The organism is Kaistella antarctica (genome assembly GCF_900109615.1).
Lineage (GTDB): Bacteria > Bacteroidota > Bacteroidia > Flavobacteriales > Weeksellaceae > Kaistella > Kaistella antarctica.
On the sequence record NZ_FOIX01000001.1, the window covers coordinates 807,401 to 922,743 of the forward strand.

114 protein-coding genes, 1 tRNA gene, 1 pseudogene and 1 riboswitch (2 of these 117 running past the window's edge) are annotated in these 115,343 nt (G+C 35.7%); of the genes and pseudogenes, 57 read left to right on the top strand and 59 right to left on the bottom strand.

The features are described from left to right. Positions 1-334, bottom strand: the 5' portion of a protein-coding gene (locus BMX49_RS03870; RefSeq protein WP_126337188.1) for a hypothetical protein. It extends 119 nt beyond the left edge of the window; the window shows 334 of its 453 coding nt (coding positions 1-334); the start codon lies at positions 332-334; the stop codon falls past the left edge of the window. Between the two features lie 184 nt (positions 335-518). Between BMX49_RS03870 and BMX49_RS03875 the strand changes: the two genes are divergently transcribed. After that, positions 519-1,580 (top strand): fatty acid desaturase, encoded by a 1,062-nt coding sequence (locus BMX49_RS03875; RefSeq protein ID WP_034718779.1) that lies wholly within the window; start codon positions 519-521, stop codon positions 1,578-1,580. 106 nt (positions 1,581-1,686) lie between these two features. On the opposite strand, the gene BMX49_RS03880 is transcribed toward BMX49_RS03875, so the two are convergent. Further along, on the bottom strand, positions 1,687-4,419 hold the full coding sequence (locus tag BMX49_RS03880; RefSeq protein ID WP_034718781.1) for a M16 family metallopeptidase: 2,733 nt from the start codon (positions 4,417-4,419) through the stop codon (positions 1,687-1,689). Between the two features lie 255 nt (positions 4,420-4,674). On the opposite strand from BMX49_RS03880, the gene ruvC reads away from it, so the two are divergent. Continuing rightward, positions 4,675-5,229 (top strand): crossover junction endodeoxyribonuclease RuvC, encoded by a 555-nt coding sequence (gene ruvC, locus BMX49_RS03885; protein WP_034718783.1) that lies wholly within the window; start codon positions 4,675-4,677, stop codon positions 5,227-5,229. 143 nt (positions 5,230-5,372) lie between these two features. Further along, positions 5,373-6,446, top strand: a complete 1,074-nt coding sequence (locus BMX49_RS03890; RefSeq protein WP_034718785.1) for a DUF4407 domain-containing protein — start codon at positions 5,373-5,375, stop codon at positions 6,444-6,446. 74 nt (positions 6,447-6,520) lie between these two features. Here the strand turns inward: BMX49_RS03890 and BMX49_RS03895 are convergent, their stop codons facing one another. From BMX49_RS03895 to BMX49_RS03995, 21 genes and pseudogenes are all read right to left on the bottom strand, one after another. Further along, the gene (locus tag BMX49_RS03895; RefSeq protein WP_034718787.1) at positions 6,521-7,096 is read right to left on the bottom strand and encodes an SCO family protein; all 576 of its coding nucleotides are present in this window, start codon (positions 7,094-7,096) and stop codon (positions 6,521-6,523) included. Beyond that, entirely contained in the window at positions 7,093-7,944 is an 852-nt protein-coding gene (locus tag BMX49_RS03900; protein WP_034718789.1) for a formylglycine-generating enzyme family protein, read from the bottom strand. The genes BMX49_RS03895 and BMX49_RS03900 overlap by 4 nt, the downstream gene beginning before the upstream one ends. A gap of 36 nt (positions 7,945-7,980) precedes the next feature. After that, positions 7,981-9,012: pseudogene (nirK, locus tag BMX49_RS03905) on the bottom strand (copper-containing nitrite reductase); the annotation flags it as partial. A 169-nt stretch (positions 9,013-9,181) separates the two neighbouring features. Further along, positions 9,182-9,631 (bottom strand): DUF6759 domain-containing protein, encoded by a 450-nt coding sequence (locus BMX49_RS03910; protein WP_034718792.1) that lies wholly within the window; start codon positions 9,629-9,631, stop codon positions 9,182-9,184. 92 nt (positions 9,632-9,723) lie between these two features. After that, positions 9,724-11,184 carry an IMP dehydrogenase gene (guaB, locus tag BMX49_RS03915; RefSeq protein ID WP_034718793.1) on the bottom strand — a complete coding sequence of 487 codons (1,461 nt, stop codon included), beginning with the start codon at positions 11,182-11,184 and terminating at the stop codon, positions 9,724-9,726. A 112-nt stretch (positions 11,185-11,296) separates the two neighbouring features. Then, positions 11,297-11,821: a DUF4252 domain-containing protein gene (locus BMX49_RS03920; RefSeq protein ID WP_034721151.1), complete on the bottom strand. Its 525-nt coding sequence runs from the start codon at positions 11,819-11,821 to the stop codon at positions 11,297-11,299. A 4-nt stretch (positions 11,822-11,825) separates the two neighbouring features. Beyond that, positions 11,826-13,073 (bottom strand): DUF4252 domain-containing protein, encoded by a 1,248-nt coding sequence (locus tag BMX49_RS03925; RefSeq protein ID WP_051803679.1) that lies wholly within the window; start codon positions 13,071-13,073, stop codon positions 11,826-11,828. An 11-nt stretch (positions 13,074-13,084) separates the two neighbouring features. Beyond that, on the bottom strand, positions 13,085-13,750 hold the full coding sequence (locus BMX49_RS03930; RefSeq protein WP_034721154.1) for a hypothetical protein: 666 nt from the start codon (positions 13,748-13,750) through the stop codon (positions 13,085-13,087). A gap of 11 nt (positions 13,751-13,761) precedes the next feature. Next, the gene (locus tag BMX49_RS03935) at positions 13,762-14,274 is read right to left on the bottom strand and encodes a GFO_1088 family ECF-type sigma factor (RefSeq protein ID WP_034718795.1); all 513 of its coding nucleotides are present in this window, start codon (positions 14,272-14,274) and stop codon (positions 13,762-13,764) included. A gap of 265 nt (positions 14,275-14,539) precedes the next feature. Beyond that, positions 14,540-14,953: a PaaI family thioesterase gene (locus BMX49_RS03940; RefSeq protein WP_034718797.1), complete on the bottom strand. Its 414-nt coding sequence runs from the start codon at positions 14,951-14,953 to the stop codon at positions 14,540-14,542. Positions 14,954-14,999: 46 nt separating this feature from the next. Beyond that, positions 15,000-15,263, bottom strand: a complete 264-nt coding sequence (locus tag BMX49_RS03945; protein WP_034718799.1) for a hypothetical protein — start codon at positions 15,261-15,263, stop codon at positions 15,000-15,002. A gap of 123 nt (positions 15,264-15,386) precedes the next feature. Continuing rightward, a complete protein-coding gene (locus BMX49_RS03950; protein ID WP_034718801.1) occupies positions 15,387-16,520 on the bottom strand; it encodes a 3-hydroxyacyl-CoA dehydrogenase NAD-binding domain-containing protein in 1,134 nt (377 codons plus the stop codon). Continuing rightward, positions 16,520-17,332 carry a GLPGLI family protein gene (locus tag BMX49_RS03955; RefSeq protein WP_034718803.1) on the bottom strand — a complete coding sequence of 271 codons (813 nt, stop codon included), beginning with the start codon at positions 17,330-17,332 and terminating at the stop codon, positions 16,520-16,522. Before BMX49_RS03955 ends, BMX49_RS03950 begins: the two co-directional genes overlap by 1 nt. Positions 17,333-17,414: 82 nt before the next feature. Further along, a complete protein-coding gene (locus tag BMX49_RS03960) occupies positions 17,415-18,212 on the bottom strand; it encodes an enoyl-CoA hydratase-related protein (protein WP_034718805.1) in 798 nt (265 codons plus the stop codon). A 158-nt stretch (positions 18,213-18,370) separates the two neighbouring features. Further along, positions 18,371-18,838, bottom strand: coding sequence for a 1,2-phenylacetyl-CoA epoxidase subunit PaaD (gene paaD / locus BMX49_RS03965; RefSeq protein WP_034721156.1), 468 nt, complete (start codon positions 18,836-18,838; stop codon positions 18,371-18,373). A gap of 164 nt (positions 18,839-19,002) precedes the next feature. Next, on the bottom strand, positions 19,003-19,752 hold the full coding sequence (paaC, locus tag BMX49_RS03970) for a 1,2-phenylacetyl-CoA epoxidase subunit PaaC (RefSeq protein ID WP_034718807.1): 750 nt from the start codon (positions 19,750-19,752) through the stop codon (positions 19,003-19,005). A gap of 151 nt (positions 19,753-19,903) precedes the next feature. Next, positions 19,904-20,185 (bottom strand): 1,2-phenylacetyl-CoA epoxidase subunit PaaB, encoded by a 282-nt coding sequence (gene paaB, locus BMX49_RS03975; protein ID WP_034718808.1) that lies wholly within the window; start codon positions 20,183-20,185, stop codon positions 19,904-19,906. Between the two features lie 72 nt (positions 20,186-20,257). After that, positions 20,258-20,746 (bottom strand): hypothetical protein, encoded by a 489-nt coding sequence (locus tag BMX49_RS03980; protein WP_034718810.1) that lies wholly within the window; start codon positions 20,744-20,746, stop codon positions 20,258-20,260. Further along, the gene (gene hutI / locus BMX49_RS03985) at positions 20,746-21,972 is read right to left on the bottom strand and encodes an imidazolonepropionase (RefSeq protein WP_034718811.1); all 1,227 of its coding nucleotides are present in this window, start codon (positions 21,970-21,972) and stop codon (positions 20,746-20,748) included. The genes BMX49_RS03980 and hutI overlap by 1 nt, the downstream gene beginning before the upstream one ends. Positions 21,973-22,257: 285 nt before the next feature. Beyond that, on the bottom strand, positions 22,258-23,403 hold the full coding sequence (locus BMX49_RS03990; protein WP_034718812.1) for an MFS transporter: 1,146 nt from the start codon (positions 23,401-23,403) through the stop codon (positions 22,258-22,260). A gap of 91 nt (positions 23,404-23,494) precedes the next feature. Further along, positions 23,495-24,160: a transporter gene (locus tag BMX49_RS03995; protein ID WP_034718814.1), complete on the bottom strand. Its 666-nt coding sequence runs from the start codon at positions 24,158-24,160 to the stop codon at positions 23,495-23,497. Between the two features lie 105 nt (positions 24,161-24,265). On the opposite strand from BMX49_RS03995, the gene ruvB reads away from it, so the two are divergent. From ruvB to coaE, 4 genes are all read left to right on the top strand, one after another. Beyond that, positions 24,266-25,288 carry a Holliday junction branch migration DNA helicase RuvB gene (ruvB, locus tag BMX49_RS04000; protein WP_034718816.1) on the top strand — a complete coding sequence of 341 codons (1,023 nt, stop codon included), beginning with the start codon at positions 24,266-24,268 and terminating at the stop codon, positions 25,286-25,288. A gap of 147 nt (positions 25,289-25,435) precedes the next feature. After that, positions 25,436-25,813: a GxxExxY protein gene (locus BMX49_RS04005; protein WP_034718817.1), complete on the top strand. Its 378-nt coding sequence runs from the start codon at positions 25,436-25,438 to the stop codon at positions 25,811-25,813. A 109-nt stretch (positions 25,814-25,922) separates the two neighbouring features. Next, positions 25,923-26,789: an MBL fold metallo-hydrolase gene (locus BMX49_RS04010; protein WP_034721157.1), complete on the top strand. Its 867-nt coding sequence runs from the start codon at positions 25,923-25,925 to the stop codon at positions 26,787-26,789. A 24-nt stretch (positions 26,790-26,813) separates the two neighbouring features. Beyond that, positions 26,814-27,440, top strand: coding sequence for a dephospho-CoA kinase (gene coaE, locus BMX49_RS04015; RefSeq protein WP_051803683.1), 627 nt, complete (start codon positions 26,814-26,816; stop codon positions 27,438-27,440). Between the two features lie 76 nt (positions 27,441-27,516). Here coaE and BMX49_RS04020 read toward each other — a convergent pair whose 3' ends face one another. Then, a complete protein-coding gene (locus BMX49_RS04020; RefSeq protein ID WP_034718818.1) occupies positions 27,517-30,939 on the bottom strand; it encodes a T9SS C-terminal target domain-containing protein in 3,423 nt (1,140 codons plus the stop codon). Between the two features lie 152 nt (positions 30,940-31,091). Here BMX49_RS04020 and BMX49_RS04025 point away from each other — a divergent pair, with 152 nt between their 5' ends. Next, positions 31,092-32,360: an alkaline phosphatase family protein gene (locus BMX49_RS04025; protein ID WP_034718819.1), complete on the top strand. Its 1,269-nt coding sequence runs from the start codon at positions 31,092-31,094 to the stop codon at positions 32,358-32,360. Positions 32,361-32,411: 51 nt separating this feature from the next. On the opposite strand, the gene BMX49_RS04030 is transcribed toward BMX49_RS04025, so the two are convergent. From BMX49_RS04030 to dinB, 3 genes are all read right to left on the bottom strand, one after another. After that, positions 32,412-33,473, bottom strand: a complete 1,062-nt coding sequence (locus BMX49_RS04030; protein WP_034718820.1) for an NAD(P)-dependent alcohol dehydrogenase — start codon at positions 33,471-33,473, stop codon at positions 32,412-32,414. A gap of 91 nt (positions 33,474-33,564) precedes the next feature. Then, a complete protein-coding gene (locus BMX49_RS04035) occupies positions 33,565-35,040 on the bottom strand; it encodes an alpha-amylase (RefSeq protein WP_034718821.1) in 1,476 nt (491 codons plus the stop codon). A gap of 140 nt (positions 35,041-35,180) precedes the next feature. Next, the gene (gene dinB, locus BMX49_RS04040; RefSeq protein ID WP_034718822.1) at positions 35,181-36,263 is read right to left on the bottom strand and encodes a DNA polymerase IV; all 1,083 of its coding nucleotides are present in this window, start codon (positions 36,261-36,263) and stop codon (positions 35,181-35,183) included. A gap of 74 nt (positions 36,264-36,337) precedes the next feature. Between dinB and BMX49_RS04045 the strand changes: the two genes are divergently transcribed. Genes BMX49_RS04045 through BMX49_RS04055 form a run of 3 tightly spaced genes read left to right on the top strand, consistent with a single transcriptional unit; the run spans position 36,338 to position 37,632 of the window. After that, a complete protein-coding gene (locus BMX49_RS04045) occupies positions 36,338-36,562 on the top strand; it encodes a hypothetical protein (RefSeq protein ID WP_034718824.1) in 225 nt (74 codons plus the stop codon). Continuing rightward, positions 36,544-36,843, top strand: a complete 300-nt coding sequence (locus tag BMX49_RS04050) for a type II toxin-antitoxin system RelE/ParE family toxin (protein ID WP_034718825.1) — start codon at positions 36,544-36,546, stop codon at positions 36,841-36,843. Before BMX49_RS04045 ends, BMX49_RS04050 begins: the two co-directional genes overlap by 19 nt. 21 nt (positions 36,844-36,864) lie before the next feature. Beyond that, complete coding sequence (locus BMX49_RS04055; protein WP_034718827.1) at positions 36,865-37,632, top strand: NYN domain-containing protein; 768 nt, start codon at positions 36,865-36,867, stop codon at positions 37,630-37,632. A 64-nt stretch (positions 37,633-37,696) separates the two neighbouring features. Here BMX49_RS04055 and BMX49_RS04060 read toward each other — a convergent pair whose 3' ends face one another. Both BMX49_RS04060 and lpxK read right to left on the bottom strand, forming a co-directional pair. Beyond that, positions 37,697-38,515 (bottom strand): purine-nucleoside phosphorylase, encoded by an 819-nt coding sequence (locus BMX49_RS04060; protein WP_034718832.1) that lies wholly within the window; start codon positions 38,513-38,515, stop codon positions 37,697-37,699. Next, positions 38,499-39,524 (bottom strand): tetraacyldisaccharide 4'-kinase, encoded by a 1,026-nt coding sequence (lpxK, locus tag BMX49_RS04065; protein ID WP_034718833.1) that lies wholly within the window; start codon positions 39,522-39,524, stop codon positions 38,499-38,501. The genes BMX49_RS04060 and lpxK overlap by 17 nt, the downstream gene beginning before the upstream one ends. Positions 39,525-39,686: 162 nt before the next feature. Here lpxK and BMX49_RS04070 point away from each other — a divergent pair, with 162 nt between their 5' ends. The 3 genes from BMX49_RS04070 (at position 39,687) to BMX49_RS04080 (ending at position 41,975) form a co-directional block, all read left to right on the top strand. Then, entirely contained in the window at positions 39,687-40,673 is a 987-nt protein-coding gene (locus BMX49_RS04070; protein ID WP_034718834.1) for a D-alanine--D-alanine ligase, read from the top strand. Positions 40,674-40,742: 69 nt separating this feature from the next. Then, a complete protein-coding gene (coaD, locus tag BMX49_RS04075; RefSeq protein WP_034718835.1) occupies positions 40,743-41,222 on the top strand; it encodes a pantetheine-phosphate adenylyltransferase in 480 nt (159 codons plus the stop codon). 117 nt (positions 41,223-41,339) lie between these two features. Next, the gene (locus BMX49_RS04080; RefSeq protein WP_034718836.1) at positions 41,340-41,975 is read left to right on the top strand and encodes a trimeric intracellular cation channel family protein; all 636 of its coding nucleotides are present in this window, start codon (positions 41,340-41,342) and stop codon (positions 41,973-41,975) included. A 153-nt stretch (positions 41,976-42,128) separates the two neighbouring features. Here BMX49_RS04080 and BMX49_RS04085 read toward each other — a convergent pair whose 3' ends face one another. Together BMX49_RS04085 and BMX49_RS04090 are read right to left on the bottom strand one after the other, a co-directional pair. Next, positions 42,129-42,695 carry a hypothetical protein gene (locus tag BMX49_RS04085; protein WP_034718838.1) on the bottom strand — a complete coding sequence of 189 codons (567 nt, stop codon included), beginning with the start codon at positions 42,693-42,695 and terminating at the stop codon, positions 42,129-42,131. Between the two features lie 64 nt (positions 42,696-42,759). Next, positions 42,760-43,263, bottom strand: coding sequence for a dihydrofolate reductase (locus BMX49_RS04090; RefSeq protein ID WP_034718839.1), 504 nt, complete (start codon positions 43,261-43,263; stop codon positions 42,760-42,762). Between the two features lie 75 nt (positions 43,264-43,338). Between BMX49_RS04090 and BMX49_RS04095 the strand changes: the two genes are divergently transcribed. Genes BMX49_RS04095 through BMX49_RS04105 form a run of 3 tightly spaced genes read left to right on the top strand, consistent with a single transcriptional unit; the run spans position 43,339 to position 45,156 of the window. Next, positions 43,339-43,947, top strand: a complete 609-nt coding sequence (locus BMX49_RS04095; protein WP_034718841.1) for a LemA family protein — start codon at positions 43,339-43,341, stop codon at positions 43,945-43,947. Next, positions 43,947-44,375, top strand: a complete 429-nt coding sequence (locus BMX49_RS04100; RefSeq protein ID WP_034718843.1) for a TPM domain-containing protein — start codon at positions 43,947-43,949, stop codon at positions 44,373-44,375. The genes BMX49_RS04095 and BMX49_RS04100 overlap by 1 nt, the downstream gene beginning before the upstream one ends. Beyond that, entirely contained in the window at positions 44,356-45,156 is an 801-nt protein-coding gene (locus tag BMX49_RS04105) for a TPM domain-containing protein (RefSeq protein ID WP_034718844.1), read from the top strand. Before BMX49_RS04100 ends, BMX49_RS04105 begins: the two co-directional genes overlap by 20 nt. Positions 45,157-45,420: 264 nt before the next feature. On the opposite strand, the gene BMX49_RS04110 is transcribed toward BMX49_RS04105, so the two are convergent. Then, positions 45,421-46,218, bottom strand: a complete 798-nt coding sequence (locus BMX49_RS04110; protein ID WP_034721162.1) for a head GIN domain-containing protein — start codon at positions 46,216-46,218, stop codon at positions 45,421-45,423. 79 nt (positions 46,219-46,297) lie between these two features. On the opposite strand from BMX49_RS04110, the gene BMX49_RS04115 reads away from it, so the two are divergent. The 9 genes from BMX49_RS04115 to BMX49_RS04160 all read left to right on the top strand — a co-directional run bounded on the left by BMX49_RS04115 (position 46,298) and on the right by BMX49_RS04160 (position 53,838). Further along, positions 46,298-48,439: a M3 family metallopeptidase gene (locus tag BMX49_RS04115; protein ID WP_034718846.1), complete on the top strand. Its 2,142-nt coding sequence runs from the start codon at positions 46,298-46,300 to the stop codon at positions 48,437-48,439. A gap of 256 nt (positions 48,440-48,695) precedes the next feature. Further along, positions 48,696-49,901 carry a pyridoxal phosphate-dependent aminotransferase gene (locus BMX49_RS04125; protein ID WP_034718849.1) on the top strand — a complete coding sequence of 402 codons (1,206 nt, stop codon included), beginning with the start codon at positions 48,696-48,698 and terminating at the stop codon, positions 49,899-49,901. Between the two features lie 175 nt (positions 49,902-50,076). Next, on the top strand, positions 50,077-50,595 hold the full coding sequence (locus BMX49_RS04130) for a DUF2199 domain-containing protein (RefSeq protein ID WP_034718851.1): 519 nt from the start codon (positions 50,077-50,079) through the stop codon (positions 50,593-50,595). 3 nt (positions 50,596-50,598) lie between these two features. Next, a complete protein-coding gene (gene murB / locus BMX49_RS04135; protein WP_034718853.1) occupies positions 50,599-51,618 on the top strand; it encodes a UDP-N-acetylmuramate dehydrogenase in 1,020 nt (339 codons plus the stop codon). A gap of 147 nt (positions 51,619-51,765) precedes the next feature. Continuing rightward, positions 51,766-52,008 (top strand): 50S ribosomal protein L28, encoded by a 243-nt coding sequence (gene rpmB / locus BMX49_RS04140; protein ID WP_034718855.1) that lies wholly within the window; start codon positions 51,766-51,768, stop codon positions 52,006-52,008. A 3-nt stretch (positions 52,009-52,011) separates the two neighbouring features. After that, positions 52,012-52,194: a 50S ribosomal protein L33 gene (rpmG, locus tag BMX49_RS04145; RefSeq protein ID WP_015806891.1), complete on the top strand. Its 183-nt coding sequence runs from the start codon at positions 52,012-52,014 to the stop codon at positions 52,192-52,194. A 19-nt stretch (positions 52,195-52,213) separates the two neighbouring features. Further along, a complete protein-coding gene (locus BMX49_RS04150; protein ID WP_074726709.1) occupies positions 52,214-52,369 on the top strand; it encodes a DUF4295 family protein in 156 nt (51 codons plus the stop codon). 110 nt (positions 52,370-52,479) lie between these two features. Next, positions 52,480-53,433 carry a signal recognition particle-docking protein FtsY gene (gene ftsY, locus BMX49_RS04155; RefSeq protein WP_034718857.1) on the top strand — a complete coding sequence of 318 codons (954 nt, stop codon included), beginning with the start codon at positions 52,480-52,482 and terminating at the stop codon, positions 53,431-53,433. A gap of 150 nt (positions 53,434-53,583) precedes the next feature. After that, a complete protein-coding gene (locus BMX49_RS04160) occupies positions 53,584-53,838 on the top strand; it encodes a GlsB/YeaQ/YmgE family stress response membrane protein (RefSeq protein ID WP_034718859.1) in 255 nt (84 codons plus the stop codon). A 72-nt stretch (positions 53,839-53,910) separates the two neighbouring features. Here BMX49_RS04160 and sppA read toward each other — a convergent pair whose 3' ends face one another. Further along, a complete protein-coding gene (sppA, locus tag BMX49_RS04165; RefSeq protein ID WP_034718860.1) occupies positions 53,911-55,668 on the bottom strand; it encodes a signal peptide peptidase SppA in 1,758 nt (585 codons plus the stop codon). Positions 55,669-55,688: 20 nt separating this feature from the next. Between sppA and folK the strand changes: the two genes are divergently transcribed. From folK to fmt, 5 genes are all read left to right on the top strand, one after another. Next, positions 55,689-56,102: a 2-amino-4-hydroxy-6-hydroxymethyldihydropteridine diphosphokinase gene (gene folK, locus BMX49_RS04170; RefSeq protein ID WP_034718862.1), complete on the top strand. Its 414-nt coding sequence runs from the start codon at positions 55,689-55,691 to the stop codon at positions 56,100-56,102. 20 nt (positions 56,103-56,122) lie between these two features. Beyond that, on the top strand, positions 56,123-57,217 hold the full coding sequence (locus BMX49_RS04175; RefSeq protein WP_034718863.1) for a hypothetical protein: 1,095 nt from the start codon (positions 56,123-56,125) through the stop codon (positions 57,215-57,217). Positions 57,218-57,291: 74 nt separating this feature from the next. Beyond that, a complete protein-coding gene (locus tag BMX49_RS04180; RefSeq protein ID WP_034718864.1) occupies positions 57,292-58,725 on the top strand; it encodes an OmpA family protein in 1,434 nt (477 codons plus the stop codon). 87 nt (positions 58,726-58,812) lie between these two features. Then, positions 58,813-60,720: a RecQ family ATP-dependent DNA helicase gene (locus BMX49_RS04185; RefSeq protein ID WP_034718865.1), complete on the top strand. Its 1,908-nt coding sequence runs from the start codon at positions 58,813-58,815 to the stop codon at positions 60,718-60,720. A gap of 43 nt (positions 60,721-60,763) precedes the next feature. Further along, positions 60,764-61,711 carry a methionyl-tRNA formyltransferase gene (fmt, locus tag BMX49_RS04190; protein ID WP_034718866.1) on the top strand — a complete coding sequence of 316 codons (948 nt, stop codon included), beginning with the start codon at positions 60,764-60,766 and terminating at the stop codon, positions 61,709-61,711. A 1-nt stretch (position 61,712) separates the two neighbouring features. Here the strand turns inward: fmt and BMX49_RS04195 are convergent, their stop codons facing one another. Together BMX49_RS04195 and tsf are read right to left on the bottom strand one after the other, a co-directional pair. After that, positions 61,713-64,040: a choice-of-anchor L domain-containing protein gene (locus BMX49_RS04195; protein WP_051803686.1), complete on the bottom strand. Its 2,328-nt coding sequence runs from the start codon at positions 64,038-64,040 to the stop codon at positions 61,713-61,715. Positions 64,041-64,142: 102 nt separating this feature from the next. Continuing rightward, positions 64,143-64,967, bottom strand: a complete 825-nt coding sequence (gene tsf / locus BMX49_RS04200; RefSeq protein ID WP_034718868.1) for a translation elongation factor Ts — start codon at positions 64,965-64,967, stop codon at positions 64,143-64,145. 136 nt (positions 64,968-65,103) lie between these two features. Between tsf and BMX49_RS04205 the strand changes: the two genes are divergently transcribed. After that, a complete protein-coding gene (locus BMX49_RS04205) occupies positions 65,104-65,682 on the top strand; it encodes a DUF6759 domain-containing protein (RefSeq protein ID WP_034718869.1) in 579 nt (192 codons plus the stop codon). 5 nt (positions 65,683-65,687) lie between these two features. Here BMX49_RS04205 and BMX49_RS04210 read toward each other — a convergent pair whose 3' ends face one another. The 3 genes from BMX49_RS04210 to BMX49_RS04220 are packed head-to-tail and all read right to left on the bottom strand — an operon-like array spanning position 65,688 to position 68,490. Continuing rightward, a complete protein-coding gene (locus BMX49_RS04210; RefSeq protein WP_034718871.1) occupies positions 65,688-66,383 on the bottom strand; it encodes a tRNA1(Val) (adenine(37)-N6)-methyltransferase in 696 nt (231 codons plus the stop codon). A gap of 51 nt (positions 66,384-66,434) precedes the next feature. Then, on the bottom strand, positions 66,435-67,907 hold the full coding sequence (locus BMX49_RS04215; protein ID WP_034718873.1) for a sensor histidine kinase: 1,473 nt from the start codon (positions 67,905-67,907) through the stop codon (positions 66,435-66,437). Then, positions 67,894-68,490 (bottom strand): riboflavin synthase, encoded by a 597-nt coding sequence (locus tag BMX49_RS04220; RefSeq protein ID WP_034718874.1) that lies wholly within the window; start codon positions 68,488-68,490, stop codon positions 67,894-67,896. Before BMX49_RS04220 ends, BMX49_RS04215 begins: the two co-directional genes overlap by 14 nt. 130 nt (positions 68,491-68,620) lie before the next feature. Between BMX49_RS04220 and pdxA the strand changes: the two genes are divergently transcribed. From pdxA to BMX49_RS04255, 7 genes are all read left to right on the top strand, one after another. Continuing rightward, positions 68,621-69,709: a 4-hydroxythreonine-4-phosphate dehydrogenase PdxA gene (gene pdxA, locus BMX49_RS04225; protein WP_034718876.1), complete on the top strand. Its 1,089-nt coding sequence runs from the start codon at positions 68,621-68,623 to the stop codon at positions 69,707-69,709. Between the two features lie 88 nt (positions 69,710-69,797). Beyond that, positions 69,798-70,319: a YceD family protein gene (locus tag BMX49_RS04230; protein WP_034718878.1), complete on the top strand. Its 522-nt coding sequence runs from the start codon at positions 69,798-69,800 to the stop codon at positions 70,317-70,319. A 65-nt stretch (positions 70,320-70,384) separates the two neighbouring features. Next, entirely contained in the window at positions 70,385-70,588 is a 204-nt protein-coding gene (gene rpmF / locus BMX49_RS04235) for a 50S ribosomal protein L32 (RefSeq protein ID WP_034718880.1), read from the top strand. A 115-nt stretch (positions 70,589-70,703) separates the two neighbouring features. Then, the gene (gene accB, locus BMX49_RS04240; RefSeq protein ID WP_034718881.1) at positions 70,704-71,183 is read left to right on the top strand and encodes an acetyl-CoA carboxylase biotin carboxyl carrier protein; all 480 of its coding nucleotides are present in this window, start codon (positions 70,704-70,706) and stop codon (positions 71,181-71,183) included. Positions 71,184-71,274: 91 nt separating this feature from the next. Continuing rightward, positions 71,275-72,627, top strand: a complete 1,353-nt coding sequence (accC, locus tag BMX49_RS04245; RefSeq protein ID WP_034718883.1) for an acetyl-CoA carboxylase biotin carboxylase subunit — start codon at positions 71,275-71,277, stop codon at positions 72,625-72,627. 95 nt (positions 72,628-72,722) lie between these two features. After that, the gene (rocD, locus tag BMX49_RS04250; protein ID WP_034718884.1) at positions 72,723-74,006 is read left to right on the top strand and encodes an ornithine--oxo-acid transaminase; all 1,284 of its coding nucleotides are present in this window, start codon (positions 72,723-72,725) and stop codon (positions 74,004-74,006) included. A gap of 3 nt (positions 74,007-74,009) precedes the next feature. Then, a complete protein-coding gene (locus BMX49_RS04255; RefSeq protein ID WP_311316293.1) occupies positions 74,010-74,765 on the top strand; it encodes a glycosyltransferase family 2 protein in 756 nt (251 codons plus the stop codon). Between the two features lie 96 nt (positions 74,766-74,861). On the opposite strand, the gene BMX49_RS04260 is transcribed toward BMX49_RS04255, so the two are convergent. Next, a complete protein-coding gene (locus tag BMX49_RS04260) occupies positions 74,862-75,731 on the bottom strand; it encodes a hypothetical protein (RefSeq protein WP_051803688.1) in 870 nt (289 codons plus the stop codon). Between the two features lie 246 nt (positions 75,732-75,977). On the opposite strand from BMX49_RS04260, the gene BMX49_RS04265 reads away from it, so the two are divergent. From BMX49_RS04265 to BMX49_RS04275, 3 genes are read left to right on the top strand one after another with little or no spacing between them, the layout of a single operon-like run. Next, positions 75,978-76,946: a glycosyltransferase family 2 protein gene (locus BMX49_RS04265; RefSeq protein ID WP_051803689.1), complete on the top strand. Its 969-nt coding sequence runs from the start codon at positions 75,978-75,980 to the stop codon at positions 76,944-76,946. Further along, on the top strand, positions 76,943-78,010 hold the full coding sequence (locus tag BMX49_RS04270) for a glycosyltransferase (RefSeq protein ID WP_034718886.1): 1,068 nt from the start codon (positions 76,943-76,945) through the stop codon (positions 78,008-78,010). The genes BMX49_RS04265 and BMX49_RS04270 overlap by 4 nt, the downstream gene beginning before the upstream one ends. Next, the gene (locus BMX49_RS04275; RefSeq protein WP_143055873.1) at positions 77,958-78,974 is read left to right on the top strand and encodes a WaaS/CpsH family glycosyltransferase; all 1,017 of its coding nucleotides are present in this window, start codon (positions 77,958-77,960) and stop codon (positions 78,972-78,974) included. The genes BMX49_RS04270 and BMX49_RS04275 overlap by 53 nt, the downstream gene beginning before the upstream one ends. 11 nt (positions 78,975-78,985) lie before the next feature. On the opposite strand, the gene BMX49_RS04280 is transcribed toward BMX49_RS04275, so the two are convergent. Beyond that, positions 78,986-81,046: a glycosyltransferase gene (locus BMX49_RS04280; protein ID WP_051803693.1), complete on the bottom strand. Its 2,061-nt coding sequence runs from the start codon at positions 81,044-81,046 to the stop codon at positions 78,986-78,988. Positions 81,047-81,066: 20 nt separating this feature from the next. Continuing rightward, positions 81,067-81,408 (bottom strand): phosphomannose isomerase type II C-terminal cupin domain, encoded by a 342-nt coding sequence (locus BMX49_RS04285; protein WP_034718888.1) that lies wholly within the window; start codon positions 81,406-81,408, stop codon positions 81,067-81,069. Positions 81,409-81,493: 85 nt separating this feature from the next. Between BMX49_RS04285 and gltX the strand changes: the two genes are divergently transcribed. Both gltX and BMX49_RS04295 read left to right on the top strand, forming a co-directional pair. Then, on the top strand, positions 81,494-83,005 hold the full coding sequence (gene gltX / locus BMX49_RS04290) for a glutamate--tRNA ligase (RefSeq protein ID WP_034718890.1): 1,512 nt from the start codon (positions 81,494-81,496) through the stop codon (positions 83,003-83,005). A gap of 47 nt (positions 83,006-83,052) precedes the next feature. Beyond that, on the top strand, positions 83,053-84,009 hold the full coding sequence (locus BMX49_RS04295; RefSeq protein ID WP_034718891.1) for an acetyl-CoA carboxylase carboxyltransferase subunit alpha: 957 nt from the start codon (positions 83,053-83,055) through the stop codon (positions 84,007-84,009). Positions 84,010-84,086: 77 nt separating this feature from the next. Here the strand turns inward: BMX49_RS04295 and BMX49_RS04300 are convergent, their stop codons facing one another. The 3 genes from BMX49_RS04300 to BMX49_RS04310 form a co-directional block, all read right to left on the bottom strand. Continuing rightward, entirely contained in the window at positions 84,087-84,797 is a 711-nt protein-coding gene (locus BMX49_RS04300) for a cell division ATP-binding protein FtsE (protein WP_034718893.1), read from the bottom strand. Between the two features lie 159 nt (positions 84,798-84,956). Beyond that, positions 84,957-85,115 carry a 50S ribosomal protein L34 gene (rpmH, locus tag BMX49_RS04305; RefSeq protein WP_074726710.1) on the bottom strand — a complete coding sequence of 53 codons (159 nt, stop codon included), beginning with the start codon at positions 85,113-85,115 and terminating at the stop codon, positions 84,957-84,959. Between the two features lie 153 nt (positions 85,116-85,268). After that, positions 85,269-86,684, bottom strand: coding sequence for a T9SS type A sorting domain-containing protein (locus BMX49_RS04310; protein WP_034718894.1), 1,416 nt, complete (start codon positions 86,682-86,684; stop codon positions 85,269-85,271). Positions 86,685-86,984: 300 nt separating this feature from the next. Between BMX49_RS04310 and BMX49_RS04315 the strand changes: the two genes are divergently transcribed. Both BMX49_RS04315 and BMX49_RS04320 read left to right on the top strand, forming a co-directional pair. After that, on the top strand, positions 86,985-87,992 hold the full coding sequence (locus tag BMX49_RS04315; protein ID WP_034718896.1) for a DHH family phosphoesterase: 1,008 nt from the start codon (positions 86,985-86,987) through the stop codon (positions 87,990-87,992). Positions 87,993-88,504: 512 nt separating this feature from the next. Next, a complete protein-coding gene (locus BMX49_RS04320) occupies positions 88,505-90,214 on the top strand; it encodes a T9SS-dependent choice-of-anchor J family protein (protein ID WP_051803695.1) in 1,710 nt (569 codons plus the stop codon). A gap of 102 nt (positions 90,215-90,316) precedes the next feature. Here the strand turns inward: BMX49_RS04320 and BMX49_RS04325 are convergent, their stop codons facing one another. The 4 genes from BMX49_RS04325 to BMX49_RS04340 form a co-directional block, all read right to left on the bottom strand. Next, positions 90,317-91,099 (bottom strand): alpha/beta fold hydrolase, encoded by a 783-nt coding sequence (locus BMX49_RS04325; RefSeq protein WP_034718897.1) that lies wholly within the window; start codon positions 91,097-91,099, stop codon positions 90,317-90,319. A gap of 12 nt (positions 91,100-91,111) precedes the next feature. Then, positions 91,112-91,618: a hypothetical protein gene (locus tag BMX49_RS04330; RefSeq protein ID WP_034718899.1), complete on the bottom strand. Its 507-nt coding sequence runs from the start codon at positions 91,616-91,618 to the stop codon at positions 91,112-91,114. Between the two features lie 69 nt (positions 91,619-91,687). Then, on the bottom strand, positions 91,688-92,137 hold the full coding sequence (gene dtd, locus BMX49_RS04335; RefSeq protein WP_034718901.1) for a D-aminoacyl-tRNA deacylase: 450 nt from the start codon (positions 92,135-92,137) through the stop codon (positions 91,688-91,690). Between the two features lie 28 nt (positions 92,138-92,165). Beyond that, positions 92,166-92,615: a Rieske (2Fe-2S) protein gene (locus BMX49_RS04340; protein WP_034718902.1), complete on the bottom strand. Its 450-nt coding sequence runs from the start codon at positions 92,613-92,615 to the stop codon at positions 92,166-92,168. Between the two features lie 100 nt (positions 92,616-92,715). Here BMX49_RS04340 and greA point away from each other — a divergent pair, with 100 nt between their 5' ends. The 7 genes from greA (at position 92,716) to BMX49_RS04375 (ending at position 98,760) form a co-directional block, all read left to right on the top strand. Further along, entirely contained in the window at positions 92,716-93,189 is a 474-nt protein-coding gene (greA, locus tag BMX49_RS04345; protein WP_034718904.1) for a transcription elongation factor GreA, read from the top strand. Positions 93,190-93,328: 139 nt separating this feature from the next. Then, positions 93,329-93,718: an HIT family protein gene (locus BMX49_RS04350; protein ID WP_034718906.1), complete on the top strand. Its 390-nt coding sequence runs from the start codon at positions 93,329-93,331 to the stop codon at positions 93,716-93,718. 69 nt (positions 93,719-93,787) lie between these two features. Beyond that, positions 93,788-94,969 (top strand): ATP-dependent Clp protease ATP-binding subunit ClpX, encoded by a 1,182-nt coding sequence (gene clpX / locus BMX49_RS04355; protein WP_034718907.1) that lies wholly within the window; start codon positions 93,788-93,790, stop codon positions 94,967-94,969. 85 nt (positions 94,970-95,054) lie between these two features. After that, positions 95,055-97,043 (top strand): T9SS type A sorting domain-containing protein, encoded by a 1,989-nt coding sequence (locus BMX49_RS04360; RefSeq protein WP_034718908.1) that lies wholly within the window; start codon positions 95,055-95,057, stop codon positions 97,041-97,043. 12 nt (positions 97,044-97,055) lie between these two features. Next, complete coding sequence (locus BMX49_RS04365) at positions 97,056-97,292, top strand: Fjoh_0651 family PID-CTERM protein (RefSeq protein ID WP_034718910.1); 237 nt, start codon at positions 97,056-97,058, stop codon at positions 97,290-97,292. A 62-nt stretch (positions 97,293-97,354) separates the two neighbouring features. After that, positions 97,355-98,638: a peroxiredoxin family protein gene (locus tag BMX49_RS04370; RefSeq protein WP_034718912.1), complete on the top strand. Its 1,284-nt coding sequence runs from the start codon at positions 97,355-97,357 to the stop codon at positions 98,636-98,638. Positions 98,639-98,686: 48 nt separating this feature from the next. After that, positions 98,687-98,760, top strand: a tRNA-Met gene (locus BMX49_RS04375). A gap of 391 nt (positions 98,761-99,151) precedes the next feature. Here the strand turns inward: BMX49_RS04375 and BMX49_RS04380 are convergent. The 4 genes from BMX49_RS04380 to BMX49_RS04400 form a co-directional block, all read right to left on the bottom strand. Next, positions 99,152-100,141: a DUF3810 domain-containing protein gene (locus BMX49_RS04380; protein WP_260242681.1), complete on the bottom strand. Its 990-nt coding sequence runs from the start codon at positions 100,139-100,141 to the stop codon at positions 99,152-99,154. A gap of 61 nt (positions 100,142-100,202) precedes the next feature. Next, the gene (locus BMX49_RS14850; RefSeq protein ID WP_034718915.1) at positions 100,203-101,966 is read right to left on the bottom strand and encodes an MFS transporter; all 1,764 of its coding nucleotides are present in this window, start codon (positions 101,964-101,966) and stop codon (positions 100,203-100,205) included. Between the two features lie 46 nt (positions 101,967-102,012). Beyond that, positions 102,013-102,738 (bottom strand): lysophospholipid acyltransferase family protein, encoded by a 726-nt coding sequence (locus BMX49_RS04395; protein WP_081864354.1) that lies wholly within the window; start codon positions 102,736-102,738, stop codon positions 102,013-102,015. Positions 102,739-102,798: 60 nt separating this feature from the next. Continuing rightward, on the bottom strand, positions 102,799-103,257 hold the full coding sequence (locus BMX49_RS04400) for a GtrA family protein (protein ID WP_034718916.1): 459 nt from the start codon (positions 103,255-103,257) through the stop codon (positions 102,799-102,801). Between the two features lie 187 nt (positions 103,258-103,444). Between BMX49_RS04400 and BMX49_RS04405 the strand changes: the two genes are divergently transcribed. Both BMX49_RS04405 and BMX49_RS04410 read left to right on the top strand, forming a co-directional pair. Continuing rightward, positions 103,445-103,717: a hypothetical protein gene (locus tag BMX49_RS04405; RefSeq protein ID WP_260242682.1), complete on the top strand. Its 273-nt coding sequence runs from the start codon at positions 103,445-103,447 to the stop codon at positions 103,715-103,717. A gap of 210 nt (positions 103,718-103,927) precedes the next feature. After that, positions 103,928-105,349 carry a CCA tRNA nucleotidyltransferase gene (locus BMX49_RS04410; protein WP_034718917.1) on the top strand — a complete coding sequence of 474 codons (1,422 nt, stop codon included), beginning with the start codon at positions 103,928-103,930 and terminating at the stop codon, positions 105,347-105,349. Positions 105,350-105,421: 72 nt separating this feature from the next. Here the strand turns inward: BMX49_RS04410 and BMX49_RS04415 are convergent, their stop codons facing one another. From BMX49_RS04415 to ppk1, 3 genes are all read right to left on the bottom strand, one after another. Then, complete coding sequence (locus BMX49_RS04415; RefSeq protein ID WP_034718918.1) at positions 105,422-106,471, bottom strand: hypothetical protein; 1,050 nt, start codon at positions 106,469-106,471, stop codon at positions 105,422-105,424. Between the two features lie 10 nt (positions 106,472-106,481). Further along, positions 106,482-108,308, bottom strand: coding sequence for a TonB-dependent receptor plug domain-containing protein (locus tag BMX49_RS04420; RefSeq protein ID WP_034718919.1), 1,827 nt, complete (start codon positions 108,306-108,308; stop codon positions 106,482-106,484). A 28-nt stretch (positions 108,309-108,336) separates the two neighbouring features. Beyond that, positions 108,337-108,504, bottom strand: a riboswitch (cobalamin riboswitch). A 1-nt stretch (position 108,505) separates the two neighbouring features. Then, positions 108,506-110,575 (bottom strand): polyphosphate kinase 1, encoded by a 2,070-nt coding sequence (ppk1, locus tag BMX49_RS04425; protein WP_034718920.1) that lies wholly within the window; start codon positions 110,573-110,575, stop codon positions 108,506-108,508. 142 nt (positions 110,576-110,717) lie between these two features. Here ppk1 and BMX49_RS04430 point away from each other — a divergent pair, with 142 nt between their 5' ends. Next, positions 110,718-111,320 (top strand): Crp/Fnr family transcriptional regulator, encoded by a 603-nt coding sequence (locus tag BMX49_RS04430; RefSeq protein ID WP_081864355.1) that lies wholly within the window; start codon positions 110,718-110,720, stop codon positions 111,318-111,320. Positions 111,321-111,371: 51 nt separating this feature from the next. Then, positions 111,372-112,586, top strand: coding sequence for a hypothetical protein (locus BMX49_RS14670; protein WP_034718921.1), 1,215 nt, complete (start codon positions 111,372-111,374; stop codon positions 112,584-112,586). A gap of 61 nt (positions 112,587-112,647) precedes the next feature. On the opposite strand, the gene BMX49_RS04440 is transcribed toward BMX49_RS14670, so the two are convergent. The 4 genes from BMX49_RS04440 to nosD form a co-directional block, all read right to left on the bottom strand. Next, positions 112,648-113,214 carry a fasciclin domain-containing protein gene (locus BMX49_RS04440; RefSeq protein WP_034718922.1) on the bottom strand — a complete coding sequence of 189 codons (567 nt, stop codon included), beginning with the start codon at positions 113,212-113,214 and terminating at the stop codon, positions 112,648-112,650. A 171-nt stretch (positions 113,215-113,385) separates the two neighbouring features. Beyond that, positions 113,386-114,153, bottom strand: a complete 768-nt coding sequence (locus BMX49_RS04445) for an ABC transporter permease subunit (protein WP_034718923.1) — start codon at positions 114,151-114,153, stop codon at positions 113,386-113,388. After that, on the bottom strand, positions 114,150-114,899 hold the full coding sequence (locus BMX49_RS04450; protein ID WP_375600467.1) for an ABC transporter ATP-binding protein: 750 nt from the start codon (positions 114,897-114,899) through the stop codon (positions 114,150-114,152). Before BMX49_RS04450 ends, BMX49_RS04445 begins: the two co-directional genes overlap by 4 nt. Before the next feature lie 37 nt (positions 114,900-114,936). After that, on the bottom strand, positions 114,937-115,343 hold the 3' end of the coding sequence (nosD, locus tag BMX49_RS04455) for a nitrous oxide reductase family maturation protein NosD (RefSeq protein WP_051803697.1). The gene runs 832 nt beyond the window's last position; 407 of the gene's 1,239 nt are visible here — the last part of the coding sequence; its start codon lies beyond the right edge, outside the window; the stop codon is at positions 114,937-114,939.

Genomic DNA, 115,343 nt, shown 5'->3' on the forward strand with positions numbered 1-115,343 from the left:
GTTTGTTTTTACTCAAACCTTCTTCTGCATAAACTTCTAGAATGGGATTCAACGGATCTTCAATTATTCTTTCTTCGAGAACTTCACCACTTTTGTTAAGAAAAGAAATCAGAAGATTCCCAGAAACTGAAGCTTTATTTTCGATGGAAGCATTTTTAATAAATCCCTCACTGATTTTAGTGCCTGTCAATTTCACTTTTTCTGAGCCCTTCTCACTTTTTTCAATCTCAAAAAATAAATAGACGATACTGTTTTCGGTTTTAGTCACGGCTGAAATTGGGGTGCTATCTGAAGCAACAGAATTTTTTGAACCGCAACTTAGTAGGAATGCCAAAGTTATCAATAGTTGAAAAAAGGAATAAAGTCTCATAGTCAGTTAGTTAAAATTGCAATAGTCAAATTTAGCATATTTTTATAAAAAAAAGATTAATTTTTTCTATTAGAATTTTCTGTCATAAATAATTATTATTTATAGCATAATTCCTCTAAATGAATATCTTTGCGTCTTAATTTAAAATATGACCAAAGAACACGAAGAAATTATAATTAACGATCTGAAAGACTGGAAAAGTATTATCAAACCTTATGCTTCGCCAGAATCAAAGCTCGCCTGGAAACAAATTTTTAATACCATTTTACCATTTATTGGGGTGTTCGTTGCTGCAGCAATCGTCTACGATTATTCACGTCTAGCTACTTTAGTTATCTCAATCATTGGCGGACTTTTCTTGACTCGCGTATTTATTATCCAACATGATTGCGGCCATCAAGCTTTCTTTCCAGATCGTAAAAAAAACGACAGAACTGGGTTTATTACAAGTTTCCTCACCTGCATTCCCTATAAGTACTGGGCAAGATCACATAATCATCACCATGCACATCAAGGACAACTCGATACTCGGACTATTGGAGATGTAAATCTTTTAACGGTGAAAGAATATGAAGCGCTCTCTAAGTCTGCGAAATTTAAATATCGGATCTATCGTTCGTTTCCTGTGATGTTTATTATTGGACCAGCGTATTATATTTTCATTCACAACCGTATCCCTTTTATCACTTTGAAAGGATGGGACAAGGAAAGAAAAATGCTGCTTCTTACGAATGTTTATTTGGTGCTATTTTTTGCGGTGGTCGGATTGATTTTGTGTTTGCCCAATTTTGATCTGGCGTACGGTTTCAAAAAGTTAGCCTTCATTTATGTTCCGATTTTATTAACTTTTGTTTTTACAGCCATTTGGTTTTTCTATATGCAACATCAGCATAACCCGAATTACAAAGCCTGGAAAAAAGACTGGGAATATGTTTTGGCCGCGATAAAAGGAAGCTCTTATTACAAGTTACCCGCAATCTTAAATTACTTTACAGGAAATATCGGTTATCATCACCTTCATCATTTAGCGCCAAAAATCCCGTTTTATAAACTTCATAAATGTAGTAAGGAGAATCCTGTTTTCCAGAAACATGTTTCTGAAATTACGTTTTGGGGAAGTTTGAAGTATGCCTTTTATACGCTATGGGATGAAGAAAACAACCGTATGGTGAAATTTTCGCAGCTCAAAAAAATTAGAATTAAATCTTAATTTCTTATTGTTCTTTAGAGTTATTAAAAGATCATTCTAAGCAGATGTTAAACAAAATAAAAAATCCGACCCATTTCTGAGTCGGATTAGTTATATAAAATATTTCTTATTTTTTATTAAAATCTCCCGCATAAACCGAAGTTACTTTGTCTAAAGTTAAATATTTGCGAAGAGCGCTATTCACTTCGTCCAACTTAAGATCAGCGATCTTAGAGTTTAAAGTATCGTATTCATCTAAAGAAATACCGTATTGTAATTTTTTGTTCACGAGGTTAATTAAGGTATTATCCATTCCCAACATTGTTTTCTGAATATTGGCGTAACTTTTTTTGTTGGTTAGCAATTCATCTGCTGTGAAACCATCTTTTAGTGCTTTGCTTACTTCTTCTTTGATGGCACTTTCGACAGCATTACGTTTAGTTGGATTTAGTAACGCGTAATATCCCCAAGACGCCACATCATTGGAAACTGGAATGTTAATAAACGAACCCACTCCATAACTGATTCCTTCTTTCTCCCGTAATCTCATGGGTAATCTTGCACTTAAGAAACCGCCACTTCCTAAAATTTCATTTGCAAGGACAAAGGCTGGATAATCTGGACTTTTCTGATTCATTTTAAAACTCTCTGTTCCTAATGCTATTGCATTTTCTTTGTCTGGAGTTAAGAAGTTTTTATCTAATTTCTTAGTTTCAAAATACGTTGGTTTTACTTCTGCATATTTCGATTGAGCATTCCATTTTCCGAAGGTATTTTCTAAAGAAGCTACCACATTTTTAGCCTCAATATTGCCGAGAACTGTACCCAAACCATTATTGGTTCCTAAAATATTTTGGTAATAATTGACAATCTGGTCGCGCGTTACTTTTTTACTGTTATCTATCTGTTCTTGCAAAGAAGCGGTATAGAAAACACTTTCCTTTGGATAAGGAGAAGATAATCGCTGCAATTCATTCTGCGCAATTGCTTCTGGATCTTTTAATTGACCTTCCAGATTAGTGTTTTGCTCAGTGATTGTTTTAGTTATCTCGTTCTGAGGAAATGTGGAATTAGTCACCATATCTTTCAGAATATCCATTACCTCAGCGTAATTATTTTTATAAGTATTAACTGAGATTATAAAATTTTGCCCATATAATCTAGTGTTAATCGAAGATTTTAATTGGTCGAGTCGATCCTGAATCTGTTCTTTTGTTTTCGTTTTCGTACCCGACTTTAAAAGGACGGCCGTTAACTTCCCAATTTCATTTTTACCAGCCAGATCTTTTTCATTTCCTAAAAGCATTTTAAAAGTTGCTATAATCTTGTCACCTTTTACTTCTTTATTAATCAAGCCATATTTCATTCCATTCGAAAGAACACCTTCGGTAACATTTTTTTTAAGATTAGCGATTGTTGCTTCAAAAGGAGCGACGTCTTTTTCTAAAGCTTTTCCTTTGTAATTGCCCGTTAATGCAGCAATTTGTTCAGGTCTAAATTCTGCAGGTTGTACTCTTGTTTCATTAGCTGATGGAACAAAAACACCGAGAGTTCTATTGTTGCTTTTAAAATATTTTTCGGCTACTCTTTGAATATCTGCCACAGAAAGGTTTTCCACATTATCGCGATACAGGAACGCAAGTTTATAATCTCCCGCGCCAATAATTTCAGTAAGAGAAATTGCAAAACTGACAGTATTGTTTTTATTGTCTGCGATTTGTTTTAAAAGTTTCGATTTTGCTCTTCCTAAATCCTCTGCATTGTATTTAATGCTTCCTATTTTGTCAAGTTCGGTTCTTACTAGATTTTTAGTTACTTCCAAATTTTTATCTTTAGGAACATCGAAATTGAAATACATCAAACCGGCGTCTCTTACCTCAGGTGCATAAACCCAAATGCTGGAAACCTTTTGCGTTTCGACTAAACTTTTATATAAATAGCCGGAAGGATCTGCGGTTAAGATTTCACCTAAGGCTGCTAGAGCTGCGTAATCTTTATCTGCATAAGCCGAGGTATGATAAGCAGCAGCAACTAATTTGCTTTCTCCCGAACGATTCAGCTCTACCGTTTTTTCACCGTCTTGTGCGGGCTCTACCGTATAAGTTCCGCCCAGTTGCCGAGTCGGTTTTGGCAAGACAGAAAAGTTTTCAGCAATATGTTTAAGGGCATTAGCTTCATCAAATTTTCCGGCGATAATTAAAGTGGCATTATCGGGTTGGTAATATTTTTCATAAAATTTTCTTAAAGTAGGCGCTTTTACACGTTCGATATCTTCCTTGCTTCCAATTGTTGAATTGCCGTAATTATGCCACATGTATGCCGTTGAAAATACTTTTTCCATTAAAACTCCGCTGGGATTATTTTCGCCAATTTCAAATTCATTCCTGACCACTGAAAACTCTTTGTCTAAATCACTCTGCAAAATGGTAGCGTTAATCATTCGGTCAGCTTCCATCTGAATCGCCCATTTTAAATTTTCATCATTCGATGGAAAAATTTCATAATAGTTGGTTCTGTCGTAATAAGTGGTGCCATTGGCAGCACCTCCTTTATCGGACAATTGTTTTTTAATGTCGCCTAGATTTTTGGTGCTTTTAAAAAGCATGTGTTCGAGCAAATGCGCCATTCCTTTTTCACCATAACCTTCATCTTTCGAACCGACATTATAAACAATATTGACCACCATATTGCTTTGAGAACCATCAGGAATTAACAGCACTTTCATCCCATTGTTTAGGGAGTATTCTTTCACACCTTCCACGTTTCCGAGGTATTTCGGTGCATCAGTCTTTTGTGCAAAAGTTGAAGTGGATATCGATAATCCGACCATCAAACTTAAACATAATAAAAGTTTTTTCATCTTTAATAATTTAGGGTAATACCAAATTTACTAACATTCATTGATTTATAATTAGGTTAAATTATAAATGTTTGTTAAATTTTCATTTAAATTATTTATTCTGCTGCAAAAACGTAATATAAACTTTGTTCTTTTAATTTAAAGAAAGTGAATTAATTTTCTCGGACCGGAAGTTTCCAAGAAGAACATCTATAGTATGTTGTAAAATGTCGGGGAACATTCGTTAGTTTGGCCTAAAGATTTTACTTTTGTAGAGTGCAAGCAGAAAAAATAATTTTAGGCATTGATCCCGGAACCGCCATAATGGGTTTCGGATTGATTTCGGTGAAAGGAAGTAAAATGGAATTAATTGCCATGCATGAGCTTATTCTTAAAAAATATCCGAATCACGAAACGAAGTTGAAATATATTTTCGAACGAACATTATCACTTATCGACGAATATCATCCGGATGAGGTTGCGCTCGAAGCGCCTTTCTTTGGAAAAAATGTCCAGTCGATGTTGAAGTTAGGTCGTGCCCAAGGAGTTGCTATGGCAGCGTCTTTACATCGAAACGTTCCCATCACTGAATATTCTCCCAAGAAAATTAAAATGGCCATCACTGGGAATGGAAATGCTAGCAAAGAACAGGTTGCTGGTATGTTGAAATCACTTTTAAATCTTAAAGAATTTCCGACTAAATATCTTGATGCTTCCGACGGTTTAGCGGTAGCGGTCTGCCATCATTTTAACTCTGGAAACTTGTCTGTGGACAAATCGTACACAGGCTGGGATAGTTTTTTGAAACAAAATCCTGAGCGATTAAAGTAACGTAACTTCCTAATTTTCAACACTTTTATTTGTAAAATTAATTTACAAAAACTTCACAAAAGATTTACTTGGTTAAGCCTAATACTATCTGTAACATTGTAACGTTTTCTAAGACGAATTAGAGACCATTTAAATTACGACAGATGAATACTCAAAAAATAAATTCTTTAAGTCAAGTCAACCATTCCATGAATTGGTTTCAGAAATTCCTGATGGTTTGTTCCGGTGGGAATATTCACATTTTAAGAAAGACGCCCAGCGAATGGAATAAATTTGCGGGTATTGGCGGAATCGTTTTATTCACGGCAGTTTTTGCAACATTATCTGCGGGTTATGCCATGTTCACTGTTTTTGATGATATTTGGATTTCAGTTGGATTCGCTGTTTTATGGGGCTTAATGATTTTTAATTTAGACCGATATATTGTTTCTTCAATCAAGAAAACCGGAACGTGGTGGAACCAGTTATTGATGTCGATCCCGAGATTAATTTTAGCAGCGTTTTTAGGAATTATTATTTCTAAACCTTTGGAATTAAAAATCTTTGAAAAGGAAGTCAACAAGCAATTAAATACGATTATTCAACGGAATAAAACCCAACTTCAAGCGGAGATGAACGGAAGGATTCTGCAACAATCTGGGCCTTTTGAGACCGAGAAAAAAGATATTCAAACGAAAATTGCAGCCTATCAAAAATCATATGATTCTGCGTCGGTGGAGTTAGAAAAAGAAATTCTTGGCAAAGAAAGCGGCTTAACCAGTGGAAAAGTAGGTTACGGAACCAATGCAAAAAGAAAAGCAGAGCTGAAAGAACAACGTCGACTGAATATTGAAAATTATCAAAAGCAGATTGCGCCCCGATTAGAATATTTAGACAAAGAAGTTTCAAAGGTATATACCAACATTGAAAAAGAAAGAGACAAAACTGAAACTTTCGAAGATCAGTTTAATGGTTTCGCCGCAAGACTACAGGCCTTAGATGAACTTGGAAAAAATTCCGCCATTATTGGACTTGCCGCCGCCTTTATTATGGGACTTTTTATCACCTTAGAGATCGCGCCAGTTTTGATAAAATTGATATCTTCTGTTGGGCCATATGATTACCTACTAGAAAAAACGGAGAATGATTTTAAATTGTATTCCAAGGAAAAAATTGAAAAAGGGAATGCTTTAACCGATCATCGAATCAATAATTTCAAAAATAAGTTAGGTAGTTAGCCTGACGATTTTAAATAAAAAAAACACCTGCAAAATTTCTTAAGCAGGCATTCCATAGCTGATTTAGTGTTATTTTAATTCAGGCTATTTATTGTTTGAGCAACATCTTCCGATTTCACGGTTCCTTCTACTTGATTGACCATTTCCCCATTTTTATTAAAGACGGTAATGATATTTGAATGAGAAAAAACAATGGGAGAAATCTTTTTATATTTCACCGCGAGCACATTGGCTAATTCTCGTACAGATTCTTTATCGCTTCGAAGAAACATCCAAGGTTCTCCTTCCATTTTCTGTTCTTTTGCATATGATTTTAGAACTTCGGGCGTATCATTTTCGGGATCAATTGAAATTAAAAGCATCGTTGTTTCCTTCAATTTTTTTGGTTCAATCTTCGAGGCAATTTTTCGCATATCAGCTACTAAAATCGGACAAGCGGTTTTGCAACTGGTGAATATCATGACGACAACCAGATTTTTTCCTTTCAAATCCTTTAACTGAAGTTCTTGACCATCTTGATTTTGCCATTTTGAATCGAGGACAAATATCGATCCTGTCGTTTTTTCTTGAGCAACACTTTTCTCTTCCTGCTTCTGGGAGCAAGATAAAAATAAAATCGCAGAAAATAAAACCAGAATTAAATTTTTCATTTTGTAGTATTTGAAGGATCTTTCGCACATCGAAAACCGAGATTCCCAACCGTGTAATCAGCTTTTAAACTAGATCGAAAAGCGTATCTCATAAACGAGGCATAATTTAAAACATCGGTCGTACTTGTTGCAGCGGAGGCGCAGAATAAACCTTTGTCGTCAAACTCAGCTGTTCGAGAATCGCTGGTTGACATGATTGAATTATAATCATCCGTCCATTCCCACACTAAATCAAACATATTATAAATTCCCCAAAAATTGGGTGCAGAAACTTTGACTTTATTTTTCTGACGGTCCTTTTCATTGTACAGATTGATCAGATGAGACGAGTAAGTCGGCTTTTCTCTGGCATTTGCGCTTTCTTCATCAGCCATGGCTACATATTCCCATTCATCCAAAGTCGGTAATCTTTTGCCGGCGCTTTTTGCGTAGGCTTTTGCTGCAAACCAGGAAACATAAGTTACGGCTGCGTTGGGATCTGCATTTTTAGGAAGGGTTTCATCATCTTGCCAATCTTTCAGATAAGTGTCATCTGCAAAAATTGCTTGGATCTTGCTGCGTTTCCATTTGGGATTTTTCTTGACAAAATCGAGAAAATCTGCATTGGTCACTGGTCTTTCATCTAGCAGAAAATCCTGAACTGTAACCAACGTACTGTCTTCACCATAGAAAGGTTGATAGTCGCCGCCTTTAATTAAAACCATTTTAACGTCTGGAGTTATAGTAACTTCCTTTTCAATTTGGTTAGAAGATGTTTCTGCAGAAGTCAGCGTATTTGCTTTTTCACAGGATACGAATAGAAATAAGAAACCACCGATGAACAATAACAATTTAAAAAACTTGACCATGGCGGTTTCTTTATTATAATGAATGATAATTAATTATTTTACTTTGTTATAAATTTTCGGATTTTTCTCTCCCGTTACTTTTAATATTCCAATAGCTCCTTTATTAAAGGCTCTGAAAATAGAGTGGTCAACTAAGATATAATCGCCTGGCTCTTCTACTTTAAATTCTACTATGGCCGCGCCACCTGCAGGAATAATGGTAGTTTGTACGTTGTGGTTAATGGTCGTTCCGCCTTCTACATAAACTCTGTCGAAGATTTCACCAATCACGTGGAAAGAAGAAATTAAGTTGGGTCCACCATTTCCGACGAACAATCTTACGGTTTCACCTACTTTTGCTTCTAAGGCATTTTTCCCCATTAAAGCATTTTTCTTACCGTTGAAGACTACATAAGTTGGTCTTTCGTCAACACCTTTGTCTTGGTCAAATTCCTGAAGTCCTTTTTCATCGGTTTTTCCTTTGGTGTAAAATTCACCTTGCATGATGTAATATTCACGGTCAACCTTTGGCAGTCCACCTGCAGGTTCCACTAAAATTAAACCATACATTCCGTTCGCAATATGCAAAGGAACCGGCGCTGCAGCACAGTGGTAAACAAACAGTCCTGGATTAAGTGCTTTGAAATTGAAGATAGCTTCTTTTCCTGGCGCCACATTAGTTGCTTCCGCGCCACCACCTGGACCGTTCACGGCGTGAAGGTCGATGTTATGCGGCATCACACTGTCACTTCTGTTGGTTACATGCAATTCTACCTCATCACCAACTCTGATTCTGATAAAAGTTCCTGGAACGGTACTGTTGAAAGTCCAGAATTTATACGTTACGCCATCTGCAAGTTCACCTACTTCTTCGGTAGCTTCTAAACGAACGATCACTTTTTTGGCAGCGCGATCACCAATTGCAGCGGGAACCATGGGAGGATTTACGATGGCTTGATTTTCTGGCTCGCCACTTATTTTAATGTCGGCATTGTTTTCTGTACTGGCGCCCGAGTTTTCGGTAGCAGTTTGTTTGCATGATTGTAGCGTAAATAGGGCTACTGCGAAACATAATATAAGTCTTTTCATTGAATGATTTTTTTTGCTGTTTTAATGGGACAAATTTATCCGAATTAGATGATATTCTAAAATTTTTAAATATGAGTTTTGTCAGAATATAAAAAAAATACCTACTTAATCGAGACATTTTGTTCAACTGAAGCTGATAATTTACGTAAAACTTTTAGGAATTTAAAAATTAATTGTTAGAAAGTTTTAAAATCAGTGGTTCGATTATTTCTTTTTGAGAATAATAATTTGCTCCACAAATGTTTGACTTAAGGGTATATTTCCCTTTCTCAATCACAAATTGATTTTTGGAATTTCTGCGAATCGGCAAGTTGTAAATTTTATCATTAGAAAGTCTGACTAACCTTAAGATGATATCGCAGCGTGAGGTGTTTTCAATAACGGCTGCCGTATGTTTTTCTCTGGAGTCTGAATCATTGAGTAAATAGGTTAACACTTCTGCATTGACTCTTTTTTTATTAATCTGATCATTTTCTATTAAAGTGGCAAATTCTTTATTTTCATTGAGGGAAGTTCCTCCAGTGTTGGGCGGAAGTCTGCGATAAATTGTATTGGTAGGTGGCATGACTTCACAGCTCATCAAAAGCAAAAAAGAAAAAAGGAGAAGGAATCTTTTCATAATATTTTTAAAAAGTAAATATAATGATTATTAAAAAGTTTAAAAAAAATGCCAAAGAAAATTCTTTGGCATTTTTAATATTTTAAGTGAGGTTACACCGAATAATTCGGAGCTTCTTGCGTAATAATCACATCATGCGGATGAGATTCTTTCAAACCACTTCCAGTGATCATCACCATTTTTCCGTCTTTCTGCAAAGTGTCGATATCTTTTGTTCCGCAATATCCCATGCCAGCTCTGATTCCGCCGGTCAGTTGAAAAACAACATCTTCCAATTTACCTTTGTGAGGAACGCGACCTTCGATTCCTTCTGGAACGAATTTCTTGGCTTCACTTTGAAAATATCTTTCTTTTCCACCACGTCTCATGGCTGAAAGTGAACCCATTCCTTGATAAGCTTTAAATGTTCTTCCCTGGAAAATAATCTCTTCACCTGGCGATTCATCAGTTCCAGCTAAAAGAGAACCGAGCATTACCGCACTTGCGCCAGAAGCCAACGCTTTCACGATATCTCCCGAAAGTTTAATTCCGCCATCGGCAATTACAGCTACATTTTTTGTTTTCGCATATTCCGCAACATTATAAATTGCAGAAAGCTGAGGCACGCCAACTCCAGCCACAACTCTTGTCGTACAAATAGAACCTGGACCAACGCCAACTTTAAGAATATTTGCGCCGGCTTCAATTAAATCTTTCGCTGCTTCTGCCGTCACAATATTTCCACCAACGATATCAAGATCAGGAAAATTTCTGCGAATTTCAGCTACTTTATCTAAAACTCCTTTCGAATGTCCGTGCGCAGAATCTACGGCGATGATATCTACACCCGCTTCGACTAAAGCCGTCACTCTTTCTATGGTATCTTCGCCCACACCAACTCCGGCGCCAACAATTAATTTTCCTTTGCTGTCTTTATTGGCATTGGGATATTCCATTTGATTATCAATGTCTTTGATGGTAATTAAACCCACCAATTTAAAATCTTTGTCAACGATAGGAAGCTTTTCAACTCGGTTTTTCAATAAAATTTGTTTGGCTTCTTCCAGTGTAGTTGCTTTATCAGACGTGATCAGTTTATCCTTGGTCATTAACTCTTCAACTTTCGCTTCGAGGTTTTCCTGGTATTTTACATCACGATTCGTAATGATTCCAATTAAAGTGTTGGTATCATCAACTACGGGTAAACCAGAAATTTTATAATCAGCCATTAAATCTTTGGCGTATTTTAAAGTATGGTCTTTCGTTAAAGTTACTGGATCGGAAATCATTCCGTTTTCAGAGCGTTTCACTTTATATACTTGAGTTGCCTGCTCTTCAATCGTCATATTTTTGTGAATGAAACCAATACCGCCAACTCTTGCCAAAGCAATTGACATTTCGGCTTCGGTTACTGTATCCATCGCTGCGGAAACAATGGGAACATTCAACGTTATTTTATCGGAAAGTCGTGATTTTAGGGAAACCTGATTAGGTAATACTTCTGAATAAGAAGGAATAAGAAGTACGTCATCGAAAGTGATGGCAGTTTCTACGATTTTGGTGTGGATAGACATCTTTTACTTTCTGTGCAAAATTAAGTTATTTTAATTTAAAATAAAAGTTTATGCTTTTTAATGACAAAACTTTAAGGTAAGGTTGAATTTTATTGACGTTAAAGTATTTAGATCAATTGCTAATTTTCTTACGTAGATCATTTTTCTCTGAATAATTAATGAGCCTTGAAATATCATCAGCCGTAAATTTACCCGAAACATCCACCAAAACTAATTCGCTGCCCGAAGCGATAGTGATCATCAGTCTTTTAATGATTTCTCCTTTTTGTTTCGCCTGAAAGTTGATGGTTTCCTTTTCCTTTTTCACGGTTATCCATTCTTCAAAATCATCTTTCTTTAAATATTTCGCAAAGTCAGCGACCATTGCTGCATTTCCATTTTCGATGGTCATTACTTTTACATCAGAAACTTTTGTGATGAGGTTGATGAGTTCTTCGCTTTCACCCTCGTCTCGCAATGATCTTTTCACAATAGGTTTTGCCAGAAACATCGGAACGTTAATACTTGTAAATTGAGCATCTCCATAATCATAAGAAGGATTATCAAAAAAGCTCATGTTGGGTTTCTGAGAAACGATACAGGATTGCAGTGAAAAAGTAAACAGTGCAAATGCAAGTAAAATAAATATCTTTTTCATCATCTTAGTTTAAAGGTTTAACGCTTCCGCCACTTGACGATTTTCCTGATTGAACCACATTTCTCGGATCTCCTTTGTAGCGAATGTAGGCGCCTGAACTTGCGGATGCGGTTAGATTTTCAGTCGTATTCATTTTAAGATTTGCGCCTGAAGAGGCACTGGCAGTTCCGTTTTTCGAAACTAAATCTTGCGCATTACAAGTCGCCGCACTAGAAAGGCTGAATGTCGTATTCTCCGCATTACCGACTACAGTTGATGATGAACCACTGGTTCCCGTCAAATTAAAATTCTTGGTTTTCACATCCATTCTCATTGAAGAGCCAGAATTGATGCTCACACTTGTTTTATTTCGAATATTCAAATCGGCATTCAAATTTGCGCCTGATGTAATGCTGGCTTGAAAATCATTTTCAATAATCGTATTTAAAGTCGTGAATAAAGAGCCAGAACTTAAAGTCACCAAAGAAAGTTGTGGGCCTTCAATCGTTACCAATAATTTTTTAAAAGTCAATTTTCTGTTCGCTTTATTTTTAATAGAAATTACCAGAATGCCATTTTCGATCTCTGTCGAAACATATTCCTGCAAATTAGGATCGGTTTCTACGACAACTGACTGGTTATTTCCCTGAGTGAAATTAACTTTGATTCCACTCGAGACTGAAACTCCTGTAAATTTCCCCACATTTCGAACTTGGGTAACTCCATTAGAGTTAATGTTTTCTGTGGTGACCGAACTCTTCGTGGCCGACTTCTCGGCTTCATTGATGAGGTTATTCACATCATCCATCGATATTTTTCCGTCGAGCATCATCAGCAAAGTATTTCCCTCAGCATTAATGCTCAATAAAAGATTATCTAAAATTCCATTCGTCGCATCCGAAGACAAGAATTTAATTTTATTGTCTTTGCTGTGAACCGTAATTAGTTCTTCATATTTCATGCTTTTGATAGAGCTGGAAATATCAGCTTGTAGCTTTTGAAATTGAGGCAGTTGTTTTTCATTATCTGATTTCTCGATAATCAGAATTTTCAAGCCGTTGATTTTACTCAACAAAGGTTTAATCTGAGCAAGTTCCTCATCAGCAATATTTAACTTATTCAGCATATTGAACATTGGTTTTGCAATTTTGATGGAAGTTACTCCTTCGGTTTCTTGGTACTTTTCAAAAAGTTGATCCAGTTTATCTTTCTGCGCATTTACTTGGGCAAAATACGAGAAGAGTAGGGCGAATATTAAAAGTATTTTTTTCATGAGTTTAGATTTTAGTAATCATTGTTAAAGGAATTGAGGACATCGGTTTGAGCCACCGTTTTCGATACATTTTCAGACAGGATTCGGAAGGAGTACTTCGTCAAGTCGATCGCTTCCTGCTCATTTTCTATTTTCTGGCCGTTGATAATTACGTAATTGGATTCGTATTCTGAAGTCTGAATTTCTTCTTTATTTTTTTTAGGAAGAGAAAATTCCGCGTAGCGTTGGCGGGCATTTCGATTGATGCGGCCCCTTTTTGGAATAATCTGTTCGATAATATCAATTTCTTTTTGGTCTACGCTGGACGTGGAGTCAGAAACTTTAGGTTCAGCTTTCACTTTGATCGTATCAGAAATTGGATTAATGGCTAGATTTGCTTCATTCTGAAAATTATCTTTCGCTTTTAAAATTTCATTTTGAACCAACTGATCATTTTCAGAAATCGTATTTTCGTTTTCGTAATTAAAGAAAATTCCAACGGAGAGCAGCAAAATCACACTTGCCGCCATCCAGAAGGTTTTCGGAAAAGTACCGCCTTTTGGTCTTGGAGTTAGAGGAATTATTTTTTCTTCCTGTTTGGTCTTCTCCAGGAAATCTTCAAAATCCCAGTTCATTTTCTCTTCTTTGAGGTCTTGGGTGATTTCCCTGTATTTATCTTGTGCTTGATCTTTTTCCATGGTCATAATTGTTATAAACTTTCAATCATTCTATTTTCGAAATCCATCAGTTTCAGGATTTGTTCTTTCACTTTTTGTCTGGCCCGCATTAGATTAACTCTTACAGCGTTTTGCTCCATTTCCAGAATTTCAGAAATTTCAGCAACATCAAAATCTTCTACATCTTTCAAATGGATCACGGCTTTCTGTTTCTCCGGAAGTTCATTAATAAACCCAATAATGTGTTCCTTCATATTATTAGATTCTACTTCATGAATTTCGCTTCTATGTTTTTGAAAATCAGCAAATCCAATTTTCACGTCTTCGTGCTTCAATCGATTCAGACATTCATTTTTCACCGACTTCATCGCATACGATTTCAAGTTTCCGAAATCTGCGAGTTCCTCTTTTTTCTGCCAGAATTTCAGCATCAAATCCTGTACAACATCTTCCGCTTCGTCACTACTGATCACGAATCTTTTCGCAAAACGATACATCTCATCCTTGAGACAGAATACCGTATTTTTAAAGTTTTCGTGGGTCATAGTTTTGTTTCTATAAGTAAGACAACTAATTTGCGAATTATATTACATCAAAATAAAAAAAACTTCAAAATAGTTTTTGAAGTTTGATTTTTGCTCGCTTTTTATTATTAATTCTCTTTTTGTTTTGGGAACTAATCTGCAGCCCGACTTGAACGGAGCTCTTTTTTATTTTTGGCTGAGCTTGTCGTGGTGGTTGAGCCTGCCGAAACTAAGCCAATAATAAAAAAAGCGGGAGTGGAAGGCGGAATTGTCTGCCCAAAAACATCTATAAATCCGTCACCTTCTTCTCAATTTTATAAACCGTTCCTCTAAAAGTTGCCACCAAAATTTTATGCTGATTCGTAATTGAAATATCGTAAACTCCAGTTTTACGGGTGTCAGAAATAAGAACACTTTCTGCCGTTAAAGTATCTCCCAATCTCACCGCTTTCGTAAAATTCATCGAACAATGTAAAGCCACAGATGCTTCATTGGTATTGTTACTCGAAAAAGCCAACGCCGAATCTGCCAGAGAAAAAGTAACGCCGCCGTGAACTGTTCGCAATCCGTTGATCATTTCTTTTTTAATGGGCATTTCAATCAGGCAATATTTCTCCCGAACTTCGATGAGTTGAATTCCCATCCATTGAGAGAAAGCATCTTGGTCGAGCATGTATTGAGCGAGTTCGTGTGGAGTCATAGTTTGATGTGCTGATGTGTTGATTTGATGATGTAATTATTAAAACTTATTTCAAATTTCTGGATTTAACTTCTTTGTTTAAAGTGTTTACTTGAAAAAGCAGCGGCAATGTAATGACCGGTAACATCATAGCCGGAATAAATGTGGCAATCGAAACTTCGCTGTAGCTTTTATAAAAGAAAATATAGACCAACAATACGATCATCAGGATACAGATTGCGTACATTCCAATTAAAACTCCTTTCAATAGATCTCTTCTCTTAAGTAATTTCTCATCTGATAATTCAGAAAGGTTGTTTTTTTGATCCATGTAATTGGCGATTTGTAATTGTGTTATAATTAAATTTCTTCTGTGGAAATCTGTGGAATCTGTGCGATAAAAGATTGCTCACTAATTTCACAAATATAATATTATAAATAGCTTGTAAAATTGTTACATTCTCCGAAGCAGTGGACTTTGTCTGTATCTCTCTTCCTGATATTCCTCGTACAATTTTTGCAAAGTCTCCGAAACTTTTTCAAACCCAATATCAAATCCCCACTGCAATAATCCTTTAGGATAATTCACGCCTTTTTGCATAGCCAATTCTATGGCTTCATCGTTCGCAATACCAAGTCGTTTGGCTTCTACGGCTTCATTAATCAACATTGATAAAATCCGCATGAAGATTTCCTGATACAATTCTTCGTCTTTTTCTGGCGCTGGTTGTTGAGCGTTTTCGGAGTAATCGTAAAATCCTTTTCCGGTTTTTCTGCCGTGTAATTTGGCCTCGCTCATTCTTTGTTGAAGCAAACTCGGTTTGTATTTCGGGTCGAAAAAATAATCAGCGTAAACGGTTTTCGTGACTGAGAAATTAATATCGATTCCAATTAAATCCATCAGTTCAAACGGACCCATTTTAAAATTCCCTAAAGTCCGCATCGCGTCATCGATCTGTTCCGGAGTTGCAATATTTTCTTCAGCAATTCTTAAAGCTTCACCATAAAACGGACGCGCAATTCGGTTTACAATAAATCCTGGAACATCTTTCGCAATCACGGGAACTTTTCCCCAACTTTCCATTAAAGCCGTAATCTCGAATGCCAAGGTTTTCTCGGTTAATAAACCAGGAATCACTTCCACCAAAGGCATCAAAGGAGCCGGATTGAAAAAATGAATTCCAATAAAACGTTTCGGATTCTTTAATTCTGAAGACAGAGAAGTAATGGAAATCGAAGAAGTATTACTCGAAATAATACATTCATCAGAAACAATATTTTCTAATTGTTGAAAAACTTTAGTCTTGATTTCTTTATTTTCAATAATGGCTTCAATCACCAAATCGCAATCCTTAAAATCCTGAAGTTCTGTACAAGGTTTTATTTTATTAAAAATATCTTCACTTTTTTGTGAAGATATTTTTTCTTTTTCGACTAAGCGATTTAAAATCTTTTTAAGACTAGCTAATGATTTTTCAGTCTGTGCTGAATTTTGATCATATAAAAAAACCTCACAACCAGAAGTTGCAGCAACTTGTGCAATCCCAATTCCCATGGTTCCAGAACCTATTATGCCTACGTTTTTCATTATTTAATTAGATCGATTTCAATGATGTTATTGTCTTTTTTTATTTCCTCAAGTAAATATTTTTCTATTTCTTTAATCATTTCTGCATCTTCTGCTTTAGGATATCTCAACTTCATAGCAATAGCAGGATATTTCCGATTTTCTTTGAATGTTTTTATAAATTTTTTATTTGATAACTTAATTTTATTGTCGAATGAATTATCAGGGTAAATAAAATCGTAATTTAAATTCCTAATTCCTTTTAATTCAAACAGGTGACTCTTAGTTTCGTCTTCTATTTTTACGATTAAACCGGGCAAACCTTTAAATTTATACGGTCCATCTTGAAAAGGAATATCTTTTGCGAACCAGGCGATCCATTTTCTACCACCAAAGTCTGTAGTTGCTTTTTGGGCTTTATAATTTAATACCGTAATATATTCTGGATGAAGTTTCCAATTTAAATCTATAGATTGAGTTACTAAATAATTGGATTCAGAAACTTGGGTAATAAATTCGATTTGATCTGAATTAGAAGTTTTATTAACTCGATCCGCGAGTGGTAGCTCACTTTTCTTTTGCGGTGGCCCAGGTGGTTTAAGATAATACGAACCATCTTTAATCTCTGAATTTATAGTAGAATCTGAAACAAATTTTCTATAGCTGAAATATTCAGATTTCTCTTTATCAATATTTAGAACCATTATTTCAGAATGAGAATTCTTTTTTTGCGTAGAATCGGGTATAGAAATATAGTCGTAAATAAACTGTTTCGTTTGTGCAAAAGTGAAATTGATGAATAAAATAAATAGGAGCGCATAAGGTTTTTTCATAATGTATTGATATGTTAATGTGATGATTTATCGAAAGGTTTAGGACAGAATCGTCAAATCAACACATCATCAAATCTTCGAATTACTTGCCTTTATATTCCGGTATTCTTTTTTCTAAAAATGCTGAAACTCCTTCCATGAAATCTTCGGATTCCGCAGCGGTTTGTTGCAATATTCCTTCTACATCCAATTGTTGGCTTAAAGTGTTGTCGTAAGATTCATTGAAGGCTTTCTTAGTTAAAGAAATGGCTTTCGTTGGTAAATTAGAAATTTGCGTCAGCACTTCCATTGCATTTTCCATGAAATTTTCATCTGGAAAAACATCTGCAATTAATCCGAGGTTTTTCGCTTCTGTAGCGGATAATTTTTTTCCCGTAAAAGCTAGATAATTCGCTTGTTGTCTGCCTAAAAGTTTTGGCAACCAATACGTTCCGCCAGTGTCAGGAATCAATCCGATATTAACAAACGCCTGAGAAAAATAAGAAGATTCAGTTGCTAAAGTAAAATCACAAATTAACGCTAACATTGCACCAGCGCCAACTGCAGGACCATTGACTAGAGAAATAACTGGTTTTCTAGCATTTGCAATTTCTTTAACCAAAGGATTATAATAATCAATTACAATTCGCTGAATGACTCTTTCTTCATCAGGATCGCTGAAAGACATGGCATCTTTCAAATTCTGTCCAGAACAAAATGCTTTGCCACGACCTGAAATCGCCAGACAACGAACATTTTCATCCCGACTTCCATCATGAACAAAAGTCCGAAGTTCGGAAAGTGTCGTTTTATTTAAACTGTTAAAAGTTTTCTCGTCATTAATATAAGCGATGAGCAATTTCCCATCCAGGTGAGATTCTATTTGAAGTTGGGTGTACATATTAATGCGTTGATTTGGTAATGTGTTGATGTGACTGAATTTTTCAGCTAATTAATCGGATTCTAACAAAGATAAAGTTTTAATTATATTTAAAATAATGCTTTGAATAATGCTTTTCTAATCATCAAATTAGCATATTATCAAATCAACACATCGCCTTAATGACATTTAAAATAATCAAATGGTTCCAGACAATCGTTGCATTGATAACTGGCTTTGCAAAGCGTAGACCCGAAACGGCTGATTTGTTTGGTGTTTTCAGACCCGCATCTTGGACATTTTTTTGGGACATTTATATGGTCTTCGTGCGAACCTTTTTCTGGTGGCGTAATTCCGTAAACGCGAAGTTTTTCTCGGGCTTCATCGGTAATCCAATCGGTTGTCCAAATAGGTGAGATCTTGGTGATTACTTTGGCGGTAATTCCTTTTTCTTTAAAGAGTTTAATAATGTCTTCTTCAATATTAAACATGGCCGGACAAGCCGAATAGGTGGGCGTGATAACGATTTCTATCTCATTATCGTAAACCGTTTTTGCTTCCCGAACAATGCCGAGTTCCACGATATTGATTACGGGAATTTCGGGATCAGGAATCTGGGAAAGAATTTCGAATAAGTCTTGTTCTATTTTAACCACGGAATTTATATTTTATTTAACCACAAAAGTCACAAACGTTTTGTGATCATTAAAGTGAAAAGGATGCTCCTGAAAAGTTCACTAACTGAAAATCAATAATTTTGCAACTATCAACTATCAACTATCAACTATCAACTATCAACTATCAACTAGATTTACCAAGCGCAATTAGGATAGGTCTTTTGCATAAACTGCAATTCACATAAAATGAAGCCGAAATATTCAGTGTGATAACCTGTTCTGGAACCTTTTTGCATAAAGTCGCTTTCTGGAATTTCTATTCCAAAATTTTGGAAATCTTCTGTAACCGTTTTAGTCCAAAGTTCATGAATTTCTTTTCCGTTTGGAACGACTTCTAATTTTGCTAAATCTTCTTCACCAATGGTTTCTGCAAACATTCCGCCTGTATATTCCCAAAGATTTTCCACGGCGTTTTGTACGCGGGTTTTACTTTCTTCCGTTCCGCCCGCAAACATTTTAATCCAGGTTGAAGCGTGCGTGTAATGGTATTTTACTTCCTTCAAAGATTTTTCGGCAATGGCTGCAAGTTGCTCGTCGCTGCTTTTCATCAATTCTTCGTAAAGGATTTTCTGATATACCGAAAAGAAATAAACCTTTAGAATTGTCTGAGCATAATCACCGTTCGGAAGTTCTGCCAATTGACAATTCAAGTATTCTTTTTCCAAACGAAGAAATGCTAGATCGTCTTCCGTTTTTCCCAGATCCTGAATTTGAGCGGCGTATTTATAAAAATTGTTCGATTGTCCGAGATAGTCTAAAGCAATATTTGTCAAAGCGATATCTTCTTCCAGATAAGGACCTTGTCCGCACAATTCGCCCAGTCGTTGACCCAAAATCAAAGTATCGTCGGCTAATTTTAAAGTATAATTAAAAAGTGGATTCATCTAGTTTGTTTTAAGAGCCAAGTAAAAAGTTAAAAGAGTCAAGATAGTGAATAGTCAATTTTAAAAATGAATAGTGAATTTTCTAAATTATGATCACCAGTCACTAAAGCAAGAGTCTATCATCTATTAGTCTATTATCTATCCGTCTATTTTACATGTTTTTCACATCATTCGGGATTTCGTAAAAAGTCGGGTGGCGATAGAGTTTATCATCTGCCGGATCGAAAAAGGCTTCTTTATCAATTCCTTCAGAAGTTACTAAATATTTACTTGGAACGACCCAAATCGAAGTTCCTTCCATCCTTCTGGTATAAACGTCACGCGCGCTTTGTAACGCCATTTCCGCTGTAGCCGCTTGCACGGTTCCTGCGTGTTTATGGGAAAGTCCTGGTTTTGTCTGAATAAAAACTTCCCACATATCTAAGTTGCTCATTGCTGTAAATTTTATGGTTTAAAGATAAAGATTTTTGACTTCATTTAAAATTTAATATTCATTTACCAATTTTTATTCAGGAAAATAGGCTTTTGTAACAAGAAGCGCTATTTTTTCTTCTGGAGTAAATTCAATATTTAAAATTGCTTTTGGATCATTTTTCAAAACAGTTAATAAATAATTCTTTGCATTTGCACCAGTAATAGGTTCTGATTCGGTCACGTAAAAACTGTACTGAGTAGAATCGGATAATTTAATTGCTACCTTATTTTTAGAGATGCACGACACTTCTTCCTCTTCAATCTCGTGACCCTCTTCATTAACGATGTACATCCTGATTGCTTCCGCGCAATTTCCTTCTATATATTCTTGACCATTTTGTTTCCTAATCACGAAATTTTTTACTAAAACCATTTTTGTTTCATTAAGAGCGATGCCAGTTTTGAAGTCATCAACACACCCACAATCTTTTTGAAAAAAAGTCGGCTGCTTGCTCTCAGATTTTTTATCCGGATTACTGCAGCCTAAAACGACCGAAAAAATGAGTAAATATATTTTCATCACGCTGTTTTTTCTCCGTCAATATAAACCGCTTCTGCTTTAAGACTACCCTGATGGTAAAGCACGTTTTGGAAATTATCAGTTTTAAAGGTGACGAAATCTGCTTTCTTTCCTTTGTCTAAAGTTCCACGATCTTCTAAACTCAAAGCAAATGCGGAGCGGAACGTAATTCCTGCTAGAACTTCAGCCGTTGATAATTTTTCGAAAGTCGCTAAAATACTAGCTTGTGCAATCAAATTTCCCATCGGTGCAGAACCTGGATTCCAATCGGAGGCGATGGCTAAAATTCCACCAGCGTCTAGAATTTTTCGGGCAGGCGTAAATTTTTCGCCCAAACCTAAACTTGCTCCTGGAAGCGCAGTGGCAACCGTTTCTGATTGTGCTAGAAATTCGATGTCTTCATCAATGGTTGCTTCTAAATGATCGGCTGATTTTGCTCCAACTTCAACTGCGATTCTGGAACTTCCAGATGTAAATTGATCAGCGTGAACCGTTATTTCAAAACCTAATTCTTTGGCTTTTAATAAAAATTCTTTGCTTTCTTCAGGTAAAAATGCCGATTTTTCAATAAAGATATCAACTCTTTTTGCGAGATTTTCTTCCTTTACTTTGGGTAAAATTTCATCTAAAATAAATTGTAAATACTCCTGCGAACTTCCTTCGAAATCTCTTGGTTTCAAATGGGCGGCAAGACAAGTCGGAACTAAAGTGGCTTTGGTAAAAGTCTGTGCTTTTTTAATCACACGCAACATTTTTAATTCATTTTCTGCATCTAAACCGTAACCTGATTTTATTTCAATGGTAGTTATTCCTAATGAAATCAGGAAGTTGATTCTTTCTAAAGTCGTTTTTAATAATTCTTCTTCATTTGCTGATCTCGTATGTTGCACGGAACTCCAAATTCCACCACCAGTTTCTGCGATTTCTAAATAGGTTTTTCCCGCATTTCGCATGGCAAAATCGTTAGCGCGATTTCCACCAAAACAAATATGCGTGTGAGAATCTACAAAAGCCGGCAAACAAATCTGCACTCCTTCAATTTTTTCGATTTCAACATTAGGGAATTGTTCTTTTAAATTTTGAAAAGAATCTACTTTTTCGATTTTGCCCTCTTTAATTAAAAGTCCCCCATCAGTCATGATTTCGAGTTGATCATCTGAAAGTTTTCCACGCAAAGGAAGGTTGCGAAGCGTTACAATTTGTTTGAAAGGACCAATTAATTTCATGAAGTTGATTTTTAAATATTTTCAAAATTAAAATAGGAAAACTTTAGGACATGACGAAAAATTATATTAAAATTTTTCAACCACAAAAGTAACAAAAGAGGATAAAATAAAAATAATTGATTCAAGTTCAAATAAAAGGAATGTTTTGCATCAACCTATTTTTATCTTTAAAACTGAATCATTTAATCTTCAAGGGACTAGAAGCTTTTGTGCCTTTTGTGGTTGATTATTCTAGATATACTAAGATAAAGACTTTAACAACTAAACAAATTTATTTTAAAATTTCTAATTGGTCTTTTTTAAATGATCGAAAACCATTTTGGAAAGCGGAATAAACATTAAGCCGGCAACGATGAACGTAATGAAAGCTCGCTGCAATCCAAATGCACTTGCAAGATAGCCAATCAGCGGCGGCCCTAAAAACATACCGACCGTAGAGTAGGTGCTGATGATGGAAATGACAATAGGAATAGAATATTTTTTAGCCCTACCTGCGAGGATCAAAGTCATGGGGAAAAGACCAGAAACGCCAAAGCCTATGAAGCAAAACCCTATAAGAACTGGGACAAGAGTTGGGAATAGCGTAACTGTAAGAACTCCCGATACGATCAGAATCGAACTTACGATGTACAGTTTTTGCATTCCAAATCGACCCATTAAATTATCGATGGTCAATCTGGAAATTGTCATACAAACCATGAAGAGGAGATAACCGTAGGTGAAAACTTCTTGATTGACAACTTCTTTTAAATAAACCCCGTTCCAGTCATACATTCCGCCCTCGCAAATTGCGGCGAAAAAAACCATAAACCCTAGTAGGGAAATATATCTGCTGGGTTTTTGAAATTTGAAGGGATTGCTTGATTTGGCCTTATCATTTTTAATGAGCAAAGGAAACATGAAAATGATTAGTAGGATACCAAACAACATGACCATCAAAAAATGCCAGAAAATAGAGATTCCATAATTGAGCATAATCGTCGAAAAAAGGACTCCTGCAATACCGCCGATACTCCAAATACCGTGAAATTTCCCCACGATTTTTTTTTCGAATTTTTCTTGTAGAGAGAGTGATTGCGTATTAATGGCAACATTAATAATTCGGAGAGATAAGGCAAACAAAAAAAGGGAGACGATCAATCCAACCAGCGAAAAGCCCCAACCTAGGGAAAATAGCGATAACAGAAAGAGGACACTTCCTAATTGCAGCGGAATCCTGCTGTTATATTTTGCGACCATCCAGCCTGAAAGAGGAATTCCGATAATGGCGCTTGCCGGCATGATCATTAATAAATTTCCTAATTCTCCTTCTGTAAGAGTAAAAATAGATTTGAGGGTTGGTATTCTAGAAGCGAACGTAGAAAAACAAATTCCAGATAAAAAGAAATAAGCAGATAATGCAAATCTTTGCTTTTGAGGTATTGAAAACATAATCGCGCAAAACTACGAAATTAGAGCTCTAATCGCGAGTGTTTTCGGCATTAATTGAAGATAGAATGAATTGCTTTTATTATAGAAATCTTTATCTGAATCGATAAGAAATCCCGGTACTTAAATAATATTCCTCGGAAATATTTTGCGGATTACTGCCGACAGAAACATCCAATTGGAGCCGTGGGGCCGCGAGGTAAGTGAGGCCAAAATCAACACCATGTTCGGGTGAAAGATTCGAATTGAAGTAGCCGTAATGATCTGTGAATATCCCCAGTCGGTCGGTAAAACTGTAATCTAAACCAAAAGATAGGAAATAGAAATCTTGTAAGTTTTCTTTTACGTAGCCGATTCCAGCAGAACTTCCGAAATTTTCGGTCAGTTGTTTATCCGAAGCCAAGATGAAAGAATAATCCTCAAACTTAAAATCTGAATCTGCAATTAGAGTTAGTGAAGGCGCATAGTCTTCTCCTTTTAAAAAATTATATTTTGAAGAAAAGCCGTAAGTGCTTTCAGACGAATCGCTTAAGTTTTGAATGGTTTGCAAACGAACTTCCCATCTTTCAGTCAATCCGAAACGAAGAAGATGATCTGAGGTGAAGCCTTTTTCATTTCGGTTGTAAATGATTCCACTTTCTAACTGAATTGTTTTTGCAAAAATGATGGTACTGGCAGTTCCCTCTCCAGGTCGATCCGTTTCCATTTGGGCAAAATGAAGAATGGGTAAAAAGGTCAATAAAAGGAGAATGATTTTCATAGCAAGTAAATGTAAAATCTTTTTCGTTATTAAAAAATTATTTGGTCGCGACTTTCAGACCTTTTGTTGTAAATATATTATCTTTGAAAGATTTCAAATATTACAATGTCAGATTTCCTACACCCCGATAAAGAGAATTTTTCCGAAGATGAATTAATGAACGAGGAGAAAATCCGTCCGCAGAGTTTTCAGGATTTTGCTGGGCAGAGAAAGACTTTGGATAATTTAGAGGTGTTTGTAGCCGCGGCAAAAAACCGTAATGGCGCCTTAGATCACGTGCTTTTACACGGTCCACCAGGTTTAGGGAAAACTACTTTGGCTCATATTATCGCTAATGAATTAGGAGTTGGCTGTAAAATAACTTCAGGTCCAGTTTTGGATAAACCCGGAAGTTTAGCAGGTTTGCTAACGAACTTAGAAGAAAATGATGTTTTATTTATCGATGAAATTCACCGACTATCGCCGATTGTAGAAGAGTATTTGTATTCGGCGATGGAAGATTATAAAATCGACATCATGCTGGAAAGTGGTCCGAACGCGAGAAGCGTTCAGATTGGTTTAAATCCGTTTACCTTAGTTGGTGCAACTACCAGAAGTGGAATGTTGACCAAACCGATGCTGGCTAGATTCGGTATTCAGTCGCGATTAGAATATTATACGATCGAACTTTTATCAATGATTATTGAAAGAAGTGCGCGAGTTCTGGATGTTAAAATCTATGAAGATGCTGCGTTAGAAATTGCGCGTAGAAGTCGTGGAACACCCAGAATTGCAAATGCATTGTTGAGACGAGTTCGTGATTTTGCAGAGATCAAAGGAAATGGCGAAATTGAAATTAATATTACCAAGTTTGCGTTGAACTCCTTAAATGTTGATGAATTCGGATTGGATGATATGGACAATCGAATTATGCGCGTGATGATCGAAAATTTCCGTGGAAAACCAGTTGGAATATCTGCCTTGGCAACTTCGATTGGAGAAAATCCGGAAACTTTGGAAGAGGTTTATGAACCGTTTCTGATACAGGAAGGTTTTATTATTCGAACTCCGAGAGGAAGAGAAGTGACCGAGAAAGCGTACAAACATTTGCAGATTGCGATGCCACGCAGACCTGATGAACTTTTTTAAAGAGCCAAGTAAAAAGAGCCAAGTAAAAAGATTATTTTTAACGCAATGAGCGCAAAGAAAATTTAATATATTTGTGTTTATTCGGTCGCAAAGGCGTTTCACTCAGCGAAGTTGCGAGTCACTATTTTAATGCTACATGATTGAAATATGAATGAAAATGAAATTTCAAAAGTTGTATTTGAGTCGGGTTTAAAAATTCATCGAAAACTTGGAGTTGGTCTGTATGAAGCAGTTTATGAAGAATGCTTGGTTTATGAATTAAAGCAGAAAGGTTTGAAAGTTGAAAGACAAAAAGACATTTCAATTGAATATGAAGGGTTGGTTATTGAAAAGGCTTTTAGAGTTGATTTATTAATTGAAGATAAAGTAATAATAGAAATTAGAGCAGTTCCTGAAATTAATAATTATCATACCTATCAACTTTTGAATTATTTAAGAATTACAGGTTATAAATTAGGAATGCTTTTGAACTTTCATTCTTTATTGTTTAAAGATGGCGTTAAAAGAATCGTAAATCATTTATAATAAAGTACTCCTTCGCTGAGTGAAACGCCTTTGCGAACCTATAGTTGAGTAGCGAGAAAAAATCTTTGCGACCTTGGCGTTTAAGACATATCAAAAAAAATTAAAATTTATGAAACTCTATCCTATACAGTGCGGAAAATTTAAATTAGATGGTGGTGCCATGTTTGGTGTCGTGCCTAAATCGCTTTGGCAACGGACGAATCCGGCTGATGAAAATAATTTAATTGACTTGGGAACGCGTTCGCTTTTGGTGGAAGACGGTAAAAAGCTGATTCTCATCGATTGTGGTTTGGGAGACAAGCAAAACGAGAAATTCTTCGGACATTACTCACTTTGGGGTGATGATACTTTGGATAAAAATCTCAAAAAATATGGTTTTGTAAAAGAAGATATTACGGATGTATTCTTAACGCATCTTCATTTTGACCATTGTGGTGGCGCGATCGAGTGGAATGATGACCGAACGGGTTATCAATCTGCTTTTAAAAACGCCCATTTCTGGACGAATGAGCAACATTGGAAATGGGCGACAGAACCAAATCCGAGAGAAAAGGCAAGTTTTTTGAAGGAGAATATTATGCCGATGCAGGAAAGTGGACAATTAAATTTTTTGCCGACTCCGCAAAATGGGAATTATGGTTTTGCGCCAGATTTAAAAATGGATGTTATCTTTGTGGACGGACATACCGAAAAGCAAATGCTTCCGGTGATTCAATATCAGGAGAAAACGATTGTTTTTGCGGCAGATTTAATTCCGACCGTTGGTCATATTCCACAAGTTTATGTGATGGGTTATGATACGCGTCCGCTTTTGACGATGGAAGAAAAAGCGAAGTTTTTAAAGCAATGTGTTGATAATGAATATCTTTTGTTTTTTGAACACGACGCGCACAATGAATTGGCAAGTTTGAAAATGACGGAGAAAGGAATTCGATTAGATGAAACCTTCAGTATGAACGAGGTTTTTGGTTATTAAGATTAGAAAAATTAAAATAAAGTTATGATAGAAGAAGAAGCTGAACCCGAACCCAGGGGCAGTACAAAGATTATTGGAATAACCGGCGGTATTGGCTCGGGGAAATCAACCGTTTCGAAACTCATCGAAGAAGCAGGTTATCCTGTTTACTATTCAGATATTCGGGCGAAAAACATTGTCAATGACAACCAACAACTTCAGCAAAAAATTAAAGAACTTTTAGGAGAAAACTCCTATGATGAAGATGGTTTCTACGATAGAAAGTATGTTGCGGACCTTGTCTTTAAGAATGATGACTTATTGCTGAAATTAAATTCATTAATTCATCCCGCGGTAAAGCTCGATTTCAAAAATTGGGTACCTCAACAAACGACTCCTTTTGTATTTAAAGAAACGGCGCTTTTATTTGAATTAAAATTAAATAAAAATTGCTATAAATCTTTATTGGTAACTGCAGATGATAACTGTCGACTAAAAAGAGTAATGGATCGCGATGACAAAACATATCGTGAGGTGGAGACGATTATGTTGAAACAAATGCCCGAAAAAGACAAAGTAAAATTAGCCGATTTTATTATTTTTAATAATGACGGTTTAGAAGAACTGGAAGAAGAAACCAAAAGAATATTGGCCGAAATTGTGTCTTTATAATTATATTTTCTCGCAAAATAAAAAACCTGAATTCGCTGTGAATTCAGGTTTTTTTTGATTAAAATTTTAAGATTTATTAATTTCTGGTTTTTACTAAAACCCAACCGGTCAATTTTGTAACGGTTGCTGAACCTGGTTCTTGCCATTGTAAAACATACCAATAACTTCCGGTGCCAACAAGTTTTCCGGCGGATTTTCCGTCCCAAGAGAAACTGTTGTTTTTGTCTCCTTTGAAAACAGAAACTCCATAGCGGTCGAAGATTTGTAAATATGGATTGTCTTTTCGCAACAGATCATCGTAGTTCAGAACATCATTTTTACCATCATCATTTGGCGTGATTACATTCAGAATTCTGAGAATATTAATTTCAGTTGTTGTTGGCACACATTCATCGGCAGAAATTACATAAACGGTATAATTTCCCGGCGGAACATTGTTGAAAACATTCGAGCTTTGATAGGTGGATCCATCGAGCGAGTACTGATATGGTGGATTTCCGCCTGTCACCAAAACGGTAATGGTTCCGCCCTGAATTTCGATGACCTTAATTACGGGTAACAGTACTGTTTTTACCGAGACCTTTTGTCTGTACGTGCAGCCCTCGAAAGTAAGATCAACCCAATAATCTCCAGCGGGAACATCGATGGATTGCTCCTTAGAATTATTACTCCACAAATAGTCGCTAAAGCCTTCTCCTGCATCTAAATTCATAATCACGAGCGGACAAATATTTTTATCAACGAGCTTCAGAGAATTTTTTGGAATTTTTATTTTTAGATTTAAAGAACCAATTTCAGCACAATTTCTGGGCTTCTGCAGACGTAAATAATAAGTACCAGCGTTTTTCACCTCAACTTCTTCTGGAATGGAATTCTCGTTGTTGAGGGCATCTTTTAAATTAAGGAAATAAGTAGCTGTAACATCAGCTTCATTATTGAAATCAGAAATATAGTTGCTTAAATGAACCATTTTTTTTCCGTCTAAATCATCATCACAAATTGTATCTGGAGCCACCGTATCGAGAATCAATTTCGTTCCTATTAATATCGAAATTTTTTCAACAATAATTGGACAACCATTTTTGGGTTCTACTCTAATCCAGATTGAACGGTTTGCTGTAAAACTGAAAATGTCTTTGATATTGTCTGTTAATGATCCTGCGTTTGCCTTGATTTCGGTGTCATAATAACGAACGATATGATTAGATGGAGTTTGTAAAACTGACGGTGTAATTGAAGTTACGTCAACTTTATAAATACCATCAAGCACGCCATCGATATCCTCGTCGCAGTGGCTTTTGGTATATAGTTCAGGTTTAACGTCCGCGGGTAATTTTACTTTCAATTCAATTCTCGCAACGGCAACACATCCAAAAGTGTTTTTCATCCGGACCCACACGAATCGATCGACAGAAGTGAAATTTGCAAAATTGTTGATTACCTCTGCTGCAATCTCATTTTCTGCGCCAGCTTCAGTTTCATAATAAGTTTTAGAAACCGTCGAATCTGGAGTTACAGCTGCTTCTCGTAAATCATAAGTTGCAGATCCTGTTTCAGAACATTCTCCTAAAGGCACATTGTATTTTTCAATTTGATTTAAAGTAATGGTTGCTTGCACGGTTTCGCAGTCGGATATAGCACCATTTCCACAAAAGGAAAATTTAAAAGTATCCGTTCCAATTGCATTCGGGTTTGCGGTATAGGTAATGGTTCCATCTGCATTGATTACAACGTTTCCTTTGGTTGGTGGCGTATCAATTTTAAGGGTGGTATTATTGATAGTTTGGGAACTTAAAGCGAATTCAGGACTAATTAGTTGTTCCGTGCAAGTGGTAAAATCGTAGTTGGTGTAAGTAGTACAATTGTAGAATTTGAAATCTGCGGTTTGAATTTCGGGACAGGTCCCTTGCTGTACTTTTACGGCGTAAATTCCGGCTTGGGTGGGGAAATATTCAAATTCAGAGTTCGATGGATGTTGTGCAGTTACTGGTGCTGGAACAAAAACTCCATTCACCTGAATAAGCCACAGATAAGAATCGAAACCTTCAGTCACGGCAAGTTTGACTGGTGGTGAGTTTTGAAGACAGTCTCCTTCGGTTTTTAAAATAAGAGGAATCGCGGAAAATCCTGCAAAATAGCCACCATACCCAAAAGCATTATTACCACTTGCGATTCCCGCGGTTACGGCTTTACTTGATTCTATGGTGAGATTTCCTTTGACTTCGGGGATTGAATAAGTTACCCAAGTTTGATTAGCGGTGATCGTAGAAATTTCATAGGGCCCATATTGAGCGTCGGGAATTATTCCATTCACTTTTACAACCGCTCCTTGCTGTGTTATAATATTTAATTTCGTTAAAAAAGTATTGTCGGAATCAGTTTGAGCTATTCTACTGATATAACTTAATTCATCAATTTTTTTTGGCAAATAACAGTTAAGCGGCGGTATATAATTCATACCACCAGTGGCAAGTGGAGAACTGCCACTTTCTACACCTCCCAAAAGTTGGTAGACATAGACGTTTTTATCTGTTTTAATATGTAGATTATAATGGTCACTTCCTCTCAAAGTATAGTTCGATTCGTCGATCAAATAATAGTCTCCCTCATTAGCTAAAGTAGCAATCGGAACGGTAGAATCATTGACGTAAAGTGACGTGTTTTTCTCAGTGGCAACAACAATTGCACCTTCCATATTATTCCCTATAGCTCCGTAACCTTTTACAATTACAAATTCATCTCCTAATTTATCCACCGGCACAGACTGATCCATCAAAATGTCTGATCCATCGTCTAAATCCGATGTCGCATACTGGCCATTAAAATTCCCATTACTCATAGAAATGGGTTTATCGGAAGTAACTGTAGCTCCAATGAAACCATTGAGATTTTCTGCATTCGTGGAGCGGCCATCAATTATGTAACTTTCTCCTTTATTAAGGGTGAAAGTAAAATCCGTTGCTAGGCCATAATCATTAAAATAAAGGTTTTTCTTGAAATTATTAACGGTTACAGTAGTGTTGTTCTCAGTAGCCAAAAAGCTCGCTCCAAAGCCAAGGTTATTATTAACTTGAGCGTTAGGCGCAACCACAGTATAAAACTTTGTTCCAATACCAGCGGTTCCTTTAGAGGTGATAATTTCGGCATGATTTGCAACCCGAAAACGTAAATTAGCGAAACATGGTTTTTCAGCTTGTATGTAAAGGCCCCTGTTTCCAACCGTATGCAAGTCATTTTTTGATTTGGTAATGATATAATCTCTGTAAACTTTTATAATCGCAGGATTTCCCTTGCTAATCGTCCTTGTGTATACAACCGCATTATTGCTGTAGACCAAAACTTTAAAGGCTGAAGTTTCATTTGTCGAAAGATGTAGGTATTGTTCCGGGCTACCATTGCCTTGTCCATCATACATCGGTGCAAACCAATGTTCCCGATCAAGTTGTGCAAAAGAAGTGACGAAAATAAAGGAGAATAAAAAGAGTATTATTTTTTTCATATGGTAGGTGCGGATTGCGTACAAATGTAATATTTTTTGATAAAAATTAAGACGGTTTACAGTCGTGCTTAAAAATTTTATCTTCTAGTTTAATGATGAAACTAAGTTTAGTACGTCTATTTAAAGATTAACTTTGTATTTATTCTAATTCTATGAAAAAGCTGATTTATTTTCTTTTTATTTTAAGTTTTATTAATGGGTTTTCCCAAACGGATACCGCACAAGTTGTAGTTCCAAATCGATTAAATTCTGTGGAATCTATTGCCAAACCTTACGTCATTTTAATTTCGGCCGACGGCTTTCGATACGATTATGTCAAAAAATACAAGCCTGAAAATCTTACCAACCTAGCTGAAACTGGAGTTTCCGCTCAAGCTTTAATTCCCAGTTTTCCGACCATTACTTTTCCCAATCATTGGAGTTTAATTACGGGTTTATATCCTGCTCACCATGGATTGATCGATAATTACTTTTACGATTATCAGCGGAAAAGTTTCTATGCAATGAGCAACAAACAAGCTGCAGAAGACGGAACCTGGTACGGCGGAACACCACTTTGGAGTTTAGCCGAACAGCAAGGAACGCTTTCTGCCTCGATGATGTGGGTAGGTTCTGCTAGTGATGCGGGCGGAAAAAGGCCAACCTATTATTATCATTACCATGAGAAATTCTCACCCAACGAAAAGGTTTCTAAAGTAATCGACTGGTTAAAATTACCAGAAGATCGCCGTCCGCATTTCATAAGTTTATATTTTCCAGAAGTTGATGGCGCGGGACATCGGTACGGACCAGATAGTCAGGAAGCTGAACAGTCGGTTCATTTGATTGATGACGCCATCGGAAATTTGATTAAGAAAGTAAACGAATTAGGATTAAATAATGTCAACTTCATTTTCGTGTCAGATCACGGAATGGTGAAAGTGGATATAGAAAACCCGCTTGAAATTCCAGAGATTCTTTTCGATAAAAACAGATTTGATTTTTACAACGCTCAAACTTTAATGAGAGTGGTGGTGAAAGATCCAGCAGAAGTAAAATCAGTTTATAAAGAATTAAAGAGAAATAAAACCGCTAATTACGATGTTTTTCTCGATAAAAGATTTCCAAAGAAACTTAATTTCTCAGCGAAAAATGATCGCTATAATCGAATCGGCCAAATTCTATTGGTTCCTAAAGCACCTAAAATATTTTTGGAAAAAGGAAAAAGAACCTCGATGGGAAAGCACGGTTATAGCCCATACGAAGTTCCTGAAATGAAAGCTGCTTTTATTGCAGCAGGCCCAGCCTTTAAACAAAATCTTGAAATTGGTGAATTTCAAAATGTGAGTGTTTATCCAATCGTAACTGATATTTTAAAACTAAAAATTTTAGAACCTATTGATGGAACACAAAAAGTAGCGAAAGAAATTTTAAAGAAATAACCAAGAAATCCGGCTGAGTTTCAACCGGATTTTTCTATTTTATTATTGATTCTAGTTTTGCAAAGACTGCATATCAATTACAAATCGATAACGAACATCGCTTTTTAGCATTCGCTCATAAGCTTTATTAATGTCTTGCATATTGATTATTTCGATTTCTGGTAAAATATTATGTTCACCACAGAAATCCAGCATTTCCTGAGTTTCTTTAATTCCACCAATTAATGAACCGGCAACTGATTTTCTACCTAATACCATCGGAACAGATAGAAGAGCTTCGTCCATTTTACCGAGGAAGCCGACTAAAACTAAGGTTCCACTGATGTTTAAAGTGGAGATATAAGCATTAATGTCATGATCATAAGGAACGGTATCGATAATTAAATCGAATTTTCCAGCTGCTGCTTTCATCTCATTTTCATACGTAGAAATCACCACAGCATCGGCACCAAGATCCAATCCATCTTGAATTTTGTCTGGACTTCTGGAAATCAAAGTGACTTCTGCACCTAAACCTTTAGCTAATTTAATTGCCATATGACCCAAACCGCCTAAACCGACTACAGCAACTTTACTTCCTTCTTTTACGTTCCAGTGTTTTAGTGGAGACCAAGTTGTAATCCCTGCACAAAGTAAAGGAGCAACCGCTTTTAGATCTAAATTTTCTGGAATTTTTAAAACGAAATCTTCGGTAACTACAATTTTCTCTGAGTAGCCACCAAAGGTTTGTTGATTTAAATGTTGATCATTTCCATTATACGTTCCCGTTGAACCATTCAGACAATATTGTTCTAAGTCCTGTTTGCAACTTTCGCACTCTTTGCAAGAATCTACCATACAACCTACACCGGCTAAATCACCAACTTTAAATTTGGTTACCTCTTCACCCACTTTCGTAATTCTTCCCACGATTTCGTGTCCGGGAACCGCTGGATATTTGGTGCCGCCCCAATCATTTCTGGCGGTGTGCAAATCGCTGTGACAAACGCCGCAATATAAAATTTCAATTTCAATATCTGTCGGTTTGACCTCTCTTCGGTCGATGGTCATTTCTTTCAAATCATCATTTTTAGAAACCGTTCCAAAGGCTTTTATATTCCAATTATCGCTCATGTATTTTATTTTTATTGAAAACAAAGATAGTTTCTTGCTGATCAAATTTATGTTAATGAAGTGCTAAATGATTTTTTACTCTCTCATAAAATTAGTCTGCAGGAATCCAAACCGAAACATTGCCAGCCGGCACGGGGAAATTTCCCCAACCATTTTCATCGATCGTGACTTTATCCTCAAACCATCCTAAGTAATCGTGAAAAGTTTGTCCCGAATATTGGGAACCCATTTCCATGGGTTTTTGGTAAGCGTCTTTATTACTGAGGACAACTGCACAACCTTTGTGTTCTTCATCACCTTCGCGAATCCAACCAAGGCAGTTTGCATCTTCGAAATAGTCGCGCTGTGTTCCGTAAGCGAACAATTGACGAGCCTTTAATAGCTCTTCAATTTTTTCAACTTTGTCTAAAAAGATTTCCTGATCGTTTCCTTGTTTGTCTTGATCGGTATAATGGGCGCCAAATAAATCGGGATAGAAAATACACGGATAACCATCTTGTCTCAATAAAATTAAAGCATACGCCAACGGTTTGAACCATTTTTCAACCGGAGCTTCCAATTCTTGTAAAGGTTGCGTATCATGGTTATCAACGAGTGTTACTGATAATAAAGGATTTGACAATGTTAAAGTTTTATCAAATATCGTCCTTAAATCATATTCAGCTCCAGCCAAAGAGGCTTCGTGAAAATTGTGATGTAAAGAGGAATCGAATAAACTCATCGATCCTTCTGTTGCTTCAATATATTTTTCTAAAAGGGGCAATTCTCCCGGAGACCAGTATTCGCCGACGGCAAAAATATTTTTTCCCGTGTTGGCTCTCAAAGTGTGTAACCACTCTTGATAAAATTCGGGCGACTGGTGTTTCACCGCGTCCAGTCGAACGCCATCAAAATGAATCTGATCGTGGTACCATTTCCCCCAGTTATTCAATTCTTCGCGAACGAAATGATTTCTTTGGTCCACATCATTGTACATCAAATAATCGTAGTTTCCTTTTTCAGTATCAATCATTTCTTCCCAACCATCGCCGTGATCGTTGATGATTTGAAAAATTCCTTCTTCCTGACCTTCGGCATAATCAACCCCAGAAAAACATTGAAAATTCCATTTAAAATCTGAATATTTTTCACCTCTCCCCGGAAATGTAAATTTGGTGTAAGATTCTATTTCGAAAGGTTCGGATAAATTTTCCTGACGATTTTCAGGGTTCACTTTTACGGCGTGAAATTTTTCTAATTCGTCACCTCCAGCTTTATGGTTGAGTACAATATCGGCAATGACAGAAATTCCACTTTCTTGTAAAGTTTTACAAGCCGTCAAATATTGTTCTTTGTTTCCATACTTAGTTGGCGTAGTTCCTTTTTGGTCAAATTCACCCAAATCAAATAAGTCGTAAGGATCATAACCGACAGAATATCCGCCACCAGCACTTTTGTAAGCGGGCGGAAACCACACGGCGGAAATTCCTAATTCTTTTAAATAAGTTGCAGAATCTTTTATGTGATTATATAATTGCGAATTTCCATCGGAATACCAATGGAAAAATTGAATCATGGTTGGGTTCATAATTGTTAATTTTTAAAATGGAGTAGCAAAAAGTGTCCCGAAAAATATTTACGTAAAACGAGTCTTATCGATTCCTTTTAATTTCTTCTCTAATTTATTAATAATAAAACGAATGCGGAAATTTTACAGTTTCCCTAGCTTTAAGTAAACTCCACAAACGGGATTTTCAATTGTACCGAAACTTGTTTTTTCTCTTGGGTGTTGAGGTTAGAAAGTGATAAGCCTAACAGTCTAACTGGTTTATCAAACGGTCGAAGTTCCCAAAGTTGTTTAGCAATCAAATAGAAATCTTTTGCGTTTTCGTAATAAATTTCTTGAGTTTTACTTCGGGTGTACACCGTGAAATCTTTGTATTTAATTTTCAGTGTTAATGATTTTCCTTTAATTTCTTTTTTTGAAAGTCGCGTATCCAGATCTTCACTGATTATTTTTAACTGATTAAAAACCGCTTCTTCATCCGCTAAGTTTTCCCAGAAAGTTTCCTCCACCCCGACGCTTTTCTGAATCCTATTCGGTTTTACTTCGCTGTTATGAATTCCGCGTACGACATTGAAATAGTAAGTTCCGGATTTTCCGAAAAGAGCAACTAATTCTTCCAGTGACTTTTGCTTCAATTCTTTACCCGTATAAATATGCAGCTCGTGCATCTTGTTGGCCGTGACTTTTCCGATTCCATGAAATTTCTCTATCGGCAGTTCTTCCATGAATTCCAGAATCTGGGTTGGATGAATGGTTTTTTGTCCATTCGGTTTGCGATAATCAGAAGCTACTTTTGCTAAAAATTTATTCACCGAAATTCCCGCAGAGGCGGTTAAACCCGTTTCTTCGAAAATTCGACTTCTAATTTGACGTGCAATATCCTGCGCTGATTCAATACCTTTTTTATTTTCGGTAACATCAAGATAAGCTTCATCCAAAGAAAGTGGTTCGACCAAATCAGTAAACTCGTAAAAAATGGATCTGATTATTTGCGAAATTTCTTTGTATCGATTGAAGCGCGGTTTTACGACAATTAAATGCGGACATTTTTCCATGGCAATTCTTCCCGGCATTGCAGATCGGATTCCGAATTTTCTAGCTTCGTAACTTGCTGCGGCCACCACGCCGTACATCCCGCCGCCGACTGCTAAAGGTTTCCCTCGCAGTTCTGGATTATCATGTTGTTCCACAGAAGCGTAAAAAGCATCCATATCAACATGAATTATTTTTCGGTCGGTTTGCATGGCGCAAAATTAGGGAATGATATTGAAGTTTAATATAACTTAGAATTTGTAAATTTGAAGTAAATTGAAACACAATGAGCACTGCTGACCTAAAATTAGATTTAATCAATAAAATTATCAGTTTAAAAGAAACTAGGATTATTGAAGAAATTCAAAAACTTTTAGATTTTGAGTTAGAGGAAGGTGTTTTTCAAGCTTCTTCAGTGCAAAAACAGAGACTAACTGAAGCGAAAAATGACACAGTTCTTTCAGGAGAAGACGCAAATACCGAAATTGAAAAGTGGCTGCAAGAAAAATAAATTGGACAAAAGAAGCCAACTTTGAAAGGAAGGAGATTCTTGACTATTGGATTATTAGAAATAAATCTAAAACGTATAGTATTAAATTAAATAAACTATTCATAAATACCTTAAAACAAATTGCTGATAATCCAAAAATTGGTCGAAAAACAAACTTTGAAAATGTACGGGTGAAAATTGTTCGAGATTACCTTCTTTTCTATGAATTTGATACAAAGCAAATTAAAGTTTTATCACTATGGGACGGAAGAAGAGACGACAGCACAATTCCAGTAAAATAAAATTGTAAATAGAAAAATAATATGACCGACGATAAATTAGCAGTCCTCATCGATGCGGACAATGTTCCCTATAAAAATGTAAAAGAAATGTTGGAGGAAATCTCCAAAAACGGAACTCCAACCATTAAAAGAATTTATGCCGACTGGACCAAACCTACCGTTTCCGGTTGGAAAAATGTTTTGCTCGAAAATGCAATTACCCCAATTCAACAATACAGTTACACGACTGGAAAAAACTCTAGTGACAGCGCACTGATTATTGATGCAATGGATATTTTATATTCCGAAAAAGTAACAGGTTTCTGCATTGTATCAAGTGATAGCGACTTCACCAGACTGGCAACAAGACTTCGGGAAGCCGGAATGATGGTGATGGGATTTGGTGAAAAGAAAACACCGAAGCCTTTTATCTCCGCCTGTGATAAATTTATTTATTTGGAAATCTTAAACGACACCGACGATTCTGACAAGGATTCGGAAAAAGATTCAGGAAATACAGTGACTAAAAAAACGGAGAAACCTAAACGAAAAAAAGAGCCATTGAGTAAAGTTGATGGACGAACCATTAAATTAATTACAGAAAGCATTAATGATTTAGGTGACGAAGATGGCTGGACATTCCTAGGAAATCTCGGCAGTTTTATTATTAAAAAGAAACCCGACTTTGATCCGCGAAACTTTGGTTTTGCAAAACTCTTGCCTTTGATTAGAAGCATCGGTAAGATAGAAATTGATGAGCGCGAAACCGGCGTGAATAATATTAGACATATTTACGTGAAAGTGAAATAGTCTTTAAAACAGAAAAAACGCATCCCGAAAAGATGCGTTTTTTCTATTTGTATTTTCGAAAAAATTAAGCGTTGTAATTCTTCACCAAACCTTTAACGATTTTAATAACGTTCGGCATTGCTTTATCAGCCGCTTGTAAAACTTCTTCGTGCGAAACGGTGAATGCAATGTCTGGTCCGCCAACATCAGTGATAATAGAAATTCCGAAACAATCCATTCCTTGATGTTTCGCAACGATTACTTCGGGAACAGTACTCATTCCAACAGCATCTCCACCAATCGCTTTAATCATTCCGTATTCCGCCGGAGTTTCGAAAGTTGGACCTTGTAAAGCAACGTAGCAACCTTGGTGCGCTTTGATTCCTAAATCTTTGGCAACATTTGCCGCCACTTCAATCATCTTTTTATTGTAAGGTTCGCTCATATCCACAAACCGTGGACCGAGTTCGTCTAGGTTTTTTCCACGCAACGGATGTTCCGGCATCATGTTAATGTGATCATTAATAATCATCACATCTGCAACCTTAAAGTCAGGATTTACACCGCCACAAGCATTTGATAAAATCAAATTTTTAATTCCTAACAAATGAAAAACGCGGAAAGGAAAAACCACGGTTTGAATGTCGTGACCTTCATAATAATGAAATCGGCCACTCATCATCAATACTTTTTTACCTTCAAGTGTTCCGTAAATTAACTGTCCGCCATGCCCTGCAACAGTTGTTTGCGGAAAATTAGGGATTTCGTGATATTCTAAAACATGTATTGCTTCAACTTCATCTTTGAGCTTTCCTAAGCCGGAACCTAAAACGATTGCAAATTCAGGCGTGTCCTGAATAATATTTTTAATGAAATGTGCAGTTTCTTTAATTTTTACTAACATAATTAAGGATGATTTGATTAAATTCTTCTTTCTTGTCAATGTTCACATTGATGGGCCAATAGTAAACAAGATCCCTAAGATAATCAAAAGATTTGAGGCGCACATAGTCTTTCTCGGTGGTTAGGATTAGTTTGTATTCGCCTAATTTTTTATATTCAGCCAAAATATTTTTAATATCCTGATCTGTGAAATTGTGATGATCTCTGAATTTTAAATGTTTCACCCGTTGCGAAAATCTTGCTAAATGATTGAGTAAAGGTTTCGGATTGGCAATTCCGGTGATGAGCAGAATATCATAATAATCCAAGTTGTTATCTGGAAGCATTTTGTCTCTGGAATAAACATTTTCATCATACCCAATGCTTGAGAAAAAGACTTTTTGATCATGCTGAGGTCTAATTCTGGAAATATAATATTGCTTTTTTTCGTCGGTCAAATCGTAAGGACATTTAGAAACCATAATGATCTGAGCGCGCTTTGCTCCTGATCTACTCTCGCGCAAATTACCTGCAGGCAAAAGAAAATCTTTAAAATAAGGATCATTATAATCCGTCATTAAAATATTGAAACCGGGTTTTATGGCTCGATGTTGAAATGCGTCATCCAGCACCAAAGCTTTCAAATCCATATCGTTGATCATCTTTCGTGCACCTGGAACTCTTTCTTCTGAAACGCCGATAACGAAACGGTTTTTGTACCGCTCAAAAAGTTGCATCGCTTCATCACCCACCGTTTTATAACTGCTGTCATAATTGGTGATTCCGTAACCTTTTGTCACTCTTCCGTATCCTCTAGATAAAACGCCCGTTCGGTAATGTTTAGATATTAAATCGGCAATATACATCACCATTGGCGATTTTCCGCTACCGCCCACGGAAAGATTTCCAACGTTAATTATTGGAGTTTTAAATGTGGTCGATTTATAAATTCCCCAGTCATACATTATGTTTCTAATGGCGGTTGCCAAATGATAACCAAGGGAAAAAGGGTAGAGATACCATCTTTTCATAGTCCGCAAAATTACAACTTTTTAACAGTAAAGAAAATAGATAAAGCCTCATTTTTATCAGCTCGTTCTTTTAAAATCTATTTCTGGTGATGACATAAATTTCCTAATTATAGCCGTGGCTTTTAAACAATTTGCTTAATTTTGCTTCTATAGTTTTATTAGATGAGCAAAAAAAATATAGCCGTAGTAATGGGCGGATATTCTGATGAATATAAAGTTTCCCTAAAAAGTGGTCAGCTGGTTTATGATTCTCTGGATCGTGAACTTTACAATGTTTACAAAGTCGTCATTCTGAAAGACGACTGGTATTTTCTGGATGATCGTGGTCAAAAAGCACCCATCAATAAATCTGATTTCTCAGTAAGTTTAACCAGTGGATTTCAGGTGAAGTTTCATGCTTGCTTTAATATCATCCACGGAAGACCAGGCGAAAATGGTGAGCTACAAGCATATTGGAATACGATTGGCCAAAAATATACAGGTTGCGATTTTTATCAAAGTGCTCTAACCTTTAATAAAAAAGATACTTTAACAGTCCTTTCTAAATATGGAATTCCCTCAGCGAAAAGTATTTATTTAAGACAAGGTGAAGAAATAAATGAAACTCAAATTATCGAAGAGCTGGGCTTGCCTCTTTTTGTAAAGCCGAATCAGTCTGGTTCGTCGTTGGGAATTACTAAGGTTAAAGAACAGTCTGAGTTAAAGAAAGCTTTACAATTTGCTTTTGCAGAAGACGAAGAAATTTTAATCGAAAGTTTCTTAGATGGAATGGAAGTGTCGGTAGGTGTTGTCGATTTTAATAATGAAACGGTAGTTTTAGGAATCACTGAAATTGTTCCCGATAAAGAATTTTTCGACTACGAAGCAAAATATGAAGGTGCTTCAGAAGAAATTACACCAGCCAGAATCGATGATGAAACTCGTAAAAGAGTAGAAGAGATTTCGAAACGTGCTTATGAAGCTTTAGGTATGAGTGGATTTTCAAGAAGTGAATTTATCATTATGAACGGAATTCCCTACATGCTAGAAATGAATACGAATCCTGGATTTTCGCCGACGTCAATCTTACCGCAGCAGGCAAATTTTTACGGAATTTCAGTCAAGGACTTGTGTGGCAACGAAGTCGAAAAAGCACTGGCTAAAAAATAAATAAAACTTTTTATTTTAGATTTAAAATTATTTGATCTAAAATTTATTATTCAAAATTTAAAATCATTTATGAGAGTAGCAGTTTTTCCAGGTTCATTCGATCCTATCACCCTTGGTCATTATGATATTGTCGAAAGAGCTTATCCTCTATTTGATAAAATAATTATTGCGATTGGACAAAACTCACAAAAAAAGTACATGTTTTCCTTAGAAGAAAGAATGGAGTTTATCCGAAAGTCTTTTGCGAAATTCCCGAATATTGAAGTTGATCATTTTGAAGGATTAACTATCGATTATTGCCACAGTAAAAATGTGAATTTCATTTTGCGTGGACTTCGTAATCCCGCGGATTTTGAGTTTGAAAAAGCAATAGCCCAAACCAACAGAGAACTAACGAAGGATAATGAAATAGAAACCATATTCCTGTTAACCTCGTCAGGGAAATCATTCATCAGCAGCAGCATCGTGCGAGAAATCATTACGTTTGGTGGTAATTACGAAATTATGGTTCCCGAAGCAGTTAGAGTTGACAAGTTGAGCAAAAAATAAAATATAGAATACAAAGGATTATTTTCTCAATTCGTGAACTTTTCGGATCGCTTCTAATACTAACGTTTTTCTTTTAGCATCCATCATCCATCATCCATCATCTATCATCCATTACATATGGTTCAAGAAAACCTTACGCTCGCCATTGAAATTTTAGGAACCATTGCTTTTGCGATGTCGGGCAGTTTTGCTGCGATGCAAAAACGGTTGGATCCTTTTGGAATTTTGATTATTGCGTTTGTCACGTCTGTGGGTGGCGGAACGGTGCGGGATTTATTATTAGATGTACCCGTTTTTTGGATGCATGATATGATCATCTGCTCAGTCGTATTTATAACTTGCATTGTTTCTATGATTTTCAAATCGGTTGAGAAGAGGTTTCGAGTTACCTTATTTATTTTTGACAGTATTGGTCTAGGATTATTTACGATTGTGGGAATTCAGAAGGGCATGAATGCTGATCTAAACCCTTTAATTTGTATCACTTTAGGAACGATCACTGGCTGTGTGGGTGGAATTAGTCGCGATATTTTATTGAATAAAATTCCACTAATTTTCCGAAAAGAAATTTATGCAACGGCTTGTATTGTGGGTGGCGGAATATTTTTAATTTTGGTCAAATACACTACGCTTTCTTATGCGTTTGTGCAAATATTCACCATTCTGCTAATTGTTGCGATCCGGACATTTGCGGTAAAGTACGAGTGGCAAATTCCGAAATTCTATGGCGTAGATGATAATGCGGAAATGTAATGTTAGGTCTTAGCAAGTAAGTTTGAGGTATTAGTTTTACATGAAAATCTTTCTCATTGCTTGAGGTAAACTTATAAAACAGTCTTTTTGGCGCTCGCCTCTGGCCACAAAAAAAGCCCGACTGAAATCGAGCTTATATTTTTTGATATCTGATTACGAGAATTTCCCTCTCTGTCTCATGTTCGGATTGTGCATATGTTTCTGCATCGATGGCATTTTCAGCTGATCTTTCAGCATCTTGATCTGGTCGGTCATCATTCCCGAGCTGTCCAGTCTTTTAGCTTCTTCCAAAAGTTGTTTTGCTTCCTGACGTCTGCCTTTTTGTATTGCTCCCGCGGCGATATTTAAAGTTGCCATTGCGCGATCGTGCTTCATATTCAATCCATATTCCAAAGCTTTTTTCATGTAAGGTTCTACTTTACTCGGATTATCTTGAGCTAAAGTAAGTCCCTGTAAATAATGAAAATAGCCATACTGGGACTTGTGAAGTTGCGATTGGTAATTGGTGATTTTCGTCAACCAACTTCCTGCTTTTACCATGTTTTGTTTTCTTAAAAACCAAAAAGCCAATAAGATGTATTCGTTTTTGAAAAAGAGTAAAATCGGAATTCCCGAAAGAATCACCGTTACAATTCCCCAACCGATATTTCTGTTCATCATCAGATAAACTCCGAAAGCAATCATTATTGCGGTGATGACGAATTTTATATATTTATTCATTGTTAAATTTTAATGGTGCAAAGATAATAATTTGAGTTGAAAATAGAAGTCTACGGTTGGATACTTATTTTTCAGCCAATTTTACTTTTCGCTCATAGGTTTGAAAGCAAAAATCAAACTCGTTCTTTTCATCTTTCTCATGACAAACTTCCTCTATTTTATTCCAGATTTTTGGATCAATCTTAGGAAAAAAAGTATCTGCTTCTAAGTTGGTCTGAACTAAAGTTACTTCTAGTTTATCCGTCAAGTCTAAGGTTTGTTCATAAATGTTTCCGCCACCAATGATGAAAACTTGTTCATCTATTTTCTTGGCAAACTTCACCGCTTCCTTTACACTTCCCACGATCAGTATTCCCTCTTCGAACCAGTCTTTTTTTCTGCTGACTACAATGTTTGTACGATCAGGAAGCGCTTTGCCAATACTTTCATACGTTTTTCGACCCATGATAATAGGGTGGTCAGTAGTCATTTCTTTAAAATGTTTTAAATCTTTTGGCAAATGCCAAAGTAACTGATTATCTGCCCCAATTTCATTGTCTAGTCCCATCGCCACAACAATTGTAATCATTTTTTTAAATTTTCACAAATTTAGCACATAATTTGTATATTTGGGTATCGCATTAAATTAAAAAAATAATAAACTATGAGAAACAAAGGATGTATGAGCGCCGGAACAATCGGGATTGCTCTACTTGTAATTGCCGTGCTGGTTTTTTTCTGGGGAAAAAATGGCTACAATAATTTCGTTGCCAAAGAGCAGACCGTCAATACCAAATGGTCGAATGTAGAAACCGTTTATCAGAAACGCGCCAACCTAATTCCCAATTTAGAGCGTACCGTAAAATCTTATTCCCAATTCGAGCAAGAAACTTTAACCAAAGTAATCGAGGCTCGTTCAAAAGCTACTTCAATTACGATCGACCCTACGAATATGACCGAAGCGGACTTGGCGAAATTCCAGGCAGCCCAAGGTGAATTAAGTGGAACATTAAGCAAGTTGATGGCGGTGGTAGAACAATATCCAAATTTGAAAGCTGATCAGCAATACCTTAATTTCCAAAGAGAATATATCGCGATCGAAAACAGTATTCGCAGCGAGACGGTCTATTTTAACGAAGCAGCGAATGAGTATAATATTACCATTAAATCATTCCCAAATAATATTTTGGCCAACTTCACCAATTTCAAAGAAAAACCAACTTTCAAAGCAGCTGCAGGTGCTGAAAATGCTCCAGAAGTTTTTAGTAACTAATGAATAGCTTCCTTACAGATTATCAAATGGCTTCTCTCGTAGAAGCCATTCAAACAGCAGAAAATCACACCCGAGGTGAAATCAAAGTTCATATTGATTCTACCACCGAAGGAAATAACGCAGAGATTGCTTTTGAGGTTTTCAAAAGACTCTGTGAGAATAAAACTGTTGCCAAAACTGCGGTGCTTTTTCATGTCAATTTTGAACAGCAGTATCTTACCATTATCGGCGACGAAGGAATTCACCAGAAAGTTCACCAAAGATTTTGGGATAAAATGCATGATGAAATTACGATCGCATTTTCTAACCAAAAATATTTTGAGGGTCTAAAAAGTGGCATCCTGCAAACCGGTCTCGAATTGAAAAAACACTTCCCCGTTGTGGGAGAAAATCCAAACGAACTTCCTAATGAGATTACGTTCTCTTAAATATCTTTTTGCCTTATTTTTTTTAGGTTTAAACATCATCGTTTTTGCCCAGTTAATTCCTAAAAAGCCAACCAAAATATTTCCGGTTACGGATAATGTTGGGTTATTGACGGAAACTGAGAAAAATCAAATCAATCAAAAGTTAATCAAGTTTTACGATTCTACTTCTACAGAAATTGCCGTAATTATTGTTCCAACCACTAGTGGTGAAGACATTAATTACCTCGCGACGATGTATGGCGAAAAATGGGGGATTGGTGAAAAAGAGCAGGATAACGGTATTGTTTTTCTGATCGCTACCGAAGATCGGAAGTTTGCTATACAGCAGGGAAGAGGCGTTGAGCGATATTTAACAGCATCTGTTGCAGGACAAATCTTAGATTATATTGTAACTCCAAATTTCAAACAAGGCTTGTGGTACGACGGAATTAACCGCGGCACAGACGCTTTAATGGAAGCCGTGCAAGGGAAATTTAAACCCATTGCTAAAGATCCAAATCAGGACGGTTTAAGCTCCTCTCAGATTTTAATGATTGCCTTTTTTGTTTTCATCATCATTAGTTTCTTATCTAAAGGTGGCGGCGGAAATGGCGGACGCAATGACGATGAAGATGTGATCCTATCACGAAGAGGCAGAAGTTCCTATCCAGGCGGATTCTTTCCCTTCCCAGGAAGTTTTGGCGGTGGTGGATTTGGTGGTGGCTCAAGCGGTGGCGGTGGATTTGGCGGCTTCGGCGGCGGCGGAAGTTTCGGCGGCGGCGGTGCTTCTGGCGGTTGGTAGTTTGTAAAGAGCCAAGTAAAAAGAAAAAACACGTAAGTGAGAATGCCTTTCAATTAAAATGTATTTAAATTATTAGACATGTAACAAATCAATAGGAACGGGCTTTAGCCCGTTTTTTTTATTGGATATTTCTGTAGGCTTCAGCCAAAACTTATTTATAGTATTCATGGAACTAAAGAGGGTTATCTGATTTCTGAATTTTAATGCAAAAAAAACAGTCCAAATTCTGAACTGATTTTTTTAATGATTAAACTTGACTATTCTTTACTGAATCGAAACGCTTCCGCCACTACTTTCTTTTTGGCTGATCACATTGAGATTTCCTTTTCTATAAATGTTAATGTCACCTGATGAACTTGCAGAGGCGTCTAGCTGATCGGAAACTGATAAGCTAATGTCTCCGCTACTTGAGGCACTTACATCAGCATTTTCCGCAACGACATTTTTGGCATTTAAAGTTCCGGATGAAGAAGATTTCATTTTTGCATTTTTTGTTTTACCCGAAATGATCACATCACCAGAAGACGAAACTTGAGTATCTAAATTAACGGCCCAAACAGTTCCAGAGTAAGTTCCTGAACTAGAAACAGCAATTGACAAATCGTTGGCTTCCAAATTTCCTTTTATACTTCCAGAACTAGAAACTTGAATATCTGTTTTGTCTTGAGTGAATTGATCTTTAATGATAATGCTTGCGGAGGAACTTGCTTTAATGGAGGAGAAATCTTTAGCAAAAATTTTCACGGCCACATTTCGGGCAGAAATATTCAAATTTGGTTTGAAATGGATGTACAATTGACCGTTGTTATTTTCTACCAAAACGTCATCTAAAATATCAGCAGGAGCCGTAACCACCACTTTTTCTACACTCGCTTTTACTACTTCTGCCTTGATTGATTGGGCTACTTTAATTTCATCAAAGGAAAAATTATATTCTTTATTTTTTATAATGCCGGTTCCTTCTTTTGGTGTCATATTAAAAGGAAACCCACTATCGGATTTGACATTGCAAGCTGTTAATAATAAAAATGCAGATAAAACGGAAATAGATAATGTTTTCATAGGTTCAATGGTGTTAAGGTTTATTATGTTAAAGATAAAATTAAAATTAATATCTTTATACCTTAATAACAATTTACGAATGAAAAATATTACATCAATTTTTTTAATTTCATCTCTGGCCATTGCAAGTGGCTGTACCACTATGAAAACTTCAGACAATAATTCTACGGAAATTCCGGCACCCAACGCGAATATGGCGAACAATCCTTTTATGAAGAAAAGTTCGCTGCAATATCAAGCTCCGGAATTTAATAAGATTAGGGACAGCCATTTTAAACCAGCTTTTGAGTATGGAATAAAAGTTCAGTTGGCAGAAATCGAAAATATCGCGAACAACACGGCCGCACCAACTTTTGAAAATACAATTCTCGCACTGGAGAATAGCGGTGAAGTGTTGCGACGTGCTCAAACCGTCTTTTATAATTTGACAGGTTCTAATACCAATCCAGATCTTCAAAAAATAGAAGTGGAATACGCTCCAATTTTTGCCGGCTTATCTGATAAGATTTATCTTAATGAAAAATTATTTAATCGAATTAAAGCAATCAATACTTTAAATTTAGGTTCCGAAGAAAAGCGAGTTTTGGAATTATACACTACCAATTTCGAAATTGCGGGTGCCAATTTATCGCCGGATAATAAAGTAAAGGTTAAGAAAATCAATGAAGAATTAGCTACCCTGTCTACCCAGTTTTCTAATAAATTATTAGATGCCAGAAAGAATGGAGCACTTCTGATCAGTGACGTAAAAGAATTAGATGGGCTTTCTGCGGACGAAATTGCAGCTGCCGCGGCAGATGCAAAAGCTGCTGGAAAAACGGGTTATTTGCTTTCACTGCAAAACACGACTCAACAACCGCTTCTTCAAAATCTAAAGAATAGAGCCACAAGAGAAAAATTATTTAAAGCGTCTTGGTACCGCGCTGAAAAAGATAATGCTGATGACACCAGAAGCATTCTTGAAAGACAAGCGAAACTAAGAATGGAGAAAGCACATTTGATGGGCAAAAAATCTTTCGCTGAGTGGAAGTTGCAAGATCAAATGGCGAAGACTCCAGAGAACGCAATCAATCTTTTGGCACAATTGGCAAAACCTGCCGTGGAAACGGCAAAGAGAGAAAGTGACGAAATTCAAGCTTTGATTAATAAGCAAAAAGGTGGCTTTACGGTCGAACCTTGGGACTGGAATTTTTATGCAGAACAAGTTCGAAAAGAAAAATATGATTTAGATGAAAATCAAATCAAACCTTATTTTGAAGTGAAGACTGTGTTAGAAAAAGGCGTTTTTTACGCAGCTGAAAAGTTCTACGGAATTACTTTTAAAGAAAGAAATGACTTGCCAGTTTATCATCCAGATGTAGTGGCATATGAAGTGTATGATCGTGATGGCAAATCTTTAGCGATTTACTATTTGGATTTCTATACCAGAAATAATAAAAATGGTGGAGCTTGGATGAGCAACTTTGTAGATCAATCGCATTTATTGGATCAAAAACCAGTAATCGTAAATGTCTTTAATTATCAAAAACCGGCCGAAGGAAAACCATCTTTGATTTCTTACGATGATGTAACGACCATGTTCCATGAATTTGGACATACACTACACGGCCTGTTTGCGGATCAAAAATACACTTCTATTTCAGGAACCAGCGTCCCTCGTGATTTTGTAGAGTTCCCTTCTCAGATTAATGAGTTTTTCGCGTTGGAACCTGCCGTCTTAAAAAATTATGCTTTGCATTATCAAACTAAAAAACCGATGCCACAGGCTTTGGTAGATAAAATTAAAAAAGCGGGAACGTTTAATCAAGGATATTCTACGACAGAGTTAGTTTCTGCCGCTACGATTGATATGAACTGGCATTCCGTAACTGATGAATCGCAGTTTAAACCAACCTTAGACTTTGAAAAAAGTGTTTTGGCGAAATATGGCTTTAACTTGAAGCAAGTTCCACCGAGATATCATTCTCCTTATTTTGCACACATTTGGGGCGGCGGATATTCGGCAGGATATTACGCTTACATGTGGAGCGATATGTTGAATTCTAATGCCTGGGACTGGATTTCCAAAAATGGTGGCATGACCCGAGCAAATGGAGACCGTTTCCGGAAATACATTTTATCAGTTGGAAATTCTGTCGATTTGAATACGGCATTCAAACAGTTTACAGGAAAAGATCCAGATATCAAACCATTATTGAAGGATAAAGGATTTATTAAATAAGCCTTAAGTTTTAGACAATAGATAATACTTAACCGCAGAAATTTCTGCGGTTATTTTTGTTTAAAAATGAAAAAGTTGTGGAAATACAAACTGGAAGAAGTTCTAGCCCGGATGGCAGCGGAAATCCTTTTTTTTTGGTGTTGGGAAAAGGTGTTGGCGAAAAAAGATTGCAGCGGATAGCCGGACTGATTTTTCTAAGAAGCAAAAACTGTTTTGCTCCAAAAAAATTCTTAATTTTGCAGACAAATAAATCATAATGCCAAAAATTTCAGTAAGAGCGCAAAAGATGCCTGCCTCACCGGTAAGAAAGCTGGTTCCCTACGCCCTACAAGCGAAACAAAGAGGAATCAAAGTTTATCATTTAAATATTGGTCAGCCCGATATTGAAACACCGCAATCTGCTTTGGATGCAGTGAAAAATAATGATTTAAAAATCTTTGAATACGCACTTTCAGAAGGTAATTTAGAGTATAGGTCTGCGCTGAAAGATTATTATCACATGCTTGGTTTTACGGATCTTACGACTGATAATTTCATCGTGACCAATGGTGGATCTGAAGCTTTGAATTTTGCTCTTTCGACTTTATGTGATGATGGCGATGAAGTGATTATTCCAGAACCTTATTATGCGAATTACAATGGGTTTGCCAGCACTTTTAATATCAATGTTGTGGCAGTAACTTCGACGATTGATACGGGATTTGCGTTGCCGCCGATTGAAGATTTTGAGAAAAAAATTACGCCGAAAACAAAAGCGATTTTAATTTGTAATCCTGGGAATCCGACTGGTTATTTATACACCCGTGAAGAGTTACAGCAATTGGCTGATATTGCTTTAAGACATGATATTGTGATCATTTCTGATGAGGTTTACAGAGAATATGTGTACGATGGAAAGCAAGCGGTTTCAATGTTTGATTTCCCTGAAATTGCTGAGAATTGCATTATCATTGATTCTGAATCAAAAAGATATTCCATGTGCGGCGTAAGAATCGGCTGTATGATTACACGTTCTAAAAAAATTCATGATGCGGCGATGCTTTTTGCACAAGCGAGATTGAGTCCAGTCCTTTTGGGACAGATTGCAGCAGCGGCAGCTCATCAAAATGATGCAGAATATATATTGAAAGTTCGTGCAGAATATACGCACCGTAGAAATGTTTTGGTAGACTTGCTCAACGGAATTCCGGGAGTGATTTGTCCGAAACCAAAAGGAGCTTTTTATTGTGCCGTAGAACTTCCGGTTGATGATACTGATAAGTTTGCGCAATGGTTGCTCGAAAGTTATTCGCACAATAACGAAACCATTATGGTGGCGCCAATGAGTGGTTTTTACAGCGACCCAGAATTGGGTAAAAAACAAGTGCGAATTGCCTATGTTTTAAAAGAAGATGATTTGAGAAGAAGTGTAGAATTGTTGAATGATGCACTACAAAAATATAAGATTGAATTTGGTCTTTAATAGTATTAAGAGCGGGTTTTTTAGCCCGCTTTTTATTTAAACGCAACGGCGCAAAGGTTTAATCCTTAATGTTGCTAAATTTACGGGCGCAAAGGCTTTTCCCTTAGCGAAGTTTGCAAAGAATTTTTAATCACTTCCACATTCAAAAATAATAGAATCTTTATAAAATTTGAAAATGAGTTTAGATCATAAATGTTCGATTTGCGGTGAGATTCATGATGATTATCCAGCACTCACTTTTGCCTATCCCAATTCATATTATTGGCTGACTGAAGAACAAAAAAACACGTTTAAAATTAACATTGATGCTGATTTTTGTACGATCGAATATCCGGACCGAATAGATCGATTTATTCGAGTGGTGCTGAAGCAGAAGATTGTAAAATCCTCGATATATTTGGAATACGGACTTTGGGTTTATCTCAATGAAGAGGATTATGAAGACTATGCCGCCAATTTTAATAATACAAACCATGAAAGGGTCTATTTTGGTTGGCTGAGCAATGCACTGCCAGATTATCAATTTGAAAAAAGTATCGCCATGGATGTTAAAACAAAACCAGGTAATGAACGACCGGAAGTTTATCCTCAACTGGATTTTAGTCATCCCTTTGTTGTTGACTTTTATAACGGAATTATCAAAGAGGAAGCCGAAAAAAGAATTCACAATATGCTCTCAAACATTGCTCCATAAATAATGAATATCCAAGAAAATTATTCGCTTAAAAATTATAATACGTTCGGTGTTGAGGCGTCCGCCAAATATTTTTCAGAAGTAAAATCATTGGATCAACTTACGCAGATTCTTAGAAACACTTCTGTTCAGAAATTTGATTTGCTATTCTTAGGTGGTGGAAGTAATATTCTATTTACGCAAGATTTTAATGGAGTCGTTCTTCAATTAAATTTGAAAGGTGTTTCGGAAAGAATTCTAAATGATAATGAAGTTTTGGTTACTTCGCAGGCTGGTGAAAACTGGCATGAATTCGTTCAGTTTTGTTTGAACAAAAACTATGGAGGCTTAGAGAATCTATCACTGATTCCAGGCAACGTAGGGACATCTCCAATGCAAAACATTGGAGCGTATGGAACGGAAATCAAAGATACTTTTGTGAGTTGTAAAGTTTTGAATTTGGAAACATTAAATGTTGAAGAATTTGATCATGAGCACTGTCGATTCGGCTACAGAGAATCAATATTTAAACGAGAAGGAAAAGGCAAGTATGTGATTTTGGAAGTTACTTTTAAACTGACTCGAAAAGATCATGTAATCAAAACAGAATATGGCGCAATCAAAGCTGAACTGAATAACTTAGGAATTGAAAACCCAACCATTCAGGATATTTCTAAAGCGGTGATTAACATCCGTCAAAGTAAATTACCAGATCCAAAATTAATTGGAAATGCGGGTAGTTTTTTTAAAAACCCTTCGATTCCAATAAAGGAATTTTTAGAAGTGCAGACAAAGTATCCCCAAATGCCTAACTATCCGAACGGAGAAGTAGTTAAAATCCCGGCAGGTTGGCTAATTGAGCAATGTGGCTGGAAAGGAAAACAGATGGGGAATGTGGCTTCGCACGAACTTCAAGCTCTGGTGCTCGTGAATAAAACGGGATTTGCGACGGGGAAAGAAGTTTTTGATTTCTCCACCAAGATTATTGAATCCGTCACGGAAAAATTTGGAATTGATTTAGAGCGAGAGGTAAATGTCATTTAATAGCAGTTAAATTCTAAATTTTTAGAGATTTAACCGAGATAAAAATCAATTTTCTTTGAAATAATTATCAATAATATTTGTATAACTAAAATATTCTTCGTTATTTTGCACTCTCAAATATTTACTCAGAAATAAGAACGTCGAGATATGTCAAGAATTTGCCAAATAACAGGAAAGCGTGCCATGGTAGGAAACAATGTTTCTCACGCTAATAACAAAACGAAGCGTCGTTTTGAAATTAACTTATTGGAAAAGAAATTTTACCTGCCAGAGCTAGAGAAATCTGTAACTTTAAAAGTTTCAGCTCACGGATTGAGAATTATCAATAGAATAGGGATTGAAGAAGCAATACTAAGAGGGACCAGAAGTGGTTTCATTAAAAAATCATAAATCATGGCAAAAAAAGGAAATAGAGTACAAGTGATTTTGGAGTGCACAGAGCACAAAGAAACCGGAGTAGCAGGAATGTCAAGATACATCACTACCAAAAATAAGAAGAATACTACTGAGAGATTAGAGTTGAAAAAATTCAACCCGGTTCTTAAGAAATATACTCTTCATAAAGAAATTAAGTAATTTTTTAAAGCAATAAAAAATGGCAAAGAAAGTAGTAGCGTCCCTACAAGGTGGTGCAGGTTCAAAAAAAATGACCAAAGTTATTAAAATGGTAAAATCTGCTAAAAGTGGTGCTTACGTTTTTGATGAAAAAGTAATGAACGCTGAGGAAGTTGATGGTTATTTGAAAAAATAATTTTCACTCCCACGAGAATATATAAAACTATCCTAAATGGATAGTTTTTTTATTTTATCTTTGTTTTTGCCCGTGGCAAGTTTTTGTAATTCAAATTTGTAATTTCTATAATGAGTTGGTATAAAAAAATATTTAAGAAAGAAGAAAAAGAATCTTTAGATAAAGGTTTAGAGAAATCCAGTCAAGGTTTTTTCGATAAAATTTCTAAAGCAGTTGTTGGTAAAAGTACCGTTGATGAAGATGTTTTAGATAATCTGGAAGAAATTCTTATCGCCTCTGATGTTGGTGCTTCTACGACTATAAAAATTATTGAAAGAATTGAGCAACGTGTTGCCCGAGATAAATTCGTCGGCACCGATGAACTGGATAAAATTCTTCGAGAAGAAATAACAGGTTTGCTTTTAGAAAATCCACACGCTGGCTCTGGAAACATTGACGAGACTAAAAAGCCCTATGTAATTATGGTTGTCGGGGTAAATGGAGTTGGCAAGACCACCACTATTGGTAAACTCGCCCATCAATTTAAATCAGAAGGAAAAAACGTTGTACTTGGTGCAGCGGATACGTTTCGGGCTGCAGCTGTTGATCAGTTGGTTATTTGGAGTGAGATAGTAGGCGTGCCGATTGTGAAGCAAAATATGGGGAGTGATCCTGCGTCTGTAGCGTTTGATACGGTTCAAAGTGCAGTGGCTAATAAAGCCGATGTCGTGATTATAGATACAGCTGGTCGTCTGCACAATAAAATAAATTTAATGAATGAATTAACCAAAATTAAAAAGGTGATGCAAAAGGTAATTCCTGATGCGCCTCATGAGATTTTGTTGGTTCTGGACGGTTCTACGGGACAAAATGCCTTTGAGCAAGCCAAACATTTTACCGCTGCAACTGAAGTGAATGCTTTGGCAGTTACTAAATTAGATGGGACTGCAAAAGGCGGAGTAGTTATTGGTATTTCTGACCAGTTTCAAATTCCGGTAAAATATATTGGTGTAGGTGAGAAGATGACCGATTTGCAACTATTTAATGGTGCTGAGTTTGTAGATTCTTTCTTTAAAAAACGTTAGGTTTAGTTAACGTCAAATAAAAAGTTGATTTGCTAAGGCTACAATTTCAACTTTTATCCTTAAAAAAGATGATTTTTATCATTTTGGTCTTATGTTTGATAATTAGTTGGAAATAAAAATTACTTAATATTAACATTAAAATTTAAAACTATGGGTATTTTAACTTGGATCATTTTCGGTCTTATCGCAGGAGCTTTAGCAAAATTCATTATGCCAGGTAACCAAGGAATGGGTTGGCTATTGACAATTATTTTAGGAATTGTAGGTGCTTACGTAGGAGCCTTTGTAGGTCAACTATTAGGTTTAGGTGATGTAACTGGTTTCAACATTGGAAGTATGTTCCTTGCCATTGCTGGTGCACTGATTGTCCTCTGGATTTATGGTATGGCTACTAAAAGAGGCTAAGAAATTTAAGATAAAAAAATCCCGCACTGAGCTTTCAGTGCGGGATTTTTAGTTTTACATTATCATCGATACTTAATTGATCTTAATATCGAAGGGCATTTTCATCATTACACCTTCTTGAAGTTTTGGATTGGTGAGCTGATCAAACATTTTATAGTTATCCGCACCGATTTTATTTTTAATCAATCTAGCAGAGATTTCATCTTCGTCCAAATTTTTGAAGATTTGCTCAAACTGACTCATCTTTTTTGGATAACTCGTTACGCCATAATCTTTCAGTTTCACTTTTTGTGCGGCAAAGGCGATGGCATCTTGCAAGGTTCCCAATTCATCAACCAATCCAATTTCTTTAGCGCGAGTTCCGCTCCAAACTCTACCACCACCAATTTCATCAATCTGTTCGAAGGATTTTTTACGATTTTCTGTTACAAAATGTACGAATCGTTTATAAGTTTGTTCTACACTTTTCGTTAAGATCGCAACGCCACCTGGAGTAACTCCGTTAATTGGAGAATACATATTGGAGTTCGCATTGGTCGTTACTGGAATAGCGGTAAAGCCATTTTTATTTGCAATTTCTTTAAAGTAAGGGATCATTCCAAAAACTCCGATCGAACCAGTTAAGGTATTTGGTTCCGAATAGATTTTATCTGCAGCCATCGCGATATAATACCCACCTGAAGCAGCATAATCACCAAAAGAAACGATAATTGGCTTTTTCTTTTTCAGTTGCTGTAACTCAAATAAAATTTCATCTGAGGCATTTGCGCTTCCTCCCGGAGAATTTATTCTAAGAACTACCGCCTTTATTTTATCGTCTTCTGTCAACTTTTTAATTTCTTTAACATAATTATCAGCGAAAATATCTTTGTAACCTTCGCCATTGTAGATTGCTCCTGATGCATAAAGCACTGCGATTTGCTCATTCTTTTTCGAAGCATCTTCGCTGAAAGAGTTGATGTACTTTTTGAAAGAGACTTTAGTAAGCTTGTCTTTTTCTTTCAGATTTAATTTAGTTCTGATCATTTTATCGTACTCACTTTTCTGCATTAGTTTATCTGCTAATTTATTTTGCAAACTTAAATCAGGGATTGTTCCATATAAACTATCCACCACGGTGCGGAACTGAGCAGAATCAATTTTTCGAGAAGCAGCGATTTTTTTTGAAGTAGAAGACCAAACGTCGTTCAATAAAGTAGATAGTTGATCCTTGTTTTCTGGCGACATATCATCTCGCATGAATGGTTCTACGGCAGCCTTATACTTCCCATGCCTGATGATTTCAATTCCGATTCCGTATTTATCAGCAAAGTTCTTCATGTATAAAACTTCCGTAGATAAACCTTTTAAATCGATTCCACCTGCTGGGTTCAGAATATATTGATCAGCAACAGAACCTAGATAGTAAGCAGATTGCGAAACTACATTCCCATATGCATATACGAATTTTCCGCTTTTCTTAAAGTCTTCCAGAGCACCACGAATGTCATCAAGTTGGGTGAAGCCAGCACGAATTCCGTCAGTCTCTATACTGATGCCTTTTATTTTGTCATCATTTTTTGCTTTTTTTATAGCTTCGAGCATATCGAAAATTAAAACATTTTTCTGTTTATCGTTGAAGGCAAACAAATCACCTTGGTCTTCAGTAGGGCTGTCGATGATACTTGTTTTGAAATCTAGCGTTAGAACAGTGTTGCTTTTAATAGAGGGCTTCTGATCTCCACTCAAGGCACTTGATGCAATAATCATTATCAAAAACAGTGAAAACACTGCGGCTATAATAATAATTGCTACTATATTTGCTAAAACGTTTTTAAAAAAACTCCTCATAATTTTTATATTTGAACGATATGTCGCAATATGAAGTCACTTTGTTACTCGGGAGTAATTTAGGAGATCCTAAAAAAAATATCGAGGCTGCTCTTTGCAATATTGAGACGGCAGTTGGCGAGATTATAAGAAAATCTGAATTGATATTTACTGACCCTGTGGAGTTTGTCAGTAATAATATTTTTTGTAATATTGCAGTACTAATAAAAACACAATTTTCTCCCATAAAACTCTTAAATTATGTAAAATTAATAGAAAGAGAAATGGGTAGGGCAGATGATACATTGATTTCTGGTGAGTACCAAGATAGGGTTATCGATATCGATATCGTACGTTTTGGTAATCTTCGATTCCATACAAAAGAATTGACGATTCCGCATCAAAAACATTTATATGAACGTGATTTTTCTCGAAGATTGTTGGATGTATTATAAAACACATTAAAAACAATAATATGAAATTAAATTTATTATTAGCGCTAGCATTACCAGTAGCATTTTTCGCTCAGAGTAATTCAACTGCTAATACATCTGGGAATTATCCAAATCCTTACACGTCTGGCTCGGCCAATGTGAAACCCTTTGATAATTCATCGAGATTGTTTAGCGACTGGTCTGTTTCCATAGGAGGCGGTGGCGCCTTTTTACAATCAGCAGACGTAAATTCATTTTACGACGGCAAAGTTAATTTTGGGTGGAATGCTTATGCAAGTTTAGATAAGCAGATTACGCATACCTTTGGTCTGGGTTTACAGTATCAAATGGGCGAAACCAATCAAAAAGCCATGTTACCTGGAGCAGCAGGTGTAGCAGCGGGTGTGGCAACTGCTTATACTAAATATCGCCAAGTTTCTGTCTTGGGAGATATTAATTTCTCTAATTTACTTCGTCGTGTTGACAACCATTCTAATTATAGATGGGCTCTGCATGGTTATGGAGGTTTTGGTCTTCAGGGTTATGATACTTTATTGCTTGACAATGATATGTCTCGTTACAGTACGACTCCAAAAAGAATCCCAATCATCATTGAACAAAAAATTGGATTAGACAGTTTTTTTTTCCAATTCGGAACAGGTTTGAAGTTTAATGCTTCTAAACTAATTGATATTGAAGCGAGAGCCATGTACGTTATTTCAGGAGATGATTCTTTTGACGGAGGTGGAATCGGAAAAAATGGCGTTCCTAGATATAACGCAATTCAATCTTCACACTCTGATAATTTGTTAACAGTAAATTTAGGCGTATCTTTCAAATTAGGGAAGCATACTCCACATCTTGCGTGGTTTGATCCTTTGCAAAACATAAATGATAGAATTCATACTTTAGATAATCAAGCGATTGATTTTGTAGTCTGTGAAAAAGGTGATTTAGATGATGATGGCGTTTGTGATGATTGGGACAGAGAACTCAACACTCCAAAAGGAGCAAGAGTTGATGGTGCTGGTGTCGCCTTGGATGTGGATTTAGATGGAGTCATTGATCTATATGATAAATGTGTTACAGTACCTGGACCAGCATCAAATGATGGTTGTCCAGTTAATGTTAAATAAAAATAAACTATATAAAGTGAAGTGTTGATATAAAACCAACAAATGAACTTTTTTAACAAAATAATAATTATAATATGAAACTAAATTTAACAAGTATTGCAGTCGCGCTAGTATTACCGGCCGCAATTTTTGCACAAGATTCAATTAGCAGTTCTATGAACAACTATCCGAATCCGTACACTTCTAGCTCTGCTAACGTGTCTCCCTTTACACAAGAATCTAAACGATTCAATGACTGGGCGATTTCTGCAGGAGCTGGTGTACCATTGATGCAGTCGTCTGACCTTACCTCAATTAAAGGGTACGGAGCTGGAAAAAATCTTTTCGGCTGGTCTGCTTATTTAAGTGTTGATAAAGCAATTACCCATGCTTTTGGCCTTAAACTTCAGTATGACAAAGGGGAATCTAGACAAGGATTCGTCAATACAAAAGACAACGTTGCTTCTCCATCTGGAGACGGTGGAAGAACTCAGTATGATGCGATTTCTGTTTTAGGAGATATTAATTTTTCTAATCTTTTAAGAAGAGTAGATAATAAATCACCGTTCAGATGGGCACTTCATGGATATGCAGGTGCTGGTACATTGGCTTACAAAGCTTACAGACAAAATGCAGGACCAACTTACAATCAAAGTTTGATTACAGAAGTGAAACCTTTTAAATTCGGAAGTTTATTCGGTCAAGCGGGTGCAGGTTTAAAATATCGTGCAACAAGATCGCTGGATATTGAAGCGAGAGGAATGTACATCTATACTGGTGATGACACTTTTGATGGTGCAAGCAGCAGAAATGTGAATGATAATGTCTCCGACAATTTAATTAATGTTACGTTAGGAGCAACATTAAACCTAGGAAAGCATGAGTCTCACCTTTTCTGGCATGATCCACTTCAAGAAATCTATTACAAGTTAGATGTATTGGCTGATAAAAACCAAGACGTAGAAGTATGTAAAACAGGTGATGCTGATAATGACGGAGTTTGTGATGATTGGGACAGACAACTTAACACGCCACTTGGTGCAAGAGTTGATGGTGCTGGTGTAGCTCTAGATGTAGATTTAGATGGTGTAATTGACTTGTATGACAAGTGTGTTACTGTTCCAGGACCTGTTGAAAATGACGGTTGTCCTTTAGATGGTCAGTCTACAGTTTCTGATCAAACAAGAACTTTAGAAGGAATCGAATTTGATTTAAACTCAGACCGAATTCTTCCATCAAACACACCAATTCTGAATAATGCAGTTAATTATATTAATTCATCGCAAGGTGCTTACAATGTAATTGGCGGTACAGATACAAGAGGAACTAATGCTTACAATCAAAAATTGTCTGAAAGAAGAGCCAATAACGTTAAGAATTACTTAATGCAAAATGGCGTAACTTCAGGTAAATTAGATGCGATAGGAAGAGGTGAAACTAACCTTAAATATCCAGAATGTGAACCTGCGACTAAATGTCCAGAATGGAAAAACAGAGCCAACAGAAGAGTTTATTTCGAAGGGAAATAATTCAAAAAGCTTTTAAAATACTAAAGAAAGGCCACGTTAATCGTGGCTTTTTTTGTTTTATGAAATTTGTTTCTGTAATTTTACTCGATGATTTCTCCCCAAGATTTTGAAAACCTAAAACACCAAACCTTAAAGCATTTTTGGGGTTATGACAGCTTTCGGGATTCACAGGAAGAAATTATTAATTCAATTGTTTCGGGAAAAGATACATTGGCTTTACTCCCGACAGGTGGCGGAAAATCATTGTGTTATCAACTCCCAGCCCTAATTTTAGAAGGGACGTGTTTGGTCGTATCACCGCTGTTAGCTTTAATGAAGGATCAAGTCTATCAGATGAAAAGAATCGGAATAGAAGCCGAATATCTATCCTCAGAATTAGATGACTATGATGCAGAAGTGATTTTTAACCGATGCAAAGAAGAATTGACAAAATTACTATATGTTTCTCCTGAGCGATTGACCAATCGTTTATTTCTTCAAAATTTAGAAGAGATTCAAATCTCTTTTATCGCCGTAGATGAAGCGCATTGTATTTCAGAATGGGGACAGGATTTTCGTCCCAGTTACCAAAACATAAAGGCCTTCCGAGATAATCTAGACAAGATTTCGTGTCTTGCTTTAACTGCAACCGCGACTCCAAAAGTTTTGCAGGAAATTCAATTGAAACTCAACCTTAAAAATCCAGTTGTTTTTCAGAAAAGTTTTAGAAGAAATAATCTTAAAATTGTTTTTGATAAAATTTCAGACAAATATGAAAGGATTTTAAATCTTTTAAAATACAATAATTCGTCGGGAATCATCTATGTACGAACTCGAAGGGAAGCTGAAGAACTATCCAACTTTCTCCGCCGAAACCAAATTAGAAACGTGGATTTTTTCCATGCAGGAATTCCGGTGAAGGAAAAAAATGCCAAACAAAATCTTTGGCTTCAAAGCCCAAATCAGGTTTTGATTTCTACCAACGCTTTTGGAATGGGCATCGACAAAGATAATGTACGCTTCATTATCCATTTTTCACCCGCACCGTCAATCGAAAATTATTATCAGGAGATTGGTCGTGCCGGTCGAGATGGTGAGAATTCCTACGCTTTTTTACTTTGGAACGAACAAGAACTAAAGTCTTTTGACCAGATTTTAATCAATCAGATACCGTCGAAAGCGGAGTTTCAAAATATTGTTACCTATTTATATTCTACCTTTCAAGTTGCCGAAAGCGATTTACCAGAAAAAGTGTTTCAACTTCACATTCAAAAAGTTCAAAATTTTACAAAAGTTTCTTTAGCAAAAATCAGAAACGTACTTAATTTTCTGCATCATCAGGAAATTATTTTTTATAATTTTCAGAATTCGCTTTCTTCGATTGAACTTAAAATAGGACCAGAAGAAATTGATTTACTGGCAAAAAAAGATGCTTATTTCATCGAGCTTTTATTGCGTAATATCTCAGGCATTACTACTCACAAAGTCATGTTTAGTGAAAAATCTTTCAGTACAAAAATAGCGTCAGATCCTCATTTGATCAAAGAGCGGTTTCGCGAATTACAACATAAAGGGTATTTGGATTATATTGATGGTGCTTTATCGAGTGTTAAATTTTTGAAGCATCGTGATCAACGCGACATAGAAGGAAAGTACTGGAATCTCTTTTCTCAAATTCAAAAAAATAAAATTCAGAAGTGGGAGGAAATGAAATTCTTTGTGGAGAATAAAGATTTTTGTAAAATGAAATTAATCCTATCTTACTTTGGTGAGAAGAATGTGAAAAACTGTGGTCATTGTTCAGTTTGTGAGCAGCAAAAAGAAACAGTCTTCGGGCGAGATGTCTCTAAAGAAATTTTAGAAGTTCTAAAGATTGCCCCAGCAAATGTGGAAGAAATTTCCATTAAATTAAATTATTTTGCTAAAGAAAGTATTTTAGAAAACCTAATTCATTTACTCGATTCAGATAAAGTGAAAATGCTCAATTTTAGAACATATTGCTACAATCGTGATTAACGAAATCTAATATTTATTAAATCCTATTCAATTATTATACTCCATGAAATCATTAAAAATTATATTTTTCGGAACACCAGAATTTGCAAAAACTTCTTTACAAGCAATTCACCAGTCTCATCACGAAGTTGTGGGTGTGGTCACCGTAGCGGATAAAGCCAGTGGGCGAGGACAAAAAATTAATCAATCTGCGGTGAAAGTTTTTGCAGTTGAAAATGAGTTGCCTTTTTTTCAACCTGAAAAATTACGTGATCCAGAATTTTTGGAAGAAATTGCAAAACTTAATGCTGATGTATTTGTGGTTGTTGCTTTTCGAATGATGCCGAAGATTTTATTTGAAATGCCAGAACTGGGAACTTTCAATTTGCATGCTTCTCTGCTTCCTGATTATCGTGGAGCCGCGCCAATTAATTACGCGGTGATCAATGGCGAAAAGAAAACTGGCGCCACCACTTTTTTTATTAATGAAAAAATTGATGAAGGAAATATTCTTTTGCAAAATGAAATCGCTATTTCACCTAATGAAAATGCCGGAGAATTGCATGATCGATTAATGGAAATGGGAGCTAAATTAGTTGTTGACACTTTAAATGGACTAGCCGAAAATTCAATTAAAGAGCAACCACAACCTACCGTTGAGCATCCGAAAAATGCGTTTAAAATTTTTAAGGAAGATACCCGAATCGACTGGAATCAAAATTCGGAGATAGTTCATAATTTCATCCGTGGAATGTCACCCTATCCAGCCGCATTTACTTCAATAAAAATTGGTGAAGATGAAAAGGTTTTAAAAATATTTAAAGGATCTTTCGAAAAGTCGGAGCAAGATAAACTGCCGGGAACGTTAGAAATTGACAAGCACCAATTTAAAATCTTCACTAAGAATGGTTTATATCTTCCTGAAGAAGTTCAACTCGAGGGCAAAAAAAGAATGTCGCTCAAGGATTTTCTGAATGGCTTTCAACACTTCGATCATATTTCTATGTTCTAAATTAATCTCTGTTTTTCAGCAATACCCAACCTTTGTAGGTAACCGGTGAGTTGGTTGCGGGCTCGATCCAGTTTAAAATATACCAATACGTTCCAGTCGTAAGCGGTTGGCCGTTCATCTTTCCATCCCAAATATAAGGTGGTTTTTGAGAGATGAAAACTTGATTTCCATAACGATTGTAGATTTCTATCTTGACGTCTTTTTTAATACTTAAATCGGAGTAATCTAAGAAATCATTTTTGCCGTCTCCATTTGGGGTGATAACATTTATTAAGTTAAGGATGAGGAATTGAAATTCACTTAATTCACACTTATTTTTATCTCTGGCATACATCGTGTGCAAACCGCGTGAGATGTTCTGAAATATATTAGAATTGGTGAAGTCTTGGTCTATTTTAGAATCAAGTGAATATTGATAAGCAGGTTGTCCACCATTTACAAAAACGGTTGCTGTATTTCCGGACACTTCAACGTTGGTGATTCGTGGAATTTCAGCTGCTGTAATTTTTACAAACTGTCGATAAACGCAACCGTTTGAACTTAGATCTACCCAGTAATCTCCAATACCCACATTTGAAATACTTGATTCTAAAATACCTTCTTCACCAGTACTCCATTTATAATAATCGAATCCAGCACCAGCATCTAAAGTAGTTTTCGCAATACCACAAATGCTGTCATCACGTAAAATGCTTGATTCATTGGGGGTTTTTTTAATAATGGTAATTTCACCCACATTGGCACAGTCTGTTCCATTTTGTACTCTAATTCCAAATGTGTGAGATGCAGAACTTAACGTTTGGTCAGCTAAAATTGGATTTTTGTTATTTCTTGCATCTGCGGGAGTAGCGAAAAACAAAGGAGCAATTGTTGTATTTGATGTAAACTCTTTTGTGTACTTATTCAAGTCCAATACAACTGAACCACTACGTTCTCTATCACAAATCGGAGTAGCTGTGAATGTGTTTTTTATAAGCGGTGTTTTCTTTCCAATGATCAATTTGAATTTTCCATATTCAGGTAAACATCCTAAGCTACTTTCAACTCTTACGTAAATTTCAGTATCAGCGGTCAAAACCCAGTCGTCTGGTAAGGGTATTCCTGTATCATATCGGGCATCGTCTTCATCAAGATAATATTTAGGCAGGAAAGTAGGATTAAAGTCATTGATAACTCTAGTACTTAAATCATTGAAATCAATAGGGATCTTTCCGTTTAATTTTTCATCGCAGAATTCATAAGTTCCATAATTAACGACAGCTTTTGGCTGAATTTCAACTTTAATCGAGCCTTTCAAAATACACCCTGCTAAATCAACTTCTACCTGATAGTTACCGCTGCTACCTGGCAAACCCGATAGTTTTAAGATTGCATTTGTTTCTAATGGCAGTAGAATACCTTCTTTATACCATTTGTATGAAGTTGCCCCTGGAGTTGTTGCGTCTAAGTCTTTTGTTATTCCTTCGCAAATTGCATTATCGGTAGTAATTAAAAGATCGGGACCAAGGTTCTTTTTACCAGCAAAACTTCCGGCTTTTAAAAATACTGCAGAGTCATGGGATGTGGTATCATAGTCTGCTATAACCAGCTTAATATGATATTTCTGTCCTGGAATAATATTTGTTTTGGCCGTTAATACCTTAGTTTGACCGTCAAAATTTGTGGGTGAATCTACACGAGGAGAATCGGGCAGATAATTGAAGCGATCAAAATACATAGGATTTCTCGGACAGTCTGTGCCACCCCTCACGGTTTGTGATGAAACTGGCTGATTAGTTCCCGGGACTAAGGCAATATTGTTGTAGTAAGGATCTCCATCTTGTCTAATAAGAAAAGCAAAAGAATCAAAATAAGCACAGCCGCTCTTCTGATATTCTTCTGACAACAGCATATACTCAAAACTGATTTCTGTTGTATTGTTCGCAATAAAATCAAACTCGAGAGAGGTTGCATTAATATATTTTGTCGGAGATGTTTGAAAAGCATTTGCTAAATCTAAATCACCCAGCCAATTGTACGCACCATCACTCAACAATGATGTGTTAGGTCCAGGTGCCTTTTGCGCACTTCCTGTACTTAAAATAATACCTTTGTCAATAGCAAAAGGTAACGTACCTTTCTCGAAATAGCCGTAGCTAAAAGGTTCGGTGCTTGCGTAATCCTGCCATCCTTTTACAGTAGCGTTTGAAAAAGTGATGCAGCTTGCATTGTTGACGCCGATAAATTTTTTGACGAGATCATCTGCGCTTTTGGAAGTCACCGTAATATATTGCTGCGAATTTCCTGCGATAAAGAATAAACCAAAAAGTAGAAGAAGTGTTTTTTTCAATTCTATAAAAATTAAGACTTCAAAATTACTCCTATTAACCCAATAAAAAAATCTCTTTCTAAGTTATAGAAAGAGATTTTAATCATATTTGAAAGTTAGAAATTACGTAAGACTAGCTCTTACATATCCTAAAACTTTTAGATCACTGTTAACAGATTTTACGTAGTCAGCTACAGATACTCCTGAATCCTTGATGAATGCTTGGTGTACCAAAGTGTTGTCTTTGTAGAATTTCTGCATTTTACCTTTAAGAATATTATCGATAATGTTGGCAGGTTTTCCTTCTTTCGTTAATAATTCTCTTTCGATATCCAATTCTTTGTCAATCGTTTCTTGAGAAACCATTGTTTCGTCTAAAGCAAGTGGCTTCATTGCAGCAACCTGCATCGAAACAGATTTTGCAACTTCAGCAGCGCCATCTACATTAGCAGATAAAGAAGAGATGGCAGCAATTTTATTTCCTGCGTGAATATAAGCACCTAAGAAAGGTCCTTCAATTCTTTCGAACGCACCGATTTCTATTTTCTCACCGATTAAACCTGTTTGCTCGATTAATTTATCTGCAACAGTTACTCCGTGGAAATCAGATGCTAAGAATTCTTCTTTGTTTGCATAAGCAACTGCCTGCTGTGCAAGTTCGTGTGCTAATTCTACAAAACTTTCGTTTTTCGCAACGAAATCAGTTTCGCAATTCAACGCGATGATGGTTCCCATCGTGTTGTCTTCGTTTAATTTGGCAATCACAGCACCTTCGTGAGAATCTCTGTCTGCTCTGTTGGCAGCAACTTTCTGACCTTTTTTTCTAAGATTTTCGATTGCTTTGTCAAAGTCTCCATCAGCTTCTACTAAAGCTTTTTTGCAGTCCATCATTCCTGCGCCTGTAATGTTTCTTAATTTAGCTACATCTGCAGCAACTGGTGTATACATATTCTTTTATTTATATTAAAAATTGATTAATTTGGCTATGTTTTTGAGCCTTGCAAAGATAATAAATTTCGCACAAACTAAAAAGCGCAATTTTTCGTTCTTATCAAAATCTAATGTTCTAAAAATTAACTCATTGATGAAAAAATTTATTTATTTCTTATTTTTATTTATGTCAATTTTTTCCTATGCGCAATCGAAATATACGGTAGCTCAGGTTGAAAAAAGCAGCGATGCCCAAGTGATTGCCAATTTTATTAAATTCAATCCCAGCCATCCTAAAACACCTGAATTTAAAAGAAAACTTTTTGCGGTTATTAATAATGATAGAACTCCTGCCGAAAAAGCCCGAGTTGCTAAACCAACTATTACGGCGGTTAATCCCAGCAAGCTGAAAAGGGAAGCGGTAAGAGATGTGGGCAAAACGAACACGAGTACTCATCGCAAGAGAACCGAAGATTTATTAAATCATCTTTTTAATAATGATCCTACGAGCAAAACTGCGTATGTGCAAATTGTGAACAAATCGAAGTGTAATTTAATCGTAAAAATTAGTGGCAAAAGATTTTACAATCTGAATGTTCCTGCGCTTAATGAAAATTTCATCTTAATTGATAAGGGAACGTATTTGGTGACCACTTCCGTTTGTGATGCAAAATATTCTTCTAATAAAAATATAGGGAAGGACATCGTTATTACTTTGAATGCTCCTAAATAAAAGATCTACTTAGAAAACTGATGGAATTCTTCCGTAAGTTTTAAATACTCATCGGTATACTTTCTGGCGGATTTTTCGATAATGAAGTCAGATTCCACAATATCTTTTTTCTCAAATCCAAATTCCAGTATTAATCTTTTCGGTTTCGAATCCTTGATTCCATAAATCTGTATTTGTCTATTTACATGCAAGCGAAATTTTAAACATTTCTCTTTAAAAAAAACTCCAGATTCAAAAGGTATTATTACGGAAAACAAACCGATCGAAGATAATAACTCTGACGTATTCGAAATTAGGTGCTCGAATAAAAGTTCTGATTGCTGTCTGGCGATAACATCTTTAAGTGAATCGTTTATTTCAAAATAAGGTGGATTAGAAACAACTAAATCGTATTTCTCTTTTGGGTTAAAGTTTTTATAGTCTTGCAACAAAACTTTTACTCGATTTTGAAAGGGGGAGTTTCCGAAGTTTCCGGCAGCGATTTCAACTGCATCTTCATTAATATCAATCGCGAGAATTCCAGAATTTGGATTTCGTTGAGCCAGCATCAAAGATATTAAACCAGTTCCTGTGCCGACTTCCAGAATATTTCGCGCCTTATCTACCGTTGCGCTCGCACCGAGTAAAACCCCATCTGTCCCGACACGAAACACGGTTTCTGCTTGCTGGATACTAAATTGTTTGAAATGAAAAGGCTTCACTGCGATAGATAGGGTTTTTAAAAATTGACAGAAAATTCTTTAGAATTATCCTTAACTTTTTTCTATTGACTTAAGATTGTTGGGAAGAGATATGGTAAACGTAGTTCCTTTTCCTAATTCAGATTTCACCGATATTTCTCCTTTATAATCTTCCACCATTTTACGAACCATCGTTAGTCCTAGTCCCATACCGCTCGATTTTGAGGTGAAATTGGGTTCGAAAATACTGCCGTAATATTCTTCCGCAATCCCAATTCCAGTGTCTTCAACGGTAATGATAATTCTTTTCTGTCTCTGTTCTACATCCAAATTAATAAGATTTTCGCGTTGCTCATCGCCTGCTTGTTTAGCATTAGAAACTAGATTGGTTATGATTCGGGAGAGGTAGATTTTGTCCATCTCGATCATAATTTTCTCAACATTGGTGTGAAAGTAAATCTTCTCATCGCTGAAAATGTTGATAATATTTTTTATTTCTTTATTTAAGTCAAAAATTTCATTATTCTTTTCAGGTAATTGAGCAAATTGCGAAAAAGCATTGGCAACCGTAGCTACTAAATCAATTTGATCGACCATTGTTTTGCTTAGGTGTTTTACTTTCTCGTAAATGTTTGGATCTTCTGGATTAAATTTCCTCTCGAAGTTTTGAATGGTCAACTTCATCGGTGTTAACGGATTTTTCACCTCATGGGCAACTTGTTTCGCCATTTCGCGCCAAGCTTCTTCTTTATCCTTAAAACTAAGTCGTTCTTTTTGTTCTGTAATCTGCAGAATCATTTTATTGTAGGCCTTCACCAGTTGATTCAATTCGTCATTTTTGTAATAGCGAATGGGTTGCGGATCATCCTCAAATAAAGTAATCCTGTTAATTAAATCTGAAAATTTAGTTACCGCATTTGTTAGGTTATTAGAAATGATCCAACTGAGCCAAACCCCAAATGCAATGATAAGCAGATTAACAAAGAAGATATAATTTAAATATCTATTAAATATGCTTACATAAGAAGAATCATTGTGGTAGTAAGGGAAATAGACTATTGCAATTGGTTGGAGCATATTGTTTTTAAGAATCATGTAAGAGGAGGTCACATTGGCTCCAATTTTTCTGTCGAAGCTTTTTAGATCGACTCTTTTATCACTTTTTAAAACTCCATTGATAATGTCTAACGGTATTTTTTTGACGGAAATTAAGTTGATGTCTTTATTAGAAATAACATAATTGCCCTTTAAATCATAGATGATAATATCTTGATTGTTAATGTCCGCGATTTCGAAAATATCGTTTGAGAGAATTTGGGGCAAATCATCGGTTTGCGCTTGGGTGTGGCTTACTGCATAATCTAGCGCAGACATAAGCGACTCCGCTCGTTTTTGCAAATCGGTTGTGCTTTGTTCCTTCGCATTATTTTTTAAAATGAAATAAGAAAGGGTTGAGGAGCCTGTAATGCTGAGCAAACAAATTACTAGAAATCCCCAGAAAACTCTATTGCGTAAACTAAAACCTTTGTATTTACTGAATGGCATTTTTTTTCATCAATTTATTAACATACTTCCCAATGATATCGAATTCGAGATTGACGGTATCTCCCTGCTCCAGACTTTTCATATTCGTGAACTCCCACGTGTAGGGAATAATTGCTACTGAAAAATCATTTAAGCCACTTTCCGCCACCGTTAAACTAATTCCATTTAAAGTTATTGAACCTTGTGGAACCGTCGTGTATTCATCAGAGTTTTCATAGGAAATGGTTATAAAAAAACTTCCATCCTTATCTTCTATGTTCTGTACGATACCAGTTTTGTCTACGTGTCCTTGAACCAAGTGACCATCGAGTCGACCGTCAAACTTCAAACAACGTTCCAAATTCACTTCAGTACCTACTTTCCATTTACCAAGATTTGTTTTTTCTAAAGTTTCATCAATCGCCGTCACCCGATAATTCGTTTCGGTAACTTCAACAACGGTTAAGCAGCAGCCATTATGAGCTAAACTTTGATCAATTTTTAATTCTTGTGTGAAAGGACTATTTAAAATAAAATCAATATTGCTTTCGTTATGATTGATGGCTTCCACAACTCCCGTTGCTTCTACAATTCCTGTAAACATATTTTTAGGTTTTTTAAGAGAAAAGATGAACTAAACATCTAATAATCCTTCAGAATTAAAATAAAGTAAGACTAGTTAATCCTAAATTGTTAAATTTGTAAAATTCTATTAATTTTCAAAGATAATAAAAATGAGTCCGAAACAACATAAAATAAAAGTGGGAATTTCTATAGGTGATTACAACGGAATCGGTCCAGAAATCATCATGAAATCTCTGAAAGATAAATCTATTACCGATTTTTTTACTCCCATTATTTTTGGTTCCGGAAAGTTGTTTACGTATCAGAAGAACATTTTCAAACTTCAGCATGTTTTTAATTATATCAATGAAGTTTCACAAGCACAAGATGATAAAATCAACATGGTGAATTTGTGGAAAGACAATGTTAATGTCGATTTGGGAACGCCTACCGAAGAATCGACCCGAATGGCAATTGATTCCTTAGAAGCTGCTACAACTTCGTTAATGAATGGTGAGATTGATGTTTTGGTCACGGCTCCCATTAACAAAGAAGAAATGATGAAGCACGGTTTCCAGCATGCTGGTCACACCGGATATTTAGAAGAAAAATTTGGAAAAAAAGGATTGATGTTTTTGGTTACTGATGATCTGAAAGTTGCGGTCTCTACCCATCATATTCCTATTTCCGAAGTGGCGGCGAATATTTCAAAAGAAAAAATTAAAAAACAAATCAAACTCTTAAACCAATGTTTGATTGAAGACTTTTGTGTTGAACGACCTAAAATTGCAGTACTGGGTTTAAATCCTCATTCTGGTGATGGCGGCGCAATCGGCAAAGAAGAAATCGAAATTATAGAGCCTGCAATCCGCGAATTATTTGATAATGGTATTTTGGTTTTCGGGCCATATCCAGCTGACAGTTATTTCCAACCAAGTAAATATAAAAACTTCGATGCCGTATTGGCGATGTATCATGATCAGGGTTTGGCGCCCTTCAAAACATTAGCGTATGAAGAAGGCGTGAATTATACTGCTGGTCTACCATTTATCAGAACTTCTCCAGATCATGGCGTTGCTTATGACATCGCTGGAAAAAACGTTGCTGATGAGCAAAGTTTTACTGAAGCTATTTTTATGGCTTTGAAAATTTTTAAAAATAGGACTGAGTATAATGACTTAGTAACCAACCGCATGCAGCCTCGCAGAAATTCGTCGGGGAACAATCCCGCTGATGATAAAACAGTTTTACGCGGTTAATAAAGATATACTTAAAACATTTCGCAGAGATTTGTTTAAGATTAATTTGTAATATTAAAAAAAATGCATATTTTTGCACCCTCATTTTATGGACAAGTTTAGAAACTACAGCATTGTGTTTTCGGGACTTAAAAACGGAAAACACGAGTTCAGCTTTGAGATAGATAAGAAGTTCTTTCAACTTTTCGATACTGAACAAGAATTTACAGAACCTAGAATTGTGGCTGAAATCCTTATGGATAAGCACACCACGTTTTTAGAGCTTTGCATTAAGACTTCGGGCATTGTTAATTTAGTTTGTGATATCACCAACGAAAATTTTGATTATCCGATTGAACATGAAATGGAAGTGTTGGTGAATTTTGGGGAGGAATATGATGACAGCGATATCGATGTAATTACGATTCCGAAAACAGATTACGCTTTTGATGCTTCACAATTGATTTATGAAGAAGTAATGTTATCAATCCCGATGAAAAAAATTTCACCAAATATTTCTGATAAAGATTTAGAAATTTTAGAAAGATTCAGTCCGAAAGAAATAGTTGAAGAAGAACCAGCAATTGACCCACGGTGGGAAGCATTGAAGAAATTAAAAGATAAAAATTAAATTTAAAATGATGAGAATTGAGCAATCAAATACTCATCGCTCATCAAATTAAAAAATTATAGAAAATGGCACATCCAAAGAGAAGACAATCGTCAACAAGAAGAGATAAAAGAAGAACTCACTACAAAGCAGTAGTTCCTCAATTAGCAAAAGATGCAGCATCTGGTGAAATGCACTTATACCACAGAGCACACTGGCATGAAGGAAAATTATACTACAGAGGTAAAGTAGTAATCGAAAAAGAAGTAGAAACTGCAGAAGAGGCTTAGGCTTAAAACCTAATAAAAACTTCTATTTTATACATAAACCACTCAATTTTTTCAATTTTGAGTGGTTTTTTATTGTTTTTTAGTATCTTTGGCATAATAAACAAATACCAATTATATGGACATTAAAGACATCCAGAATCTTATTAAATTTGTATCAAAGGCTGAAGTTTCAGAAGTAAAATACAAAACTAAAGACTTCGAAATTACCATAAAAACTCCGCTAGCAGGAAGCGAAACGAATTCTATGGCGTCACCAGCGGTTTATCATACTGCACCACAACAAGCACATGCTGCACCACAAGCTGCCGCTCCTTCTACACCTTCACCTGAAGTAGCGCTAGAAGATGATCGTAAATTTATCACAATCAAATCCCCAATGATTGGTACCTTCTACAGAAAACCTTCTCCAGACAAAGATCTATTTGTAAACGTAGGTGATGAGGTTACTGAAGGAAAAGTAGTTTGCGTAATTGAAGCAATGAAATTATTCAACCAGATTGAATCTGAAGTTTCCGGAAAAATCGTGAAAGTTTTAGTTGACGATGCAACTCCTGTTGAATATGACCAACCTTTGTTTTTAGTAGATCCTTCTTAAGTAATTTTAAATGATAAATTGTAAATTTTAGATGAGCACTCATTTGAAATAATTTAAAATTAAAGATTCAAAATTTAAAATTCTTAAATAGATGTTCAAAAAAATATTAATCGCCAATCGCGGCGAAATTGCAATGCGAATTCTACGTACCTGCAAAGAAATGGGAATCAAAACCGTTGCCGTCTATTCTACTGCTGATAAAGACAGTCTCCACGTGAGATTTGCTGATGAAGCAGTTTGCATTGGTCCGCCGATGAGCAAAGATTCTTACCTGAAAATTCCAAATATTATTTCTGCCGCAGAAATTACCAACGCTGATGCTATTCATCCAGGTTATGGGTTTTTATCTGAGAATGCTAATTTTTCTAGAATTTGTCAGAAAAATGGAATTAAATTTATTGGTGCCACGCCTGAGCAAATCGATAGAATGGGAGATAAAGCTAACGCTAAAGCAACCATGAAAGAAGCTGGAGTTCCTTGTGTTCCGGGTTCAGATGGATTGATTGATTCTTACGAACACGCCATAGAAATTGCAAAAGAAGTCGGGTATCCAGTGATGATTAAAGCGACCGCTGGAGGTGGTGGAAAAGGAATGCGCGCCGTTTGGAAAGAAGCGGATATGAAAGAGCATTGGGAATCTGCAGTTCAGGAAGCAGTAGCTGCTTTTGGAAATGGCGGAATGTACATGGAAAAATTGATTGAAGAACCTCGTCATATCGAGATTCAAATTGCTGGTGATCAATATGGAAAAGCTTGTCATTTATCTGAAAGAGACTGTTCTGTTCAGAGAAGAAATCAAAAGTTAACTGAAGAAACCCCTTCACCATTTATGACGGATGAACTTCGTCAGAAGATGGGAGATGCTGCGGTAAAAGCTGCTGAATATATTGGTTATGAAGGCGTAGGAACGATCGAATTTTTAGTTGATAAAAACCGTGATTTTTATTTCATGGAAATGAATACCAGAATTCAGGTAGAACATCCGATTACAGAACAAGTGGTAGATTTTGATTTGGTTCGGGAGCAAATTCTTTTGGCTTCAGGAACTGCTATTTCAGGACAAAATTATTTTCCAAAATTGCACTCAATTGAATGCAGAATTAACGCCGAAGATCCTTTCAATGATTTCCGACCTTCACCAGGGAAAATTACAGAATTGAATATTCCAGGCGGACATGGAATCCGGGTTGATACCCATGTTTATTCAGGTTACACAATTCCATCCAACTACGATTCAATGATTGCCAAGCTAATTACGACCGCACAGACTCGTGAAGAAGCCATCGCAAAAATGAAACGTGCACTGGAAGAATTTTATATTGAAGGTGTCAAGACAACAATTCCTTTCCACAGACAATTGATGGAAGATGAAAATTATCTTGCTGGCGAGTACACCACGAAATTCATGGAAGATTTTGTGATGGATAAAAAATATGATGTTTAAATCAACTACAATTTAAATAAAAATGCCTCCTCTTGAGGCATTTTGCATTTCCAAAAATTTCATTAATAATCATTAAATTTGTAAAAAGTAAATATATGTCAGTAGCTACCCAACAAAAGAATTCTCATTATTACATCGATTTAGAAAATGACCACGGCGCTCACAATTATCATCCACTTCCGGTGGTTTTAGAAAAAGGCGACGGCGTGTACGTTTGGGATGTTGAAGGAAAAAAATATTTCGATTTCCTGTCTGCCTATTCAGCCGTCAATCAAGGGCATTCTCATCCGAAAATTTTGGCCGCATTAGTTGAGCAAGCTGGAAAATTAGCTTTAACTTCTCGTGCTTTTCATAATAATGTTTTAGGACCTTATGAGAAATATGTGACTGAATATTTTGATTTTGACAAGGTATTGCCTATGAACACTGGTGCTGAAGCAGTGGAAACGGCTATTAAACTATGTCGAAAATGGGCTTACGAGAAAAATGGCATTGCAGAAAATCAGGCGGTCATTGTTGTGTGTAGAGGAAATTTCCACGGAAGAACAACAACCATCATTTCCTTTTCTGATGATGACAATGCTCGGGATAATTTCGGACCATACACTGGTGGATTTGTGAGTATTCCTTACAATGATATTGCAGCTTTGGAAGAAGTAGCGAAACAGAAAAACGTAGTTGGCTTTTTGGTGGAACCTATTCAAGGTGAAGCCGGAGTTTATACACCAGATGAAGATTTCGTGGCTAAAGCACAAGCAATTTGTCACGCGAACAATATGTTATTTATAGCCGATGAGGTTCAAACTGGAATCGCCCGTACTGGCAGTCTGTTAGCAGTTTGCGGAAATTGCACCTGCGAAAATCAATGCGAACGACAAGCTACTTATACAAAACCAGATATTTTAATTTTAGGTAAAGCGTTATCAGGCGGAGCGTATCCAGTTTCGGCCGTTTTAGCAGATGACCATATTATGGAAGTCATTAAACCGGGTCAACATGGTTCCACGTTTGGCGGTAATCCTATTGCGGCGAAAGTGGCAATGGCGGCTTTAGATGTTGTTTCAGAGGAACATCTAATTCAGAATGCTCGTAAGCTTGGAGATTTGTTCCGTCTGGAAATGAATAAGATTATTGCAAAGACAGATCTGGTTGTAAAAGTGCGCGGAAAAGGTTTGCTCAATGCCATTATCATTAATGATACCCCAGAAAGTGAAACTGCCTGGAATCTTTGCGTGAAGCTGAAAGAAAATGGTCTGCTGGCAAAACCTACACACGGAAACATCATTCGTCTTGCGCCACCCTTAGTAATTACCGAAGAGCAAATGATGGATTGTGTTGCCATAATTGAGAAAACAATTATGGAATTTAAAAAAGATTAAATTTTGGAACTGAAAGAAAAAATCAGCGGTCTGATTATCACTTTTAATGAAGAAAAAAACATTCAGGAAATTCTTGATAATTTTTCAATTTGTGATGAAATAATTGTAGTCGATTCTTTCAGTTCTGATCAAACGGTTGAGATCGCACGTCAAAATCCTAAAGTCAAAATCGTTCAGCAAAAGTTCGAAGACTTCACGAAACAGAGAAATTTAGCACTTGATCAGGCAAAAAATGATTGGGTGCTTTTTTTAGATGGCGATGAAAGAATTACGCCAGAATTGCAGACGGAGATTATTACTGAGTTAAATAAATCCGATAAAAAAAACGCTTACTATTTTTATAGAAAGTTTTATTTAGGCGAAAAACCCATCCATTTTTCTGGAACTCAAAACGATAAAAATTTTCGACTTTTTCGAAAGAGTAAATGCAGATATGTCGCCGATAAAAAAGTACATGAAACACTTGACGTTCAGGGCTCCATTGGTATTTTGAAAAACAAATTACTTCACTATTCTTTTGAAAACTTTGAACAATTCAAAAGTAAAATGCTTTATTACGGTTTATTAAAAGGAAATGAACTTGCTGACAAAGGAAAGAAATACTCCATCATCACTCATTGGGGCAAAGTTGCATTGAAGTTTCTGAAAACCTACATTATAAAGTTAGGTTTTTTGGACGGAATTGACGGACTGAAAATAAGCTACCTCCAAAGCCTTTATGTTAATGAAACCTACAAAAACCTGAAAGTTAATAAGTAATTACTACATCTAAAGATGGTCGAAAAAAATCTCGACCATTTTTTTATTAAGAGTTAGTGATTCGATCTTTGTAAGTTGAAAATTTAACCTGGAAAATTAATTATTTATATAAACAGATTTTTTGTTCTTGAAAAATTGATCAATAAACATTTTTAGTTTTTTTTGAGTATTAGATTCTTTTACATTAATCGCATATTGAGTAAGATCCATTTCTCGCACAAGTTCGATGATTTGATCAATAGAATAATTTTTCATAAAGCATTCTTTCAAGAAATGATCGATGATTTTATTCCATTGTTGCTTATTCCCCCAATAATGACCCACGATATGATCCGCAGGTTGCAAGGCTGAATATTTGTTAAGTCCCAAAGAGAAAGCAAACTGTTCTATCAATCGTCGTGTAACATCATCGGCGCACATGGCATCATTAATTTCTAAAGTTAATTCTAGGCACTCGAAATGTTTATCCGAAATTCCAATAAGTCCGGCATTCCACATCGCCGAATTTTCATCGATTATCGTATTGTGATAGGCTTTGCCTTTCATCTGACGCCACATTAATCGCTCTGTTTTTGAGGAAAGTGAGGAAAGCTTCCCTTCGTCTGTATGCATGTAATTTTGTCCGTTTATAAGACCATTACGTAGGGCATCCATGTTTCTATAAAAGAAAGTATCACCATCCAAATATAGAATGGAATCCAAAGGATATTTTTGAGCAATAAGCTGAAGTGCTTTAATTTTCACTCTCCAAAAAAATTCATGTTTTCCTTCCCACTTTTTAATTAAATCTCTGTTGATCGGTATTATTTCAATATTTTCTTCTAATGATTTAAACAGTAAAGGGTTTTCAGCAACAACTATAATTCTATCGCCGGCATTTTTATAAGCCAATGCCGTATATATTGAAAAATATACTTGCTGGTAATGATCCATATTATTGCCAAATACGAGGTATACAATGTTCATGTTACTTAAATTTATTTAAAAGCCTTTGGTAGCATTCTAAATGGGTAATTTATTAGTCAAATTTAGCATAAAACAGCGGATATCAAAAATTTGTCTGGCTTGATATTTTCTATTAAATTGCAACTTTAATATGTAGCAAGCATGCTTGTTTATTAAGGTCTTCGTTTGATGCTGAAAATATATACTACTGTTTTCTTTTAATACCTAAATTTGCCCTAACTCAACGAGTAGCCAGTTGTGATTCTCATGAATAGTCTTCCACTAATAAGTTTAATTATTCCTTGTTATAATGCCGAACAGACGTTAGAAAAATGTCTTGATTCTGTCATTCAACAATCTTTCTTGAATTTAGAGATCATAATTGTTGATGATGGCTCTACAGATCGGACTTCAACAATCTATGAACAGTTTGAAAGTGAAGATAAACGCATTAAAATTATTAGACAAGAAAATTATGGCGTTTCAAAAGCAAGGAATAAAGGAGTAAAAGCGGCTACAGGAAAATATATTTGTTTTGTCGATTCTGATGACTGGGTTGAACCAAATTATTGTTCTGAACTTCATAATCTTCTTGTTACCGAAAATGCTGATATTTCCATTGTAGAAGCTTCTTACGAAGATGAAAACGGAAACGTTATTTTCAATAAACCTACTTCAAGCGAGAAGATATTTGATGGAAAAAGAGCTTTGATACTTTTATTAGAAGATGAAGTTGTCCAAAGTCATCCGTGGGGGAAATTATACAAAGCGACTTTTTTAAAAAGTGTCAGCTTCCCTGAAAACTTGAAATGTTTTGAAGATTATTCAACCCTTTTCAAAATTTTCGACAAAGCGGTAAAGGTTGTTAAATCCGATGAAAAGCTTTATCACTATATTCAACATGAAGACAGTCTTTCGCACAACCTTTCACCGCAAACTGCGTATTATTTCTATCTGGCGATAATGGAGGTTTTCAACTTTTGGCAAAATACAACACCGTTGCACAATCAAGGAAGTATCACAAAAAATATTATTAGAAAACTTCTGATGGTTCTCAAGCGAATTATCCGGAATACGTCCAAAGAAGAATTGCAAGCTGAAAAGGAAAAAATTCGACAGTCATTCAAATCGTTTCTCAAATATCCCGTTAAAGATATAGGTGTCGAATATTATTTTTATCTAAGATTATACTATTATTATCCGAAGCTATATGCAAAATTAATTTCTAAGAAATGATAAAAAGCCCGCTTGTTTCTATTGTTGTCCCTTGTTATAATGTCGAAAAATATATTGAAGCGTGCATCAATTCTGTGTTAGTACAAGATTATGAAAACTGGGAATGCATTTTAATCAATGATGGCAGTAAGGATAATACTTTAGAAATAATAAAGAGTTTTGAATCTAAAGAAATCCGAATTAGTGTTTTCACCCAAGAAAATTTAGGTCTGTCAGCTACTAGAAATAAAGGAATCGATAATGCGAACGGAGAATTTTTATTTTTTTTAGATTCCGATGATATTTTGAGCAACGATGCAATCAGCAATTTGGTTTCGTGTTTCGAAAACAATGATATCATTACAGGAATTACAACAGCTTCGGCTTTTTCTAATGGCACTATAGTTAAGGAATCGCAATTACTTTATCCAAAAGAAGGCACAGTGACCTTTCCAAACAATCATTTTGAAGTTTTGATTAGAACGATGGAAACTGGTCTTACGCCCGTAGCGCAAAATAGACTGTATCGAAAAGATTTTATTGATAAAAATGACCTTCGCTTCAAATCTGGGATTGTGCATGAAGATGAGTTGTGGTTTTTTGAAACCATGTTGTTGGCTGAAAATGTAAAATTTATAAATAGCGAAACTTATTTTTATAGAATTGATAATCAAGATTCTATTACAAAAAATGTCGGTGACAGAAATTTAGAATCCTATATTCAAATTATGGAGGAGATCATTGAAAAATATTCTCAACACGACCGCTTTACTTTAATTGCAAGCTGGTATGCGGTTTATATAAAAAAAATATTTCTTGATTTTGCTATTAGAGAACGGTCGAAGCTTAGTGATGAACTAATTTCAAGATTAGAAGCGGCATTAAAAAATTGTCACAGACCGTTAGGAAATGAAAATATTCTGTCTAAGAATAATGCAATTTATTACAAAACGATAAATAAATTATCTTTACAAAATTTTAGAACTATTGAACAATATTTCTTTCGTAACCCAGTGAATAGCCTTAGAAAAATTGTCAACACTTTTAGAATCTCTTTTTTCTTACAATCAAATGGTAACTCGTAAAACCTTTCTTTTGCTTTCGCCAGATTATTCGGATTTCCCTCAACTCTTTTTAAGAAACTTAGAAAAGGAAGGGTTTTCGGCGAGTGTTATTACCGATACTCCTTCAAGATTTAAGTATCAAAATAATGAACGAGTAATCAATTTTTTTAAGAAAACCTTTTTTAAAAATAAAGATTATAAAAAAGAACTTATTGCAAAGCATAAACTGAAAGAATACTTTAGGAGGATTGCAGCCATCGAGAAAGATTTAGATTATGTGTTGGTTATCCGGCCAGATTTATTTCCTATTTCTGTAATCAAAGAACTGAAAAAAAAGACGAAAAAACTTATCGCTTATCAATGGGACGGGCTCGAAAAATTCCCTCAAGTCAGAAAATATATTCCACTCTTTGATTCGTTTTTCTGCTTTGATGCGGAGGATCAAGAAAACAATATTAAATTGATCACTAATTTTTATTTTGACTGTCTTCCGCCGACTTATAAGGTATTTAATCACCAAAAACCTAGGCTTTATTTTGTCGGTTTATATTGGGGAAATAGGGAAGAGAAAATTGACCGGTTTATTGCGGAAATGTCTAACAAAGATGTAGAACTTTCCGTCTTAATCCAATATTGTCATCAAGCTGAAATCAAAAACCCGAAAATTAAGTACATTAAAAACCGCATTACATTTTTAGAAAATCTGCAAAATGTAGAAGAGGCAGATGTGTTGTTAGATTTTGTAGATCCCGTACACAATGGACTTTCAATCAGATTTTTTGAAGCAATGTATTACAAGAAAAAAGTGATAACAGATAATAAAATGGTGAAAACTTACGATTTTTATCATCCAGATAATATCTTCGTTATTGACGATAATTATGGGGAAATAGAAAACTTTCTGAAAATTCCTTACTACGAAATTCCGCTAGAGATTGTCGAGAAGTACTCGTTTGGAAGTTGGATAAAAAGAATAATACAATAAGTAATTTTTTTTTAAAATTGTAAGAGTTCTATTATATTTTCCTCTTGTTTTTTCACAGAAAAATAATCTAACCCTTCTTCACTATTATTATGCAGTTTTTTCCATAATTGCTCATCTTTATATATTTGTAAAATATGATTTGCAAAACTTTGAGCATCGTCGGTTTCTGCAACTAATACATTAATATCAGGCTTCAGCATCATGCCTTCAACCCCAATATTGGTAGAAATTACAGGTAATTTATATTCTAAAGCCTGCCCGATTTTTCCTTTCACGCCAGCACCATAACGTAAAGGCGCAACAAACGCTTTCGCCGAAAGAAAATAATGATCGATGTCCTTTTGATAGCCAAGAATTTGAAATCGTTCCGTGTGAAGAGCTTTTATTTCGTCAGGTAAACTACCGCCAATGATTTTCACTTTTATATTTTCATTCTTTTCCCAAACCAGTGGCATGATTTCTTTATTTAAATATAAAACTGCATCAACATTAGGCTGGTGATGAAACCCACCGATAAAAATTAAATCATTTCGGTCTTTAAAGTTGGGTTGGGTTATGTTTTCTTTCACGCTGTGAATATTACTAACTATGAAAACTTTTTCCTTGTCAATTCCTAAATCGATGATGATGACTTTTTCTTTATCGCTAATAGCAACAACAAAATCTGCTTCTTTTAAGGCTTTCTGTTCTAATTCTTTTACTTCGTTTTCTCTTTTAAGTTGATCTTTTGATTTTTCAATAAAATCAGTTTCCCTCGTAAATCTTAGGAAATGTAGATCGACCATATCGTAAATGATCTTGGCTTTACAATCTGCTTTGCGTAAAAAGTTACTATAATATTCATATCCTTCTGGACGGAAAACCCAAATATAATCGATGGTTTGGTATATAGAATCGATCTGTTTTTCTACTCTTGTAATTTCGCCTTTTGTGGATAGATATTCTCTGATAACCTCTACACCCATACTTTCAAACAGCGAAATGTAGGTGTAATCATCATCTACATGAATATTTTTTACGAGTAAATAAACTTTGCATTTATTGTTGACTAAAATTTTTACAATTTCTGTAAATCGATTAGAACCAGAATCTTGATCGTATTTCGGCACGTATTCCTCAACCAAAAGCATTATTTTTTCATAGCCCACATGATCATTGAGGACTTTTTTATCTGAAGAACTAATCGCTTGGTTATTTAATATCTTAGATTTCCATTGATCCCAAAATATTCTATGGTTTTTCTGAATTAATTTGGTTTTATTTTGAGTTTTATTTTGATAACTAATGTTTTCAAAATGAATAATTTCTGACTGAGGTTGATAATATACAGTTAGACCTTGGTCATGAATTAATCTCATGCATAAATCGGTTTCCTCATAATACGCGGGCGAGTAAATCTCGGCTAACAGATTGAGGTTTTGTTCTCTATCAACTCTTTTAAAAAGCAAACTACAACCAGAACAATAATCTACTTTTTTTAAGTAATTAAATTTTGGGTCATCAACCGATTGGGCAGCTCCTCTGTTAACGGCCACTTCATTATTAAATAATAAACAGCCTGCTTCTTGTAGAGTTCCACCCGCAAATATTAGTTTTGAACCTACGGCGCCTGCATCTTTATTATTTCTAAAAACTTCAAGAAGACTAGATAAATATTGGGGAAGAACTTTAGTGTCATTATTTAGTAAATAAATAAATTCAGAATTAGCTTTCTCAATTCCCTTATTAACACTTCTTAGAAAGCCGATATTTTCTTTGTTTTCAATAATCGTAATTCCGTTGATATTTTTTAGAAAAGTTAGAGATTGATCAGTGCTTTTATAGTCAATGATGATAATTTCTTTGGCAATCCCATCTTCTACTTTCATGATAGAATAAAGACAATTAAGAGTGTATTTTAGTTGATTATGAATGGGAATTATGATGGAAACCAAAGGGTTTTCTTCAGATGGAAAACTGATTTTATTATCTTCAAAAAATTCGATAGGAAATAGAGTAGTATCAAATCTCCTTAAAGTCTTTTTAAATTTTCGATCTTTTTTAAATTGTCTATATAGTTTTTTAAAAAGCATTTTAAAAATATTATATATTATTATCGCTCATAATCATCCTGCAACCTCACAATATCATCTTCCCCAAAATAAGTTCCAGTTTGTACTTCTACAAAAACGACTAATTCCGCCGAACGGTTTTCAATTCGATGTTTTGCACCTAAAGGAATGTGAATGCTTTCGCCATATTTGATGAAGATTTCTTCTCCATCTAAAGTTACGACTGCTTCTCCTTCTACGATTGTCCAGTATTCCTGGCGGTGATGATGAAACTGATAAGACAGTCGCTGGCCAGGATTGACCTCGATTCTTTTCAATTTATAATGAGGTTCATCTTCCAAAACATAATATTTCCCCCACGGTCTGTCACCAATTTCTAGCATATAGAACAAAATTTAAGCTACAAAAATAAGAAATATTACCCAACGCTGAATTTTTCTTTAAATTTGTAACTTAAAATAAAGGAAAATGAGCAAAGTAAGAGTGCGTTTTGCACCAAGTCCTACCGGGCCTTTACATTTAGGAGGAGTTAGAACTGCCTTATATGATTATCTTTTTGCCAAAAATCAAGGCGGAGAATTTATACTGAGAATTGAAGATACCGATACTGCAAGATTTGTGGAAGGTGCTGAAGACTATATTATGGAAGCCTTGGAGTGGTGCGGAATTATTCCAGATGAAAGTCCTAAACATGGTGGTAAATTTGCGCCCTACAGACAATCAGAACGTCGAGATATTTACGATATGCATTTAATAGAATTGCTGAAGACTGATTACGCTTATATCGCCTTCGATACTACGGAAGAGTTAGATGAGGTACGAAAAGAATTTGAACAAAACGGCGAAGTCTTCGCTTATGATCATATTAGTAGAAACAGACTAAAAAACTCTTTAACGCTTTCAAAAGAAGAAGTTCAGAAACTTGTTGATGAAAAAGTTCCTTTCGTTGTGCGTTTCAAAATGCCGGTTGACCGGGTTTTAAATTTGGAAGATATTATTCGTGGTAAATCTTCTGTAAATACAAACACTTTAGATGATAAGGTTTTGGTGAAAAATGACGGAATGCCAACTTATCATTTTGCCAATATCGTTGATGATCATGAAATGGAAATCTCTCACGTCATTCGTGGTGAAGAATGGTTGCCATCATTGGGACTGCATTATTTATTATACGAAGCAATGGGTTGGGAAAGGCCAAAATTTGCCCACTTATCATTAATTCTAAAACCAGAAGGAAAAGGAAAATTAAGTAAAAGAGACGGTGATAAATTCGGTTTCCCCGTATTTCCTTTAAATTTTACTGATGTTGAAACTGGAAATATTTCTAAAGGTTTTCGAGAAGAAGGGTATCTTCCTGAAGCTTTTATTAATATGGTAGCGCTTTTAGGTTGGAGTCCAGCTAATGATCGGGAGATTTTGACTTTGGAAGAAATGGCCGCTGAATTTGATTTAAATAAAGTTCACAAAGCTGGCGCGAGATTTAATAAAGAAAAGGCAGAATGGTTTAACAGCGAATATCTAAGAGCAAAATCTGATGAAGAAGTTCGGGATTTATTAAAGAATGCAGACGGAATTGACCTAATCAACTGCAGCGACGAAAAATTATTGAAAATCATTTCATTAATGAAGGAAAGAGCTGTTTTTGTAAAAGACATTTATAACGATGGCAAATTTTTCTTTACGTCACCAACTGAATATGATGAGAAAGCGGTGAAGAAATCCTGGAATGAAGCAGCCGCGCAAGTTATGAATGAATTTACTCTCAAGTTACAAGACTCCGTTTTCGAACCAGAAATTTTGAAACAAGACATCCATGACTTTGCAGAAAGCAAAGGATTAGGAATGGGAAAAGTAATGATGCCACTTCGTTTAGCTTTAGTTGGAGAATTAAAAGGTCCAGATGTACCCGATATTATGCAAATCCTTGGAAAAGAAGAGACTATCGCGAGGATCAAAAATGCAGTGAATAATATTCAATAACTTTCTTTAATTTTCACTAAATTTGAAAGATAATTTTAATAATAGAAATGGAATACTTAAGTTTTGAACTTCCGATTAAAGAGCTGATGGACCAGTATCAAACCTGTTCATTGGTGGGCGAAGAAAGTGGTGTAGATGTTAAACTCGCTTGCTCGCAAATCGAAGATAAAATTATTGAAAAGAAAAAAGAAATCTATCATAATCTTACGCCATGGCAACGTGTGCAACTTTCTCGTCATCCGGATCGGCCTTATACTTTAGATTTTATTAAAGGGATTACGGACAAAGACAGTTTCTTAGAATTACACGGCGACCGAAATTTTGCTGATGATCCCGCTATGATTGGCGGTTTAGCGACCATCGACGGACAAAGGGTAATGATCATCGGAACTCAGAAAGGTAGAACGACTAAGGAAAGACAATTCCGCAGATTTGGAATGAGTAATCCAGAAGGATATCGAAAAGCTTTAAGATTGATGAAACTTGCAGAGAAATTTAAAATTCCTGTCATTTCTTTAATTGATACTCCTGGAGCTTATCCTGGTTTAGAAGCAGAAGAGCGCGGACAAGGTGAAGCCATCGCCCGTAATATTTTTGAGATGACCATGCTGAAAACTCCGATTTTTGTTTACATTATTGGGGAAGGAGCAAGTGGTGGAGCCTTAGGAATTGGCGTTGGAAATAAAGTATACATGCTTGAAAACACTTGGTACACAGTAATCGCACCGGAGAGCTGTTCCTCAATTCTTTGGAGAAACTGGGATCATAAAGAAGATGCAGCCAATGCTTTGAAATTAACGCCTGACGATGCTTTAAAAGAAAAATTTATTGATGGAATTGTAGAAGAACCACTTGGTGGCGCTCACTACGAACCGCAAGTCGCTTACGATCATTTGAAGGTTTCTATCCTTCAAAACATCAAAGCGTTTTCTAAATTTACTGATAAAGAATTAGAAACCCAAAGGCAAGATAAGTTTATTGCGATGGGTCAATTCAAAGGTTAAGAATTTATCATCCAAATTAAATAGAAAAATCCTGTAAGAAATTACAGGATTTTTTATGTTTTAAAGTGAATTGAAATCTATTCAAAAAGCTCAGCCGTATCTAAAACTGAAACTTTCCCATCCTCACATCTGATCGCTTCTCCAGGGAAATTTTGAATCATGTGATAATCATGAGTTGCCATTACAACGGCAGAGTTATTTTCAAAAGCAACCTGCTTCAATAAGGTCATAATTTCGTTCGAAGTTTCTGGATCTAGATTACCTGTTGGTTCATCAGCTAAGATCAATTCTGGATGGTTAAGAAGCGCTCTCGCGATGGCGATACGCTGTTGCTCACCTCCAGAAAGTTCATGCGGCATTTTGTGTTTCTTAGATTTCATTCCGACACTTGCCAAAACCTCATTAATCCGGTCATCCATTTTAGTTTTATCATTCCATCCAGTCGCTTCGAGAACGAATTTTAAATTCTTTTCGACGGTTCTATCTGGTAATAATTGAAAGTCTTGAAAAACAATCCCTAACTTTCTTCTTAAATTTGGAATATCTGAAGGTCTCAATTTCGCTAAGTCAAACCCTGCAATTTGCCCCTGTCCTGAACTTAATGGAATGTGACCATAAAGCGTCTTTAATAAAGAACTTTTTCCCGACCCAGTTTTCCCGATAAGGTAACAGAATCTTCCTTTTTTAATATTGAGGTTCACGTCATTCAGTACTGTGAAATTCTTCTGCGCAATTTTTGCATTTTTCAGCTGGATTACATCTTGGCCTTCCTGATAAGTATGTGGCATATCTTGTTTAATTGTTATTGATGAATTAAGTATGCTAGAATAGCAGCCCAAAAATAGAAAAAATCTTTCTTCTGAGCGTACACTTTAGCAATAATTAACAACAAAAAATGCTTGAAAAATTACTTTTCAAGCATAATTATGTTGTGATAGTTCTAAAGATTATCTCTTAGCTCTCTGTGTACTTACAGTTAAACTTCTTCTGCCTTTTGCTCTTCTAGCAGCCAATATTCTTCTGCCGTTAGGTGTTGACATTCTTAAACGGAAACCGTGTTTGTTTCTCTTTTTTCTTACTGATGGCTGGAACGTTCTTTTTGGCATTGCTAATATTTTTTAGTAAAAACTTTATCTTATTTTTCAGATTGCAAATATAGGAAACTTTTTATTTATTGCAAACATTATTTTAAATATTTCTTAAGAAAAAGAGATCTACTCCTAAAAGTAAATCTCTTCTCCATTTTTTTAATTGTGTATTTATTTTTTACTAAATTTAGTGGTGGCACTTTTTCCTTCTTTGTCTTCCATTTTCAGGATGTAATTTCCTTTTGGCAGTTTTTGAGTATCGATGGTATTTCCATCTACTTTTGTCGGGATTAATTTTCCGCTTACATCAAACACATTCGCCTGTTTTGGCTGCATTCCGTTTACAAATAAAACACCAGTCGTAGGATTTGGATAGACATTTACTGCACCACCTTTAGGGTTATCTACTGTTTTAAGAAGTGTAGCACAATTTGCTGAAAGTACCGTAATGGTAAAATCTGCAGTGAATGCTGTATTTCCAGTTACTTCACTTGCTATAAGTATGATAGTAGTGTTTCCAGGTATAGTTACGTTCATTGTTTCCACTGCTCCACTTAGAGAACTATTTCCGATATCTCCTAAATAGTTTTGAGAGATATTTGCAGGATTGAAACTTCCGGTATAAGCCATTAAATGAACTTGTTTAAGTCCATCTGGATCTGTGTTTTTTAAGCTTAATGTTACGCAATCTGGAGTAGCAGAAGTGTTTTGTAATGAGTAACTTTTGTAATGGAAAGCTCCACTACCGAAATCGCCCGGATAGACCTTAGCTGTGCCGCACGCAGAATGAATTCCGTCTCTTGTGATTCTTGGAGAGTGAGTAGGGTCGGTGGGTAAAATTCTTCCTGTAAATACTTTGCAAGAACTTGATTCTGTTCCATCTAAACTGAATTGTAAATCTTTTAACTGACCTGCAATACAGATAGATCCAGTGTTCCAATTGGTAGTACAAGTTGATCCAAAACCAGCTCCTGGGTTTTTCCAAGCGTACGGCTGATTTAAGGTGCTGCTATCATTGTAAGTGCTCCAGAACCATTGACCACCGCTCAAGTCCATAATTGCTTGTACAGAAACCCAATAAGTTCCTTCAGTTAGAGACATTGGAGTTGCTAATTTTAATGAGGGACTTGCAGAACCCGAAGCAAGAGTCACAGCTTCTGTTCTTATGATGCTCGAAGGCAAATTAGTTCCACTATTACTGTAAAATGTTACATTATAAGCGGTAGGATAAGTGCCTGATTGCAAATAACCATTAGCATTCACTGAAGTTATATTCCAAACTTTATTAGCAGGAACTTTAAAATCATCTGCAGCATTAGCAATATACTGATTATTAGCAGCTTCAAATTGCTGTGAAGTGATATTGTCCGTCAATAATGGATTTTGACCATAAATTCTCGGATTAATTAGATTTTGCGCGTTAAATTCATTTTGATAATCTTGCACCGTTAAAAATGCCTTCGAGGGGTATTTATAGACGATTGGTTTTGTCTCCACTTTCGGCGGGGTAACATCGGTAGACCGATTTGTTTGCGCTATTAAAAGCAAGTTGCAAACAGTAAGCAACAATAGAGTAATTTTTTTCATGGTTAAAAGTTTTAAAGGTTAATTATTAAGATATATGTTCAAATTCAGTAAAATAAAAACTTGCTAAATCGATGATTAATCTGCTAAAAGCTGAATAACTTTTTATTTATAGTCCGACTAAACTCGTAGAGCAAAAGTCGACAGATTAATTAAGTTTCAGTACTGTTAAAACACCCTTTTTGATTGGTTTAATCACCCTATTTTAATAGGTGTTTTCACTGTTAAAATCTTTTTTGTCTCACTGAATCGCCCTAAAATAAAAACAAAACCTATCTTTGCTCTTCTAAAAAATCCTAATTAATGTTTACCTCATCCGAACTTTCAGAGATTCAAAAACTGTTAACTCCCAACCATAATATTGTAATCATCACGCATTATAATCCAGATGGAGATGCGATTGGCTCTAGTCTCGGATTGAAGCATTTCTTAAAGCAAAAGGGGTTAGAAGCCAACATCATTGTTCCTAATGATTTTCCTAAATTTTTAAAATGGATGCCTGGAGCTAAACAAATTATTATTGCGGATTATAAAAGAAAGCAAGCCGGAGAAGCAATCTATAATGCAGATGTTATTTTTGTATTAGATTTTAACGCCTCCCACCGGAGTGGGAATTTAGTAGGACCATGGATTGAAAAAGCGCGGGCGACGAAAATATTAATTGACCACCATCAACAACCTGATGATTTCGATTATATTTATTCTGATGTGACTATTCCAGCAACTTCGCAGATGATTTATCATTTCATTCAAGAATTGAATGAAGAGAATTTGGTAAATCAGGAAATTGCTGAATGTTTGTATACTGGTATTATGACTGATACTGGCGGTTTCCGATTTCGTTCCACCAGCGCAACTACTCACAGGATTGTTGCTAATTTAATTGAAAAAGGGGCAGATCCTGCCACGATTACTTCAAATACTTGGGACACCAACACGGTTTCAAGATTACAACTTTTGGCTTTAATTTTAGGCAGAATAGAAGTGGTGAAAGAAGGTAAAGTAGCGATTCTCTGGCTTAAACGTGACGAATTAAAAGAATTTGGTTTTCAGAAAGGAGATACCGAAGGTTTTGTTAATTACGGATTGAGCATCATGGGAACTCAGGTTGCAGCTTTTTTCATGGAGGATTTATATGATGATTTTATCAAAATTTCTTTCCGCTCTAAAGATGAGGTTGATGTCAATCAGTTTTCCAGAAATTATTTTAACGGTGGTGGCCACATTAACGCAGCTGGAGGAAAGTATATGAAATCCATGGAAGAAACTATTGTAGATTTTAAAGAAAAAATTGAACAGGAAGATTTTTAATTTTTCACAAAATGTGAGTGGTACGAATATTTATAATCTTTGAAGCACCGCATTTTTAAATCTTTTTCCAAGATTATCAGAAAAGCTATTCTGGCATTAGGTTGCAGTCATGAACATGCGGGCTAACGATTGCACAATTTCAAAATATTTGTTAATAGGCATTCCCTCTTCCTCTTTAGGCAAGAGGCGTTCCTGTTTTGTTAATTCTCACAGCAGTTTTAGGTTAAAACAGAGCTTTCAAATTCAAGTACCAACTCAATCTCTTTCAAAAAAGAATTATCTCTTGTTAAAAAAAAGAACGTTTGTCAATATTTTAGTTCTTATTTTTACGCGTAGGAATGCTTATGGCAATTATTGTGAGCGTTTAAAAGAATGTTTATTTTTTGGCGAGATTAGTAAATATTCATCATTATTTAACTTATAATAGATAATTTTCGATTGATATGCGATTTCTTTGCGTATTAAATTATAAATATTTATATTTGGAACAAGTTTAACCAAAAAAAATTTTTATGAAAAAAATTCTATTTTCTTTATTTGCAACGGCAGCTTTATTTGCCGGCGATGCAATGAAAGCCCAAACTGTTCTATTCGAAGACAGTTTTGAAACGTATACAGATTTCGACATTGCTAATGTTGGTAACTGGACACTCATCGATGTTGACCTAAAAACTACTTACGGCTTTAATGGGGTTACATTTCCTAATACACAAGTAGCAAAATCTTTTCAAGTTTTTAATTCTACAACTACAACACCACCGCTTGATCCTACAGCAGCCTCAAACTGGACCGCAAAAACAGGATTGAAAGCGATGGTTTGTTTTGCGGCAGACTCTGCTCCTTGGAATAATGACTGGTTAGTTTCACCGCAAGTGCTGATACCAGCAGGCGGAGGCGCAAAATTAAGTTTTTGGGGAAAAGGCTGCGACGCGACTTATGGTGCTGAAAAATTTAAAGTGTTAGTGTCTACGACGGGAACTGCAGTGGGAGATTTTACCGCAATTTCAGGGGTGACAATTACCCCTTCTGACGCTGGTTGGCATGAGTACACTTATAATTTAAATGCTTATGCGGGACAACAAATTCATGTTGCGATCCAATGTACATCTGAAGACCAGTTTGGTTTTGCAGTTGATGATTTTAAAATTATTAGTACTGTGATTCCTACCGTTGCTCCTGATTGTCCGACTTTAAGTTCACCTGCGAATGCAGCAGTAGGAGTTTCTGCTCCTGTTGCAACGTTAACTTGGGCTGCACCTGTAGCCGGTAGTGCGGTAGATTCTTATGATGTTTACTTGGATCAAAATGCAAATCCAACTACTCTTCTAGGAAATGCAAATGCGTTAACATATAATGCAACAGGATTACTTCCGTCAACTACTTATTATTGGAAAGTTGTGCCTAGAAATGATGCTGGTACTGCCACAGGATGTACAGTTTATTCTTTCACAACTAAAGCAGATCCTTTTGCTCCTTACTGTGGACCTTTAACTTATACAAGTGGTGTAGAGCCTATCACTTCAGTGGATTTTGGAGGAATGCTCAATACTTCACCTGCTGCAACAACTTCTTCTGCACACGAAGTGTTTACAGATAAAATTGCGACGGTAGAACAAGGTAAACCTTATACTATTAATTTAAAAGGAAATACTGGTGGAACCTATACGAATAGATTCATTGTTTTCATAGACTGGAATCAGGATGGCGATTTCTTAGATGCTGGCGAAACTTATTTTGCAACAGGTACAGGAATAACAATTAATACCTCTACAGGAACTGATGCGAAATTTGCGACCGGATCTATTGCAGTTCCAGCTGGAGCAATGTTAGGAAATACCCGAATGAGAATTAAGAAAAACTTCGGTACAACTGCTTATCCTAATCCTTGTTTCTCTGCTGGTACCCTTGCTACAGGATCAACTGCAGGATATGGCCAAGCTGAAGACTATACAGTAAATGTTACCGCAGCTCCTTTAGGGACAGCAAATAATGCCAAATCTCAAATGTCTGTTTATCCAAACCCAGTAAAAGAGGTCTTGAATATTGCAGCAGCAGATAAAAAAGTATCGGAAGTTACTTTCTATTCTGTAGATGGTAAATTGGTGAAATCAGTTAAAGAAAATGTTTCAACTGTGAATGTGTCAGCTCTTCCAAAAGGAGTGTACATCGTTAAGGTTAAAACTTCTGATGCTGAAAAATCTTTCAAAGTAATTAAAGATTAATCACTGTATCATATAATAGGAAAGGTTGTCGAAAGACAACCTTTTTTTATTTCAAATAATTGAAATCTTTTACATCTACTATTCCTTTTAAGAATATTCGTCTTAAAGAATATAATTTTTCGGCAACTGATGCAATAATTCTGTATTGATTATTTCCGCACAAATACTGGCCTTTTCCCAATGTCCATTATGTCCGCAGTCTAATAAATAAGATTTGATATTGGTTTGATCGGGTACATGATTAAGCACTGTTTCACTTTTTACAGCATTGTCGTGCTTACCCGCAATTACTAGAATTTTTCCTTCGAAATTTTTCAGAACTGAAGTTTTATCAGTTCTTTCAATCATTCCCTTCACTGCAGCTATAACGCCCTCATTTTTAGTAGAAAGGGCAATTTCTTTTGCGTGTTCGATTTTACCTTCCAAAAAATTTTTCTCATTTGGATTAAATAAATTAGGAATTCCAGCATTGACGTAAGTCGGAAAAGCTTCTTTAATAATGCGTAAACTTTTTTGTCGCTGTTCTTTTTTTTCATCATCATCAGCAAAATAGGAGGAGAAAAATAAAGTAATGCTTTTCAATACTTCTGGAAACTTTTCAGCAAAAGCCAAAGTGGCATAACCGCCCATCGAATGACCGAGCAGATGAAATTTCTTAATATTTAAAGAATCAGTTACTTTTTTCACCTCAGTTGCCATCAGATCCATCGTGTGGATTTCATCATAAATTTTTGATAAACCATGTCCGGGCAAATCAATTTTGATAAGTGTGAAGTTCTTTGACAAATGAGGTTCCATTTCCTTCCAAATTGTTCGGTTTTCCATAAACCCATGAAGTAAAACAAGTTGTTCTTCTCCACTGCCGGCTATTTCGTAATTTAACATGATAGGTGATTTTTAATAGTAGAGATCGATATAGTCAACAAATCCTGAACCATTCACCTTATTCTGAAGTCTCCAGAAATTTCCTTTTCCTTCATTGAAAAAGGTGGTTGGCTTAGTTCTTTTATAAATTGTTCCGTTTATCTTTTGAGTGATTTCACCCTCAAAATTAAGATGCTTTTCGGTAACTCTTTTTACCGTTCCTTTTATTTCTAAAATGTTAGTACCTGATTTGGCATTTCCCGCAACATTATATAAATCTCTTCCAAAATTTTTAAAAGTGAGAGTTCCAGTAAATCCAGTAGTTTCATCGGAACTAAATTTGAGTTGATGTTTGCCACTTAAATCTGTCAAAACATTTTGTTGATTTCTGATCGCGATGCTATCGTTCAATTTCTGCCGTTCGACATTAATTGATTCGATTTTTTTGTTTTCAGGAGAAACGTCATTTACATTTTTAAGCTCTTTTTTTGAACAGGATAAAAGAGTAAAAGCGGAAGTAATAAGGAAAGCTTTTTTCATTTTTAATAATACTATTTTGCTCAAATTTAATTAAAAATAAGAGTTGTTTTGTTGTTAAGAAAAATTAATTTAAAGTTTAGTTTTAGAATCCATCACAATGGTAACAGGTCCATCGTTAACCAAAGAAACTTTCATATCGGCACCAAAAATACCGCTCTCGATTTTTAAATTAGATTTTGAAAGTTCAGTTTTGAAATATTCAAATAACGGAATGGCTTTTTCTGGTTTCGCAGCTTTAATGAAAGACGGGCGGTTCCCCTTTCTATAGTCAGCGATTAAAGTGAATTGACTGATACAAAGAATTTCTCCCGAAGTATCCAACACAGACAAATTTAGCTTGCCTTCTTGATCGCCGAAAATTCTTAGATTCAGTATTTTCTGAACGAGCCAATCTGCATCAGCTTGCTCATCTTCTTCGTCAATTCCTATCAATAAAAGTAAACCGTGGGCAATTTCACCTGCGATTTTGCCATCAACTTTCACCTTTGCTTCAGATACTCTTTGGATAACTGTTTTCATTTTTTAAAAAATAGATACGAAATGAGGATTAATAATAGATTGACAGAATCTTGCTGTTAGTATCGTAACTAAAAGGATAAGTCTTTGGAGGGACTTGTGCAATTTTCGTTGGTTCACCTGTAATGGTAATCCATTCGGCGCCATCTTTGGGACAAACTATTTTAATATCATTTTCCACACTTAAAGTTGTATTCGTGTCCGGGCAAAGATGAGGTGCGTTGCGATCAAATGCTTTAAATCCATTCGTTGTTCTGATCACAATTAAACCGCGTGTGCCAGCTTGTTGCTCGTTCACATAAATCCAGCCGCCAACATTTTGTAAAGCAAAATAAGCAGGAAGGTTGAGGTTGAGAACCACGTTAATAGGCGTCGTTGGGAAACAAGATACTGTCTCCTCTCGACTGCTGCAAGAATTAATATTTAAAATGCTAAAAATGAGAATTATGGAGAAAAAGACCTTTGAAATATATGTTTTCATTTAAAATTAATTTATATCTTTGTGAAACAAATCAACACAAAAAACATTGTCCGACAAATGTCGGATTATTTTTTTATACTAACGTTAAATATTAGAAATTATGGCAAGTTATGTCACCAAGGCAGGATTGGATAAAATGAAAGCTGAACTGGAGCTACTGGAAACCATTGAAAGACCAAAAATTACCGTTCAGATTGCGGAGGCAAGAGATAAAGGAGATCTTTCTGAAAATGCAGAATACGACGCGGCAAAAGAAGCACAAGGAATGCTGGAGATGAAAATTTCTAAACTCAAGAATCTTATTGTCGATGGTAAAGTAATTGACGAAACGCAATTAGATACATCGAAGGTTTCGATATTGACGACTGTCCGTCTTAAAAATAATGCAACCAAAGGAGAGCAAAAATTTACTTTGGTTCCAGATAACGAAAGTGATTTGAAAGCCGGAAAAATTTCGGTGAATACCCCTATTGCTAAAGGCCTATTAGGAAAAGTAGTCGGTAATACGGCCGAAATTGTTTTGCCGAACGGTAACCAACTTTCTTTTGAAATACTGGAAATCTATTTGGAATAATAATTATTGTAAGGTCCGAAAAAAAGGGTTTGAAGTGGTGAAATTTAAATTTTACCAATATCTTAACAGCTTTTTTCTTTTCATTTCGTAAATTTGCACCCACGCTGTAGCGCGGGTTTTTAATTAAAATAAACGAATCATGGCTTCCATTTTCACGAAAATTGTACAAGGAGAAATACCTTCTTATAAAATCGCAGAAGACGATCATCATTTGGCCTTTTTAGATATGATGCCCTTGGTTAAAGGTCATTGTTTGATCATTCCTAAGCAGGAAGTAGATCTTATTTTTGATTTGGAAAATGAAGATTTCAAAGATCTGTGGGGTTTTGCGCAGAAAGTTGCACAGAAGATGAAAAAGGCATTTCCCGATCTGCGGATCGCAGTTGCCGTGATTGGTTTAGAAGTTCCCCACGCGCATATTCATTTAATTCCAATCCATAAAATGGAAGATATGAATTTCAAAAATGAACGGTTAAAGTTTTCTGCCGAGGAGTATCGAGAAATACAAAAGCACATCATTAATTCTTAAACACCACTTTTGTCAAAGTATCTCACTTTGACAAAATTTTTAAAACTAATTCTTACTTATACCTATTATATGAATTCAAACGAATGTTCTTTTTGCGGAAAAAAACGAAACGAAGTTCAAATGCTAATTTCTGGGAACAATGGTTTCATTTGTGAAGAGTGCATAGAGCAAGCGCACGGAATTATTAAAGAAACAAGTTCTAGTACCGCTTCATCATCTACAGAATCAGTGGAGGAGTTAAAAAAACCCAAAGAAATAAAAGAATTCCTGGATCAATATGTCATCGGACAAGATCAGGCAAAAAAGCAGTTGGCTGTAGCCGTTTATAATCATTACAAAAGAATACTCCATGCAAAAGATGAAAATCGCGACGTAGAGATTGAAAAATCGAATGTCATTATGATTGGCGAAACTGGAACGGGGAAAACACTTTTGGCTAAATCGATTGCGAGGGAATTAGATGTTCCGTTCTGTATAGTTGATGCAACTATTCTTACAGAAGCTGGTTATGTTGGAGAAGATGTAGAAAGTATTTTATCTCGGCTTTTAATGGTAGCAGATTACAATGTAGAAAAAGCCGAAAGAGGAATTGTATTCATCGATGAAATTGACAAGATTGCGCGGAAGTCTGACAATCCTAGTATTACGAGAGATGTTTCTGGCGAAGGGGTGCAACAGGGTTTACTTAAATTACTGGAAGGAAGTATTGTCAATGTACCGCCCCAAGGAGGCAGAAAGCATCCTGATCAAAAATACATTCAGGTGAATACTCAGAATATCCTTTTTATTGCAGGTGGAGCTTTTGATGGAATAAAAGAGATTATAGAAAGAAGACTCAATAAACAAGCGATTGGGTTCAGTGCCGAGAAATTGAATAAAGTTGATGAAGAAGAATATATTTTAAGTCAACTTAATGCTATTGATTTACGAAAATTTGGTTTAATACCCGAGCTTTTAGGACGTTTTCCGATAATTACCTATTTAGATAAATTGTCTAAAGAAACAATGATTCGGATAATGAAGGAGCCAAAAAATTCAATCGTCAATCAATTCGTCGAATTATTTAAGATGGATGGGGTAGAACTGAAGTTTACCGCTGATGGCTTAGAAAGTATCGTAGAAGAAACAATGGATAAAGGATTGGGAGCAAGGGGTTTACGCGGTACTACAGAAAAGGTTTTGGAGGATTATATGTTTAATATCGCTGCTCAGAAAAAAGTGATTATAAACCGTAAAAACACCCATTTTTAACTTTAGGAGAAAATTTTTCATTGGTAGATACAAAAAATTATTACCTTTGTAGCTCAGGACTTTGAAAACACAAACACAACATATAATGAAAAAAAATCTATTTACGGCAGGGTTTTTAGTATTTGCTATGGGACTCAGTGCTCAGTCCGTCTTGTTTCATGTCGACGCAGGAGGGATTGTATATGTCGGTAAAAACGCACTTGTTTACAACGGCGGCGGACTTCAAATGAAAGCAAACGCTGTTGTCGAAAACCACGGAAACGTAATGGTTAGCGGAAACGGAACAACAGACGTTTTCAAGACAATCGACGGTAGCAACGCAGACAAACTTGAGTCAAATGGCGGCGCTAACTTTATCAATAAGTTGAATGATCCGGCTCTATACGCTTCTCATAATTCCGAGCTCTCTACAATCGCACCTGTTTACACATATGGGCAACTATATGTTACTGGAATAACGCAAACTAATATTTCAGGTATTATCGATCAAGAGTTTCGCCAAGTAAATCATGGCGATTACCAACAAATCGGCCTGCCGTTCTATGGCAAAACTTTAACTACTTTAACTACTGAGTTAGCAAAACCTATTCCCTTTAACACTACAAGGTACTCTCACAACGAGATTTTAGTATGGAACAACAGAAATGTAGTTTTTGATAATCTTTCCAGTATCAATTTAAAAATTGGTCAGAATTTTAAACCTTACACCTATTATATTTTAGGAGGTAAAGATTTAGATGTTGCAAGTATCACAAGAACGTTGAAAGGAAGGCCAGTTTCTGATGCAGCTGCAACCGAGAAAATTGTAAAGTTAGAAGACGCCGGTTTTAATATTCCGTTTGGTACGGGCGGTAATGCTATTAATGGTTACAATGAAAAATACAACAGCTATCTGCAAGATAATTTCAGCGTAACTGCAGGCAATGCGTGGTTAGGGGATTTTGGCAAGAACTACTACCAATTCGGTAACCCTTATCTAACTAATTTGGATTTGTCGCAAATTGCTATAGCTGAAACTGCTGCAACAGGTGACGGTAACAATCTATCTAATATTTACGGTGTGAGGTTAGAAGTTTCTGGTGTACAACATACCACCAACTCAGGTGGAGGTTCTTCTAATTACAGAGCTGTAACTTTTAGCGCTGGCGTTCCGACAGGGGATTTGGACTATTTAATGGTGCGTCCTCTAGGTGCTTTTGCTATTAAGCTTACCAATAATACTCTAAAGCCAGACTTTGATTTTTCAACTTTGAGAAGATTTAAATATCATCCTAGAGCTGGGTCTACAAATTATAGCATCACAGCTAAAAGAAATGGCAGTACTTCTACAGTAAAGCAATTAGGAATTATTGGTTTAGATGCTACTGGTAGTGAAATTGAACGAACATACTATGTTGTTTCAGATAATACAGTTTCTGGAGCGTCAACCAATGTGAAGACACAAGTTGGAGTTTTTGGCGGACAGCAATTTGGCACCTACGAAGAAGATGCGATAAATGGCGGATACGATAATAATAATGTTTCCTACTGGCTTTATATTAATGAAGCAAATGAAAATGATTTTAAAGGTAAAAATATTAAGTTAGTTAATTATAATCCTAATATCGTTGGGTTTAAATTTGAGCTTAGGGAAGACGCAGTTTTAGTCGAAGATAATACTCATTTACTTTCGCAGGGTGAGGGTTTTTACATCAAAAAGGGATCAGATGCTAATGTTGCTCCTATTATTCAAAATGGAACTATTTCAACTTTGCCTGGATCAAACACTGGAATTGAATACGACGTGTATTATGGCAAACCTCAAAATACATTAGGTTCTAGTACAACCCTGAACAAGTCAAGTACCATCGTAGTTTTTAATTCAGAACTAGATAATTATTTCGTCATAATAGATCCAACTTGGAAAACTGCAGACATTCACGTGTTTGATATGACTGGCAAACTTGTACATAGCGCCTCCAAAGTTTCATCAAAAGTAAGATATGAGTTGATGTTGCAGAAAATGGCTGCAGGATATGTCGTCCACATCACTTCAGATAAAGGAGAGAAAGTAATTACCAAAATTCTTAGATAAAAAACACACACGATGAAAATTATATTTAGATTATTTTTAGCAGCTTTTATCTTGGTTATGGGAGTGCTAGTTAATGCCCAACCACCTTGTCCTACTTGCCCACCCGGAAGCGGAGGCGGGGGGGGAGGTGGAACAACGCCAGGTGGACCAGCTTCGCCGATTGATATGTACGTTTATATTTTAGCAATAGCAGCGATTTTATTTATCGTGCTTTATGCAAATAAAATAAAGAAAAAACAAATAGTGTAATTGCTACACTTTAAAAAATTGAACCCATTGAAAAATCAGTGGGTTTTTTTTATATTTACATCATGAAAAAAATAACTTTGATATTGACTCTATTAATCGCCAATGCTTACGATGCCCAGTTTAAAATCAGTGTGGAGGTACCTCAGTCGTTTACTCCTTCTGAAGTTTATCTTTATACGCTAAATGGCTCCAAAGATGTCTTGAACAGCAAACAAATAAAGAAAGAAAGCTCTTGGCAAATCAATGTGGCTAAAACGTATTCGGGAATGATGAAATTATATTTTCCCGAAATTAATGCATCAGTCAATTTTATCTCAGAAAATAAGGACGTCAAAATGAGATTTGAAACGGAGAAAGATAAGATTGTCAACATCGATTACCTCGACGAGGCTAACTTTGCCATGAATCAGATGCAAGATATTCAGCAAAAAAAAGAATTTATCTTGCCAGCATTATATCAAATTAAAGAATACTATAAGCAAAAAAGCGATTTTGGGACCGCTCTTGACAATGAGGTCAATCGTCTTTCAACTCAAACTTCAACCTTAAATAAATTTCCTTTCGTAACTTTCTACAGTACAAACTATGATAAATTTGTAGAGAAAAGCGCCAACAAAAAGCCTATTTCTCACGAAGATATAATTGATTTTTTAAATAAATCAAACGAAATGCTTGAGAGTTCTTCTCTCATGAGACCCGTTCTTGTTGCCTATTTAAATGCCGGATCAAAGTCTACGGTAGCTGCGGAGGTTGATAAATTGCTAAAGACGCTGAATGTGGAAACACCGCGCGGACAAACCGTTCTTTCAGAACTTATTGAAATCTTCAATACGTATGGAATGCAGGATTTGAAGGACAAATATCTCACCGAAGCCAAGAATCTAAAATGCACCATTAATGAGCGATTAACAAGCACGATTGCCACCAATATGAATACAGAAATCGGTGCTGTTTTTCCAAATTATGTTTTTAATAGAGCCTCTAATACTAAGTCTAAATCCCTTCATGATATCAAAGCCGATAAAAAGGTTATTATTTTCTGGGCTTCTACGTGTTCGCACTGCGAAACTGACTTACCGAAGATCATTGAGAAGTACAAAGCGATAAAAGATTTGAAAGCTGAAGTTATTGCATTTTCTTTAGACAGTGATCTAGCAACTTACGAAAGCAAGGTTAAAATGCTGCCTTGGATCAATGATTCAGAATTAAAAGGGTGGAATAGTTCATACTCAGAGATTTACAATATTAATGCTACGCCAAGTTATTTTATTTTAGATAGCGCCAATAAAATCATTGCTAAACCTAATCATGCGGCAGATGTAATTTCTTATTTAAACTTAAAGTAATCTTTTGCCACCTCGTAAAATATTTTTATATTTGCACCACCTTAAAAAGGCGAGGTAGCTCAGTCGGTTAGAGCGCAGGATTCATAACCCTGAGGTCACGGGTTCAATTCCCGTCTTCGCTACAAAAGTCCAGTTTTATACTGGACTTTTTTTTGCCCTAAAATCATTATTCAGATCTGTATTAATTATAGTAGATATATTGAATATTCTTAATTAAAAAAAACTTCGGCCTTTAAAAAGTCTCATTGCTTGCATCCTTTGAATTAAGCAATTAACTGACAATTTTATTGATACATTAATAACCTTTTTTGCCATATGTTATTAGTAGTTTATCGATACTTTTTTCACTATAAAATTTAACTATTTTTAATAAAAAATGTTTGGGTATAAGGATATTTAGTTTTACATTTACAACGTTTTAATAATGGTTTTGCCCTATTAAAACAATAAATTTTTTTTCATCATTTGTGTTTTTAGAATCGCATCGTAAGGTGCGATTCTTTTTATTTATATCTACTTAATTCGCTGATAACGAACAAGCAGATCAATAAAATAGGAATAGGTAATACTTCCTTCTTGGTGATTGCTTTTTAAGAATAGGTCATTAGTAAAACCAAAAAACACCTCCAGAAATCCTTTGTGTTTCATGACAAAAAGCTTCTCAGCCAGTCGGTCGCGTTTCATTTCAGGGGAATAGTTTTCTAAAATTTCTTTAACAAATTCTGGATCACGCTCACTTAAAGAATTAAGAAGAGATTTTAAAACAAAATATTCCGTGCTATACCTTAAATCCTTATTTAAAGATTGTTGGCCCATTAAAAACCCAACAAAATTAGCTTCTTGCTCTTTTGCATAACCAAGCTGGTGTGCGCTCTCATGCGCTAAGGTGAAAGGAATATAGGTTGATGGCAGTTCCGAATTATATTGTGCTTCTGCCGTGAAGGGATTGTAATAGCCGAGAATTCCCGTGTAGCTCATAACGGGCTTAAACAAGCTGGGTTTAAATGCCCGAATGCCTGTTTCTTTCTTGTCATTGATAAAGGATGGTAGCTTTGCTTGGTTCCTTAATATTTCATCTTTTACAGATGTTAGATCCGAAATCATGAAGACGCCACTGCGATCTTCTTTTACCGATGCTCGTGCAATCTTACATCTTGCTAAATACTCTAAAGTAAGACGCTTTAAGTCATCTGACTTTATTTCTTTTTCAGGGAGTTTTTCAATGAGTGGCTTTTGAAAGTATAACATTCCCCAAGAAATCTGGTAGGTCAGATAGACGATATTTAAAAAGATTAAAAATCTGAGTGAGTACGTTTTTCTACTTTCCTTTTTTAAAATTTTAAAAAAGAAGAACAATAAGAAAACAAATAACAGAATATACAGAACATCGCCAACCGAAAATGGGACTAAAGACAATAGCTTCTGATGCATACCTTTTTGATATTCAAAAACGCTTTCAAAAATAGTAACGATAAAATTAACTTGCGAAAAAACTAAAAACAAAACAAATTGGGCAAGTAATAAACCTGCCCAAAATCTTTTTTTATTGTAATAAGTAAATTTTTTAGTGCGCACTGTCTTCGATTTCTCCCATAATAATACCCTGTTTTTTCAGGATTTTTGGGGTGATAAAGCCATAAAAGGCAACATAGATAAAACAAACTATAGGAACAACATAAGAAAAATGCGTCCAGGTGAGACCCATAATTCCTGCTTTGTCTGTAAGATCAAAATCACAAATGTATCCTTGAACCAAAGGAATAATTCCTCCACCTAAAATCATCATAATTAAGAATGACGATGCTTTCCCGGTGTTTTTTCCTAGACCCGCAATAGCAAGATCGAAGATGGCTGGCCACATAATCGAGCAAAAAAGGCCACCAGAAATGAAGAAATATTTGGCGATTTCTTTGTCTGGATAAACCAATCCTAAGAACATCATCACAGCGCCGGCTATTCCAAAAATCATCAATGTTTTACCAGCATTTTTTCCGCCTATGAAACTCATAATAATGAAAGCTACAATCCAAATTGCGTATATGTAGAATTGAGATACGCTTCTACCACTCAGTTCATTGGCAATGATAATGATAATAAAGGCAATGAAGGGAACAATAAATTTAAGTACCATGTTGGATATTTTAGAAATATTAAAAACATTGATACTTCCATTCCATCGGCCAATCATTAAACTGCCCCAATATAAGGACACAAAGGGCGCAATATTATATTCTAATACGCCACCAAACTCTTTTGTATGAAGCAAAGCAGGCAGGTTACTAATAATCGAAACTTCTACACCTACGTACAGAAAAATTGCCAGCATACCCAAATAGAGTTGAGGATACTTTAAAACACTAAACTTTTCAGAACCTTCGTCAATGATTGCTTCCTCCTCTTTTGCAGGATCTTCTATTTTAGAAAAAAGCATGAAAATCGCCACCAATATAAATGCGATACCCAGAACGATGAAAGGTGTTTTTACTAATTTCAAATGCTCTTTCACAAAACCGATCGGGTAACTAATGTTGGTAGAACGCTGTTTGATTTCACCAAGTTTGGTTGAGTAAGCATCGACTTGGGATTCATCTGCAGAAGCATTTTGATCAATGGAAGTCATTTCCTTCTCCAGATCACTGATGTTTGTTTGTACAATTGAAATGACTTGATTCACCTTCGCCGGCTCGTCTTCATTATCAGTTCTTAATTCAAGAATGTTTTTTGAAAGTTCCTCTTTGTGAATTTGATATTCATTTTTTACAACTTCAATTTTGGTTAAATTTTCATTCTTCGGTGTAGACTCTTCTTTGTTTCCCATCCCAAACAAAGCAATCCCAACGAGGATCGGTCCGATGGTCGTTCCTAAGGAATTGATTCCACCTGCCATGGTCAATCGATGGGCACCGGTTTGAGCACTTCCCATTTTTATGGCTAGTGGATTCGCAACAATTTGCTGAACAGAAAACCCTAATCCTACGATAAATAAAGCAGTTAAGAAAAACCAGAAACTAGCTGCAGACGCTGCTGGAACAAAGAGAAATGCTCCAATAGCAGAAATAACCAAACCGACCGCAAGAGTTTTTTTATACCCAAATTTTTGTAAAATATCAGTTTTAATCGAAATAATAAAGAAGATAACGGATCCCACAAAATAAGCAACGTAGAAAGCCCAAGCCACTAACTGACTCTGAACTTGTGACAGCACAAACCATTTTTTGAAAACCGGAATTAAAATATCATTACTCGCGGCTACAAATCCCCAAAAAAAGAAAACGACAATTAAGGAGAGAAATTGAGACCATTTGGTCTGTTGCTGGTTATTATTCATACAATTATTATTAGTTAAGGAAAACAAATATACCTAATTTATTGCCTCAAATTGAGGATTCTAAAACATTTTTAATTTTATGATGTGCTTCTTCTTTTAGTGATATAATCGATTGGTTAGGCTCTATAATATCATTAAAAAACACCTTTACTTTCCCTGGATGTCCCTTAGAATAATCGAAAGGAAACATCTTCTTTAAACCAGCAAACGTAAAAACTGCGATGGGCGCCTGATATTTTGAAGCAAGGGTAAAGGCGCCATCTTTAAAGGAATCGAGGATTACCGAAGTATCATCTGGAACACCACCTTCTGGAAAGATGACAATGCTTTGTCCTTCTTCCATTCTTTCGGCACAGCGGCGATAGACATCTGCGCGACTGCGAGCAGAAGTTCGGTCGACCATGACGCAGATTCTCTTGTAGATGATCCCGAAAATAGGAATTTTTACCAGTTCTTTTTTACCAACATAAACCAGCGGATTGTGTGGCATTAAAATGCAAGGCAACATAACATCAATTATAGAGGTGTGGTTTGAAATAAAGACATACTGTCTATTTCTATCAATTTTCTTTTCGGTAAGATTGATCAGTTCATAGCGGAATCCCATGCCGTAAAACATGCCAAAACACCAAAGGCGCATAAAGAAATAGGCATGCGGATAATGTTCCTTTTTAATGGAGAAAAGCAAAACCGGAATCCCCATAACGATGGTTAAAACTGCTCCCAAAATCATCATCCAACCTCGCCAGATATAGTTTAAAACTTTTATCATTTATTTTTAAAAATTACTTTTTATCTAAATTATCAAATAGCTGTAAATCATTTTTACTGTTTAACCATTGAAAATAACTTTTTTCTTCAAGGTGTAGTTCAATATTGAAACCAGCAGAATCGCGGCTATTTTACTTAAAATTTCCTGACTAATTACCAAGAATCCTAAATCAAGATGTTCTTTAAAGACTACTCTAAAGAAGACCTGAAAGAATGCTAAACTCAGTAAAGTAGAGAAGAATGAAATGATCATAAAGTAAACAAACTCTTTTCGTTTCGAATGTTTGCCCCGTTCGAAAACAAACCAGATGCTCAGAAAATAATTGGTAATAATTCCGCAGGTTGTAGAGAAGATATTACTTAAGGGAAAGTGAATCCCATGAAAGTTATTTTCCTGAGAAAAGATTAAAGGTAAATTAACGCTGAATCCTTTAAATGAACTAATTTCTACCACAGCACTCAGTACTCCCGCAAGCACGAAAAGTAAAACCTGTTTTTGTTTAAGTATAAGTTCCTTCATCTTAGTAGCTGCAAATTTATAATTATATGTTAAACAATCAGAAAAACTTGTTAAAATATATTTTTAGTTCAAGATATTGTTTACTTTTAATTATTGAATCAGAATTCTTATAGGTTTAATTGATCAGTTTCAAGTAGTTAATAGATTGATTATCCTAATGTCCAGTAGAAAATCACCAAATCTATTAATGCAATTATTGATTATCAAAATGACAACAGCAAGACCTTACAGAAAGTTTTTACCAGATCAAAAAAAAATTGAGGAATTAGAAAAAAATAGTCCTCGTTTTAAAAGAGTGTATGCAGAATATGAGCTAATGACCGATCAGCTGTGGGATATGGAAAATACGGATGGTCCTAATATTCCCGAAGATTTTGTGGAGGCTATTATCGTTCAAACGGAATATTTGGAAGACGAAATTACTCACTGGCTTTTGAATGAAAATACATCTTCAAAGTAGAACCGAAAATATTTCAAGAACTGCCAATGATTTTTTGAGTCAAAGTTTAGTAAGGTGAGTAACAGATCTCATTTTACCCCGATGAGAACTATTGATTTTCTATGTTAAGTTTTAAGTTCTCCGATGGCACTTTAACTTTAATGAACCTGCGCTTTTCCTTATCTTTGCCTAAATTAAAAATTCGGTCTTTAGGGTTCGGACTTCAAGCTTATGAATATCAATCTTACTCAAAATAAAAATTTCAAACTTTTCAAACTTATTTCAGAAGTTGCCGAAAAAAATGATCAGACTGTTTTTATTGTTGGTGGTTATGTTCGAGATTTATTAATGAAGAGAAAAACACCAACCGATATTGATTTTGTTACCGAAAGCAACGGTATGTCGTTGGCAAAATCAATCGCCTCCGAAATTCAGCCTTCGCCCACAGTGACCATTTTCAAAAATTATGGCACGGCAATGTTTAAATTTCAAGGTCTTGATTTAGAATTTGTTGGTGCCCGAAAAGAAAGTTATGCTGAAGATTCCCGCAAGCCTTCCGTAGAAACCGGTACATTAGACGATGATCAAAAACGCCGGGACTTCACCATTAACTCTTTGGCAATTTCTTTAAATAAAGAAAACTTTGGAGACTTGATTGATCCTTTTGATGGTGTTCTTGATATCAAAAAGAAAATTCTCCGTACGCCTTTAGAACCCAGCCAAACTTATTCCGATGATCCTCTACGAATGATGCGCGCGATTCGTTTTGCTTCAACCTTAAATTTCACCATCGAAGAAGATTCTCTGAAGGCGATAAAGCAAGAGGTGGACAGAGTCAAAATCGTTTCTATGGAAAGGATTATGGTTGAATTTAATAAAATTATGCTCTCAGAAAAACCTTCTGTTGGTTTAAAATTAATGGAGGAAACAGGCATTTTAGATTTAGTCATGCCCGAACTTACCGCCCTAAAAGGCATCGAAGAGGTTGACGGACAAACCCACAAAGACAATTTTTGGCACACCTTAGAAGTTGTTGATAATATTTCCAAACATACCGAAAATCTTTGGCTCAGATGGGCAGCTCTGCTACACGACGTGGGGAAAGCGCCAACCAAGAAATTTTTAGATGGAAGCGGCTGGACTTTTCACGGTCATGAATTCCTGGGTTCTAAAATGGTGAAGTCCCTTTTTTATCGTTTAAAATTACCCTTAGGAAACGATATGAAATATGTTCAGAAGCTGGTTAAACTTTCATCGCGACCGATTGCTTTAATTGATGACGGAACTTCTGATTCTGCGCTGCGAAGACTTTTGTTTGATGCTGGCGAAGATTTAGAAGATTTATTTATTTTGAACAAAGCCGATATTACCACTAAAAATTCCTCAAAGCAGGCAAAGTTTAAAAAGAATTTTGAATATGTCGCTTCGAAAATTAAAGAGGTGGAAGAGAAAGATCAAGTTCGAAATTTTCAACCGCCCATTTCTGGTGAAGAGATTATGGAACTCTTTAATTTAAAACCCGGCAGAGAAATCGGAATTTTAAAAGAGAAAGTAAAAGAAGCTATTTTGGAAGGCGAAATTGGAAATGATAAAGACGAAGCGAGAAATTTCGTAATCAAAGAAGGCGAAACTTTAGGCCTAATTCTCGCCTAATACATTTTAGAAAAAAAGCAAAAGCCCTTTCAAATATCTTTGAAAGGGCTCTTTAATTACAAAGAAAAACTGTTAGTTTTTGTAAAAACCATTGGTTCCGATTCCTGTAGTTAGTGTCTTTAGCAAAGTTCCGGTCAGACTGTAAATTCTGGTTTTACTGTCTGAAGAGAAAGTTGGATCTGCCACGAACACATTTCCATTAATGACATTGAAGCCATAAATATTGTTCGCAGTTACCGAAAATAATTCATTGGCTGTATTTCCAGTAATGTTAAATACTTTTTTTGCTGACGAAATCATATAGATTTTGTTTTGATCAATTGCTAATTTTAAACCTCCAGCAACATTCTCGAAAGATATCTTTTCCGCAATTCCAGTTGAAGCAGCGATTTTGTAAAAGTTAGAAGTGCTGTCGTTTGAAGTAAGAACATACACGAAATTAGCATCAGAAGTCATGTCTTTAATTATGAATTCATCGTTCAAAGTAATCACTTTATCAACTTCATTAGTCAGCGGATTAATCCTTGTAATGGTATGTCCAGTCGGCAATTCATTGTAGCTTGCATCGTACGTTGACCCATCAGTTTGAATGTAAATGTAATTGCTTGAGCTCGTAATTCTTTCGGCATAACGATCGAAATTAATGCTTTTTACAAAATTGTCGGCGTTATCGTAAATGTTCACTTTTCTTACACTGAAAAAATCATTGTTGGTGATATAAGTGTGATTATTGGCAAAAGCAATATAGCGAGGCGTGCTCAAATTAGCGGTAATAGAATTGGTCTTTTTAAAAGTATAGCGGTTGACGATTTCTACTTTGTTCGGAACGTTTAAAACCAAATACGCTAAATCTCCCTTGAATCCGACACTTTGAAATACATTTCCTAAAACTGCATTTCCATTATTGGTTTTGAAAATGTTGTCTTCTTGTTTGGCAAAATCATTTGAAAAATAGGAAACACTGGCAGTTGGCGTAGAAAATCCACCTTCATTGGTAATTAAAATTCCATTTTCATAAGCTCCTTTTGGAATTGCTTCTTCATAGTTGTCTTCATTTCTACAAGAAATGTTGAATAGTAGAGTTAAGGCGAAAGCGGATGCAATCAGTTTCGAAATTTTCATTTTTATAAATTTAAAAGTTAATTAATAGGTTAGCGCTGTAATTCCTCTTTGGTAGAGGAAAGTAGGCGGTGGTTTCATAGATCTCATTGAAGATATTGTGCACTTTAAAACCGATTTTATAATGTTTTAAAACCGAGAAGTTGAGTCCAGAATTCATAACAAAATAAGATTGAATGGCATCACTCAGTTTTTCGTTATCGCTCGTATAAGTCAAGCCATTAAACATTCCCTGAAGAAATAATTCTACAAAATGATAGGAATAGGTTGCATTCCCAAAGATTTTATGTGGAGGAACGTAAGCTAGAAGTTGATCGGTTTCCAAGTTTTTAGAATGCGTGAATAGGTAGCCAACTGAAAATTTAGTTTGGCTTTTTCCGAAGTCTTTGGCAAAATCTAACTGTGATTCTAGGCCGTACGATTCGACATTGTTGGTGTTGATTGGCGCCCAAATTCCTTTTGAATTAGGCAGCCACCGAATCATATCATTAATCTTGATATAATAAGGAGTAAGATTCAATTTGAAATTACCGTATTTAAAATTGTTTCCAAGATCCGCTTGGTGTGAAATTTCAGATTTTAAATCTAAGTTTCCGCCTGGTTGCCAATACAAATCGTTGAATGACGGATTTCTAAAATTTTTGGAAATATTTAAAACAATAGAATACCAATTATTAACAGCCATTTTTCCTGAGAAAGAAAATAAAATTGGAGTTTCTATCAGCTCGATGAAATCTTTTTTGATACCCGCTTCAAAATTAAATTTACGAGCGGGATTCCATCTTAATAAGCCAGCGATAGATCCAGCATTTCTTTCCACATTTTTGATTCCTGATTGGTAACCTTCCGCTTGATCTAATTTGTATTCACCAATAAAATTGAAAGCCAATTGATCATTGAGAAAATAATTAAAATCATTTTTAGTTAAATAGGTTTGCGAAGTTCCACCACTGCTTTTTGGTCGATCAATATGGTCAAAATATTGAAATTCATCTTCGAGATACGCGACTTTAAAGCTGTTCTGTATTTTTGTCGAATTGTAATTCCAACTAACCAAACTTCGGAAACTGTCAGTAAAATATTTTGTCTTCGAATAATCTTCCGACCGAACAGGATAGTGCTGAACGCCATCGTATATTTGAGTCTGCCAAAAAATAGTGTTCTGAGAATTTATTTTATAAGCCGCCCCAAGATTAAAAGTTCGGTTATCATATTGACCATTCAAGTTGATATAATCTTCTTCTGGAATTTCATAATTATTATCGCTGCTAACCAAATTTCCAGACACTTTTATCGATAGTCGATCATCGCTATAAGAAGCTTTCAGTAAAGAATTAAAAGTATTGAAGGATCCGTATTCCGCAAACATAGTCGTTCTAAATCCTTTATTAAAGGCGAGTACATTGTTAAGATGAATAGAACCACCGATGGCACCGCTTCCATAAATCACACTGCCACCGCCTGATTTTACTTCGAGTTGATCATAACCCAGAAGACTCAGATTATTCATATCACCCTGACCCAGAAAAGTTGAATTGATGTTGATTCCGTTCCAAACAAATGCGGTTTGCTGCGCCGTAGTTCCGCGGAAGGAAGGAGATGAAACCATTCCTCGTCCGTTTTCCTTAATGTAAACCGGAGATTGAAAACGTAATACTTCCGAAAGATTCGTCGTGTTTTTCAACAAATCTTCTTGACTTAATGTTTCAATTTTTTGAAATTTTTTCGAATTCTTCAACTGATTGTCGAAGATATAAACCGTGTCGATTTCTTTCTCCTGAGCAAAACTCAAAAAAAAACAAAAAAGGAATGCTACGGAAAATTGGTATTTTATCGTCATTATTCAGGCCTTTCCTCCGAAAGCATTTTTTAAGTTAAAACTTTCAGCAAGGTCTCCTGACTTTCACAAAACTGCACCTTCCCGATTGCTCAGTGGTTGTGTCGCAGTTTCCTAATGGTGATTTACAGTTGCGGGGACAGTTTGTGATTTGCACACAATTCCCTTCTCTAAAAGCACTGCAAAGATAGTAATTTCCTTTAATCTAAAGGCGATTTGTTTTTTAGATAATGGTAAGTTTCGATCTGCGATCGAATCGGAATCTTACCACCTTGTACATATGCATTCCGCAATTTTTTATCTAAAATTCGTGCTTTCACGTTATCGCTCAATTGAATTTCAAGTTGGTCTTTGATCTCTTTTTTTAGATTTTTCTGCGTGATTTTTGCGGCCGCTTCAATTCGATAATCCAGATTTCTAGTCATCCAATCGGCGGAGGAAATATAAATATCTTCATGACCTTTATTATAAAAATACAGGACTCTCGAATGTTCTAAATATTCATCAACAATACTGATGGCCGTTATTTTCTGTTTAAAATCTTTTTGATTAATGGGACAGTAGATTCCACGGACAATCAATTTGATGATGACGCCACGATCGGCTGCCTCATAAAGTTTTAAAATTAAATCTCTGTCGCTTAGTGAATTTACTTTAACGATGATTAATGATTTTCTGCCAGATTTTGCCTCTTCAATCTCTTTATCAATATGAGCAATAATCTTTTCGCGCATAAATTCTGGGCAAACCACTAAACTGTTGCACGATTTCAAAGTGGAAATAATATCATCTTTTGGTTTCTGTAAAACTTTAAATATCTTATTGATGTCGGCCATAATTCCACGGTCAGAAGTCATTAACAAATGATCGCCATATATTTTTGCCGTTTTTTCATTAAAATTTCCGGTGCTCACAAAACCGTATTGCAGCGTTTTATTGTGAACTCTCTTTTTAATGACACACAGTTTCGCATGAACTTTCTTATTTGGAATTCCTGTTAAAACCTTGACGCCTTCTTCCTCCAAAATTTCTTTCCAATTTAGATTGTTTTCTTCATCAAATCTTGCCCGAAGCTCCAGCATGATAGTCACTTCTTTACCATTTCTTACCGCATTGATTAGGGCGTTGACAATTTTCGAATTACTCGCCAATCGGTAACCCGTAATTTGAATTGATTTCACATCAGGATCCATGGCGGATTCCCTCAATAGATCAATAACTGGCGTATAATTATGGTAAGGGAATGTCAACAGAACGTCGGTTTTTTGAATTACATCGGTCACTCTTTTGCCAACAAATTTTGCGTGGTCAAAGGAGGTTCTTTCTACTGGTTTTTTATAACCTTCGAACACGTCGGGGAATTCCATAAAATGCCGGAAATTATGAATTTTTCCACCCGGAATAATGCTGTCCTTTTTTGTTAAATGAAGTTTTTTAATTAGAAATTCTAAGAGCGCTTTGTCCATCACTTTATCAAAAACAAATCGCGTAGGCTTTCCTTTTCGTCGGGATTTAATTCCCTTCTCAATCTTTTCTGCCAGGGTAGTTTTGATGTCGTTATCCAAATCAAATTCGGCATCTTTGGTTACTTTAAAACAATGAGCTTCGTAATCCTCATAGCCAAAGTACGAGAAAATATGAGGTAAATTATAAGTGATCACATCTTCTAACAGCATTACATTTTTCTCGTTTTTTTCATCGGACGGAAGTAAGACAAACCTTCCCAAAGTTCGAGACGGAATTTCAATAATCGCAAATTTACTTTCATATTGAAATTGTTTTTTGCGCATCGCCACGCCTAAATAAAGTGATTTGTCCCGCAGATAAGGCATCGGTGAATTGTCATGGAGCAAAATTGGGATCACATTGCTTTCGACGACTTCATCGAAATATGCCGTTACGAATTTCTTTTGGGCGGCAGTTAAGTTTTTTGCTGTTTTAATAAAAACATTTTGGTCGGCCATTTCCAATTGTATTTTCTTCCAAGTTTTGGCGAAATCAAGTTGCTGCTTAATGACCACTTCATTAATTCTTTGTAAAATTTTAGTCGGTGGCTGGTAAAAAGATTCGGTGATGAATTTGTCTTTAAAATCCATCGCACGTTTTAAACCCGCCACACGGACTCTGAAAAATTCATCGAGATTATTAGAAAAAATTCCCATAAAGCGAATGCGCAAATGTAGGGGAACATTTTGATCCATGGCTTCTTGTAAGACGCGCTCATTAAAAGAAAGCCACGTAATATCTCTGGGATTAAATTGATTTGACATAATTGATGATTGTAGCTTCAAAATTAACCATTTTAAAAGTTCTATTCTAACTATTTTGCTCCTGTGGCAGTTAATTTATAACTACCATTTTAAAATTATTAATTAAAAAAATTGTTATATTTGATAAATTACAATAAATAAGATGGAATTTCAACTCGATGATGATTTGTTGAAGACGACTAAAGCTGAAAAAAAGATCTATTACAAAGGCGATGTGGTTTTAAATGAGGGCGATATATGTCAGTATTTTTATTTCTTACATGACGGCGAGCTTTCTGTTTTTAATTTTACTGAAAAAGGAAAAGAACTTCTTCAGCATAAAGTAAAGGGCGCTCATTTTTTTGCTGAGCCTGCGATTCTTTTAGGTAAACCTATTCCGGGAAATGTAGAAGTGTATTCTGATAAAGCTCATGTCATCAAGATGAATAGAGACCTTTTTGTGGATTACTTAAAAAGTCACCCAGAATTCTTATATAATTTTACAATATCTGTTGCTCAAAAATCGCTTAAAAAGAGTCTACTGCTCAAACAGATTGTGTTGCTGAATCCAGAAGAACGAATTATGCACCAGTTGAGAGATTATAAAAGAGAAAGTGGTTTACAGCATGAAAAACTGATGATCAAACTGACCAGAAAAGAACTTTCTCACATGACCGGACTTCGAATTGAAACGGTCATCCGAACGATTAAGAAAATGGAGAAAGAAGAAAAATTAGAAATTGTAAATGGAAAAATTTTCCTTTAAAGATGATTCAACTCATACCGATAAACCTATTATAGACCTTAATTTTGTCCCATGAAGAATATTGCATTTTGGTTAAAGTTTTCAGTCTTTAATTTTTTCCTTGTTGCCGTTTTAGGCGTTTTGATGCGTTATAAAATTGCCTACTCGCTGCCAATTGTCGATCAAAAGCATGTGCAAGAAGCACATTCTCATTTTGCATTTTATGGTTGGATTACGTTAATTATCTACGTTTTAATCATTCGGTATTTGCACGGTATCATTTCGGAACAGCAATTAAAAAAATATCACACTTTGTTGATTGTCAATGCGGTTTCAGCGTACGCCATGATTCCCAGTTTTATTTATAACGGGTATTACTGGCTGTCCATTGCCGCCTCAACAGCTGCGTTATTGACGAGTTTTGTCTTCTTCTTTTTCTTAATTCGTGATTTAAAAGGAAAGCAAAACATCTCAAAGCCCTGGTTTTTGGGAGGTTTATTTTTTGCCGTCATTTCCTCAGTTGGTGTTTTCGGACTGAGTTACATGATGTCTACTGGCAACATGACTCAAAATCTTTATCTGAGCTCAACCTATTACTATCTGCATTTTCAGTATAACGGTTTCTTCATTTTCAGTTGTATTGGCTTACTGTTGCATTCTCTAAAAGAAATTGGAGCAGAAGTAACTGAAAAAGAGAATAAGATGATTTTCTGGCTAATGTTTGTTGGTTGTCTGATTGGCTTCGGACTATCGGTTCTTTGGATGAAAATGCCACTTTGGATATTCATTGCAATTATATTAGCAACCATTGCGCAGACATTAGGAGCGGCAAAACTTTACTTAGTTCTGAAGAGAAACTGGGCCAAATTGGTGCTTAATTTTTCAGCGTTACAACGATTTGTTTTGATGTATGTCGGCTTTGCATTCTTTGCGAAAATCATGTTGCAACTCGGTTCTACGATTCCGGCATTGAGTCAGTTTGCCTTTGGATTTAGAAATGTGGTGATTGCATATCTGCATTTAATTCTGTTGATGTGCGTGTCGGTTTTCTTGATCAATCAGATTTTAGCAACTAATGTTTTCAAAATGACGAAGCCAGTAATTCTTGGTCTTAAATTATTGCTTTTAGGAATATTTTTAAATGAAGCGTTTCTAGGGTTAATGGGTGTTTTCTCGATCACCTATGTAGCGATTCCTTTTGCGGCGCAGATTCTATTGGTAGTCTCTTTATTAATGATGTTTGCTTTGCTGTTAATCTTCTTTAATTTAAAAAAGAAGACGCTATAAAAAAACCCTTCCGAAATAAATTCAGAAGGGTACAAAACATTAAATTTAAAAGATTCTTTTCTTAGTTTGGCAGGATCACACTATCAACAACGTGAACGATTCCGTTTGCCGCAGGAACTGAAGCGATAATATTAATGGTTCCATTAATAACAGGTTTTCCATCAACCATTTTAATGCTGATTGGCGTTCCATCAACCATTCCTAAACTTTGTCCGTCTGTAAGATAATCAGTTTTAATTACGCCTACATAAGTGTGATGACTTAAGATGTCATTCAACTTGTCTTTATTTTCTGGTTTTAGCAGATCATCTAAAGCGCCCGCAGGAAGTTTCGCAAAAGCTTCATTGGTTGGAGCAAATACGGTGAAAGGTCCAGCATTACTAAGAGAAGTTGCTAACCCCGCAGCTTGTACACCTTTTACCAAAGTAGATAAATCTGGATTACTCACGGCAAGTTTCACAATGTCTGGCGCGCTGTCATTATCTACAACAGCTTCTTGACCGCCACCAGCTGCAGCAGGTTCTGTTCCTACGCTTTCCGTAGTAGCAGTTTCGGCAGTCGTTTCATTCTTTGCACATGATGAGAAAGCAAGTGCAACCACCGCAAGCATCATAATTGATTTTTTCATAGCTTTTATTTTATTTGTTAAATTTTAATATTGAAAGTCCGAAGTTTTTCTATTTATTCTGATATAAAATTAGGCGGAAAATTCGACAGTTCGTTATGACTGTAATCACATAAATTACAATTAATTAAGTGAGTTTTATCACCTTGTTTTAATGTGATTTTCTGAGGAGAATTAAAGGTCTTTTTTATTAAATAAAATCAATGACCAGAGGAAAGGAACCAAGGTCCAAATCGCTAAAATGATCATTGAAATGACCATTCCACCGCCAGAGCCGAAAACCATTCGAAAAATCGCGCCTGCCTGTCCCAACATCGCCGCAACATCTAGCTGAAGCAAGACAAATATCCGAGAAAGACCAATGGGATTTACGGCTGCAATGGTGGCCATAATTCCTTCGATTGGATAGTCTGCGAACTGAAACATTAAGACTAATAAAATTCCGTCATAGATGATTGCAAAGAACATCCATATAAAAATAGAAACACCGATTCCTTTGGCTCTATCTCTGCTGAAAATCGCGGCTAACATGGCCAAGGATGTAAAAATAATCGAAAGAAAAACACCTGTTATTAATAAAGAGGCACCAGTTTCAATGGAGGAATAGAGTAGGATTGGAATTCCACAGCCTATTAAAAAGGCGAAAATGAGCGCGGTAGAAAGTCCGAGGAATAGATTAAACCAAACCTTAGATCTAGGCACAGGCTGACTCAAAAGCAGTTCTATAAACTGACTGCTGTTATAAACATAAATGGTCGAGAAAATGATGCTTACTAAAGGAACTACCAGCAAGACTACATTCAATAAACTCAGAGTGGCTTTGGTATAATTGTTATCTAAGCCTAAAACTGACCAGGAGATGATGAAGAGTAAAATCGTATACAGAATGACAATTTTATTTTTTAAAATATCAAATAAGATGAAACGTGCTATTTTGTTCATTTTTTCAAGGCTTTTAGAATGGAAATAATTCCGTCGGAAATTTTTGTCGTGTTGGTTTCTTTTTTCAAATCTTCAACAGATTGATGCACGAGGACTTTGCCTTCGTTCATAAATACAATTTCACTGATGATTTCATCGAGTTCACTCAAAAGATGCGAGGTGATAATAATGAGTTTCCCTTTATTTTTTTCTTTAATGATTTTATTTTTCAGAATTTCTGTCGCCAATGGATCAAGTCCCGCCGTTGGTTCATCCAAAATAATTACTTTCGGATTAAAGAGAAATGCTAAAACGGCGCTCACTTTTTGAGTAGTTCCACCAGAAAGGGTTCGCATCTTTTTGCCATAGATATTCTCCAGTTCAAAGGCATCAAGAAGTTCCGTGTCCAGATTATCGCCCGTACTTTTTCGAGTATCCTTAATCATCTTGATGGTTTCTTCGATGGTCATGTTTTCCGGATACCGTCCGATCTGCGGCATATAGCCAATGTTCTCGCGGTATTTATAATCGTCTTTTACACTTTTTCCATCGACCAGAATGTCGCCCTCTTCCACCACATTTAATCCTAGAATACATTTAATCATGGTAGTTTTGCCACAACCGTTTGGTCCTATTAAGGCAATAGAATGTCCGTTTTCAAAAGATAAATTAACCTCATCAAGTGCGGTAAATTTTTGGAACTTTTTGGTTAGATTTTTAATTTCAATCATATCATTAAGATGTTCATTGTCAACATCAACTTTCATTAATTTTTTAAGAATATAAAACTTTAAATAAAACCTCTTAGATTTTCACGGGTTTCATTAACGGCTGATCATCTACAAAACTTTCTGGCGTTAAACTCGGAATAATCTTTTCAGTTCGGTCTAGCATATCAACCAAGAAACTTCTGAAGAGCAACATTACGGAGGCGTTTTGCTCAACCAGCACGGAGTATAGACTCAATGGGTGAAAAGGAACGTCGCCAATTTTATCTTTATCGAGGTCGTAGCCTTCATATTTATCCCAGTAATTAAAACGGAATTCATTCATCACCACGGTACCATTTGTACTAACGTCAAAGGTGTTGTTGATGAAATTATTTCGCATTAATTTGTTTTCCATGCAATTAGAATTAATCTTAATCGCCCAGCCATTGTTCTCAAACTGATTGTTATAAAAATCAATTTTAGTCGCGCCGTCCGCAAAGA

Bases quoted from the DNA above. Each gene is read 5' to 3' on its own strand.
- BMX49_RS03875 (WP_034718779.1), top strand. From the start codon at position 519: ATGACCAAAGAACACGAAGAAATTATAATTAACGATCTGAAAGACTGG.
- BMX49_RS03880 (WP_034718781.1), bottom strand. From the start codon at position 4,419: ATGAAAAAACTTTTATTATGTTTAAGTTTGATGGTCGGATTATCGATA.
- BMX49_RS03890 (WP_034718785.1), top strand. From the start codon at position 5,373: ATGAATACTCAAAAAATAAATTCTTTAAGTCAAGTCAACCATTCCATG.
- BMX49_RS03895 (WP_034718787.1), bottom strand. From the start codon at position 7,096: ATGAAAAATTTAATTCTGGTTTTATTTTCTGCGATTTTATTTTTATCT.
- BMX49_RS03900 (WP_034718789.1), bottom strand. From the start codon at position 7,944: ATGGTCAAGTTTTTTAAATTGTTATTGTTCATCGGTGGTTTCTTATTT.
- BMX49_RS03910 (WP_034718792.1), bottom strand. From the start codon at position 9,631: ATGAAAAGATTCCTTCTCCTTTTTTCTTTTTTGCTTTTGATGAGCTGT.
- guaB (WP_034718793.1), bottom strand. From the start codon at position 11,184: ATGTCTATCCACACCAAAATCGTAGAAACTGCCATCACTTTCGATGAC.
- BMX49_RS03920 (WP_034721151.1), bottom strand. From the start codon at position 11,821: ATGAAAAAGATATTTATTTTACTTGCATTTGCACTGTTTACTTTTTCA.
- BMX49_RS03925 (WP_051803679.1), bottom strand. From the start codon at position 13,073: ATGAAAAAAATACTTTTAATATTCGCCCTACTCTTCTCGTATTTTGCC.
- BMX49_RS03930 (WP_034721154.1), bottom strand. From the start codon at position 13,750: ATGGAAAAAGATCAAGCACAAGATAAATACAGGGAAATCACCCAAGAC.
- BMX49_RS03935 (WP_034718795.1), bottom strand. From the start codon at position 14,274: ATGACCCACGAAAACTTTAAAAATACGGTATTCTGTCTCAAGGATGAG.
- BMX49_RS03940 (WP_034718797.1), bottom strand. From the start codon at position 14,953: ATGACTCCACACGAACTCGCTCAATACATGCTCGACCAAGATGCTTTC.
- BMX49_RS03945 (WP_034718799.1), bottom strand. From the start codon at position 15,263: ATGGATCAAAAAAACAACCTTTCTGAATTATCAGATGAGAAATTACTT.
- BMX49_RS03950 (WP_034718801.1), bottom strand. From the start codon at position 16,520: ATGAAAAACGTAGGCATAATAGGTTCTGGAACCATGGGAATTGGGATT.
- BMX49_RS03955 (WP_034718803.1), bottom strand. From the start codon at position 17,332: ATGAAAAAACCTTATGCGCTCCTATTTATTTTATTCATCAATTTCACT.
- BMX49_RS03960 (WP_034718805.1), bottom strand. From the start codon at position 18,212: ATGTACACCCAACTTCAAATAGAATCTCACCTGGATGGGAAATTGCTC.
- paaC (WP_034718807.1), bottom strand. From the start codon at position 19,752: ATGAATCCACTTTTTAATTATACTTTAAAATTAGCCGACGATACTTTG.
- paaB (WP_034718808.1), bottom strand. From the start codon at position 20,185: ATGAGCAACTTAGATATGTGGGAAGTTTTTATTCAGACAAAACCAGGA.
- BMX49_RS03980 (WP_034718810.1), bottom strand. From the start codon at position 20,746: ATGAAAATATATTTACTCATTTTTTCGGTCGTTTTAGGCTGCAGTAAT.
- hutI (WP_034718811.1), bottom strand. From the start codon at position 21,972: ATGAAATTAATTGGTCCTTTCAAACAAATTGTAACGCTTCGCAACCTT.
- BMX49_RS03990 (WP_034718812.1), bottom strand. From the start codon at position 23,403: ATGTTTTCAATACCTCAAAAGCAAAGATTTGCATTATCTGCTTATTTC.
- BMX49_RS03995 (WP_034718814.1), bottom strand. From the start codon at position 24,160: ATGAAAATCATTCTCCTTTTATTGACCTTTTTACCCATTCTTCATTTT.
- ruvB (WP_034718816.1), top strand. From the start codon at position 24,266: ATGTCAGATTTCCTACACCCCGATAAAGAGAATTTTTCCGAAGATGAA.
- BMX49_RS04005 (WP_034718817.1), top strand. From the start codon at position 25,436: ATGAATGAAAATGAAATTTCAAAAGTTGTATTTGAGTCGGGTTTAAAA.
- BMX49_RS04010 (WP_034721157.1), top strand. From the start codon at position 25,923: ATGAAACTCTATCCTATACAGTGCGGAAAATTTAAATTAGATGGTGGT.
- coaE (WP_051803683.1), top strand. From the start codon at position 26,814: ATGATAGAAGAAGAAGCTGAACCCGAACCCAGGGGCAGTACAAAGATT.
- BMX49_RS04020 (WP_034718818.1), bottom strand. From the start codon at position 30,939: ATGAAAAAAATAATACTCTTTTTATTCTCCTTTATTTTCGTCACTTCT.
- BMX49_RS04025 (WP_034718819.1), top strand. From the start codon at position 31,092: ATGAAAAAGCTGATTTATTTTCTTTTTATTTTAAGTTTTATTAATGGG.
- BMX49_RS04030 (WP_034718820.1), bottom strand. From the start codon at position 33,473: ATGAGCGATAATTGGAATATAAAAGCCTTTGGAACGGTTTCTAAAAAT.
- BMX49_RS04035 (WP_034718821.1), bottom strand. From the start codon at position 35,040: ATGAACCCAACCATGATTCAATTTTTCCATTGGTATTCCGATGGAAAT.
- dinB (WP_034718822.1), bottom strand. From the start codon at position 36,263: ATGCAAACCGACCGAAAAATAATTCATGTTGATATGGATGCTTTTTAC.
- BMX49_RS04045 (WP_034718824.1), top strand. From the start codon at position 36,338: ATGAGCACTGCTGACCTAAAATTAGATTTAATCAATAAAATTATCAGT.
- BMX49_RS04055 (WP_034718827.1), top strand. From the start codon at position 36,865: ATGACCGACGATAAATTAGCAGTCCTCATCGATGCGGACAATGTTCCC.
- BMX49_RS04060 (WP_034718832.1), bottom strand. From the start codon at position 38,515: ATGTTAGTAAAAATTAAAGAAACTGCACATTTCATTAAAAATATTATT.
- lpxK (WP_034718833.1), bottom strand. From the start codon at position 39,524: ATGAAAAGATGGTATCTCTACCCTTTTTCCCTTGGTTATCATTTGGCA.
- BMX49_RS04070 (WP_034718834.1), top strand. From the start codon at position 39,687: ATGAGCAAAAAAAATATAGCCGTAGTAATGGGCGGATATTCTGATGAA.
- coaD (WP_034718835.1), top strand. From the start codon at position 40,743: ATGAGAGTAGCAGTTTTTCCAGGTTCATTCGATCCTATCACCCTTGGT.
- BMX49_RS04080 (WP_034718836.1), top strand. From the start codon at position 41,340: ATGGTTCAAGAAAACCTTACGCTCGCCATTGAAATTTTAGGAACCATT.
- BMX49_RS04085 (WP_034718838.1), bottom strand. From the start codon at position 42,695: ATGAATAAATATATAAAATTCGTCATCACCGCAATAATGATTGCTTTC.
- BMX49_RS04090 (WP_034718839.1), bottom strand. From the start codon at position 43,263: ATGATTACAATTGTTGTGGCGATGGGACTAGACAATGAAATTGGGGCA.
- BMX49_RS04095 (WP_034718841.1), top strand. From the start codon at position 43,339: ATGAGAAACAAAGGATGTATGAGCGCCGGAACAATCGGGATTGCTCTA.
- BMX49_RS04100 (WP_034718843.1), top strand. From the start codon at position 43,947: ATGAATAGCTTCCTTACAGATTATCAAATGGCTTCTCTCGTAGAAGCC.
- BMX49_RS04105 (WP_034718844.1), top strand. From the start codon at position 44,356: ATGAGATTACGTTCTCTTAAATATCTTTTTGCCTTATTTTTTTTAGGT.
- BMX49_RS04110 (WP_034721162.1), bottom strand. From the start codon at position 46,218: ATGAAAACATTATCTATTTCCGTTTTATCTGCATTTTTATTATTAACA.
- BMX49_RS04115 (WP_034718846.1), top strand. From the start codon at position 46,298: ATGAAAAATATTACATCAATTTTTTTAATTTCATCTCTGGCCATTGCA.
- BMX49_RS04125 (WP_034718849.1), top strand. From the start codon at position 48,696: ATGCCAAAAATTTCAGTAAGAGCGCAAAAGATGCCTGCCTCACCGGTA.
- BMX49_RS04130 (WP_034718851.1), top strand. From the start codon at position 50,077: ATGAGTTTAGATCATAAATGTTCGATTTGCGGTGAGATTCATGATGAT.
- murB (WP_034718853.1), top strand. From the start codon at position 50,599: ATGAATATCCAAGAAAATTATTCGCTTAAAAATTATAATACGTTCGGT.
- rpmB (WP_034718855.1), top strand. From the start codon at position 51,766: ATGTCAAGAATTTGCCAAATAACAGGAAAGCGTGCCATGGTAGGAAAC.
- rpmG (WP_015806891.1), top strand. From the start codon at position 52,012: ATGGCAAAAAAAGGAAATAGAGTACAAGTGATTTTGGAGTGCACAGAG.
- BMX49_RS04150 (WP_074726709.1), top strand. From the start codon at position 52,214: ATGGCAAAGAAAGTAGTAGCGTCCCTACAAGGTGGTGCAGGTTCAAAA.
- ftsY (WP_034718857.1), top strand. From the start codon at position 52,480: ATGAGTTGGTATAAAAAAATATTTAAGAAAGAAGAAAAAGAATCTTTA.
- BMX49_RS04160 (WP_034718859.1), top strand. From the start codon at position 53,584: ATGGGTATTTTAACTTGGATCATTTTCGGTCTTATCGCAGGAGCTTTA.
- sppA (WP_034718860.1), bottom strand. From the start codon at position 55,668: ATGAGGAGTTTTTTTAAAAACGTTTTAGCAAATATAGTAGCAATTATT.
- folK (WP_034718862.1), top strand. From the start codon at position 55,689: ATGTCGCAATATGAAGTCACTTTGTTACTCGGGAGTAATTTAGGAGAT.
- BMX49_RS04175 (WP_034718863.1), top strand. From the start codon at position 56,123: ATGAAATTAAATTTATTATTAGCGCTAGCATTACCAGTAGCATTTTTC.
- BMX49_RS04180 (WP_034718864.1), top strand. From the start codon at position 57,292: ATGAAACTAAATTTAACAAGTATTGCAGTCGCGCTAGTATTACCGGCC.
- BMX49_RS04185 (WP_034718865.1), top strand. From the start codon at position 58,813: ATGATTTCTCCCCAAGATTTTGAAAACCTAAAACACCAAACCTTAAAG.
- fmt (WP_034718866.1), top strand. From the start codon at position 60,764: ATGAAATCATTAAAAATTATATTTTTCGGAACACCAGAATTTGCAAAA.
- tsf (WP_034718868.1), bottom strand. From the start codon at position 64,967: ATGTATACACCAGTTGCTGCAGATGTAGCTAAATTAAGAAACATTACA.
- BMX49_RS04205 (WP_034718869.1), top strand. From the start codon at position 65,104: ATGAAAAAATTTATTTATTTCTTATTTTTATTTATGTCAATTTTTTCC.
- BMX49_RS04215 (WP_034718873.1), bottom strand. From the start codon at position 67,907: ATGCCATTCAGTAAATACAAAGGTTTTAGTTTACGCAATAGAGTTTTC.
- BMX49_RS04220 (WP_034718874.1), bottom strand. From the start codon at position 68,490: ATGTTTACAGGAATTGTAGAAGCAACGGGAGTTGTGGAAGCCATCAAT.
- pdxA (WP_034718876.1), top strand. From the start codon at position 68,621: ATGAGTCCGAAACAACATAAAATAAAAGTGGGAATTTCTATAGGTGAT.
- BMX49_RS04230 (WP_034718878.1), top strand. From the start codon at position 69,798: ATGGACAAGTTTAGAAACTACAGCATTGTGTTTTCGGGACTTAAAAAC.
- rpmF (WP_034718880.1), top strand. From the start codon at position 70,385: ATGGCACATCCAAAGAGAAGACAATCGTCAACAAGAAGAGATAAAAGA.
- accB (WP_034718881.1), top strand. From the start codon at position 70,704: ATGGACATTAAAGACATCCAGAATCTTATTAAATTTGTATCAAAGGCT.
- accC (WP_034718883.1), top strand. From the start codon at position 71,275: ATGTTCAAAAAAATATTAATCGCCAATCGCGGCGAAATTGCAATGCGA.
- rocD (WP_034718884.1), top strand. From the start codon at position 72,723: ATGTCAGTAGCTACCCAACAAAAGAATTCTCATTATTACATCGATTTA.
- BMX49_RS04260 (WP_051803688.1), bottom strand. From the start codon at position 75,731: ATGAACATTGTATACCTCGTATTTGGCAATAATATGGATCATTACCAG.
- BMX49_RS04265 (WP_051803689.1), top strand. From the start codon at position 75,978: ATGAATAGTCTTCCACTAATAAGTTTAATTATTCCTTGTTATAATGCC.
- BMX49_RS04270 (WP_034718886.1), top strand. From the start codon at position 76,943: ATGATAAAAAGCCCGCTTGTTTCTATTGTTGTCCCTTGTTATAATGTC.
- BMX49_RS04280 (WP_051803693.1), bottom strand. From the start codon at position 81,046: ATGCTTTTTAAAAAACTATATAGACAATTTAAAAAAGATCGAAAATTT.
- BMX49_RS04285 (WP_034718888.1), bottom strand. From the start codon at position 81,408: ATGCTAGAAATTGGTGACAGACCGTGGGGGAAATATTATGTTTTGGAA.
- gltX (WP_034718890.1), top strand. From the start codon at position 81,494: ATGAGCAAAGTAAGAGTGCGTTTTGCACCAAGTCCTACCGGGCCTTTA.
- BMX49_RS04295 (WP_034718891.1), top strand. From the start codon at position 83,053: ATGGAATACTTAAGTTTTGAACTTCCGATTAAAGAGCTGATGGACCAG.
- BMX49_RS04300 (WP_034718893.1), bottom strand. From the start codon at position 84,797: ATGCCACATACTTATCAGGAAGGCCAAGATGTAATCCAGCTGAAAAAT.
- rpmH (WP_074726710.1), bottom strand. From the start codon at position 85,115: ATGCCAAAAAGAACGTTCCAGCCATCAGTAAGAAAAAAGAGAAACAAA.
- BMX49_RS04310 (WP_034718894.1), bottom strand. From the start codon at position 86,684: ATGAAAAAAATTACTCTATTGTTGCTTACTGTTTGCAACTTGCTTTTA.
- BMX49_RS04315 (WP_034718896.1), top strand. From the start codon at position 86,985: ATGTTTACCTCATCCGAACTTTCAGAGATTCAAAAACTGTTAACTCCC.
- BMX49_RS04320 (WP_051803695.1), top strand. From the start codon at position 88,505: ATGAAAAAAATTCTATTTTCTTTATTTGCAACGGCAGCTTTATTTGCC.
- BMX49_RS04325 (WP_034718897.1), bottom strand. From the start codon at position 91,099: ATGTTAAATTACGAAATAGCCGGCAGTGGAGAAGAACAACTTGTTTTA.
- BMX49_RS04330 (WP_034718899.1), bottom strand. From the start codon at position 91,618: ATGAAAAAAGCTTTCCTTATTACTTCCGCTTTTACTCTTTTATCCTGT.
- dtd (WP_034718901.1), bottom strand. From the start codon at position 92,137: ATGAAAACAGTTATCCAAAGAGTATCTGAAGCAAAGGTGAAAGTTGAT.
- BMX49_RS04340 (WP_034718902.1), bottom strand. From the start codon at position 92,615: ATGAAAACATATATTTCAAAGGTCTTTTTCTCCATAATTCTCATTTTT.
- greA (WP_034718904.1), top strand. From the start codon at position 92,716: ATGGCAAGTTATGTCACCAAGGCAGGATTGGATAAAATGAAAGCTGAA.
- BMX49_RS04350 (WP_034718906.1), top strand. From the start codon at position 93,329: ATGGCTTCCATTTTCACGAAAATTGTACAAGGAGAAATACCTTCTTAT.
- clpX (WP_034718907.1), top strand. From the start codon at position 93,788: ATGAATTCAAACGAATGTTCTTTTTGCGGAAAAAAACGAAACGAAGTT.
- BMX49_RS04360 (WP_034718908.1), top strand. From the start codon at position 95,055: ATGAAAAAAAATCTATTTACGGCAGGGTTTTTAGTATTTGCTATGGGA.
- BMX49_RS04365 (WP_034718910.1), top strand. From the start codon at position 97,056: ATGAAAATTATATTTAGATTATTTTTAGCAGCTTTTATCTTGGTTATG.
- BMX49_RS04370 (WP_034718912.1), top strand. From the start codon at position 97,355: ATGAAAAAAATAACTTTGATATTGACTCTATTAATCGCCAATGCTTAC.
- BMX49_RS14850 (WP_034718915.1), bottom strand. From the start codon at position 101,966: ATGAATAATAACCAGCAACAGACCAAATGGTCTCAATTTCTCTCCTTA.
- BMX49_RS04395 (WP_081864354.1), bottom strand. From the start codon at position 102,738: ATGATAAAAGTTTTAAACTATATCTGGCGAGGTTGGATGATGATTTTG.
- BMX49_RS04400 (WP_034718916.1), bottom strand. From the start codon at position 103,257: ATGAAGGAACTTATACTTAAACAAAAACAGGTTTTACTTTTCGTGCTT.
- BMX49_RS04405 (WP_260242682.1), top strand. From the start codon at position 103,445: ATGCAATTATTGATTATCAAAATGACAACAGCAAGACCTTACAGAAAG.
- BMX49_RS04410 (WP_034718917.1), top strand. From the start codon at position 103,928: ATGAATATCAATCTTACTCAAAATAAAAATTTCAAACTTTTCAAACTT.
- BMX49_RS04415 (WP_034718918.1), bottom strand. From the start codon at position 106,471: ATGAAAATTTCGAAACTGATTGCATCCGCTTTCGCCTTAACTCTACTA.
- BMX49_RS04420 (WP_034718919.1), bottom strand. From the start codon at position 108,308: ATGACGATAAAATACCAATTTTCCGTAGCATTCCTTTTTTGTTTTTTT.
- ppk1 (WP_034718920.1), bottom strand. From the start codon at position 110,575: ATGTCAAATCAATTTAATCCCAGAGATATTACGTGGCTTTCTTTTAAT.
- BMX49_RS04430 (WP_081864355.1), top strand. From the start codon at position 110,718: ATGGAATTTCAACTCGATGATGATTTGTTGAAGACGACTAAAGCTGAA.
- BMX49_RS14670 (WP_034718921.1), top strand. From the start codon at position 111,372: ATGAAGAATATTGCATTTTGGTTAAAGTTTTCAGTCTTTAATTTTTTC.
- BMX49_RS04440 (WP_034718922.1), bottom strand. From the start codon at position 113,214: ATGAAAAAATCAATTATGATGCTTGCGGTGGTTGCACTTGCTTTCTCA.
- BMX49_RS04445 (WP_034718923.1), bottom strand. From the start codon at position 114,153: ATGAACAAAATAGCACGTTTCATCTTATTTGATATTTTAAAAAATAAA.
- BMX49_RS04450 (WP_375600467.1), bottom strand. From the start codon at position 114,899: ATGAAAGTTGATGTTGACAATGAACATCTTAATGATATGATTGAAATT.